The following is a 111294-nucleotide window of genomic DNA, read 5'->3' on the forward strand; positions in this document are numbered from 1 at the left end:
CATCATCATCCTGGCCCTGATGTCGATCGGTTCGTGGTACATCATCATCACCAAGCTGATCGACCAGCAGAAGATCATGCGCCAGTCGAAAGACGCTTCGGCCAAGTTCTGGAAAGCACCGTCGATCGCCGCTGGCTCGGCTCAGCTGAAAGAAGGCTCGCCGTTCCGCTTCATCGCTGAAACCGGCACCAAGGCAACCCAGCACCACGACGGCGCCCTGCTCGAGCAGATCGACCTGTCGACCTGGGTGACCATGCAGATCCAGCGCGCCGTGGACCGCGTCCAGTCGCGTCTGCAAGATGGCCTGTCGTTCCTGGCAACCGTCGGTTCGACCTCGCCGTTCATCGGTCTGTTCGGTACCGTCTGGGGCATCTACAACGCGCTGACCGCCATCGGTATGTCGGGTAACGCATCGATCGACAAAGTGGCAGGCCCGGTGGGTGAAGCACTGATCATGACTGCATTCGGTCTGTTCGTCGCAGTCCCGGCGGTTCTGGGTTACAACTGGCTGGTTCGTCGTAACAAGTCGGTCATGGAAGACATCCGTTCGTTCTCGGCTGACGTTCACTCGGTCCTGATCTCGGGTGCCATGTCGACCTCGAACGCTGCCGCTGGTGCTAAGAAGGCTGGCTAATCATGTCGATGAGTGTCGGCTCCGATTCCGGAGATGAAGATGCCGTGATGTCGGAGATCAACACGACGCCCCTCGTGGACATCATGTTGGTTCTCCTGATCATCTTCCTGATCACCAGCCCGGTGGTGCTGAATCTGCAGAAAGTGAACCTGCCTGCAGAGACGAACCAGGTCACCAAGACCAAGCCGGAAGACGTCAACATCACCATCAACAAAGATGGCGAGATGTACTACAACCAGACCCGCATCGCGAACACGGACGAGCTGTTCAAGTTCCTCGCGGAGCAGTCGGTGAAAGTGCCGCAGCCGGCAGTGAAAGTTCGTGGCGACCAGGAATCCCGCTACGAAGCGATCGGCCGGGTGATCTACACGGCACAGCGTGCTGGGATTCAGAAGGTCGGTTTCGTTATCGAACCGCCTGACAAGGGCTAATCACCCTGTCCGCGATATCGGGGTTTTCTACGGAAAACCTTGATATCGTGTCCGAGACCCCAACATTTGAAAAGGAAACACCATGGGCATGAACATAGGTTCAGGCTCCGCTAAAGGAGCCGATCCGGAACCGATGATGGAAATGAACATGACGCCGCTGATCGACGTCCTGCTCGTTCTGATCATTATGATGATTATCACGATTCCGAAACAAAACCACTCGGTCAATCTGAACATGCCGGTCGGCACCCCGCCACCGCAGACGAATGAAAAACCGGTGGTCGTGACGATCGACGTGGACTTCGACGGTACCATCCTGTGGGATGGCCAGGTTGTCCCGAATCGCGCGGAACTGGAAGCCAAGATGAACGGCGTCGCTGCGATGCCGAACCAGCCGGAAGTGCACCTGCGTCCGAACAAGCTGGTCGAGTACAAGGTGGTGGCCGGTGTCATGGCAACTGCTCAGCGTCTCGGCGTCACCAAGATCGGCATGGTCGGTAACGAGCAGTTCCAGTAATCGATCCATGTTTGACCAACACGGCAGGGTTTCCCTGCCGTGTCCATTTTGAAGAAGGATGTTTTCAGATGATTAAATTCCGTCTCGCACACCTTGGCCTCGCACTGGCCGCCCTGGGCTTCACTGCATCCCTCCCTGTCATTGGCCTGGCTCCTGCGCACGCTGCGGTCACCCTGCGTCCGGAAGTCGGCAAGCCGCTGCAACAGGCACAGTCGCTGCTGAAACAGGGCAACGCCAAGGGCGCACTGGCTGCCCTGCGCGACGCGGACAAGGCAGCCAAGACCGATGACGAACGCTTCCTGATCGAGCGCGTCCGCGCCTCGGCAGCCTCGTCGGCCGGCGATTGGGGCACCGCTGCCAGCTCGTTCGAAAAACTGCTTGATTCGGGCAAGCTGAGCGCGCCCGAGCGCTCGCAGTTCTCGGAAGGCCTGGTCGGCATCTACATGCGCGCCGGCGACCTGAACAAGGCGAACGCCACCATCCTGAAGCTGCTGCAGAAGGGTAACGATCCGAAGCTGCGCGCCTACCTGCTGCAGAACTACTACAAGCAGGGCAACGTCGCCGCGCTCGAGCAGGAACTGCGCAAGGCCGAACAAAGCGGCCGCCTCAGCGAAGACGAACTCGGCATGCTGGCGAACATCCAGCTGAAGAAGAATGACAAGGCCGGCTACGTGCAGACCATCGAGAAGCTGGCCGCCAGCTATCCGAAGGCCCAGTACTGGAACGACCTGCTGAACCGCGTGCAAGGCAAGCCTGGCTTCTCGGGCCGCCTGTCAGTGGACGTCTACCGCCTGAAGCTGGCCAACAACCTGATGAAGAAGCCGAGCGAGTTCATGGAAATGGCCCAGCTGGTGCTGCAGGCGAAAGCCCCGGCCGAAGCGCTGAAGGTCATCGACAAGGGCTACAAGGCCGGCGCCCTGGGCACCGGTGCGGACGCCGAGCGCCATAAGCGCCTGAAAGACCTGGCCGAGAAGAACATGGCCGAGCAGAACAAGGGCGTCGCCGCCCTGGAAGCCGAATACACCGCCGCCAAGGACAACGACGCGCTGGTGGGCCTCGGCTACGCGCTGGTGCAGGCTGGCCAGGCCGACAAGGGCCTGAAGATGATGGAATCCGCCATCAAGGCCGGCAACCTGCGTTACGCCGACGAAGCCAAGCTGCGCCTGGGCGAAGCCTACGCCGCGGCCGGCAAGAAGCAGCAGGCCATCAACACGCTCAAGACCGTCGGCGGCAAGGACGGCAGCGCCGACCTGGCCCGTTACTGGATCATGGCGATCAACCGTCCGATCGCCGGATAAGACGCGCCCGCTCCTCGTCGAGCGGGCCCGAGACGCCGCCTGTTTCCAGGCGGCGTTTTTTATTGCGCCAACGCATCCCCCTCTCCCATGGCTTCGTTGCTGTGCAACATGCGAGTTACCGTATAATCAGGTATTTCGCGCCGGACCGGCCGGCTGCGCCACTGGAAGCATTGATGAAGGTATTTCGCGGACTACCCAACGACAGGGCGCGCGCACCCTGCGCCCTCACGATCGGCAACTTTGACGGTGTCCACCGCGGCCACCAGGCATTGTTGGCGCACGTGCGCGGCGCCGCCATGGCGCTCGGGATCGAAGCCGCCGTGATGACCTTCGAACCGCACCCGCGCGAATACTTCGCCCGCAAGATGAGCGACCTGTCGAAAGCCCCGGCCCGCATCGCCAACCTGCGCGACAAGCTGGAAGACCTGTCCGCGGCCGGCATCGACCGCGTCATCGTCGAGCATTTCAACGAACACTTCGCGGCCCAGTCGCCGCAGGACTTCATCGAGCGCGTGCTGGTCGACGGCCTGCACGTCAAATGGCTGATGGTGGGCGACGACTTCCGCTTCGGCGCCAGGCGCGCCGGCGACATCGCCATGCTGCAGCAGGCCGGCCGCGAGTACGGCTTCCAGGTCGAGACCCTGGATGCCGTGATGCTGGGCGAGCGCCGCATCTCGTCCTCGGCCGTGCGCGAAGCGCTGGCCGCCGGCGATTTCGACGCCACCCAGCAGCTGCTCGGCCATCCGTACATCATGTCGGGCCATGTGATCCACGGTCAGAAGCTCGGCCGCACCCTGGGCTTCCCGACCCTGAACCTGCGCGTCGCGCACCGCCCTGCCCTGGCCGGCATCTTCGTGGTGCAGGTGCACGGCCTGGCGGAGCAGCCCTTGCCGGCGGTCGCCAGCCTCGGCGTGCGCCCTACCGTCGAGGACCAGGGGCGCATGCTGCTGGAAGTGCACGTGTTCGACTACGAGCAGAGCGCCTACGGCAAGCTGCTGCGGGTCGAGTTCCTCGCCAAGCTGCGCGACGAGGAGAAATACGTCGACCTGCCCACGCTGACCGCGGCGATCGAACGCGACGCCGTCCAGGCACGCGCCTTCTTCGCGCACCGTAACGGCGCGCTTACCGCGACCGACCGAATTTGATGCCTCGCATTTGACACCTTCAAGGCCTGCCGACCGAAACCGGCGCACGCGCGGCCCAGCCGCGAGACTGAACCGAATCCCCTAGAGAAAACCCTATGTCCGATACCAAACCCGTCCAGAACAAGCCCCAGAAAGGCGCCAAGCCAGAGAGCAAGTACCCGGTCAACATGACCGACACCCCCTTCCCGATGCGCGGCGACCTCGCCAAGCGCGAGCCGGGCTGGGTCAAGCAATGGCAGGACAAGAAGATCTACCAGCGCATCCGCAAGGCGGCTGCCGGCCGTCCGAAGTTCATCCTGCACGACGGTCCGCCGTATGCGAACGGCGACATCCACCTCGGCCACGCCGTCAACAAGATCCTGAAGGACATGGTGGTGAAATCGCGCACCATGGCCGGCTTCGACGCGCCCTATGTGCCGGGCTGGGACTGCCACGGCATGCCGATCGAGATCCAGATCGAAAAGCAGTTCGGCAAGAACCTGCCGACCGCCGAGGTGCTGCAGAAGGCGCGCGCCTATGCGCTCGAACAGATCGACCGCCAGCGTGCCGGCTTCATCCGCCTGGGCGTGCTGGGCGAATGGGAAAACCCGTATATGACCATGGCCTTCGGCAATGAGGCCGACGAGCTGCGCGCGCTCGGCAAGCTGCTGGAAAAGGGCTACGTCTATCGCGGCCTCAAGCCCGTGAACTGGTGCTTCGACTGCGGTTCGGCGCTGGCCGAGGCCGAAGTGGAATACCAGGACAAGCGCGACCCGGCGATCGACGTCGGCTTCCCGTTCGCGGAACCCGAGAAAGTCGCCGCGGCCTTCGGCCTGCCGCAGCTGCCGACCACCAACGGCTTCATCGTGATCTGGACCACCACCCCGTGGACCATCCCGTCCAACCAGGCCCTGAACGCCAATCCGGAAGTGACGTACGCGCTGGTGCAGGCCGAGCGCGATGGTGCGCCGCTGCTGCTGATCCTGGCGCAGGACCTGGTCGAGGCTACCTTGCAGCGCTACAAGCTGGAAGGCAGCGTGATCGCCACCGCCGCGGGCGCCAAGTTGGAAGGCATCCGCTTCAAGCATCCGCTGCACGCGCAGGACCCGTTCTACGACCGCACTTCCCCGGTCTACCTGGCCGACTACGTCACGGTCGACAGCGGCACCGGCGTGGTCCACTCGGCGCCGGCCTATGGCCTGGAAGACTTCCAGTCCTGCAAGGCGCACGGCATGAAGGACGACGAGATCCTGAAGCCGGTGATGGGCGACGGCCGTTTCGCCTCGACCCTGCCGCTGTTCGGCGGCCTGACCATCTGGGAAGCCAGCAAGCCGATCTGCGAAGCCCTGCGCGCCGCCGGCGCCCTGTTCGAACTCAAGATGTTCGACCACAGCTACATGCACTGCTGGCGCCACAAGACCCCGATCGTCTATCGCGCGACTTCCCAGTGGTTTGCCGGCATGGATCTCACCCCGAAGGACGGCGGCCCGACCCTGCGCGAAACCGCGCTGGCCGGCATCGCCGAAACGCAGTTCTTCCCCGACTGGGGCCAGGCGCGTTTGCAGGGCATGATCGCCAACCGTCCGGACTGGACCCTGTCGCGCCAGCGCCAGTGGGGCGTGCCGATGGCCTTCTTCCTGCACAAGGAAACCGGCGAACTGCATCCGCGCACCCCGGAACTGCTGGAGCAGGTCGCCAAGCTGATCGAAGCGAAAGGCATCGAAGCCTGGCAGCAGCTGGACCCGAGCGAACTGCTGGGCGCGGACGCCGCCAACTACGAGAAGAACAAGGACACGCTGGACGTGTGGTTCGACTCGGGCTCGACCCACCAGACCGTGCTGCGCGGCTCGCACAAGGAACAGTCCGCCTTCCCGGCCGACCTCTACCTGGAAGGCTCGGACCAGCACCGCGGCTGGTTCCACTCCTCGCTGCTGACCTCCTCGATGCTCAACGGCCGCCCGCCGTATAAAGCGCTGCTGACCCACGGCTTCACCGTCGACGAGAACGGCAAGAAGATGTCCAAGTCGCTCGGCAACACCCTGGCGCCGCAGAAGATCTCCGATACCCTCGGCGCCGACATCCTGCGCCTGTGGGTGGCCTCGACCGACTACACCGGCGAGCTGTCGATCGGCGAAGAGATCCTCAAGCGCGTGACCGAGTCCTACCGCCGCATCCGCAACACGCTGCGCTTCCTGCTGGCCAACACCTCGGACTTCGATCCGGGCAAGGATGCCGTGCCGGTCGCCGAGCTGCTCGAGATCGACCGCTATGCGATCGCCGCGATGGCCCAGCTGCAGAACGACGTGGCCGGCCACTTCGAGCGCTACGAGTTCCACCCGGTGGTGGCGCGCCTGCAGAACTACTGCTCGGAAGACCTGGGCGGCTTCTACCTCGACATCCTCAAGGACCGCCTGTACACCAGCGGCGTGGACTCGCAGGCGCGCCGCTCGGCCCAGACCGCGCTGTGGCACATCGCCCACGCGCTGCTGCGCGTGATGGCGCCGATCCTGTCCTTCACCGCCGAGGAAGCCTGGGCCGTGTTCGCGGGCCAGCAAGCCTATGCCGATAGCGACGAGACCATCTTCACGCAAACGCTGTGGACCTTCCCGGAAGTCGCGGACGGCGAAGCCCTGCTGGCCAAGTACGCCGCGCTGCGCGAAGTGCGTGCCGATGTCACCAAGCAGCTGGAAGAAGTGCGCGCCTCGGGCGCCATCGGCTCCTCGCTGCAGGCGGAGCTGGCGATCAAGGCCGCGGGCGAGAAGTACGCCCTGCTGGCCAGCCTCGAGGATGACCTGAAGTTCGTGTTCATCACCTCGCAGGCCGGCGTGGAGCAGGTCGCGGACGCCGCCAACGAAGCGGTGACCGTGACCCCGTCGGAAGCGCAGAAGTGCGAGCGCTGCTGGCACTACCGCCGCGACGTCGGTCACGATCCAGCGCACGCCGGCCTGTGCGGCCGCTGCACCAGTAACCTGTTCGGCAGCGGCGAACCCCGCCGCTACGCCTGAGCCCCCACGGGCTTTTACCGCGCTGCCGGCATGGATGCCGGCGCCGCGGGCACCGACCTGACAACATGGCCACCAAAACCAAAAAAGCTTCCCCGGGCGCCAAGCCCGTCTACCAGTCTTCCGCCAGCCTGTTCCCATGGCTCGGCCTGGCAATGATCCTCGTGTTGCTCGACCAGGTGACCAAGCTCACCGTCGAGCGCACCTTCGCGTACGCAGAGACGCTGCCGATCACCAGCTTCTTCAACCTGATCAAGGTCTACAACCCGGGCGCGGCGTTCAGCTTCCTGGGCGACGCCAGCGGCTGGCAGCGCTGGCTGTTCCTCGGCATCGCGATTGGCGCGGTGGGCTTCTGCCTGTACATGATGAAGAAGAACGCCAGCCAGCGCCTGTTCTGCTTCGCGCTGGCCCTGATCATGGCGGGCGCCATCGGCAACGGCATCGACCGCGTGGTCCACGGCCACGTGATCGACTTCCTCGACTTCTACTGGAAGGGCATCGGCCACTTCCCGGCCTTTAACATCGCCGACATCGGCATCTCGGTCGGCGCCTTCCTGTTCGTCCTGGACGAACTGCGGCGCGTGAACAAGTCCTAAGCACCAACGCATCAACTGAGCTGAATCCGGAGTCATCATGAGCATGGATCTCAAGGGCAAGAAGATCGTCCTCGGCCTGACCGGGGGCGTGGCCTGCTACAAGGCGGCGGAGCTGTGCCGTTCCCTCGTCAAGGAAGGCGCCAGCGTGCAGGTGGTCATGAGCGAGGCGGCCACCCACTTCATCGGCACGGTAACCATGCAGGCCCTGTCCGGCCAGCCGGTGTATACCGACCAGTGGGACCCGCGCATGGCCAACAACATGGCCCACATCGACCTCACGCGCGACGCCGACGCGGTCCTGGTCGCGCCCTGCTCGGCCGACTTCATCCGCAAGCTGGCGCACGGCGCCTGCGACGACCTGCTCTCGACCCTGTGCGTGGCGCGCCCGCGCCGCGTGCCGCTCCTGGTGGCGCCGGCGATGAACGTCGAGATGTGGGACAACCCCGCGACCCAGCGCAACGTCAGGCAGCTGCTCGAGGACGGTGTGTGCCTGTTCGGCCCCGCGGCCGGCTCCCAGGCCTGCGGCGAGACCGGCCTGGGCCGCATGCTCGAACCGGAAGAACTGGTCGAGGAACTGATCGCCTCCTTCCAGCACAAGGTGCTGGCCGGCCGCCGCGTCCTGATCACCGCCGGCCCCACCTTCGAGCCGATCGATCCGGTGCGCGGCATCACCAACCTCTCCTCGGGCAAGATGGGCTATGCGGTGGCGCGCGCGGCGCGCGAAGCCGGCGCCGAGGTCACCCTGGTGAGCGGGCCGACCTCCTTGAGCACGCCGCACGGCGTGCGCCGCATCGACGTGCTCACCGCCCAGCAGATGCACGACGCCGTGATGGCGGGCGTAGGCGGCCAGCACGTCTTCATCGGCGTGGCGGCGGTGGCCGACTGGCGGGTGGCCAATGCCAGCAGCCAGAAGATCAAGAAGCAGGAAGGCGGCGGCGCGCCCCAGCTCGAGTTCGTGCAGAACGCCGACATCCTGGCCTCGGTGGCCGCCACCACCTCACTGTCCGGCTGGCCCTACTGCGTGGGCTTCGCCGCCGAGTCGGAGAACCTGATGGAATTCGGCGCGGCCAAGCGCGAGAAAAAAGGCATTCCCCTGTTGGTGGGCAATATCGGGCCCCAGACCTTCGGGCAGGATGAGAACACCATCATCCTGTTCGACGAGAGCGGCCCTACCGTGCTGCCGCGTGCCGACAAACTGAGCCTGGCACGCCAGCTGATTTCCGAAATCGCGAAACGGCTCGAACAGCGCTCCCTCCTCACATGACAAAGCATCAGAACAGCATGAAGAACATCGATCTCAAGATTCTCGACCCGCGCATGAAGGAGCTGCTCCCCAGCTACGGCACGCCCGGCAGCGCGGGCCTGGACCTGCGCGCCTGCATCGACGCCCCGCTCGTCATCGAGCCGGGCCAGACGACCCTGGTGCCGACCGGCCTGGCGATCCACATCGGCGACCCGGGCTATGCGGCGATGATCCTGCCGCGCAGTGGACTCGGCCATAAGAACGGCATCGTTCTCGGCAATCTGGTAGGCTTGATCGACTCCGACTACCAGGGACAGCTGATGGTGTCGACCTGGAACCGCGGCCACGCGAGCTTCACGCTGCAGCCGCTCGACCGGCTGGCCCAGTTGGTGATCGTGCCCGTGCTGCAGGTGGGCTTCAACGTGGTGGAAGAGTTCGCATCGAGCGAACGGGGCGCCGGAGGGTTCGGCAGCACCGGCAAACAATAACAAAGAAGATTCGATAAGGAGGACCATGTTCCGCAATAATCGTTTGCGCCAGACTGCGCTGGGAATCGCCGCCGCAGTATTGCTCTCGGCCTGCGCCACGCAGGCGCCGATGCAGCCGGGCCAGCCGCTCCCGCCGGGGCAGGCGGCACCGGAGACGCCGCAAGTGACACCGGAGATGGCGGCGGCAGCCGAGACCTTGACCAGGATGGCGAACCTGCAGGACCGCCTGTACAAGGTGGCCGCGCCTCTCCTCATCGACAATGCCGAGCTGTGCACGCGCCATGCGCGCAACCTGCTCGGTTTCACCGCCAAGAACCGCTACACCTACCCCGGCAGCTACAACGACGCCGCGCACGCCGTGCTCGGCATGGGCGAACGCCTGCAGGTGACCAATGTGCTGGCCGGCAGCGGCGCCGCCAAGGCCGGCCTGCGCAACGGCGACGAGCTGGTGGCCGCCGGCGGCAAGCCCTTGCCCACCGGCCCGAACGCGCTGTCGCAGGCCGGCGCCGTGTTCGGCCCGATCGTCGCGAAGCAGGCCAGCCTGCCGCTGACCATCGAGCGCCGCGGTTCGCAGCGCGACGTGACGGTTCCCGTGACCCGCGCCTGCGCCTTCGGCATCGAACTGGGCAACGCCGACAACGTCAACGCCTATGCCGACGGCCAGCGCGTGATGGTCACGCGCGGCATGATGGGCTTCGTGCAGAACGACGACGAGCTGGCCTACGTGGTGGCGCACACGATGGCGCACAACATGCTCAACCATGCGGCCAGCCAGCGCAATGCCGCCACCATCGGCAGCATCATCGACAACCTCACCCGGATCGCACCGGACACCTCGATGCTGATCGGCAGCGGCGGCATCAAGGCCATGCCGGCCACGCTCGACAGCGCGGCCGACCGTCTGGCGGTCTACCTGCTGGCGCGCGCCGACTACCGTGTCGAGGGCATCTCCGGGTTCTGGAAGCGCTTCGCGGAGACCTATCCGGCGACGGTCATGAACGGCCACACCGCCAATCACCCGGCGCTGGCGCAGCGCACGGCCGCGATCGACAAGGCGGTGGCCGAGGTCAAGGCGAAGAAGGCGGCAGGCAAACCGCTGACGCCCTGAACCTGGCCGGCTTTTGCCATTGCGCGCGGACGCCTGGGGCGTCCGCGCGCGTTTTCGCCATCCGGCAAACCTGCCGCGATTTTTGTATCATTGTTCTTCTTTCATTCCCACGCGGCAGGCAACATGGACAGCATCGACCTCGACGTATTGAAGACCTGTGACGCCTGGCTCGCTGACGGCCGCCGCTGCCAGCTGGTCACGGTCATCAAGACCTGGGGCTCGAGCCCGCGCCCGATCGGCGCCATGCTCGGCATCTGCGACGACGGCAGCGTGGTCGGCTCGGTCTCGGGCGGCTGCATCGAGGACGACCTGATCGAGAAGGTGCGCCGCAACGGCATCGAGCTGGCGCGTCCCGAGATCGTCAGCTACGGCATCAGCGCCGACGAGGCGCACCGCTTCGGCCTGCCCTGCGGCGGCACCATCGAACTGGCCATCGAGCCGCTGTCCCACGCCAGCCGCATCCCCGAACTGCTGGCGCGGCTCGGCGAAGGCGAGCTGGTCGAACGCCGCGTGCTACTGGCGAGCGGCGCCGTCACCCTGGCGCGCGCCGAGGCCGGCGCCATCCTGCGCGTGGAGGACGGCGTGCTGGCCACCATCCACGGCCCGCGCTGGCGCCTGTACATCATCGGCGCCGGCCCGCTGTCGCGCTTCCTGGCGCAGATCGCCAGCGGCATGGACTACCGCGTGGTCGTGTGCGACCCGCGCGAGGAATACCGCAGCGGCTGGAACTTGCCCGGCGTGGAACTGGTGCATGCCATGCCCGACGACCTGGTGATCGAGGCGCGCCTGGATGCGCGCAGCGCGGTCGTCGCCCTCACCCACGACCCCAAGCTGGACGACCTGGCCCTGATGGAGGCGCTCAAGTCCGAGGCCTTCTATGTCGGCGCGATCGGCTCGCGCCTGAACAACGACAAGCGCCGCGAGCGCCTGAAACTGTTCGACCTCGGCGAGGCCCAGCTGGCGCGCCTGCACGGCCCGATCGGCATTTACATCGGCAGCAAGACCCCGAGCGAAATCGCGGTCTCGATCATGGCCGAAATGACCGCCGTGAAGAACGGCGTACCGGCCGCCCTCCTGGTGCCGCACGCCACTGCGACGGCGGCGCTCCAGCCGGCCGGCAGCGCGCCCTGCACCGTGCTTCGCAGCGCAGCCGCGTGAGGCCGCCCGTCCCGCATTCCACAGCAAGAAGCGGATGGCGCGGCGTGCGCCCCGCCGCCACACTCGATCCTTTGTCCCGCCCGTCCCGATGAATACCGTAAACATGCTGCGCCTGGTGGCGCTGGCCGCCATCTGGGGCGGCTCCTTCCTCTTCATGCGCATCGCCGCGCCCGTCCTCGGCCCGGCCGTGCTGATCGAATACCGGGTGCTGTTCGCGGCCCTGTTCCTGCTAGGGGTGGCCTGGGTGATGCGCCGGCGCGGCAAGGGCACCCCGCTCGACCTGCGCCAGCACTGGAAGCACTACCTGATGCTGGGCTTCTTCAACTCGGCCCTGCCCTTCCTGCTGTTCGCCTTCGCCGCGCGCACGCTGTCGGCATCGGTGCTGTCGGTGCTGAACGCCACCGCACCGATGTTCGGCGCACTGGTCGGCGCCGTATGGGCGCGCCAGGGAGTATCGGCGCGCACCGGTCTCGGCCTGGTGCTGGGTACGCTCGGCGTGGCCCTGCTGGTCGGTTTCGACCATGTGTCGGAGCGCCCGGGCGCCGCGGTCGCGATCGCGGCCGCGCTGGTGGCGGCCTTCTGCTACAGCATCGCCAGCCAGTACGCCAAGTCGGCCAAGGCGGTGCCGCCCTTCGCCAACGCGCACGGCTCGATGTGGGCCGCGACCCTGTTCGTGATTCCCGCGCTTGCGTTTTTCCCGTCGCCGGGCATACCCTCGGCCGGCATCTGGGCCGCGGTGCTCGCGCTCGGCGTGGTCTGCAGCGGCATCGCCTACATCCTCTACTTCAAGCTGATCGAGGAAGTCGGCACCACCTCGGCGCTGACGGTGACCTTCCTGAACCCGATGTTCGGCATCCTGTGGGGAGCGATCTTCCTGCACGAGGTGATCGGCTGGCACACGCTGCTCGGCTCCGGCATCGTACTGGTGGGCACGGCGCTGGTGACCGGTTTCGTGCCCTCCTTCCTGCGCGCACCCGCCGCGCGGGCCAAGTAGGGACATCGCGATGCGCACCGAGATCGCGCTCGACCTGCCGGCCGGCTACCGCACCGAGGACGTGCTGGCCTTCCACGGCCGCGATGCGGAAGGCATCGCCGAGCAGGCAAGCCCGGACGGCCTGCGCAAGGGCGTGCTGTTCGATGGCACGCCCGTGGTGCTGGAAGTGCGCTTCGGTCGCGGGATGGCCCGCTGCTGCGTCGATGCCGATGGCGATGTGACGCCAACACTGCTGGCACAGGCGCGCGAGGCGCTGCTCAATATCCTCGGCCTGCGCATCGACCCGGCCGCCTTCGCCGAGTTCGTGCGTGAGGACCCAGCGCTGGGCCCGGTCGTGGCGCGCCAGCCGGGCCTGCGCATCGTGCAGTCGGCCACCGTGTTCGAAGCCCTGACCTGGGCCGTCATCGGTCAGCAGATCAACCTGCCGTTCGCCATCTCGCTGCGCCGTACCTTGATCCAGCGCGCGGGCCGGGTCCATGCGAGCGGGTTGTGGTGCTACCCCGAAGCGGCCGACCTCGCGCGTCTCGATCTCGAGGAGCTGACCAGCCGCAAGTTCTCGCGTTCGAAAGCCGAGACCCTGCTGCGCCTGGCCCGGCTCGTCGTCGACGGCCGGCTCGTGCTCGACCGTGGACGCCCGGTCGATGCGGTCGTGCAGGAATTGTTGGCCATCAAAGGCATCGGGCCGTGGACCGTCAACTATGCGTTGCTGCGCGGGTATGGCTACCCGGACTGCTCGCTGGAAGGCGACGTGGCGGTCCGCACCGCCTTCCACCGCCTGCTGGGAGGAGACGCCCGTCCGGACATCCCGACCACGCAGCGCCTGCTCGAGCGCTATGCGCCGCACCGCACGATGGCGGCGGCCTACCTATGGGCCAGCCTCGGCGCTAGCGCCGAATAGGAAGGCAGTTCAATTCCAGCGCGGCAAGTCGTCGAACTGCTGCGCGCTCTCCCCCGAAAACCGGATCAGTTCCGGCAAGGGCACCGTGGCCAGGTTGTCGCGCCCATAGTGGCCGCCGAGTGCGCTCGGAATCTTGAGGCAGTACTTGCGGCCCTCGACCAGGGGGCCGAGCGTGGATTCCGCCAGGTGCACGACTTCCGGCATGTACCAGTCGTTCAGGAAATCCTGGTTGTAGGCCAGCGCATCGAGCGCGGCGCGGCTGTCGGCGACCGGCTCGCAGCACAGGTCTTGCGGGCGCAAGCGCCAGTAGCGCCCTTCGTCGTCGCGGATGATGAGGTTGCCGAATGCATTGGACCCAAGGACCTCGACAGCGGTCAAGCCGACCCAGCCCCAGGCGTCGTTGATGTCGTCTACGTTGATCATGTGGTCTGCCCCATTGGTTCGCAGGCCCGCGCCGAGTGCCGGCGCCGGCTGACTCGCCTGTTGGACAAGACAGGCTCGACAACATTCCGGACGCTTGCGCCCGGTTTGACATGAGTCTGGTCTGGAGCGGCTTGAGGGGGAAAACGAAAAAGCCGTTGATCCTTGCGAATCAACGGCTTCGAATTCTGGTTGCGGGGACAGGATTTGAACCTGTGACCTTCGGGTTATGAGCCCGACGAGCTGCCAGACTGCTCCACCCCGCGTCTGATGAAATGAATTATACGCCGAAACGGTCTTTTAGGCAAATGCAATCCGTCCCCGGTGTGCGATTGCAGCACGGCCGCGCTCGCCCATGCGCACTTCCGCACACGCCGGCAGCGGCCCAGGGCCGGCAATTCAGTGTAAAGTAAGCACATCTCAACCTGCCGCTGACCTATGAAATTCTGTTCCGAGTGCGCCCATCCTGTCGCCCTGGCCGTTCCCGAGGGCGACAACCGGCCGCGCTACGTCTGTCCCCACTGCCACACGATCCACTATCAGAATCCCAAGCTGGTCATCGGTTCGATTCCCGTCTGGGAACAGGACGGCAAGCTACAGATCCTGCTGTGCAAGCGCGCGATCGAACCGCGCTACGGCTACTGGACCTTGCCGGCCGGCTTCATGGAGAACGAGGAAACCACCGAGCAGGCCGCCGTGCGCGAGACCGAAGAGGAAGCCGGCGCCGACGTCGAACTCGGCAAGCTGTTCACCCTGCTCAACGTCGCCCACGTGCACCAGGTGCACCTGTTCTATCTGGCGCGCCTGCGCAATCTCGACTTCGCGCCGGGCGAGGAAAGCCTGGAAGTGCAGTTGTTCACCCAGGACGACATCCCCTGGGACGAGCTGGCGTTCCCGACGGTACGCAGCACGCTGGAACTCTTCTTTGCCGACCGCGTCAAAGTGCGCGAGGGTGGCAGCTACGGTTTTCATAGCCGGGATATCGTGCGCCCGATGCTGGCTCCCCGCGAACCCGACTGACCGCAGAACGCCATGATTCCCTGGCTCGAGCCGACATCGCCGTTTCCCGACGTGTCCGAGGCGCTGACGATCGACGCCCCCGGCCTGCTCGCGGCCGGCGCCGACCTCTCGCCGCAGCGCCTCCTGCTGGCCTACCAGAACGGCATCTTCCCGTGGTTCTCGGAAGGCCAGCCCATCCTGTGGTGGAGCACCGACCCGCGCATGGTGCTGCGTACCGAGCGCTTCAAGCTCAGCGACAGCCTGAAGAAAACCTTGAAGCGCGTCGAGCGCAGCCGGCTCGCGGGCGGGCCCTGGGACGTGCGCTTCGACACCGCCTTCGAAGACGTGATGCGCGCCTGCGCCGCCCCGCGCAAGGACGGGCCGGGCACCTGGATTTCGGAAGACATCATCGACGGCTATACCGGCCTGCATGCCATGGGCTATGCCCATTCGTCCGAGGTCCGCTACGAAGGCGAGCTGGTCGGCGGCGCCTACGGCGTCTGCATCGGCCGCATGTTCTATGGAGAATCGATGTTCGCCCGGGTGTCGGACGCGTCCAAGGTGGCCCTGGCCTACCTGGTGGCCTTCCTGCGCAGCCAGGGCGTCGCGATGATCGACTGCCAGCAGGAGACCGGCCACCTGGCGTCGCTGGGCGCCGCGCCGATTCCGCGCAGCGCGTTCCTGGCGCACCTGCGTCAGGCCATCCGCGAGCCGGCCATCACCCGCTGGGAGATTGTGCCACCTCTAGGGAAGCACTGATTTATTCATGGCGGCGGCCTCGACCACGAGAAAATGCGCCCTGCAGCGTTGTAAATCCTCGCGATACCACGCGGTATCGCTGCGGTTTACGCCTTGCCGGACACATTTTTCGTGTTCGATTCCTGCTCGCCAGAATAAATCAGTACTTCCCTGGGCGCCGGGTCCTGAAGGCGGCACCGTTGGCTGCCTAACAGTGACACCGGCCTGATTTCGTTAAAATAGGATCATCACGTCGTCTCGAGAGCTTTTTGCATGACGCACCTAAATGACCTGCCTTTCGCAACGCTGCAGTTCTACACGACGGCGCCTTATCCCTGCAGTTATCTCGACGCGCGCCAGGCCCGTTCGCAAGTCGCCACGCCTTCGCACCTGATCAATGCCGACGTCTATTCCGAACTGGTGCGCAACGGATTCCGCCGCAGCGGCATCTTCACCTACCGCCCCTACTGCGACGGCTGCCAGGCCTGCATCCCGGTGCGCGTCAAGTGCGAGGATTTCACGCCCAACCGCACCCAGCGCCGCGCCTGGAAACGCCACGGCGACCTGGTCGCGATGGTGGCCAACCTGGCGTTCTCGGACGAGCACTACGCGCTCTACCTGCGCTACCAGACCACCCGCCACGTCGGCGGCGGCATGGACCAGGACAGCCGCGACCAGTACGCCCAGTTCCTGCTGCAGAGCCGGGTGAACACCCGGCTGGTCGAGTTCCGCGAACCCGACGGCCAGTTGCGCATGGTGTCGATCATCGACGTACTGTCCGACGGCCTGTCGTCCGTGTATACCTTCTTTGACCCGGACGTGCAGGGCGCGTCCTTCGGCACCTACAACGTCATGTGGCAGGTCAACCAGGCGCGCGAACTCGGCCTCCAGTATGTCTACCTGGGCTACTGGATCGAGCAAAGTCCGAAGATGGCCTACAAGATCAACTTCCGTCCGCTCGAAGCGCGCATCGGCGGCGTATGGGGCGTGCTGGAACGCTGAGGACCTATCCCAGTAGGGAATGATTCGTTGCCGGCGCTGTGAAATGACGGGAGTCACTTACGATGAGTCCCCCAGGTCCGACAAGTTCTCCTGCATTCCCTCGTTCGCCTGCTGCTGTTCTCGCTCGACGCCGAGCAAGCCCACGACCTGACCATGCCGCTGCCGCGCCGCCGAGCCAGACTCGCGCACGGTCGTGGGCATCATCTTCCCAAACCCGGTCGGCCTGGCCGCCGGCCTGAACAAGACGTAAGAGTTCAGGGAACTCTGATGACAAACGTCGCCGAGGCCCCCTGCCTGATCGTTCCCGACACCATTGATCCCCCGTCCTGAAAAGTGAGGCCGCCACTCAGCGTGATTTCGTATGTGCCGACATCATCCGGAGCAACGGTTGCAGTAATCGAAAGGCTCGCTGTTCCGGATCGGAGAGCGCCGATTGAACAGCGGTTCGCGCCACCAATGGCTGTGACGCATATTTGTTTCCCGTTGATGGAAACAGAGAAGGCATCGTCCGTCAGGGTACCGTTATCCCGGACCTGGACATTTCCATCAATATTTTGTCCGATACATGCATGCGGATCGACTTTGCTCCCCTTCCTGAAAATTTCCCCACTCGGAGCGTATTCCACGTGCAAGTGCGAGGCCTGTGAGCCTCCAGAGTTATCAGATAAGGCAATCGCTTCCCCTGCGATAACCGTGTCGCCCACCGACACCTTGATGTCTCCCGTCTGCAAATGGGCATACAGCGACTTACTGCCATCCTCGTGCTCGATCACTACGTAATTTCCCCAGCCCTTCACCTTCTTCCCACTACGTGGATCGGGTTTTGGGAGCGGGCGCTCGTCAAAGCCGACCTTGAATACTTTGCCGTCCGCCATCGAAAGAACCTTAGTACCGTCTGCCGCGCGGTAGTCGACGCCATAATGTTTTTTTGGAGGGTTATATGCACCAGTCACGGTCAGACTGGCAAGCGGGGCCTGAAGATTAGCCCCTTCGCACTCGGATACTGCGGATGCGGCCAAACGCACCGTGTCCGCGGGCGCTGAAAAATCGAGTGACCCGGGAATGGCGAAGCGAGGCCAAGGGCGGGCTGCCTCAGCCTCTCCCGACTTTCCCAGTGCACTGCTCGGTGCCATAGTCCTTACAGGTGAGGTCGGCTTCGTGCGTGTAGACCCGACCACGATGACTGCCTCCCACGTCTCATCGACATTGCGGCGGTTCGTGAACATGTCGGGATCGAGAGCGAAGCGCAACGTTTTGTTGCCGGCATCGTATGCGGATGAGGCCAGCTCGAAACTGTCCAGTACTTCCTCTCCACCGTCCTGGAATATTTGAACGAAAACCTGCGCTTCATCGTTTTCCTGCATGCGGGCCGCCAGTTCGGGATCAAGGTTCGCTATGACCGTCAGTGTTTTCAGCGGTTTTAACTGACCAGTATTGACCCGGATCTCTTGTTTCGCCCTAAGGGGTGCAGTAAACATCTGAGCAGTCAACTCGAACTCGGCGGCAGTTACCGAATTCTCGGTAGCCCAAACTCCAATACGCGTAGGTCCCGGGAACGTTGCTTCCGGCACCTCAACAGTTGCGACTTGAGCCAGCGTCAGGGTAGCCGCAGCAGTGCCCACAGCCACCGACACTGCCGGTGTTCTGATGTTGACAGTGCGCGTCGCCGATGCTGTCGCCCCATCGTTGTCAGTCAGTGTCAGCTTCACCACGAACGAACCCGAAGTACCGTAGGTATGCACTGGTGACGATTCAACACTGCGGGTGCCATCTCCGAAATCCCAAGCGTACGAAACGATCGTTCCGTCGCTATCGACGCTTCCCTTGGAGGAAAATGCATAGCTTGTAATCTGCTCAGCCGATTCCTGTGATGCCGAGAACACCACTGTCGGAGCTTGATTGTCGGCGCGGCGATCGCATCCGACTTGCAGCACAACTGCCGCGATGAGCAACATCAACCCAATGCCGTTCCGGTGGTGAGACATGTCATTCCTCCAATAGTCGCGAACGTTGGTCGCACTGCCGTATTCGGTGAGGGAGGAACTACCGTGGCAGTGGATGCGCAGGCAAGGTTCACAATCGTGAGCGAGTACGACTCCGCCATGAAATCGATACCGCTACGGTATTTCTCCCTACGTAGCCTACTGCGACTTTGGAGAATAGACTTTGGCAACATCAGCTTGGTTGAGATAGTTTGACATCCGTCACTGTATTCTGGACAGTTACAATGACGAGTATCGTGCGGAACCCTGATCTGATCGGGTCGACCGTCATCGGGGCCGCCAGTCTCGCGCCGCTGAAGGAGATCATCGATGCGGCCGACCTGGTACTGTCAGAGGACGTCGTCAAAAGGATGGACGAGATCCATGCGCGCCACATGAACGCAGAACGCTAAGAACCTATCCCGATAGGGAATGAGTCGTCGCTGGCGCTGTAAAATGGCGGCAGTCATTCACGATGAGTCCCCCATGTCCGACAAGCTCCTGTACTCCCTCGCCCGCCCGCTGCTGTTCTCGCTCGACGCCGAGCAAGCCCACAACCTGACCCTGCCGCTGCTGCGCCGCGCCGCCGCGCTCGGCCTCACCAGGCTATCGGGCCGCCCGGCGCCGGACCCGCGCACGGTCATGGGCATCACCTTCCCGAATCCGGTCGGCCTGGCCGCCGGCCTGGACAAGGACGGCGCCTACATCGATGGGCTGGCCGCGCTCGGCTTCGGCTCGATCGAGATCGGCACCGTGACGCCGCGCCCCCAGGGCGGCAACCCGAAGCCGCGCATCTTCCGCCTGCCGCAGGCGCAGGGCATCATCAACCGCATGGGCTTCAACAACGGCGGCGTGGATGCCTTCGTGGCCAACGTGCAGGCCTCACGCTTCTATCAGGACAAGCAGGGCGTGCTCGGCCTGAACATCGGCAAGAACGCCGACACCCCGATCGAGCGCGCCGCCGACGATTACCTGCACTGCCTGCGCAAGGTCTACCCCTACGCCAGCTACGTGACGGTCAACATCTCCTCGCCGAACACCAAGAACCTGCGCCAGCTCCAAGGCGAGTCCGAGCTCGACGCCCTGCTGGCGCAGCTGAAAGAAGAGCAGCTGCGTCTGGCCGACCAGCACAAGCGCTACGTGCCGGTGGCGCTGAAGATCGCCCCCGACATCGACGGCGACCAGGTGCGCAACATCGCGGGCGCGCTGCTGCGCCACAAGATCGACGGCGTCATCGCCACCAACACCACGCTCAGCCGCAGCGCCGTGCAGGGCATGCAGCATGGCGAGGAAGCCGGCGGCCTGTCGGGCGCGCCGGTGTTCGAACTGTCGAACACGGTGATCCGCCTGCTCAAGGCCGAGCTGGGCGACGCCCTGCCCATCATCGGCGTGGGCGGCATCATGCGCGGCGAGGACGCGCGCGCCAAGATCACGGCCGGCGCGCAGCTGGTGCAGCTGTATAGTGGGCTGATCTACGCCGGCCCGGCGCTGGTGCGCGACACCGCCGCCGCGCTGCGCCAGGCCAGGTAACGCGGGAGGAATCATGGAACGCAGGCAGCTGGGACAAACCGATCTGATGGTATCGAAGGTGTGCCTCGGCACCATGACCTTCGGCGAGCAGAACACCGAGGCCGAGGCGCACAGCCAGCTCGACTACGCGCTCGAGCGCGGCATCAACTTCATCGATACCGCCGAGATGTATCCGGTGATGGCGCGGCGCGACACGCAAGGCCTGACCGAGCGCTACATCGGCAGCTGGCTCAAGAAAACGGGCCGCCGTGCCGACGTGGTGCTGGCCACCAAGGTCGCGGGGCCGAACAAGATGATGCCCTGGATCCGCGGCGCCAACCACAACCTCGACGCGACCAACATCCGCGCCGCCGTCGAGGACAGCCTGCGCCGCCTGCACACCGACCACATCGACCTGTACCAGATCCACTGGCCGAGTCGGAACCTGCCGATCTTCGGCGCCAACAGCTTCGATCCGGAAGGCGAACGGCCGGCAGTGCCAATCCATGAAACGCTCGAGGCGCTGGACGACATGGTGCGGGCGGGAACGATCCGCCACATCGGCGTATCGAACGAAAGCACCTGGGGCGTGTGCCAGTACATCAAGCGCTCGGAGCAGCGCGGCCTGCCACGCATCGCCACGGTGCAGAACCTGTACAACCTCACCGCGCGCTACTTCGAGACCAGCCTGATGGACGAGGCCTGCTACCGCGAAGGCGTGAGCCTGCTGGCCTACAGCCCGCTGGCCTTCGGCCAGCTGACGGCCAAGTATCTCGACGATCCGAACGCGCAGGGCCGCCTGACCGTCTTCCCGAAGGGTTGGAGCCCGCGTTATGTGCGCCCCGCCGTGCTGGCGGCCACTGCCGAATATGCGGCGCTGGCGCGCGCGAACGGCATGTCGCCTGCCCAGATGGCCCTGGCGTGGTGCTATTCGCGCTGGTTCGTGGCGTCGACCATCATCGGCGCGACCACGCTCGCGCAGTTGAAGGAGAACATCGATGCAGCGGACTTGGCACTGCCAGCGCACGTGCTGAAAGGGATCGACGAGATCCACGCGCGCTACGTGAATGTGGGGCAGTAAGCCAGCCTCAATAGGGCATCAATCGCCGCTGCGGCGGTAGGTCGACGCGATGTTGGGCGACACATAGATGCCGTACGGCCCCAGCGCCGCCACTGCCTTGAAGTAGATGCGCTTGCACAGCCCCAACAGGCCGCCCCGCCCTCCGATGTGGGGCTGCGCCGTGCGGTAGTGCGCATAGTCTTCGAACTGCAGGAATGACGAGGTACGGCGGAAATCGTGGAGTGCGGCGAATACGCGACCCGGCGTCCAGAACAGGTTATTGTCCTGCATGTGGGCGCGCCGGAACAGCCGTGCGTAAACGTCGCGCGCAGACAGCGGCAACCAGTGGCAGAACGGCAGTTCGGTATCATGCCCGATGACCGGAAACAGCTTGTTCGGCGAGGTAATCACCAGCACGTCGCGCGTGATGCGTGCGAGTTCGCGAAGATAGGCCGGATCGATGCCGGTATGCTCGATCACCTCGATGCAATAGGCAGCATCGACCGACCGGTCGGGAATGGGCAGGCTGGCGATGGAGGCATTGATCCACTCCATGCGCTCGGCGACGCCGAGGATCCCGGCAATTCTACGCGCCGCCTCGAGCCGCGCTTCGCCGTATTCCACCACCACCACGCGGGCCTTGGTACGGAGTGCGAACGCGCAGGCCAGCCAGCCGTAGCCGGCACCGATGTCCGCGACGACTGCCGGCTCCGGCTGCACGCGCAGCAGCGGCTCGACAAAATTGTGGACATAGGAATCGATGACGGCGTTCAAGTCGAGCCCGGCATACTCGCTATTGCGGAAATGGTCGACGCAGCGGATACGGGCGATCGCGTCGTCGGACAACCAGCGTCCCGGGGCCGACGCTTCGGTTAGTGCCGGTTCGTCCGTTTCGTCTGCCAGGAGGGTGGAGTTGGACATGGTTATTACCTGTTATTGTCATTATGTAACAGGTATTCTATGCTCTCTGCCCTCCTCTATCACCCCTTGCAACTAAAAAAATGTGCAAATACAACAAACGTCAACGGGCGCTCCCGCTGCGGTAACACATCAGGCGTCGTCGGTGGCCTGCAAGGCCTTCTCGATATCCGAGCGCGTGTAGCCCTGGGCGAAGCGCTCGATGAAGTGGTAGGCATAGGCCCGCAGGTACGCGCCCTTGCGCACGGCCAGGCGCGTCACGTTCGGCGCGAACAGGTGCGAGGCTTCGATCGCCCGCATCCCCTTGTCGCGCCCGTGGTCGAAGGCCATCGAGGCGACGATGCCGACACCCATCCCCAGCGACACGTACTGCTTGATGACGTCCGAGTCCATCGCGGTCAGCACGATGTCCGGCGCCAGCCCGGCTTCCACGAAAGCGGCGTCGATGTGGCTGCGGCCGGTGAAGCCGACGTCGTAGGTAATCAAGGGATGCTCGGCCAGGTCTTCCAGGCGCAGCGGCTGGTTTGAGGAAAAGATCGGGTGCCCTTCCGGCGCCACGATCAGGTGGCTCCAGCGATAGCACGGGAAGGACACCAGGTCCGGGAAGGCCGACAGGCCTTCGGTCGCGATGCCGATGTCGGCCTTGCCCGACAGGACCCATTCCGCGATGTGTTCCGGCGCGCTTTGCTGCAGGGCGATGCGCACGCCAGGGAAGGCGTTGCGGAAGGACTGCACCACCTGCGGCAGCGCATAGCGCGCCTGGGTGTGGGTTACGGCGACGGTGAGGGTGCCGCTGTCCTGGGCCGCGAACTCGGCGCTGGCCTGCTGCAGGTTCTCGGCCTCGACCAGCAGGCGCTCGACGATCTTCAGGATGCCTTTACCTGGCGGGGTCAGGCCGGTCAGGCGCTTGCCGTTGCGCTCGAAGATCACGACGCCCAGCTCTTCCTCGAGTTCGCGGATCTGGCGCGACACGCCGGGCTGCGAGGTGAACAGCGCATTGGCGACCTCGGTCAGGTTGAAGTCGCGGCGTGCGGCCTCGCGCACGGAACGCAGTTGTTGGAAGTTCATATGCCCGCCTTTAGATACCTTCACCCGCATCGACGAAGACTTCGATGCGGCGCGGCTTGAGCACCAGGGTCTCGCCTTCCTTGAAGCCCTGGCTCGAGAACAGCTCGTTCGGGATCACGGCCTCGATCAGTTGCTGGTTGTCGGCACGCTCGAGGTCGAGCTGGGCCAGCGGGCCGATCGCATGCGCGCGGCGCAGCCTGGCGACCACGCCGTCGGCGCCGGGCGTGTAGCGCGCCACGTCAAGCTCGTGCGGACGCACGTAGCCGATGCCTTCTCCATTGCGCACGCCCGCATGCTCGGGCGCATGGAACTGCGCGTCGCCGCTGGCCAGCACGCCTTCGTGCACGCGGCCGTGGAACAGGTTGACGTTGCCGAGGAAACCGTAGACGAAGGGCGAAGCCGGCTTGTTGTACACCTCGCTCGGCGCGCCGAGCTGTTCGACGCGGCCCTTGTTCATCAGGACCACCTGGTCGGCCACTTCCAGCGCTTCTTCCTGGTCGTGGGTGACGAAGATCGAAGTCACGTGCAGCTCGTCGTGCAGGCGACGCAGCCAGCGGCGCAGTTCCTTGCGCACCTTGGCGTCCAGGGCGCCGAAGGGTTCATCGAGCAGCAGCACGCGCGGCTCGACGGCCAGCGCGCGCGCCAGGGCGATCCGCTGGCGCTGGCCGCCCGAGAGCTGCGGCGGATAGCGGTCGGCGATCCAGTCAAGCTGCACGAGTTCGAGCAGCTGGCGCACCTTGTCGCGGATCTGCTGTTCCGACGGGCGCTCCTTGCGCGGCCGCACGCGCAGGCCGAAGGCGACGTTCTCGAACACGGTCATGTGCTTGAACAGCGCGTAGTGCTGGAACACGAAGCCGACCTGGCGCTCGCGCACGTGGCGGTGCGAGGCGTCCTGGCCGTCGAGCAGCACGGCGCCCGAATCGGGATGTTCGAGGCCGGCGATGACGCGCAGCAGGGTGGTCTTGCCGCAGCCGGAAGGACCCAGCAAGGCGGTCAGCTGGCCGTCCGGGAACTGCAGCGAGACGTCGTCGAGCGCGGTGAACTGGCCGAACTGCTTGCGGATGTGTTGGACTTCGATCGTCATGGTCAGGCTTCCTTCTGTCGTTCTTCGGCGGCGGCTTTGCGTACCTGGTGCAGGCGCCATTCGATAAAGCTCTTCACCGCCAGGGTCACCAGCGCGAGCAGCGCCAGCAGCGATGCGATCGCGAACGCGGCCGTAAAGTTGTATTCGTTGTAGAGGATCTCGACCTGCAGCGGCATGGTGTTGGTCTCGCCGCGGATGTGGCCCGAGACCACCGACACCGCGCCGAACTCGCCCATCGCACGGGCGTTACACAGGATGACGCCGTACAGCAGGCCCCATTTGATGTTCGGCAGCGTCACGCGCCAGAAGGTCGACCAGCCCGAGGCGCCCAGCACCAGCGCGGCCTCTTCCTCTTCGGTGCCCTGCTGCTGCATCAGCGGGATCAGCTCGCGCGCCACGAACGGGAAAGTAATGAAGATGGTGGCCAGCACGATGCCCGGCACCGCGAACAGGATCTTGATGTCGTGCTCGGCCAGCCATTCGCCGAACCAGCCCTGGGCGCCGAACAGCAGCACGTAGATCAGGCCCGCGATCACCGGCGAGACCGAGAACGGCAGGTCGATCAGCGTCAGCAGGATGCTCTTGCCGCGGAACTCGAATTTGGCGATGGCCCAGGCGGCGGCCACGCCGAACACCAGGTTCAGCGGCACCGAGATGCCGGCCGCGATGAGCGTGAGCTTGATGGCGGAGATCGCATCCGGGTCGCGGATCGATTCGAGGTAGACGTCCCAGCCGCGCTTGAGCGCCTCAAGGAACACGGCGGCCAGCGGCACGAACAGGAACAGGGTCAGGAAAGCCAGCGCCACCGCGATCAGGAGGTAGCGCACCCAGTCCGGTTCCAGCACATTGGTCTTCGGGCGGCGCACCGGCGCCGCGGCGCCTTTGTTACCCTGCGCGGCCTTGATGTTGTCGAGGACTGCGCTCATTTCTTTCCTGCCCGTTTGCGGGTCCATGCCTGCAGCAGGTTAATCGTCAGCAGCAGAATGAACGAGATGATCAGCATGACCACCGCGATCGCCGTGGCGCCCGCGTAGTCGTACTGCTCGAGTTTGGTGATGATGAACAGCGGCGTGATCTCGGAGACCATCGGCAGATTGCCGGCGATGAAGATGACCGAGCCGTATTCGCCGGTGGCGCGCGCGAAAGCCAGTGCGAAACCGGTCAGGAGGGCCGGCACGATCGACGGCAGCACCACGCGCCAGAAGGTCTGCAGCGGCGAGGCGCCCAGGCTGGCGGCGGCTTCTTCGAGCTCGCGCTCGGCTTCTTCCAGCACCGGCTGCACCGTGCGCACCACGAAGGGCAGGCCGATGAAGGTCAGCGCCACCAGCACGCCCAGCGGCGTGAAGGCGACCTTGATGCCGAACTTGGCCAGTTGCTCGCCGATCAGGCCGTTGTGCGAGTACAGGGCGGTGAGCGTGATGCCGGCCACCGCGGTGGGCAGCGCGAACGGCAGGTCGACCAGGGCGTCGATGATGCGCTTGCCCGGGAAGGTATAGCGCACCAGCACCCAGGCGACGATGCCGCCGAAGATGACGTTGATGAAGGCGGCCAGCAGCGAGGCGCCGAAGGTGAGACGGTACGACGCCATCACACGCTCGGAGGTGACGGCGCTCCAGAACGCATCCCAGCTCATCGTGAAGGTCTTCAGGAAGACCGCCGACAGCGGGATCAGGACGATCATCGCGAGGTAGAAAATCGTGAAGCCGAGCGAGATACCGAATCCGGGGATGACACGGCCAGTAGCGGCCCGGCCGGGAGATCGTCGCGCTGGCAATGCGAGCGTGGTCATGGAGGCCCTTCACAAATTCTTAAAGGAACGCATATTCTCATGCGGCCCTTATATTACAAACGAAACTTTCCTCATTTGCATAGATGGAAACGGCTATTACGGATCAGAAAACCAGCTTGGCCGCGACGCCGGTCAGCGTGGTCGCCAGCAGGGCGCGCAGGAAGCGCTCCGGCACCTTGCGCGCGGCCATCGCGCCCAGCGTAATGCCCGGCACCGAACCGACGAGCAGGGTCAGCAGCAGCATCCAGTCGATCGATCCGAGCCACCAGTGGCCGACGGCGGCGATCGCGGTCAGCGGCACGGCATAGGCAATGTCGGTGCCGGCCACTTCGGCCGGGCTCAAGCGCGGATACAGCATGACCAGCAGGGTGGCGCCGATGGCGCCCGCGCCGATCGAGGACACGGTGACGAGCACGCCCAGCACCGCGCCGGACACGACGGTGGCGGTGGTCAGCGCCCTGCCCTGCAGCTGGCGCCCCGGCTTGGCATTGACCCAGGCCAGCATGCGCGCGCGGAACAGCAGCGCGATCACGGTCAGCATCACGGAGCCGGCGATGGAATAACGGATGAACTGCCCGATCGCTTCATCGAGCCCGCCGAAGTGCTTCAGGGCCAGGGTTGCTACCAGCGCGGCCGGCAAGGCGCCCAGGCACAGGCGGCCGACGATCTGCCACTGGACGGTGCGGTTGAAACGGTGGGTAATGGTGCCGACACCCTTGGTGATGGAGGCGAAGGCCAGGTCGGTGCCGACGGCCACCGAGGGCGAGACGCCGAACAGCAGCGTCAACAGCGGCGTCATGAGCGAACCGCCGCCCACGCCAGTCATGCCCACCAGTAGCCCTACTGCAAAACCCGCGATGATATATGTGGTCGACATGCCCGTACCCTTCAGTGAAATGACAGGGTAAGGGGACTCGACGGTTCAGCAAACAACAGGTTTCTTATTTGCTTATGCGGGGGGAGGAGCACGTAGGGTGGTCGGCTGTGCCGACCGCGCGTTCAGCCAGCCTGTGAATCGCCGATCACTGGTTTCGTCGTGTAGTTGAACGCGCGGACGGCGAAGCCGTCCACCCTACGGGAAGCAAGAAGAATTATTTATTCGGCTGCGGAGTCAGGCGCAGGTAAGGACGCGGCGAGGTATAGCCTTTCGGATACTTCTGCTCGATGACGGCCGGATCCTGCACGGTCAGCGGGATGATGACGTCGTCGCCATCCTTCCAGTTGCCCGGGGTGGCCACGGTGTAGCCGTCGGTCAGCTGCAGGGCGTCGATCACGCGCAGCACTTCGTCGAAGTTGCGGCCGGTGCTCATCGGGTAGGTGATGATCAGGCGCACCTTCTTGGCCGGGTCGATCACGAACAGCGAGCGCACGGTGGCGGTGGCCGAGGCTTCCGGGTGGATCATGTCGTACAGGCTGGACACCGATTTGTCGGCGTCGGCGATGATCGGGAAGCCGACCACGGTCTGCTGGGTTTCCTCGATATCCTTGATCCAGGCACGGTGCTGGTCGGCCGGGTCGACCGACAGTGCGATTGCCTTGACGTTGCGCTTGTCGAACTCCGGCTTCAGCTTGGCGGTCAGGCCCAGTTCGGTGGTGCAGACGGGGGTGAAGTCGGCCGGATGCGAGAACAGCACCACCCAGGAATCGCCCGCCCACTCGTGGAAGCGGATCTTGCCGATGCTGGAATCCTGCTCGAAATCGGGGGCGGTATCGCCGAGGCGTAAGGTCATCGTCGTTTCTCCATGTGATTGGACTACAGGTTGCTACATCTACGCATAGTCTAAGAGCAGCTGGCAGTTTCGCAAACGACGCGTTAGTTATTTGCTTGTTCCACAAACCTGTTAGAAAAACCGGCTGTACAGCACTACCGCCCAGGTGGCCGCCGCCAGCAGCAGGGACAGGGCAACGGCGGCGCTGCCCATGTCCTTCGCCACTTTCGACAGCGGATGGCGCTCGAGCGAGATGCGGTCGACCACGGCCTCGATGGCCGAGTTGATGATCTCCACGATCAGCACCAGGATCAGTACGCCGATCAAGGCCAGTTTCTGGAAGGCGGACAGCGGCAGCAGCAGGGCCGCCACGGTGGCAAAGGCGATCAGCACGACCTCTTGCCGGAAAGCGGCCTCGCTGCGCCAGGCCCAGGCCAGGCCATCCCCGGTATTGCGGCAGGCGGCGAGGATGCGGGCGATGCCGCGCTTGGTCTTGAACTCGCTGATCGGGTGTTCCATTGTTTTTTCGAAATAAATGCAGGACTGTCATTATGCCGCCCTTCTCCCGGCTTGCACACCGCACCCCATCGGTTTGCATCGGCGTTTCACATCATGGTATAAAGGGGCTCATACTGCACCGCACCAACTACATCATGAAAATGGAAACCCCTCAGTTGGACACGTCGGCAGCTGCGGCATCGGGCAAGACCTCGATCCAGGTGATCGAGCGCATGATGGCGCTGCTCGATGCGCTGGCCAGTTATTCCGACCCGGTCAGCCTGAAGGAATTGTCGAAAGTCTCCGGCCTGCATCCGTCGACCGCGCACCGCATCCTGAACGACATGGTGGTCACGCGCTTCGTCGACCGCGTCGAGCCGGGCACCTACCGCCTCGGCATGCGTCTGCTGGAACTGGGCAACGTGGTCAAGAGCCGCCTGTCGGTGCGCGAAGCGGCGCTCGACTTCATGCGCGCCCTGCACAAGAAAACCCAGCAGACCGTGAACCTGTCGGTGCGCCAGGGTGACGAGATCGTCTACATCGACCGCGCCTATTCCGAGCGCTCGGGCATGCAGGTGGTGCGCGCGATCGGCGGCCGGGCGCCGCTGCACCTGACCTCGACCGGCAAGCTGTTCCTGTCGATCGACGATGCCAAGACCATCCGCGCCTATGCCACCCGCACGGGTCTGGCAGGCCACAACAAGAATTCGATCACCGACCTGGCCCGCTTCGAACGCGAGCTGGGACTGGTGCGCGCGCGCGGCTATGCGCGCGACAACGAGGAACTGGAACTGGGGGTACGCTGCATGGCCGCCGGCATCTTCGATGACAGCGGCAAGCTGGTGGCCGGCCTGTCGATCTCGGCCCCGGCCGACCGCCTGCAGGAAGAATGGCTGGACGACCTGGTGCAGACGGCGTCGAGTATCTCCGCCACGCTGGGCTACCGCCCCACTCCGGCGATCTGATCAGTGCAAGGCCGGCGCCGCCCTGGTGGCGGCGCTCATCACCGGCATGTCGCTGGCATTGCCCAGCGTCCCGGGTGCCAGCACCTCGAGCTTGTCGGGCGCAAGCGCTTCGAGGAAACGGCGCACGCGGCCCGCGTCGGCGGTGCGCGACATCTTTCCCTTCGAATCCAGGAACACCATGATCACGTTGCGGCCGTGGATGGCGGCCTGCATCACCAGGCAGCGGCCTGCTTCGTTGATGAAGCCGGTCTTCTGCAGGCCGATGTTCCAGTCCGGCAGCGCCACCAGGTAGTTGGTGTTCGCATAGCGCATCGGCCGGCCGCTCGCCTTCACGACTGAATTGGGCGTGGTGGAAAATTCGCGCAGCAGCGATTCGCCGTGGGCGGTGGCAACCAGGCGCGCCAGGTCGCGCGCGCTGGAGACATTGCGGCTCGACAGGCCGCTGGAGTCGACGAAGCGCGTATCCTTCATGCCCAGTTCGCGCGCCTTGGCATTCATGGCGGCCACGAAGGCATTGATGCCGCCTGGATAGTGGCGCCCGAGCGCGGAGGCGGCGCGGTTCTCCGAACTCATCAGGGAAATGTGCAGCATCTCGCGGCGCGTCATGCGCGTGCCCACCGGCAGGCGCGAGCTGGAATACTTGTGGCGGTCGACGTCGGCGTCGGCAATGCGCAGCACCTCGTCGAGATCCTGCCCGGCCTGCACCACGACCAGGCCGGTCATGAGCTTGGTGATCGAGGCGATCGGCAAGGCGACATTGGCATTCTTTTCGAACAGCACTTCCGAGCTGTTCTGGTCGAGCACGAAGGCGACGTTCGAGCGCAGGGACAGGGAATCCGGGGTGGCGCGCAGGCCGGCGGCATCGCCGAAGGTGCGCGGATCGACCGCGGCCGCCGCGGCAACGCCGGCGCCGGCACGGCGCACGACATGGTAGGTGACCTTGCGCTTGCCGCGCACCATTTCCACGCGGCGCACCATGCGCTGGCGGTTATCGTCGGCGATGGATTGGGCCAGGTCCTTGCGCTTGGGGGGCGCGGCCTTGCGGCCGGAGGCGCGCTTCTTCTTGACGGCCTTCTTCTTGGCGGGCTGGGCCTTCTTGGATGTGGACGTGGATTCGGCAGCGGCGCCCGCACCGGCGCCCGCCGCGTTGACGGGCTGGAGCGCAAACAGCAGCGAAACAATGGCAGCCAATGCAACTTTGAACATCTCGAACCCTTTGCCACAAACTGATGAGGTACGGAATGCAGTGTAACGGAACGACGCCTGATCGCAAGCGAAAAGATACATTCCGTGCGGCAACTCCCAAAAACCAACAAGCCTTTGCAATCAAGTATTTACGTTCGCATGAGCTTGCATATTGCGCTGTGTTTTACTCCATGAAGCGGGCAAATTGCGCGACCGGTTCGCGCTCGGTGACGAGCGAATTCTCGACCTTGCCGGGGTCTGCCCAGCCGAGCGCCATGCCGCACACGACCATTTCATTCTCCGGCAACGCGAGCTGCTGCGCAATCACGCGGTGATACTGTGTGAAGGCCGCCTGCGGGCAGGTGTCGAGGCCGCGGCCACGCGCGGCGACCATGATGCTCTGCAAGAACATACCGTAATCGAGCCAGGAGCCCTGCTCCATGATGCGGTCGATGGTGAAGATGAGGCCGACCGGCGCATCGAAGAAGCCGTAGTTGCGCGCGTGCTGGGCCGCCATGCCGGCCTTGTTGTCGCGCGTGAGCCCCAGCAGCGAATACAGGTCCCAGCCCACCTTGCGGCGGCGCTCGATGAAGGGCGAGATCCAGGCCCGTGGATAGTAGGCGTATTCCTCGGTGTGCTGGCGGGCCTGCTCCGGGTCCGCGTTCACCGCCAGGATCGCCTCGCTCAATTCCCTGCGCGCCTGCCCCGTCAGCACGTAGACCTTCCACGGCTGGGTGTTGGTGCCGGACGGCGCACGTGCCGCCACCTCGAGGATGCGCTCGATGTCGGCACGCTCGACCGGCTTGGGGAGAAAAGCGCGGATCGAGCGGCGCGAGGTGATGGCAGCGTCGACGGCTTCCTGCTGGGGGCTGTGGATCATGGGGTCTCCTTTTGATGGTTTTTTTTGACGACGAATGCGACGCCCAGCACGGCGACGACCATGCCGGCCACGGCGAGCGGGCTGAAAGACTCGCCGAACAGCAGCCAGGCCATGATGGCGGTGGTGGGCGGGGTCAGGTACAGCAGGCTGGTGACCTCGAGCGCGCGGCTGCGCCGGATCAGCGTGAACAGCAGGAAGATCGCGCCGATCGACAAGGCGAAGATCGACCACAGCCAGGCAAGGATGAAATCCGCGCTCCAGGTGACGCTTGAAAAGCGCGGGTCCAGGCCTTCGAGCACGATCGCCAGCGGCAGCAGGGCCAGCACGGTGGCGCAAAACTGGATCACGGTGCCGGTGCGCAAGTCGAAGCTCGGGCAATAACGCTTCTGGTACATGGTGCCGGCCGTGATGCTGAACAAGGCGAAGACGCACAGAGCGATGCCGCCGGCGGTCAAGCCGGCCAGGTGCAGCTTGCTGTAGACCACCAGGAGCACGCCGGACAGGCCGAGCGCGAAACCGAGCCACTGGCGCGGGCGTACCCGCTCGCCGATCAGGGGCGCCGCGGCCGCCGTCAAGACCGGCTGCATGCCGACGATCAGCGCGGTCAGCCCGGCGGGCATGCCGATCTTGATCGCGGCCCAGACGCCGCCGAGGTAGCCGGCCTGCAGCAGCAGTCCCGCGACCGCCACGTGCAGGACCTGCCCGCGCGGCCAGGGTGCGCGCATCAGGAACACGACCGGCAGCAGCACCGCCAGCACGCCCAGGCAACGCAGGATCACGAAGGTGAGCGGCGGCGCATACGGCAGGCCGTGCCTGGCGACGATGAAGCCGGTACTCCACAGGAACACGAACAGCAGCGGCACTGGCGAGAGCCAGGAAGCGGCCGGAATGGAAGGTGTGGTTCGGGTACCGGAGGACATGAATGATCGATCAGCGGGATGCTGCGCAGTAGCTTGCATGAATGGCTTGGCGAAAACACAAGTCAGCAGTCTAGCACGCCGCGCGCGACGAATCGGCCGTTCCTCGAGCGCAGCATTTCTTGCGCTAAATCACGCCTAAGTCGTTGAAATTTCTTGCAATCAATGCATTCCAGAAATTTATGAACAAACGATGGTGCGGCGCGTCAAATTTGCTTGACTCGCTTGGCGAACTGGTTGAAAATTCGCCCTGCTGCGGTGCACAAAAAAGAGTTTCGTCGACATCGGACGGAAAAAACCTGCCTCACAAGTCCAAGCAACATTCCATCCCCTTAAAACGCATTGAATTTTGGAGAGTCACATGTTTGCAATTCCTGAGCAGTTCTCGAACGCCACCAAAGCCAACCTGGAATCGCAGTTCGCCCTGCTGTCGTCGCTGACGGCCAAGACCTTCGAAGGCATGGAGAAGCTGGTCGACCTGAACATCAGCACCGCGCGCAGCGCCCTGGAAGAGTCGTCAAACGTCACTCGCCAGCTGCTGAGCGCCAAGGACCCGCAAGAGTTCTTCTCGGTCACCACCTCGCAGGCCCAGCCGGCCGCCGAGAAAGCCCTGTCGTACAACCGCCAGCTGGCCGCCATCGCCACCGGCACCGGCGCCGAGTTCTCGAAGGCCGCCGAAAGCCAGATCGTAGAAACCAACCGCAAGGTCATCGCCCTGGTCGACGAAGTGAGCAAGAACGCCCCGGCCGGTTCGGAAACCTTCGTTGCCGCCGTCAAGACCGTGATCAGCAACGCCAACGCCGGCTACGAGCAGTTCAGCAAGACCAGCAAGCAGGCTGCCGAAGCGATCGAAAACAACGTCAACGCAGCGGTGAGCCAGTTTTCGGCGACTGCTCGCAAGGCTACCGCTACTGCAGCTGCTGCGACCCAGACCGCTGCCGCCTAAGCTGCGACTGGTCAAATGAAAAAGCCGGGACTTGTCCCGGCTTTTTGCTTTTTGCGTTGCCGCTTACTCGCCCAGGTAGGCCGCCTGCACGCGCGGATCGTTCAGCATGTCCGCCGCATTCACCGTCATGGTCATGGTCCCGGACTCCATCACATAGCCGCGGTGCGCCGCCTGCAGCGCCAGCCTGGCGTTCTGCTCCACCAGCAGGATCGTGATGCCCTGGTTCGACACGTCGCGGATCACCTCGAAGATCTTCTCCACCATGATCGGCGACAGGCCCATCGAAGGCTCGTCCAGCAGCAGCAGTAGCGGATGGCACATCAGCGCGCGCGCCATCGCCAGCATCTGCTGCTCGCCGCCCGACAGCGTTCCGGCCAGCTGGCCGGCACGCTCCTTCAGGCGCGGGAACACCGCATACCATTTCTCGATGTCCGCCGCGATCCCCGCCTTGTCGGTGCGCGTATAGGCGCCCATCATGAGGTTCTCGTGGATGCTCATGCGGGTGAACACGCCCCGCCCTTCCGGCACCATGGCGAGCTTGCGCTGGACCATGCGGAAGGAGGGGGTGCCGCGCAGCGGCTGGCCGAGATAACTGATCTCGCCTTCCACCTTGCACGGCGGGAGCGTGCCGGTGATGGCTTTCAGGGTGGTGGTCTTGCCGGCGCCGTTGGCGCCGATCAGGGTCACCAGCTCGCCCTTGTTCACTTCCAGGTCCAGGCCCTTGACGGCCTTGATGCCGCCATAGGCGACCTGCAGGCCCTGTATTTTCAGGATGTTGTCGTTCATTCGTGTGCTCCGCCGAGATAGGCCTTGATCACGGCGTCGTTCTTCTGGATCTCGCCAGGCAAGCCTTCGGCGATCTGCTTGCCGTACTCGAGCACGGTGATGCGGTCGCACAGGCCCATCATCAGCTTGACGTCGTGCTCGATCAGCAGCACGGTCTTGCCTTCGTTCTTGATCTTGACCAGGAGCTCGCGCAGGGCCAGCTTCTCGGTGGCGTTCATGCCCGCCGCCGGCTCGTCCAGCGCCAGCAGCTGCGGATCGGTCGCCAGCGCGCGCGCGATCTCCAGGCGGCGCTGGTCGCCGTAGGACAGGTACTTGGCGGTGCGGTTGGCATACTGGCCGATACCGACGAAATCCAGCAGTTCCTGCGCGCGCCGGCGGATCGCCGCCTCCTCCTCGCGCGCCGCCTTGTGGCGGAAGATCGCGCCGAATACGCCCTGGCGGGTGCGCACGTGGCGGCCCACCATCACGTTCTCCAGCGCGCTCATCTCGCCGAACAGGCGGATGTTCTGGAAGGTGCGCGCGATGCCGGCCTTCGCCACCTCGTGCGGGGCCGACGGCGAATACGGCTTGCCGGCCAGCTCGAACGTGCCGCTGTCCGGCTGGTACAAACCGGTGATCACGTTGAAGAAGGTGGTCTTGCCGGCGCCGTTCGGGCCGATCAGGCCATAGATCTGGCCGCGTTCGATGCGGATGCCGACCTCGGTCAGCGCCTGCAGGCCGCCGAAGCGCTTGTTCACGCCACTGATGTTCAAGATGGTGTCGCTCATGCCTTGGCCTCCTCTTGCTCCTCGCGCGCCAGGGCCGCGTTGGGACGCTCCTCCCGGTTCGGCGACGGCCACAGCCCGGCCGGGCGCACCAGCATGATCAGCACCAGCGCCAGGCCATAGAGCAGCTGGCGCAGCACCTCGGCCTCGATCACGACGGTGCCGAACAGCGCCTGCTGGGCCGGCTCCACCACGTGGCGCAGCACTTCGGGCAGCGCCGCCAGCAGCACGCCGCCCAGCACTACGCCGGGAATATGGCCGATCCCGCCCAGCACCACCATGGCCAGCACGGCGATCGATTCGGTCAGCGAGAACGACTCCGGCGATACGAAGCCCTGGAAGGCGCCGAACATGGCGCCGGCCACGCCCCCGAAACTGGCGCCCATGGCGAAGGCGAGCAGCTTGACGTTGCGGGTGTTGATGCCCATGGCCTTGGCCGCGATCTCGTCCTCGCGGATCGCCACCCAGGCGCGGCCCAGGCGCGAATGCTGCAGGCGCGAGGTGATGAAGATGGTGGCGATGGTGAGGAACAGGAAAAGGAAGTAGTAGGCGTTCACCGAGGGCATCGGGAAGCCGCCGATGTGCACCGTGGCCTGCGAGCCCGCCTCGCCCGCCAGCGACACGCCGAACACGCGGATCGGGTCGATCATGTTGATCCCCTGCGGCCCATTGGTGAAGTTGATCGGGTCGTTCAGGTTGTTCATGAAGATGCGGATGATCTCGCCGAAGCCGAGCGTGACGATGGCGAGGTAGTCGCCGCGCAGCTTCAGGGTCGGGGCGCCCAGCAGTGCGCCGCACAGGCCCGCCACGATCGCCGCCAGCGGCACGATCGCCCAGACCGACAGGTGGATGCCGTTCTGCTGGATCTCGGGGCCGAAGAAGGCTACCAGGGCTTCGCCCAGCGCCGGCGAGTAATAGATGACGGACTCCAGCAGCGCGGCGAACTGCGGCGAGGAGAACAGGCCCACCAGGTAGGCGCCTACCGCGAAGAAGGCGATGTAGCCCAGGTCGAGCAGGCCGGCGAAGCCGACCACGATGTTCAGGCCCAGCGCCAGCATGATGTAGAGCAGCGCGATGTCGATGATGCGCACCCAGGAGTTGCCGAACTGGGAAGCGACAAAGGGGAAGACCAGCATCAGGGCCAGCACGGCCGCCATGCTAGCGTAGGCCTGGCGCGGCTTGTGCCGGACGTCGAAAGTCAGGAGTGCCATGGTGTCTGTCCCTCCCCGTTACGCGCGGTCCGCCACGCGCTCGCCCATGATGCCGGACGGGCGCAGGGTCAGCACGAGGATCAGCACGACGAAGGCGAAGATGTCCTGGTAATGGCTGCCCAGGAAGCCGCCGGTCAGGTCGCCGATGTAGCCGGCGCCGAGCGCTTCGATGATGCCCAGCAGCATGCCGCCGAGCATGGCGCCGTAGATGTTGCCGATCCCGCCCAGCACGGCGGCGCAGAAGGCCTTCAGGCCCGGCAGCATGCCCATGGTGAAGGTGACCGAGGCGTAGTTGGCGCCCCACATCACGCCGGCCACCGCGGCCAGCGCGGCGCCGATGGCGAAGGTGGCGACGATCACGCGGTTCGCATCCACGCCCATCAGGCCGGCCACCCGCGGGTTCTCGGCCACGGCGCGCATCGCCCGGCCCATGCGGGTGCGCTCGACCAGCAGCACCAGACTGACCATCGCCAGCGCGGCCAGCACCAGCAGCAGGATCTGGGTAGGCGAAATGAGGGCGCCCATGATCTCGACCGGTTCGGGCGAGAGCAGCTGCGGGAACGGCAGCGGGCTGCGGCCCCAGATCATCATGGCGAAGGTCTGCAGCAGGATCGACACGCCGATCGCGGTGATCAAGGGCGCCAGGCGCGGCGCATTGCGCAGGCGGCGGTAGGCGACGCGCTCGATCAGGAGGTTGACCAGGATGGCCACGGGAATCGCGCCGAGGATGGCGATGGCCAGCTGCACCCAGCCGGACAGGCCGGGCGCATGGGTTTCCAGCAGCTTGAGGATGGTGAGGCCGACCATGGCGCCGATCATCAAGACGTCGCCGTGCGCGAAGTTGATCAGGTTGAGCACCCCGTAGACCATGGTGTAGCCGAGGGCGACCAGGGCATACATGCTGCCCATCACCAGGCCATTGAGGAGTTGTTGGATGAATGTTTCCATCGTGCGCGTTCGCTCTGCTTTCTTGAGGGGCCAAGAAAAACGGCACTGCCGGGTAGCCCCGCAGTGCCGTTTCAGGCCTGGCGTTCATGTTCCGATTGCCCTCATCATAACTTGGCAAATGGAAAACTTGCACTGGAAAACAAGCTACGCTACGAATTTTTGTAGGGTGGGCGGGTCTCCCGCCCACGCGGTGATAGATAAGCACAAGATCATCCGGACCGATATCGGAGCCTTTACCAATCACCGCGTGGGCGGACAAGCCGCCCACCCTACGTATTACGCGGCTTTCGCCCCGTCCAGCCCTTTCGGCAGCGGGAACACCACGTTCTCCTCGACGCCCTCGAGCGCACGCACGCTGGCCGCGCCCAGTTCCTTGAGGCGGTCGATCACGGCCTGCACCAGCACTTCCGGGGCCGAGGCGCCGGCGGTCACGCCGATGCGCTTCTTGCCGGCTATCCATTGCGGATCGATCTTGCCGGCATCGTCGACCATGTAGGCCGGCGTGCCCATCTTCTCCGCCACTTCGCGCAGGCGGTTCGAGTTGGAGCTATTCGGGCTGCCGACCACGACCACGACTTCCACCTGGGGCGCCATGAACTTGACGGCTTCCTGGCGGTTGGTGGTGGCGTAGCAGATGTCGCCCTTCTTCGGCTCGATGATGTTCGGGAAGCGTGCCTTCAGCGCGGCGATGATCTCGGCGGTGTCGTCCACCGACAGCGTGGTCTGCGACACGTAGGCCAGCTGGTCGGGATTGTTGACCTGTAGCTTCGCGACGTCGTCGACGGTCTCGACCAGATGCATGCCTTCCTCGGCCTGGCCCATGGTGCCTTCGACTTCCGGGTGGCCGTCGTGGCCGATCATGACGATCTCGCAGCCCTGCTTGCGCATCTTGGCCACTTCCACATGCACCTTGGTCACCAGCGGGCAGGTGGCATCGAAAATGGTCAGGCCGCGCGCCTCGGCGTCGGCCCGCACTGCCTTCGAGACCCCGTGCGCCGAAAACACCAGGGTATTGCCCGCCGGGACGTCCTCGAGTTCCTCGATGAAAATTGCTCCCTTGTTGCGCAGGTCTTCGACCACGTAGGCGTTGTGCACGATCTCGTGGCGCACGTAGATCGGGGCGCCGAACTGGTTCAGGGCGCGCTCGACGATCTCGATGGCGCGGTCCACGCCGGCGCAGAAGCCGCGCGGCTGGGCAAGCAGAATCTCGTTTTCCATGAAGGTTTCCTGTTATTACAGAACCGAAATCAGTTTCACTTCGAATTGCAGGGCCTGGCCGGCCAGCGGATGGTTGAAATCGAACAGCGCGGTGGTCTCGCGCATCTCCAGCAGAACGCCGGCGAAGCGGCCGCCCTTGGGCGCGTTGAACTCGATCAGCTCGCCGACCTTGTAGTCGGCATCCGGCACCGAGTTCTCTTCCAGCGTTGCCTTCGATACCGGCTGGATCAGGTCCGGGTTGCGTTCGCCGAAAGCGTCAAGCGCGCTCAGCTGGAAAGTCTGGTGTGCGCCTTCCGGCAGGCCGATCAGGCGCGATTCGAGGAAGGGTGCAAGCTGGCCCTGGCCCAGCATCAAGGTGGCCGGCGTGCCGTTGAAGGTAGTGATGAGATCAGTACCGTCGGCGGTGGCCAGCCGATAATGCAGGGTCAGGTAGGACGATTCGTTGACGACTGGAGCGTTGGACATGTTCTTTGTGGTGACAGGCAGGCCTGTTGCAGGCAAACCGCTATTGTAAGCCACGCCCGGCCTCCCTGCCCCGGCGCGTCCCTTTTTATCGCAAGGATCAGACAATGAGAATCACCGAATGGCCGGAAGAGCAACGTCCGCGCGAACGGCTGCTGCGCGGCGGCCCGCAAGTGCTGTCGGACACCGAACTGCTGGCGATCTTCCTGCGCGTGGGTGTCGCCGGAAAAAGTGCGGTGGCGCTGGCGCGCGACATGCTGGACCACTTCGGCTCGCTGCACCGGCTGCTGCATGCCAGTTCCAGCGAGTTCGGCGCCTTGCACGGGCTCGGTCCGGCCAAGTATGCCCAGTTGCAGGCGGCAATCGAACTGACGCGGCGCGCCGTGGCCGAGGAATTCGAACGCGAAGGCATGTGCTCGCCGGACGCGGTGCGCGCCTGGCTGCGCCACCAGTTCGCGCTGCAGGCGCACGAATCCTTCGTCGTGCTCTTCCTGGACGTCAAGAACCGCCTGATCAACTATGAAGAGATGTTTCGCGGCACGCTGACCCATACCAGCGTGTATCCGCGCGAGGTGGTGAAGGCGGCGCTGCGCCGCAATGCCGCGGCCGTGATCCTGGCGCACAACCATCCGTCCGGTGTCCCCGAGCCGAGCGAGGCGGACCTGCGCCTGACCGCGAGCCTGGCGCAGGCGCTGGCCCTGGTCGACATCCGCGTGCTCGACCATTTCGTGGTGGCGGGGACACACGTGCATTCCTTCGCCGAGCACGGACAACTATGAGGAAGGATGCCGGTAAACACTGCCAAAACAAGGCTATAGCGAACTCATCAGCAATTGTTAAATATTCGAGCCACTATAAGACACAATTGTTTTTCGCAAGTGATTGATTTGCTTTCAGTTTTCACGCTATACTCTCGTTTTTCCAAATCTGGATATTCTTAAGGAGTGCACTATGGCACGTGTCTGCCAAGTTACCGGCAAGGGAGTGATGGTTGGCAACAACGTCTCCCACGCTAACAACAAAACCAAGCGTCGTTTCCTGCCGAACCTGCAGAACCGCCGCATCTTCGTGGAATCGGAAAACCGCTGGGTCTCCCTGCGTCTGTCCAACGCCGGTCTGCGCGTGATCGACAAGCTCGGCATCGACGCCGTGCTGGCCGACATGCGTGCCCGTGGCGAAAAAGTTTAATTAGGGAGCTATCATGGCAAAAACTGGCCGCGACAAAATCAAGCTGGAATCGACCGCAGGTACCGGTCACTTCTACACCACCACCAAGAACAAGCGCACCATGCCGGCGAAGATGGAAATCACCAAATTCGACCCGAAGGCACGCAAGCACGTGATCTACAAGGAAACCAAGATCAAGTAATCGATCTTGTTTCTGTAAAAAGCCGCCCGTTTCGACTGGCGGCTTTTTTTATTGCCGGGTCCGGCGTGCGCCGTCGCGAATACAACACTGCCTTGACTCGGCGCAGCGGGATCGGGTGCGCATATTGCACGATCCGTTCGGCCGTGAAAGCATGAGGGTTCTTGCCGACTTCACCACGAACCAGCATGCATCCGCTGCTGAAACTGCCTGTGCTGTCCCTGCTTGCCGCCTGCCTGCTGTGCGCCCTGCCCGCGCACGCCCGGGCGGCCGGTCCCGAAGACTTGCCGATGGTCGAGGTCAAGGCCGCTGCACGCATGCGCCTGCTCCCCTACCGCCCCCTGTTTTATCCGATGGCCAAGGCGGTCCAGAAAAGCCTAGCCGGGCGCGCCGCGCTGGCGGTGCAGCTGCGTCCAATCCGGGCCGGCGTCCGCACCGACGACCTGGCGCTCTGGCTCGAGGGCGGCGGCGAATCGCTGCCGCTGCGCGCCGACGACCACGGCCTGTACATCGTGCCGGTCGCCGACCGGATCGCGCAGGAAGACGGCGGCTTCCTGATCAACAAGCATCCGTCCGAGCTGCGCGCCAACCTGGTGCTGGTCCCGACCCTGGCGCCGGATGCCTGGACCATCGGCGAACTGCGGCGCCTGCTGCGCGACGTGCACGCCACCATCGATCCGCTCGTGCCCTGGCACCACCGCTTCCTGAACTGGGCCGCGATGCGCAGGCTGGGCGTGTCGGTATGCAGCCTGTCGCCGCGCGCCCAGGTCGAGGTGGTCGACGGCACACGCCTGCTGGCGCGCTACCCCACCAGCGAACCGTCGCGCAACCACGCCAATTCCCCGGTGTACTGCCACCGCTTTACCGGCAACGAGGAACTCGACCCGCGCGCGCGGCTGGTGCTGCCGGACGATGCGCAGCTGCTCCTGATCTGAGAACAGCTACGCAGCTTGATGAGCTTCGTAGGGTAGTCGGCTATGCCGGCCGCGCGTTCAAACTTCGCATGAATCCATGTGTGGCTGAACGAGGGCTGGTTGAACGCGCGGTCGGGAGGACCCGACCACCCTACTGCTGCCGATCTGACAAAAAAAAGCGGCTCCCGAAGGAGCCGCCCTTGTTGCGACACGCGCCGCTTATGCGTAGCTGCGCAGGCGCAGCGAGAAGTCCTGCAGCGACTTGATGCCCGAGGCTTCGGCGCGTGCGCACCAGTCCTGCAGTTGCTGCAGCAGCTGGTCGCGGGTCGCGTGCGAACGTTCCCAGATCGCGCCCAGTTCCACGCGCATCTGGTGCATGGTTTCCAGCGCCTTGCTGTGCTGGAACAGCTCGACCAGTTGCTGCTTCTGCGAGTGCTCCAGCTTGCCCGGCTCGCGCTGCATCAGCTTGCGCGAGCTCTTCAGGAAGCGCGCTTCCAGCTCGGCCTTGTGCTTCAGGTGTTCGAACTCCTCGCGGAAGGCGTGGCGCACCGACTTGGCGTACTTGGCCATCACGTCGTAGCGGTTGGCGATCACCGACTGCAGGGTGTCGAGGTCGGCCACCATCTTGTCCTTGGCGAACTTCGGCGCCGGCGCGACCTTCTTCACCTTGGCCAGGCGCAGGGTTTCCAGGATGCGGATGTAGCCCCAGCCCAGGTCGAACTCGTACCACTTGCTCGACAGCTTGGCCGAAGTGGCGAAGGTGTGGTGGTTGTTGTGCAGTTCCTCGCCACCGATCAGGATGCCCAGCGGGAAGATGTTGGTGGCCGCATCGCTGCAGTCGTAGTTGCGGTAGCCCCAGTAGTGGCCGATGCCGTTGATGATGCCGGCCGCGGTGATCGGGATCCACATCATCTGGACCGCCCACACCGAGATGCCGATGATGCCGAACAGCGCAAGATTAATGAACAGCATCAGCACCACGCCCATGGCGCTGTGCTTGGTGTACAGGTTGCGCTCGATCCAGTCGTCCGGAGTGCCATGGCCGTATTTCTCCATGGTTTCCTTGACCTTGCTTTCAGCACGGTACAGCTCGGCGCCTTCGAACAGCACCTTGCGGATGCCGCGGGTCTGCGGGCTGTGCGGATCTTCCTCGGTATCGCACTTGGCGTGGTGCTTGCGGTGGATCGATGCCCATTCCTTGGTGACCTGACCGGTGGTCAGCCACAGCCAGAAGCGGAAGAAATGGCTCGGGATCGGGTGCAGGTCGAGGGCGCGGTGCGCCTGGTGGCGGTGCAGGTAGATCGTCACGGCGGCGATCGTGATGTGCGTCAGCACCAGCGTGGCGATGACGACCTGCCATGCGGTGAAGTCGAGCAGGCCGGTGGACAGGAAAGTCAGCACGGCTTGCACGGGTTCGCTACTCAAGAAATTCATTCAGTCTCCATGGATATCGCGTCGATACGCCACCAGTCGTGGCGTTCGCAACCCGACATTTTACGCGGTTCCAGTGACCCACGGCACGCATTAAAGCTTGAATGCATGCCTTATTTCAAGGCGCAGTCGGGGTTCGCGCCACAACTGATGTAATGTGGGCATCGAGCAGGCGCGTATCCATGGACGGATGGCCAAGTTTGATCTCGCCTGTCTGTACAAGCGCATAGATCTTCTTGTTCACGTCGGAGATCGGTCCGCCCTGCCCGTTTTCCGGGTCGCCCAGCCAGAAACCGACCTCCAGCTCGTAGCCGTCGTTGGTGAAGGCATTGAGCAGCACGTTCGGCGCCGGCTGTTCCAGCACCCGCGGCACGCCGCGCGGCTGGGCCTCCAGCAAGGGCATCACGGTCGACAGATCGCTGTCGTAAGACACGGTGATTTTGGTCACGGCGCGCACGTTGCGGTTGGTCGAGGACTGGTTCAGCACCACGCCGGTGATCAGCATCTCGTTCGGCAACAGGGTCTGGGTGCCGTCGGCGCCGCGCAGCACGGTGTAGCGCGTATTGATACGCGCCACCTTGCCCGAGTATTTATCGAGCGTGATGGGATCGCCGATCGTCAGGCTGCGTTCCAGCAAGATGATGAAGCCGGACACATAGTTACTGGCAATGCGCTGCATGCCGAGACCGAGGCCGACGCCGAGCGCGCCGCCGAATACCGACAGCACGGTCAGGTCCAGGCCCGCCAGCGACAGGCTGAACAGCACGGCCACGAGGATCAGCACCGCCCGGCTCATGCGCGCCAGCACGACCTTGATCGAGCTGTGCATGCGTTCCACATGCATCAGGCGTTCTTCCAGCGCAGCGCCGGCCCACAGCGCCAGCATCATCAGCACCACGATCGAGACCGTCCCCTCGACCAGGTCGGCCAGGGACAGCCTGTGCTTGCCGATCGGCAGTTCGGTCTTGTCGAAGTAGGCGATCACATCCGGCAGCACGCCGACGATGTGCAGGGCCACGCCGAGCCAGACCACCAGCGCGAAGATTTTCTCGAAGGTCTGGAGCGCCTCGCCCAGCTGGCCGCGGCGTGCGAACACCCGGCGCAGCAGGTAGAAGAAGGTGCGGATCACCGCGAACGAGGACGCCAGCGGCACCGCGATGTCGAGCAGGTGCACGCTCTGGTAGTGCGCCATGACGGCGCGCGTGGTCACCAAGAGGCCCAGGATCAGCAGCGGCGGCAGCACGCGGCTGAAGCTGGCCACGCCCAGGCCGATCAGGCCCTCGCGCTGTTCCTGGTGGCTCTGCAGCCAGGAACGGTGCATCAGCCGCGCCAGACCCCAGCCGACCGTGACGCACAGGACGATGGCAAGCGCCTGCCACAGGATGGCAGGCTGTCGGATATCGCCGAGCAGGTCGGCCAGCAGTTGCTGGAGCGGCATGTGTCGGCGTTATTCCTCGGTCTGGGCGACTTCCGACTCGTCGGCCGGCGCTGCCTTGGCCTTGGCCTTGGCCTTGCGTTCGAGCACGGCGGCGAAGAAGCCATCGGTCTGGTGCTTGTGCGGCAGCATCTTGAGGTACTGGTCCATCTCGAGCGGAATCTTCTGCTCGGCCAGCACCTTGCTCATCGGTACCAGTTCGAAGTCCGGATGGGTGGCCAGGAATTGTTCGACGATCACGTCATTCTCTTCGTTCAGCAGGCTGCAGGTGGCGTACACCAGGCGGCCGCCGTTCTTGACCAGGCGCGCGGCGCCGTCCAGGATCGAGGCCTGCTTTTCCTGCATCTCGGCCACGGCTTCCGGGCGCTGGCGCCACTTGACGTCCGGGTTGCGGCGCAGGGTGCCCAGGCCGGAGCACGGCGCGTCGACCAGCACGCGGTCGATCTTGCCGGCCAGGCGCTTGATCTTGGCGTCGCGCTCGTGCGCGATCAGCTGCGGGTGCACGTTCGACAGCCCGCTGCGCGCCATGCGCGGCTTCAGCTTGGCCAGGCGCTTCTCCGAGACGTCGAAGGCGTACAGGCGCCCGGTATTGCGCATCGTCGCGCCCAGTGCCAGGGTCTTGCCGCCGGCGCCGGCGCAGAAGTCCACCACCATCTCGCCGCGGCGCGCGCCGACGATCTGGGCCAGCACCTGGCTGCCCTCGTCCTGCACCTCGATCGCGCCTTCCTTGAACAGCGGCAGGTTCTGCAGCGCCGGCTTCTTCAGGACGCGCAGGCCGAGCGGCGCGTAAGGCATCGGCTCGGCGGCGATCGGCGCCTTGGCCAGTTCGGCGATGACTTCGTCGCGGTTGGCCTTGATGGAGTTCACGCGCAGGTCGAGCGGCGCCGGGGTGTTCAGCACGGCGGCCAGTTCAAGGGCTTCGGCTTCGCCGAATTGCGCCACCAGCTTGTCGTACAGCCAGGCCGGCATGTTGGCCTGCATTTGCGGCGGCAGCAGCGAACGGTCGACTTCCTTGACGCGGGTGAGCAGATGGGTTTCGTCCTCGCTCAGGCCGCCCAGCGCGTCAATGCCCACGGTTTCGGCCAGGCCCAGCAGGGCCAGCTTGCGCATCGAGGGCGTGTTGCCGGCGCCGGCGAAGTCGGTATAGAAGGACTTGTTGCGCAGGACGGCATACACCGCCTCGGCGATGACGCCGCGCTCGCGGCCGCCGAAACGCGGGTGGTCCTTGAAGTAGCGCGACAGGGTGACGTCGGCGGGCGACATAAAGCGCAGGATCTCGCGCAATACCTCTTCGGTATTGCCAATGATCGCTGGAGGCAATCTCATGGTGTTCCTTCGTTAAATTCTGGTGGTTTTAGGCGAGTGCGCCGTCTTTGATGCGCACGTCGCCGTTTTCTTCAATACTGAGCCTGTCTTCGACGAAGAGGCGCACCGCATACGGGTAGAGCTTGTGTTCTTCGACGAGGAGACGGGCAGACAGTGTGTCCTCGGTATCGTCGGGCAGCACGGGAATGCGCGCCTGGGCCACGATCGGACCGTGATCGAGCTCGGCCGTGACGAAATGGACGGTCGCGCCATGCTCCTTGTCGCCGGCATCGATCGCCTGCTGGTGCGTCCCCAGGCCGGGGTACAGCGGCAGCAGCGACGGGTGGATGTTCAGCATGCGGCCGGCGTAATGCTCGACGAAAGGCGCCGTCAGGATGCGCATGAAGCCGGCGAGCACGACCAGGTCGGGAGCGAAGCGGTCGATCGTTTCCTGCAGCGCCGCGTCGAACTCGGCGCGGCTGGCGTATTCCTTGTTGGCCACGACCGCGGTCGGAATGCCGCGCGCCTGCGCGTATTCCAAGCCTTTGGCTTCCGGCTTGTTGCTGATGACGGCAGCAATCCGCGCCGGCCAGCCTTCGCTTTCCATGGCGCGCACGATCGCTTCCATGTTGCTGCCACGGCCGGAAATCAGGATGACGATATTTTTCATACCGCGCATTGTACCGTATCACCGACGGGCAACCGTCGGCGGGTGGGAGGGGGTTCTGCCAGAGGTTCGGCCTTAGGCCGGGATAGCGAACGAGTAGAATACGCGGAACGGGACCTTCTTTTCGGCCCAGAATTCGGCCGCGTCGCGGAAGACGTCGAGCAGGTTCTCGCGCGCTTCCTTGTCGAATTTTTGCGCGCTTGGCAATTGCTCGAGGACGACGAGGAAGCCCGGCTGGGGGCCGGCCTCGGCAACAGTTTCAGTGAGGCACTTACGCAGCGCGTCAAAATTCTTGCTGCAGGGTTTGGGGAAATAAAAGTTCTCGCCGATGCGGGCGCACACCTGCTGCTTGGTCAAGGTGTTGGCACAATGTGCATACAGGAAGTGCTGACCCAGGCGCGCAGCCTCCTGCTGCAGCTCGGCGACGCGGAAGGCGCGGATCGACTGCACAAGATTGGGCGGCACTCTCATCAACAAACTCATTTTTTCCTCAAGTTGACCAGGTCGGTGTGATGTGGGCGTTCACGCACCACATTGCGCGACGGTTGGCATCCGCCGCATTCATCTCTCCCGCTGTTGTTTCCATGCGCCAATAAAAGACCCTTAGTATGTAAGGGTAACGTTTTGTGGTATTGGAAGCAACCCAAATGTGATTACAGGAATTGCATTTGTAAAAATTAGTATGTGCTCGTCTGTATAAGTTACGCCTCTCACAACAGCCCTGTCATTCTTGCGCGAAGCAGAAAATGCTTGCGTTGCTGTTACATTTTGTTGCCACGCGGATTGGGATGAGCCCGGCGGATCGGATTACCATAGGAGGCATGAAAGTCCGGTCGGTTCCCTTCCCCCACCAGACTCGTCGATTGCCCACTACGAGGTAGAACATGAACATTCAAGCCAAACTGATCATTGCCGCCATGGGCCTCGCCACGCTGCCGCTGGCCCAGGCCCAGGATTTCGAAGACTTCGGCCGCGTGGTGCGTGTCCAGCCGCGCCTGGAAGAAATCCGGATCCCGCGCCAGGAATGCCGCACCGAATACGTGCAGGTGCCGGTCCAGCAGCAACGCGGCGTCGGCGGCGGCATCGTCGGCGGTGTCGTTGGCGGCCTGCTCGGCAACCAGGTCGGCAGCGGCAGTGGCCGTGTCGCCGCCACGGCAGCCGGCGCCATCGCCGGCGCCATGATCGGCGACCGTTCGGAAAACGCCAACCGCGGCGGCCCGGCCGTGCAGGAACAGGCCGTGCGCCAGTGCCGCACCGTCGACAGCATCGAGTCGCGCACCAACGGCTACGACGTCACCTACGAATTCCGCGGCCAGACCTACAACACGGTCATGAACCGCGATCCGGGCAACCGCGTGCGCCTGCGCGTGTCGGTCCAGCCGATCGATTACTGATTCCTGTGCCGGCCGCGCGCCGGCAACCCGCAGCGTGTGCCGAAGGCGTGCTTGCGCTGCGGGAACCCCTCCCCCGATAATAGGGCGATTCAACCAGGTTGCCCTATGCTCATCAAACGCAAATCCATCGAACAGGCCGAATCCTCGCGCCGTCCCGCGCGCAAGCCCAAGTTCGCCCCCGTCACCCTGTCCGAACAGGACGGCGTCCGCTACCTTCATTTCGGCACCGAATGGGTGCAGGGTGCGATGCGCATCCGCAAGCCGGACTGGCCGGAGCTGGAATACGCGCAGCAGATGATGGCCTGGATGCTGTTCATCGAATCGCCGCGCGCCATCGCCCAGCTGGGCCTGGGTGCTGCCACCTTGACCAAGTTCTGCTACCGCCAGTTCCTTGACGCGAGCGTCACCGCCGTCGAGCTCAACGAGTCGGTGATCAATATCTGCGCCTCGATGTTCAAGCTGCCGCCCAGCGACGAGCGCCTGAACGTGCTGGAAATGGATGCGATGGATTTCGTGCTCGATCCCGCGAACCACGGCGCCTTCGACGTACTGCAGTGCGACCTGTACGACGCCACCGCGCGCGGGCCGGTACTGGACACGCCGGAGTTCTACCAGGCCTGCAACGATTGCCTGGCAGATGGTGGCATCATGACCGTCAACCTGTTCGGCGACCACCCGAGCTTTGCCAAGAACCTGAAGGCCATGAAGTTCGCCTTCGAACACGTGATCTGCCTGCCGGAAGTTCACGACGGCAACGTAGTGGCGCTGTGCTTCAGGAACCGACCGCAACTGGACAAGGAAGCGCTCACTCACCGTGCGGCGCAGATCGTCGCCAGCACCAAGCTGCCGGCGAAGTCCTGGGTCAAGGGCATCCTGGCCGCCTGAACCACCTCCATTATCGGGAACCGAACGTGAACACGCATGCCGTCCCCGCTTCTTCCAAGACGCCGCGCCTACGGGCGCTCGACCTGCAGTCCATCTTCTCCTGGCTGCTGGCCGACGACATCGTCACCAAGGAAAACGTCAAGGCACTGTTCGCGCAGGCACAGGGCATCCTGAAGAATGCGGCCGGATCGATGCATCCGCTTACGGCCGTGGCCCAGTGCAAGCTGGTGTCAAACCTGCCGCCGCACCGCCTGCTGACCCTGGACGCGCTGACCGAATGGTGCGCGAGCAAGGTCGGCCTGCCCTTCATCCGTATCGATCCGCTGAAGATCGACTTCACCAAGGTGGCGGACGTGATGTCGGCCAGCTATGCGGCGCGCTTCAATATCCTGCCGGTGGAAATGACCGGCTCGACGCTGGTGGTGGCGACGGCCGACCCGGCCAATGTGGAATGGGAAGCGGAAATCGCCAAGCTCTCGCGCCGGAGAATCGAGCTGGTGCTGGCCAATCCGCTCGATATCGCGCAGTACATCTCGCAGTTCTTCAGCCTGGCCAAATCGATCCGCGACGCCAACCGCCATACCGGGCAGGACCTGGCGATGCGCAACAATTTCGAGCAGCTGGTCGAGCTGGGCAAATCGAACAAGCAGTTCGATGCGAACGACCAGCACATCGTCAACATCGTCGACTGGCTGTGGAGCTATGCCTTCGAACAACGCGCGTCGGATATTCACCTGGAACCGAAGCGCGAGTTCGCGACAATCCGCTTCCGCATCGACGGCGTGCTGCACCAGGTGTACCAGGTGCCGGCGGTCGTGATGATTGCGATGACGGCGCGCATCAAGCTACTGGGACGGATGGACGTGATCGAAAAGCGGCGGCCGCAGGATGGGCGGATCAAGACCCGTACCGCCGGCGGGCAGGAAGTCGAACTGCGCCTGTCGACGCTGCCGACGGCCTTCGGCGAAAAGCTGGTGATGCGTATTTTCGATCCGGAAGTGGTCGTCAAGACGCTGCCGGAACTGGGCTTTCCGCCGGACGATGCGGCGCGCTGGGATGCACTGACCAATCGCCCGCACGGGATCATTCTCGTCACCGGACCAACGGGGTCGGGCAAGACGACGACCTTGTATACCACGCTGAAGGCGCTGGCCACCAGCGAGGTGAACGTGTGCACGGTCGAGGATCCGATCGAAATGGTCGAGGCCTCGTTCAACCAGATGCAGGTGCAGCCGGGGATCGACTTGTCGTTTGCCGATGGCATACGGGCGCTGATGCGGCAGGATCCGGACATCATCATGGTGGGCGAGATCCGCGACCTGCAGACGGCAGAGATGGCGATCCAGGCGGCGCTGACGGGACATCTGGTGTTCTCTACCCTGCATACGAATGACGCGCCCGCTGCGGTGGTGCGTTTGCTGGAGCTGGGGGTGCCGGATTATTTGCTGGAAGCGACCTTGATCGGGGTGATGGCGCAAAGGCTGGTGCGGACACTGTGCCCGGACTGCAAGGCGCCTGGCGGCGAGCTCAGTGATGAGGTGTGGCAGGGCATCGGGGGAGCCTGGAATATTCCGAAGCCTGCCTCGGTATATCGGCCGATCGGGTGTCCGGAATGCCGGCAGACGGGGTATCGGGGGCGGACGGGTATCTATGAACTGCTGACCGTGAGCGAAGGGTTTGCGCGCGTGGTGCGGGAATCCGGCGAGATTCAGAAGCTGCGCCAGCAGAGCGTCGTGGATGGGATGAAGCCCTTGCGCATCGCGGGGGCGATGAAGGTGGTCGAGGGCGTGACCACGGCGGATGAGGTGCTGAAGGTCACTGCGGCACTGGTGTGATTGCTGTCTTGTTCAGGTAGCACTAGCGCAAACTGAAATGCCCGGCTATAATGCTGCCTCTTTCGGGTCGTTAGCTCAGTTGGTAGAGCAGCGGACTTTTAATCCGTTGGTCGCTGGTTCGAGCCCAGCACGGCCTACCATGAATTACCAAGAAGCCCACGAATTTCGGTTCGTGGGCTTTTTGCGTTCTGGTCACCCTCTGGTCGCTTCGAAAAAAAGGTCCGCCCCCCCCTGCCGGGAGTTTTTCCGCGTTGATTTCCTGCGCCGCCCTGCCTGTCGAGTACTGCCTGACGTTGATGACCGGACAGGACTTGACAGCCAGGTCAGCGAGGAAGCTGACGGTCTAGTAGCTTGGTCAGGCCTAATTTACGCAACAAAGCTAATCAAACCGGAAACTAACAAAGTTCTTCCGCGCAATACTCTCTCTTTACTATCCCTAAATGAAATAAAATTGCGCGAGAGCCCGTTTATTGTAGAACCTATCTACTTTGAATTTACAAATCGTCTTTGAACATGCGCCTATAAATAATATTTTCCTTATTTATTAGGTTTTAGCACGACTTTGGTCCACCCTTCCGCACGTTTATCAAAATTCCGATAGGCAGTCGGTGCATCATCTAATCCAAGCTGGTGTGAAATGATCTGCGAAGGCGTTGCTTTACCTTTATGGATCAACTTTGCCAAATAACGGTTGTAATGCTTGACGTTGGCTTGGCCGGTGCCAATCTTCTGACCCTTGAACCAAAAATTGCCGAAATCGAAGGCAATTTTACCTTCCTTTCCTAACGCGTCTGGACTCTTTGGATCTTGTGGGATGAATACACCAACTACGCCAATGCCGCCAGTAGGCTTGACCGTCTGTACCAAGTTATTCATTGTTAAATTTGGCACTTCCTTACCGTGCTTGTCGCAACATTGATAACCAACGCATTCGCAGCCGCAGTCGACACCTTCGCCGTTAGTAAGGTTCAAGATTTTCTCGACGCCGGCGCCTCCGGTGTCGTCGATCGCCACCGCGCCCATCTTTTCGGCCAGAGCCAAACGATCCTTGTGCGTGTCCACGACGAAAACTTCGCTTGCGCCTTTAATGAACGCAGACATGGCAGCCATTAGGCCGACCGGGCCGGCGCCGTAGATCACGACCGATTCACCCGGCTTGAGGCCAGCCAATTCGGTAGCGTGGTAGCCGGTCGGGAAAATGTCCGACAACATCACGTAGTCATTTTCCTTTTCCTTAGCGTCTTCCGGCAGCACCAAGCAGTTGTAATCGCCGAACGGCACCCGTAGCAGTTCGGCCTGGCCGCCGCTGTACGGACCCATGCCGGCAAAACCGTAGGCAGCCCCGGCCGTGCCTGGGTTTGCCGTGAGGCAAAAGCCGGACAAGCCCCGTTCGCAGTTTTGGCAGAAGCCGCAGCCGATGTTGAACGGCAGACAGACAACGTCGCCGACCTTAACGCGCTCGACGGCGTTGCCGACCTCGATGACTTCACCCATGTTTTCGTGGCCCAAAATACGGCCCGTTTCCATGTTGGTGCGGCCTTCGTACATGTGCAGGTCAGACCCGCAGATGTTAGTTGTCGTGATACGGACCAAGACGTCAGTCGGCTTTTCAATCTTGGCGTCCGGCATGTCTTTAACTTGGACGTCGCACGGACCATTATAAACGAGTGCCTTCATGACTTTCCTTTCAGAACGAGAGTAAATTCATCGCAAATAGCAGCATTAGGGAAGAAAGGTATAACAAATTTTTTCACGAGTGCGCGTTGTTGAAAGCGGCTCTGTTGCGTAAATCAGGCCCGGCCAGCGTAAAGCGCGTAAGTATGGCAGTCTGGCCAGACTACAGCACGGTCAGCAGGCGGAAAAAGACGCTGCAGGTGGCCATCGCTATGCCGACCACGACGGGCTTGCACCTGCTGGTGGACAGCACTGGCATCAAGATGCTGGGTGAAGGCGAGTGGAAGACGAAGAAGCACGCGGCAAAACATCGCCGCCAATGGCGCAAGGTGCATCTCGGGATCGATGCGTTTACGCTCGAGATCCGGGCCATGGAAGTGACCGATAACGGTATCGGCGACGCACCTGTCCTGCCAGCGCTGCTGAGCTAGATTTCTGCTGACGAGCGCATTGCCAGCGTCAATGGCGACGGTGCGTACGACACGAAGGACTGTCATGAAGGCATTGCGTTGCGCATTGCGCATGTCATCATCATCCCAACCCGGAAGAACGCCAAGCCCTGGAAGGCAAACAACCGGGTGCCGATGCACGTAACGACATCCTGCAAGCTACAAAAAGGCTGGACGGGCAATCTGGAAGAGATGGAGCGGCTACCACCGGCATAGCCTTGTTGAAACCAAGATGCGCTGTTTCAAGTTGCTGGGCGAACACGTCATGGCACGCGACTTCGAACGTCAGGTCGCCGAGCGACAAGTACGGGCTGCCATGCTGAACCGCCTCACCCGGCTGGGCCGGTTCGGCCAGAAGCGGAAGTTCGTCGGATTACCGATCTGGTTGTATAAGTGTTAAACTCAAGGCAGTCACTGAAGTGTTGAGAAACCCAGTGTCGCCCTGTGTCTACTCTTTGCCACGTGCAGGAGGCGGCTTCGCCGCAAATGGTGGCGGTGCAGTCATCATTACATTTGGCTCACCGGAAAGTCGGTAATTTGGTGGCTGTTTAACTACAGGAGATATCTCATGGTCAAACTTGCGTTGTTCGTTCGTCTAGAAGCCAAGCCGGGTAAGGAGAAAGAAGTAGAGAACTTTCTGTTAAGTGGTCTTCCCCTCGTTCAGGCAGAGCCGGCTACTACAGCTTGGTTCGGCATCCGCCTGGGGCCATCAACCTTTGGCATTTTTGACGCGTTTCCAGATGAGGCTGGGCGGCAAGCTCATCTTTCCGGTCAAGTCGCAGCCGCGCTTATGGAAAAAGCGGGTGAGTTATTCGCCGAGCCGCCGTCAATCGAAAAGGTTGACGTTCTTGCGGCAAAGCTGCCAGGCTAAGCAACCCCAGTAAGTCGCCCTGGCCGACGATTTGGAGCCTATCCCAGTAGACCTGCTGAGCGCCAAGCAATGATTCCACAAACGAGGTGAAGGCAGGCGAGATAGTTGCCTGCCTTCTTCGGCCAACGGATCAGCAGGCCACGGAATCGATTCATTCAGCTGTGCGTGCGCTCGACGACCCAACGTCGGGCGCGAAATCCTGCATCCTTGTTCAGTTCTAAAGCTTCTTCATCGCGCGCTCGAATGTGGGCGATGAAGCCAAGATCCTCGACCCATTGACGGTAAGCGTCCAGCCGCCCCACCTTCAGGGCAGAGTCAGGCCAGCGTAGAGTCTGCAAATGGCAGCAGCGAATAGATTCGGCTGTTCGGGCAGGTTGGCAGCCTGTCGAGGGTGTCGGCGATCATGACGGTTCTCGATGCGCGGCAGTTCGGGCGGCAGTGACTGACGGCCAGCGCGCTTGCGCGCAGGCTTGCTGCTGGCCTGGCTTTCCAGCTTGCCCTCGATGGCGGCCAGGTCCATGTCAACCGCCTCCTCGAACAGCGAGCGCTGCTCGCCGCTGAGCACTTCGCTGGCCTTGCCATAGCGGATGCGCTTGAGGTAGGCCAGTTCGTGCGTCAGGGCCGTGATCTTGAAATCCTTCTCGGCCAGCTGGACCTGCTGCTGCTCGACCAGCGCACGCACCTTCGCCAGCATGGCGGGATCGATATCGGTGCGGGCGAGTTCGTCGAGCAGATTCATGGGGATGCAGTGTAGCGAGCTGCGCCGACGTTTACAAGCAAAACAGTATACGTGCCGGCCCTACAGCCGCCATTGCGAGGGCGCCTGGGCCGACAGGCGCTGCCAGTCCACGCCCATGACCAGCCATTGCCACTGCTCTGCGCTGAGTTGCCAGCATTTGTCGCCAGGCTCCGGCCAGACGAACTGGCCGCGATGCAGGCGGCGCAGGCACATCCACACGCCGGTGCCGTCCCAGCTCACCACCTTGAGCCGCGTGCGGCGCCGATTGCTGAACACATAGGCCGTGCCGTCGCAGGGCGCACGGCCCAGTGCCTGCTGCACGTGCAGGGACAAGCCATCGACGCCGGTGCGCATATCGACCGGATCGAGCGCCAGCCAGACTGACTCCGGCAGCAGCTTCACCGCAGCTCCTGCAGCAGCCTGGCCAACCACGCCGCATCGACGCCAGTGTCCATGCGCATGAGCGGGCAGCTGGCGCGCTGCCTCAGGCGCGCGCCAGCGCGGGGTCGGAAAAAGCTTCGACGATCGCGTCGAACACGCGCCTGATGCGCGGCGGCACTGGACCGCGCTGCGGACGATAGACGAATACATCCCACGCGGGTGGCGCGAACTCGTCGAGCACCGTGACCAGGCGTCCGCTTGCCAGGTCGGCAGCGACCAGGTAGTACGGCAACTGGCCGTAGCCGACGCCGGCCAGCACGGCGTCGCGCTCGGCCTCCGGATCGTTGGTCATGAAGGCCGGGGAGGCCGGCATGAACTGCTTGTCGTCGGCCAGGTACCATGGCCACACCCTGCCGCTGCTACTATCCACAAAGCCGGTGGTCGGCAGCGCCGCCAGCGCGTCCGGCGACGCGGGAATCCCGGCGCGCGCCACCAGTGCAGGCGAGCCGGCAATCACGAACGACATCTTGGTCACTGCGCGCGCCACGAAGCGGTTGTCGCGCATGAATCCCAAGCGCACCCCGATATCGATCTGTTCGTCCACCACGTCCGCAATTGCATCACCGAGGCGCAAGTCGACGATGATGGACGGATGCGCCAGCGCTAGGTTGGCCAGGGCCGGCAGCAAGTGCATGCGCGCCAGGCTGCGCGGCGCCGTGATGCGCACGCGGGTTGGCAGTTCCGGTTCGGCCGAATCGCTGGCGCGCTGGAACAAGGCATCGAGCTGCAGCAGCGAATCGCGCGCGCGCGCGGCCAGCTGCCCGCCGAACTCGGTCACGCGGATCTGCCGCGTGCTGCGGTGGAACAGCACTTCGCCGAAGTGGCGCTCGAGCTGCTGGACCGCACGCGTCACCGCCTGCGGCGAAATGCCGAGTCGCGCGGCGGCCTCGCGGAAGCTGGACGATTCGGCAGCGGCGCAAAAGATTCGTATCAGGTCAGTCTGGTTCAGCAAGCAGAAACTCCTTGTAGCCGTCGATTATTCCACAAATTTGAATTCTGAAATCGCTCTTGTTCCATATACAACGCTGCGCCGCACTTTCATACTGTGTCCTGAACTGAACCCCATCCCTTTCGAAGGAAGCACTCATGAACCAAGATATCGCAGGCAAAGTAGTCGTGATTACCGGCGCCAGCAGCGGCCTGGGCGAAGCGACCGCGCGCCAACTGTCATCGCTGGGCGCGCACCTGGTGCTGGGCGCGCGCCGCCAGGATCGGCTCGAAGCGCTGGCCGCGGACATCCGGGGCGCCGGCGGCAAGGTCGAAATCGTCGTGACCGACGTGACCCGCAAGCAGGACGTGGTGGCGCTGGTGCAGGCCGCGCTGACCAATTTCGGCCGGCTCGACGTGATGATCAACAACGCCGGCCTGATGGCCGTGGCGCCGCTTGCCGAACTGAAGGTCGACGAGTGGGATAGCATGCTCGACATTAACGTCAAGGGCGTGCTGTACGGAATTGCGGCCGCGCTGCCCGTGTTCCAGAAGCAGGAAAGCGGCCATTTCATCAACATCGCATCGGTGGCCGGGCTGAAGATGTTCGGCAACGCGACCGTGTACAGCGCCACCAAGTTCGCCGTGCGCGCCATTTCGGAAGGCCTGCGCGCTGAAGTCGGCGGCAAGATCCGCAGCACCGTCATTTCCCCGGGCGCCGTCGAATCGGAACTGAAACACGGCAGCAGCCACGCCGAGAGCGCGAGCGCGGTGCATGACTTCTACGAGATGGCGATCCCGTCCGATGCGGTGGCGCGCGCGATTGCGTACGCGATCATACAGCCGGCTGATGTCGACATCAACGAAATCGTGCTGCGCCCCACCGCCCAGGAGTTCTAAGCCATGAAAGCGGTTGCCTATCGCGCGGCACTTCCCATCTCCGCGCCTGAATCGCTGATCAACATCACGTTGCCGGACCCTGTCGCCACGGGGCGCGGCCTGCTGGTGGAAGTGCAAAATTAGTGTGTCATTTGCGCGGTTCTGGCGGGATGCGATGCAAGGCGTGCGCAGGAGTCATAGCGAGCAATGGCGACGACGAGCAACGCCGCAGCGCGCCTGTAAGAGCCGATCCAAATGTGACAGTAATTCTTGAGCGGCTCCTAAGCGGCCCGGGCTGTCGGGCACGCTTTCATTTTTATCTAAACAACCATATCAGCTATGAAAACAAAAGCAGCAATTGCATGGAAGGCAGGCGCTCCACTGACGATCGAAGAAGTGGACCTGGCCGGGCCTAGGGCGGGTGAAGTGCTGGTGGAAATCAAGGCGACTGGCATCTGTCATACCGATTACTACACCTTGTCTGGGGCGGATCCGGAAGGCATCTTCCCTGCTATTCTCGGCCATGAAGGCGCGGGCGTAGTGGTCGACGTCGGCCCCGGCGTGACGACGGTGAAGAAGGACGACCACGTCATCCCGCTCTACACACCCGAATGCCGCCAGTGCAAATTCTGCCTGTCGCGCAAGACCAACCTGTGCCAGGCGATCCGCTCGACGCAGGGCAGAGGCCTGATGCCGGACGCCACGTCACGCTTCTCGATCGGCGGCAAGCCGATTTTCCACTACATGGGCACGTCCACGTTCTCGAACTACATCGTGGTGCCGGAGATCGCGCTGGCCAACATCCGCAAGGATGCACCGTTCGCAACGGCCGCCTATATCGGCTGCGGCGTCACCACCGGGGTGGGCGCGGTGGTATTTTCGGCCAAGGTCGAAGCCAGCGCCAACGTGGTCGTGTTCGGGCTGGGCGGGATCGGCCTGAATGTGATCCAGGCGGCCAAGATGGTCGGCGCCAACAAGATCATCGGCGTCGACATCAACCCGGCGCGGGTCGAGATGGCGCGCCGCTTCGGCATGACCGACTTCGTCAACCCGAAGGAAGTGGCGAACGTGGTGGACCACATCGTCCAGCTGACCGACGGCGGGGCCGACTATTCGTTCGAATGCATCGGCAACACCACCACGATGCGGCAGGCGCTCGAGTGCACCCACAAGGGCTGGGGCCAGTCGTTCATCATCGGCGTCGCGGCGGCGGGCGAGGAAATCAGCACCCGTCCATTCCAGCTGGTGACCGGACGCGAATGGAAGGGTTCCGCGTTCGGCGGCGCGCGCGGCCGCACCGACGTGCCCAAGATCGTCGACTGGTACATGGACGGCAAGCTGCGCATCGACGAACTGATTACGCACACGTTGACGCTCGATCGCATCAACGAAGGATTCGACCTGATGAAACGGGGCGAATCGATCCGCTCGGTGGTGCTGTACTAAGGAGCCGTTCAAAAATAACTGTTACATTTGGATCGGTTCTGGCCGCGCTCTGCTGCGTTGCTCGGCGTCGCCATCGCTCGCAATGACTCCTCCTCACGCCTTGCGTCGCGGCGTGCCTTTTCCGCGGTCCGAATTGCGGCGCAATCTGTCCTGCCAGAACCGCCCAAATGTAATACTTGTTTTTTCACGTTTCCAAAGCGCTGCGCGCTTCCCTGTGGACCGCCTGTGGACAACGGTGCCCGTTGCTCACCGTCTGTCCACAGGTCGGATAGATGTGCATGAAGACCCAGCGCGTGGCGCGGTCGATGGCGACGAACAGGTAGCGACGCGAGGTCTCGTCGGGCATCTGAGGCAGGTACTTGATATCGATATGGATAAAGCCCGGCTCGTAGTCCTTGAAGGTCTTCTTGGGCGTGATGATTTCGCCTTCGGCCTTCGGGATCACGTCTTCAAGCCGCGACATGCCCTCGCGCTTGAGCAAGCGTGCAATGCCTGACCGGGCGACGTCGGGATGCACATTGTCCCGCTTGAGCCACTTTGCACCCGTCGCTCGTGTGATGCCGAAGACCTTTGCAGCCTCACGGTCAGACAGACCGGAATCCTTGATCTCCTGCCGGATTTTGGGGGTGGTACGGGCTTGCGGGTGAATGCGTGAACTCATGCTGCCAACTGCTCCTGGTGCGATTGAATGCCGGGACTGCTGAACCCGGCAATCAAGTCGCCCAGCATAGCCTTTGCACGGAACAAAGGCCAGCTACGGCGAGGAATATGATCGCACGGAACTAAACAAGTACGCTCTACCGTACAGCTTGACGATCAGATACTGCAAGGTGCAACTGCCCTGTAGATTCGCGCGGTGAGGAAGGTTGCTGTACCGATCTTGGAAGAGCCGTCCTCTACGCGCGCGGCGCGCTTCCGGCGTGTCGTGCCGCACAGAAGAAAAACCGCCGAGGATGCTACAGTTCCGACACCATCCAATTCGAGGTGTCCGGTGAAATATCTACAGAAAATCAGCAGCCTCGGTTACATTTTTATCGCCCTGCTGTTCTTCATCTGCGGCTATGGGCTGATCGTGCTTGCCGGCATGGAAATCTGGGCGACCCTGTTTGCTCCCGACAAGGAAACCGTGCAGGAGCGCTTCCAGCTCATCCTGGAATGCGTGGGACTGCTGACCATCTCCGTCGCCGCCTTCGAACTGGGCCAGACCGTGCTCGAAGAAGAGCTGCAGCGCGAAGTGCACGTCAGCTCCCCGACCCGCCTGCGCCGCTTCCTGTCGCGCTTCCTGATCGTGGTGGTGGTATCGCTGGGGGTCGAGTGCCTGATCGGCGTGTTCACGTTCCTGCATACCAAACCCGAACTGCTGCCGCAGGCGGCGTCGATCGGTATCGCCGCGGCCGTGCTGCTGGCAAGCTGGGGCTTGTTCGTGCGCCAGAACGTCGAAGCGGAGAAGCTCGAGCCGGAAGCGATGCACCAGGCGCAGGAGGAAGACAAACACGTCGAAACATGAATTGTCTTCGTGCCGGCGCAGATTCGCTCAGGAAGTTCTTGGAAAATCGCAAGAATGCCGCTATAATCTTGGCTTCTTCGGGTCGTTAGCTCAGTTGGTAGAGCAGCGGACTTTTAATCCGTTGGTCGCTGGTTCGAGCCCAGCACGGCCTACCAAAGATTCAGCAAGGAAGGCGTCATGAGCAATCGTGACGCCTTTTTTGTTTTTGGCGTCATATTGCTGTCATCCCCGCCTCCTATGCTGTCGGTTTTTCAACTCAGGAAATCCGACAATGCCGTTTCTCGACCTCGCCGCTCCTCCGACCACCCTGCGCGCCCTTGGCGCCGCCATGCTCGCCGCCGGCCTCCTTGCCGGCTGTGGCGGCGGCGATGACGACGAAGATCTGACGCCCAGGACGCTGGCGCTGGAAAAGATAGGTGGCTATGACGGCGGCAAGGTCGGCGCGGCCGAGATCACCGCGTTCGACGCGGCCAGCAAGCGCCTGTTCGTGGTCAACGGCGCCAACGGCACCGTCGACGTGCTCGACCTCGCGACACCATCCGCGCCCAAGCTGGTCGGCACCATCAGCGTCACCGGCCTCGGCGTGGGCGTCAACAGCGTCGCCATTCACGACGGCCTGGTCGCCCTGGCCATCGAAGCTTCGCCCAAGACCAATCCCGGCACGGTTGCCTTCTACAATGCCGCCGACCTGAAGCTGGTAAACAGCGTGCGCGTCGGCGCACTGCCCGACATGCTCACCTTTACCCCGGACGGCCGTACCGTGCTGGTCGCCAATGAAGGTGAACCGAACAGCTACGGCCAGGCCGACTCCGTCGATCCGGAAGGCTCGGTCAGCGTCATCACGGTCAACCGCGGCGGCGCGCCGACCGTCGCCACCGCCGACTTCCGCGCTTTCAACGGCCAGGAAGCCGCGCTGCGCAGCCAGGGCATCCGCATCTACGGCCCGGGCGCCAGCGCCGCGCAGGATCTCGAACCGGAATACATCGCCACCAGCGAGGACGGCCGCACGGCCTACGTCACCTTGCAGGAAAACAATGCCGTGGCCATCGTCGATGTCGCCAGCGCCAAGGTCACGGCGATCAAGCCGCTCGGCACCAAGAACCACAATTTGGCCGGTATGGGCATGGACGCTTCCGACGAAGACGGCGGCACCAACACCAACAGCGGCACGCCGGCGGTGAGAATCGCCCCGCAACCGGTGAAAGGCATGTACCTGCCGGACGCAATCGCCCGCTTCACCGTCGACGGCACGTCCTACCTGATCACCGCCAACGAGGGCGATGCGCGCGCCGACTGGCCGGGCTTCAACGAAGAGACGCGCGTGCGTGCCCACTGCAGCGCCGGCCTCGACCCGGCCGTGTTCGGCAATGCCGCCAACCTGGTCCTCGACTCGAACCTCGGCCGCCTGCGCATCACCACCACGCCGAATGGCGGCGGCAGCGGCAAGAACGCGGCCGGCCAGTGCACCGAGCTGTACAGCTTCGGCGCCCGCTCCTTCTCGATCTGGGATACCAACCTGAACCGCGTCTACGACTCGGGCGACGAGTTCGAGCAAAAGACCGTGGCGCTGCCGAACGCCCGATTCAATGCCAGCAACGACAACAACGATCTCGACGGCCGCAGCGCCTCCAAGGGGCCGGAGCCGGAAGGCGTCGTAGTTGGCCGCTTCGGCAGCAAGACCTATGCCTTCATCGGCCTGGAGCGAATCGGCGGCGTGATGGTCTACGACGTCAGCAAGCCTTCGGCGGCCAGCTTCGTCACCTATCTCAACACCCGCAACAACGAGAGCGGCGACCGTGGTCCGGAAGGCCTGACCTTCATCCCGGCGGACAAGTCGCCGAACAACAAGCCGCTGCTGGTCGTCGGTAACGAGACCAGCGGCAGCACCGCGATCCTGCAAGTCAACCTGTCGTATTAAGAACCTAACCCAGTAGGGAATGAGTCGCTGCCAGGAAATGCCGGCCAATGACGGTTGGCATTTCCTGGCGCGCCGCCGATAATCGGCGCATGCCACAGACCATCGCTTCCCCCGTCCACGTCGAACTCGTCATCAAGAAGAGCCGTTTCATTGCCTGCGTCCAGCCGATGCCGGACAGGGCCGGCGCCCAGCAGGTCGTCGCCAGGCTGCGCGCCGAGCACCCCGGCGCCGCCCACGTATGCTGGGCCCTGCTGGCCGGCGGCCAGTCGGCCGCGGTCGACGACGGCGAACCGAGCGGCACCGCGGGACGCCCCATGCTCGACGTGCTGCGCCACCAGGACCTGGAAGGCGTGCTGGCCACCGTGGTGCGCTACTTCGGCGGGGTCAAGCTGGGTGCGGGCGGCCTGGTGCGCGCCTATACCGACAGCGTGGCGCAAGCCCTCCTGCTGTCGCAGAAGGTGCCGATCATCAAGCTGCAGGCCATGCGCTGCACGGCGCCGTATGCGCTCGAAGGCATGGTGCGGCGCGAACTCGATGCCGCCGGCGCCCACCTGGACGCGGTGGCGCATGGCGACGAAGTCCTGTTCGATTTCAGCCTGCCCGCGCAGGATGCCGGCGCGCTGCGCACCCGGCTCGACAATGCCGGCCACGGCCGCATCGGCTGGCCAGACATCGATGAGTAAGGGTTAGTACGTACTTCATACCAAGCCGCTATACCTGTCATCACGACTCAAAAGCGGACTGGGCGCGCATCAAGCGCTATAGTGGCCGATCCTCCTCGCCACGCGCAGCGCATCTTGATCAACAAAAGCCTTCTTCCCCTCGCCCTCGGCGGCTTCGGCATCGGCATGACCGAATTCGTCATCATGGGCATCCTGCCCGACATCGCCGGCGGCCTGCAGATCAGCATCCCCCAGGCCGGCTACCTCATCACGGCCTACGCGCTCGGCGTCGTGGTCGGCGCGCCGACCCTGGTAAGCCTGATGGCGCACCGCCCGCCGCGCAGCGTGCTGATCTGGTTCATGCTGATGTTCACGCTGTTCAATGCGATGTCGGCCTTTGCGCCGAACTTCGAAGTGATGATGCTGTCGCGCTTCATGGCCGGCCTGCCGCACGGCGCTTTCTTCGGCGTCGGGGCGGTCGTCGCCAGCCGCCTGGCCGACGAGGGCAAGGTGGCCGCCGCATTGGCGACCATGTTCACCGGCCTGACGCTGGCCAACGTGGTGGGCGTGCCGGCGGGAACCTGGCTCGGCCACAACATGAGCTGGCGCGCCGTATTCCTGGTGGTGGCAGTGATCGGCCTGCTTACCGTGCTGGCCCTGCGCCAGCTGGTGCCTTTCATCGAGGCCAAGGGGCGCACCAGCCTGAAGCAAGACCTGCGCATCTTCCGCAGCCCGGCCCTGTGGCTGGCGCTGGCCATCACCTCGATCGGCACCGGCGGCTTCTTCGCCTTCTTCAGCTATATCGCGCCGCTGCTGACCGACGTCAGCGGGTTCAAGCCGTCGACGATCCCGATGGTGATGACCGTGGTCGGCGTCGGCATGACGGTGGGCGTGAACCTGGGCGGCCGCCTGGCCGACCGCGTGCCGCCGCTGCAGGCCATCCTGATCCTGCTGGTCACGATGACGGGCCTGCTGCTGTGCAATGGCCTGTTCGCGAGCTCGCAGGCGGCCATGCTGGTGCTGGCCTTCGCCACCGGCGCCAATGCGCTGGCATTGGGTCCGCCGATCCAGATGCTGCTGATCGCGCACTCGCGCGAAGCGGAAATGCTGGGATCCTCGCTGGGTCAGTCGGGCTTCAATATCGGCAACGCCCTGGGCGCCTTCCTCGGCGGGATTCCGCTGACCCTGGGCTATTCCTACGCCTCGCCACAATGGGTCGCGGCCGGACTGGCCCTGGCGGGCGTGCTGCTGTCCTTCCTGATGCTTACCCAGGGCCGTGCGCAGGCCGCCCGTCTCGCCACCTCAGGCGGCTAAGAGCGCCTAACGCTCCACGGCCGCCAGCACGTCCTCCGACCAGACCACGGTCGCGAATTCGCCATGCAGGCTGGCCAGGGCCGTGTCGTGCATCTGCTCGGCCGTATAGTGGCGGCCGTCCGGTCCGGTGCGCGCAAAGGTGGCGGTCGCGTCCGCGACAAGATAGGTCTCGAAACCGAAGTTGCCGGCCATGCGCGTCGTGGTCGAGACGCAGTGGTCGGTCGTCAGCCCCATGATCACCAGCACGTCGATGCCGGCCGCACGCAGGCGCGCCTCCAGGTCGGTGCCGATGAAGGAACTGTTGACGCTCTTGACGACCACCGGCTCGTCCGCGCGCGGCTGTCCTTCCGGCTTGTGCAGGTAGCCGGGCGTTCCCGGGCGGAACAAGCCGGTCGGCGAAGCGGAGCGGTGCTGGACGTGGAAGATCGGCCGCCCGCCAGCGCGCCAGGCCGCCAGCAGCGCGGCGATCTTCTGTTCGGCGTCCGGGTTGTTGCGTCGGCCCCAGCCGGGGTCATTGAAAGCCTGCTGCACGTCGATACTGATCAGGGCCGCGTTCAAGGATAGTGCGTTCATGGGGTGGTTCGCTCGAGTGGATCGGGGTGCCATCCTGCGCCCCAACCCGCGATGCCACAACCGACATGGCGGATAATGGGCGGCTTGACATGAAGGATTTCGATGGCATGAAGCTGAACCAACTGAAGATGCTGGTTGCCGTGGCCGAGCACGGCAGTTTCAGCGCCGCCGCCGCGGAGCTGGGCTGCACCCAATCGCGCATCAGCCATGCGATTGCCGAGCTGGAAGGCGAACTGGGCGTGCGCCTGCTGGCGCGCGGCCGCGCCGGCTCGCTGCCGACCGATGCCGGGCAGCGGGTACTGGACAAGGCGCGCCAGATGCTGCGCCTGGAAGACGGCCTGCGCGCGGCGGCCGCCGCGGATGGCGGCGTGTCCGGCAGCGTGCGCATTGCCTGTTTTCGGAGCATCGGCACCCATTTGCTGCCCCATGTGGTCGAAGCGCTGGCGCAGCGCCATCCGCAACTGCGCGTCGAGATCGACGACAGCTGCGAGCAGCGTGCCGATGTGACCGCCGCGCTGCAGGATGGCCTGGCCGAGATCGGCATCGCCCAGCTGCCGCTGGCCGGCACCCTGGCCTCCCTCCCTTACCTGCACGACGACTATGTGCTGGTGGTCCCCGCCACGCTGGCGCTGGCGAGCGATGCCGCCGGCGGCTGGCCGCGCCTGGATGGCCTGCCCTTCATCGGCCTGGCCTGCAGCGGCGCGGCGGAGATCCTGGCGCGCTGCCGCGCGGCCGGCTTCGCGCCCGAGCCGGGGCGTACCTTGAGCAACGACACCAGCATCGCCGCCATGGTCGGCCGCGGCATGGGTTATGCGATCCTGCCGCGCCTGGCCAGCTTCCCCGAAACGCCCGAGGTGCGCATCCTGCCGCTGCCGATTCCGGCACGGCGCCAGTTCGCGATCGCGGCATTGCCGGACGTGATGCGCCTGCCGCGGGTGCGCGCAGTCGTGCGGGCGCTGCGCGAGCGCCGGCTGGCGGCCCTCACGCAGGCCGGCCGCGCCGGCATCGTCGGGTGGGATTAGGAATCGGGAAGAACTAGACCAGCGTCGCGTCGCCCAGCGCCTGGGCGGTCTCGGCCGCTTCGCTGCGCAGGACCTGCAGCGTGGCCGCGTCGAGCGGGCCGGCTTCGTGGTCGTCCGCGCAGGCGCCCAGCGGCGAATCGACCAGCGCATAGCGGTTCGCCAGCAGCAGCGTGTCGAGCAGGGTGTGCGGCACCGGGTTCAGCACGCCGTCGCGCAGCCCGCCGACGGCCTCGGCCACATCGGCGGGAATTGCGAGTTTGCGCATGATCTCCAGGCTGGCCACGTCCTCGACCAGCACGCCCCAGTTCTCGGTATCGTCCTCGAGCAGGCCGGGGAACTCGTCGGCGCGCGACAGCAGGTAGAAGCCGCCGACCTCGTGCACGATGCCCGCGAACAGCGCGGTGTCGGGATCGACCCTGGTGACGTGGCGCGCGATGGCCTGCGCCAGCGCCGCCACCTGGGCGCTGTGGGTCCACAATTGCTCGGCCTTGGCGCGCAGCACCCGGTCGGCGATGCGGTGGCCGAACTGGCGCACCATCAGCGCCGCCACCAGGCCGCGCAGCCGGCGGTAGCCGATACGCAGCACGGCCGCCCGCACATTGCTCACCTGGGCGCCGCCGGCCACCCCGTAGGCGGCGGTATTGGCCAGCGCCACGGTGCGCGCGGCCAGCTGCGGCTCGGACAACACCAGTCGGATCGCCTCGTCCACATGGCAATCCGGATCGTCCAGGGCCAGTTGCAGGCGCAGCACGGCATTCACGCTGGTGGGAAAGGTGATGTCCCCGCGCGCGGCCTGGGCGGCGATGTATCCGAAGGCTTCAAGTTTGTTCACGGGGCAATTATAAGTCGGTCCGGTCCGGGACCGGCAGATGTTGTGCCAAAAAGAAAAAGCCCGCACGGCAAGCGTGCGGGCTGTCGGCCGTGCCAAGGTGTTTTACTTGACCTTCAGCGTGCTCTTGACGCGGGTGACGCCGTCGACGCCCTTGGCGACCTTCTCGGCACGCTCGGCTTCGGCTTTCGAGTCGACGAAGCCGCTCAGCATGACGACGCCCTTCTCGGTCTCGACCTTCACGGCCAGCGCGCTGGTGTCCTTCTCGGCGGCCAGGCCGGCCTTGACCTTGGCGGTGATCGCCGCATCCGACATGTTCGAGGCGGTGCGCGAGCCGGCGCGCTCGGCCGCGTTCTCGGTCTTGTCGCCGGCATGCTCGGCGGCGCGTTCGGTGCGGCCGGTCACTTCGCGGGTCTTGTCGGCAACGTTGCGGCCGACTTCCTTGGTCTTGTCGACCGCGCCGGCAAGGGCGGCACGGGTCTTTTCGCCGGCACGCTCGAGGGCCGTGTCCGGCTTGTCCTTGTTCTCGACCAGGCAAGCGGTCTTGTTGCCCTTCTCTTCGCACTTCTCGACGGCTGCGGCCTTGACCGGATCCTTGGTGTCGGTCGACGCGACCAGGCCGGCGCTGCCGGCGGCGCCCGCGGTGGCGGCGGTGCTGCCGCTGCCGCCGGTGGCGCTGGCGCGGGTGTCGCGCTTGCCGTCGATCTCCGCCAGCGCGGCGGTGCGCACCGACTTGGCGGTGTTCATGCAGCTGTCCTTCTGGTTGCCTTTCATGGCATCGCACTTCTCTTCGGCCAGCTCGTACTCGGCTTCGGCCAGCTTGCGGTGCGCGGCATTCACCCGGGCCGGGGTGTTGTCGTATTTTTGCGCGGCGGCCAGCTCGGCGCGAGCGCGCGCCACGTCGGCCTGCTCTTCGCAGACATCTTCCTTGGTCAGGGCATCGCACTTGTCCTTGGCGACGTCGTGCTCTTTCTCGATCTTCTGCATGGCGGCGCGGTAGCCGGCGGCGTCGGACTGGGCGAAAGCGGGAGCGGCGGCGATGGTGGCGCCGGCAGCGGAAGCCAGCAGTGCGGCGAGGAGTCGGTTCATGATGTGTCCCTTGTGGTCGGTTGTTGTGATGACATCATTAGACGCGCCATACCCGACAACATCTGTGCGACAACGTACACTCGTCCGCTCAGCCTGCGATTTGGCGGCCCCGACTGTTGCTGCGGGGCCACGAACCGGTGCGATTCATTCGGTCGCGAGTAGGCCTTTGCGCCAGAGCCGGTCGACCTGGTCGAACGGCGCCCCGGCCTGACCGAAGGCGGCGCCGTCGCTCGCCAAGCGCACCCAGGCGCGGGTGTCGTGGCCGCTGCGCGGCACCGCTACCTTGGCGCGCACGCCGGACAGCCAGCGGTACACATGCGCGTACGCATCCGGATTGCTATGCCGGATCCAGGCCAGCGCGGCCAGGTCGGCGAAGCCTTCTTCGCGGCGGGTCTCGCGCATGGCCTTCGATGCCGCCAGCAGCGAAGCGTCGTGGGCACGCTCCTCGCCCACCTCGACGAAGCCGGCCGGCAGCGCATGCCAGACGCCCTGCACGTAGCGCCAGCAGTGTGCGATCTCGTGCGCCGCCATGGCTTCGATCAGCACCCCTTGCTGCGCCTCGGGAATGCCTGCCAGCACGGTCTCGGCATCGGGGTTGTTGCGCAGGGAAATGACCAGCTTGCAGCGGCCCTGATTGAAACCCATGGCCAGCGGCACGTCGCCGGGACGCGGCTGGGGCTGGACGGTGATGTCGAGGGGTAGCTTGAGCTGCTGGGAGTAGGCCAGCACCGGTCCGGCGGCGCTGAGCCAGCGTTGCTCCAGTGCGGTCAGCTCGGCGGCCTGAAGTGGCGGCGCCGCCGTGAGCGCGCAGGCCGCGGCGAGGATCAGGGGCTTGAACACGAGAATTCTCCCAAGGACGATGAAATGCCTATCGGCAATTCTAGCCCGCCAACAAGTCCTTCTTTTGGGAAAATTTTTCTCTGTGTTGAGAACGGCAAACTTGTCAGTTTTGCTTGGGCAGGTCGCTGTCACCGCCCGGCAGCACCGGGGCGACCATGGCCGCGAGGCGCTGCGCCTCGGCTTCCATGGCGGCGGCGGCGGTCGATGCCTGCAGCAGGGCCGTGGTGCGGCGCGAGCTCTCGGTCTGGCCGCGCGCCTGGCCCTCTTCCAGTCCGATCGCGGAAGTCACGGCCGTGACCCGCGCCACCGCGTTCGCGATGGCCTGCAGGGCGCCGGCGTCTTCCATGTGGGCCACCGGGCTGCCGACCAGGTCGCGGATGTCCTTCACCACCGCGCTCGAGCGCAGCGCCAGCGCCTGCAGTTCCTGCACCACGGCGGTCTGCTCTTCGTCGTGCTCGCGGCTGCGCAGGGCCTGCACTGCGGTGTCGAGCGCCAGGATGTTGGCGCGGAAGGCCAGGCCGTCGATGGCGCCGACGATGTCGTCGACCCGCTTCGGCGCGGCCGCGGCTTCCACCGGTGCGGCCGGAGCCGTTTCAGCGCTGGCGGGCGGCGCCTGCTCGTCACGCGGCAGCCTGCGCACGACGTGCCAGGTGCCCACCACGGCCGCCAGCACCGCGCCGGCGACCAGCAGCAGGATCCATTGCGCGAATCCGGATGCCAGCTGGCGCGCCGAGGCCATGTCGTCGGCCGCAAGTTTCTGTTCGAGTTCGATGAAGCGGTTCAGGCTCGCGAGCCAATCCAGGAACGCCGGCGCCGCCTGCTGCGACAGCAGGGCGGCCGCTTCACGCGTTTCTCCCAGCGCATGCAGGGCGATCACGCGGTCGACCAGCGCACGGGTGCGGCGCTCCTGCTCCTTGATGGCGGCCAGGGCCTCGCGTTCCGCGGGCAGGATGCCCGGCAGTTCATGGAACAGTGCGTTCAGCGGGGAAGCGGCGCGTGCATAGGCATCGGCCAGGGTCTTGAGACGGGCGATCGGGGCTGCGGCGGCAACGGAATCGGGGGCCAGGGCGACGTCGCGCAGGGCGATCGCACGATCGTGCACGCTGCTGCGCAGTTCGAAGGCGTAGCGCAGCTTGATGCCGCTGACATCGTCGATGCGGAACAGCATCTGCTCGATCTGCCCCGCGCGCGCTGCGGCCAGCACGGAGAGCGCGATCATCAGGAGGATCACGGCGCCGTAGCCGATGGCCAGCCGCGCGCCGGTGGTAAGGGGCTTCGTCGTCATGTTCTGGTCGTTGTACAGCCCGGGAATTTCCCCCAAGCAATGCAGCGACTATAACATGCCCCCTGTATGGATTGACGGCGCTTTCAGTGTAGTCTAAGTAAAACCGGCGGCACTGTTGCATCCACGCCAATCGCGCCGCCGTCAGGTGCTTTTCTTGTGCTTACTTGGCAAGCGAAGCCGCAGTCACGAAGTTCGGACGAATGTCGTTCGGCACGCTCGACTTGAGGCGGTCGAGCGCCTTCTGCACTTCCGGACGGATCACCACGTATTTCGCCATCATCGCCTTGGCGGCCTCATAGTCGCCGGTGGCTTCGATGGTCAGGAAATCGCGATCGAGGTCGGCAACCGCTCCCTTGATCTTCTTGAAGTCCACCGAGAAGGTCCCGTCGCTATTGGCCACGAAGGCGCCCTTGTCGAGCAGGTAGTTCATCTGGATCGCCATGCCGCGTGCGTGCGAGGAGGTCAGGCCGAAATGCAGGGTGCGGAAAGCGGACGCCAGGAAGGTGTTGTACAGCTTGCGCTCGGCCAGGCTGCCCTGCCCCAGCGTGTCCTTCAGCAGGCCCTTGTCCATCATGTAGCCCAGCGCCCACAGGCCGGTGATGTCGGCCTTGGCTTCCTCGATGGTCGAGTAGGTGTCCTTCAGGTCCTGGCGCGGGGTCGATTCCTTGCCGTTCTTTTTGGTGGTGTGCGGGCCGAGGCCGTGCATGATCTCGTGCGCCAGGATGTGGGTGAAGAAGGAGTCGAAGTCGAGGTCCTTCTGGTCCTGGGCACGCAATACCAGCTTCGAAATGGGTTTCAGGGTCGATTCGAACTTCGCTTCCTGCACGTTCTTGAGCATCACGCGCTTGGAACCGCGCTCGCGGATCACGCGCTCGTCGTTCGGCAGGTTGTAGGCGGCGGTCTGCACGCCCATGTTGCCGTCGCCGGCGCCGTAGACCTGGTTGACCACGACCATCGGGGCGATCGCGCCGACCTTCGGGTTGCGGTACTGCTTGGCCAGCGGCAGGTTGTCTTCCAGCTCCTGCAGGTGCTTGCCGAAGAAGGCCAGCTTCTGCGTTTCCTTCTGGTCGCGGATGCTCACATAGGCTTCGAAGGCGGCCTTGTAGCCGAACAGCTCGTCGTTATAGGTTTCATAGGGACCGATGGTGACGTCGACCGGGGCGTCGAGGTCCATCCAGGCGAAATCCGAGGCCAGGTAGTCGTTGGACAGGAAGGCGTCGGCACGCAGGCTCAGGAATTTCTTGAGCGAAGCATTGTCGGTGAGCGCGGCGGCTTCGCGCAGCAGCTTGGCCAGCTTCTCGAGGTCCGGGCGGTATTCTTCCGAATACTTCACAGTCTTGAATTTACCGTCGGGGCCGGTGCGGATGACGGTGAAGAACCACTGCGCATCGGCCTTCTGGGCGGCGGGCAAGCCGTTCATCCAGCCTTCCAGCGCTTCCTTGCTCGCGTTCTCGGGGTAGAAATTGGCGCCCAGCGGCTTCTTGGCCGGGATCTTGATGCCGGCATATTCAGCGGGCATGAAGGACCCGTTGTCGTCGAGGCTGGACCAGGGGCCCTTGTTCAGCCAGAAGGCGTTCTGGCGCGCGCGGCCGAGTTCGGAATTGTCCTTCTGCAGGGCGGCCCACAGGGCTTCGTTGCCGGCCCAACGCTGGCGCAGCTGCAGGGTATCGATGATCCTGGCCGCTTCGATCAGCTTGGCCATCGCGGCGCGGTCGCCTTTCGACAGCTTGGAGGTATCGGCCTTCAGCTCGGCCGGCGCGAAGCGCTTGGCCATGGTGTTCAGCTGGGCGAGCGTGGCGGGTTCGGCTGCGTTGGCATACGCGCCGGCGACCGCCGCGAACAGCACGAGAGGAGCAAGGAATTTCTTCATGGTGTCTCTAGTCAAATAGTTGTAGTCCGGCGATTGTAATCGCTTGTCCCGTCATTGCCCTTGTTGGGCGTCCAGCCGGGGGCCCGTGTACTGCATCAGCAAACCTTTCGGCCCCACCGCCCAGCCCTGCGCCGGGCCGGCAAAGCCGACCGTGTTCATCGGCGTCTTGTCGAGTTCCTTCCAGGTACGGCCGGCGTCCGGCGAGTAGCCCGATCCGGCCAGGCCGGCGGCCACCAGCGCGCGCGGCGCGCCCGGCACCACCACTACCACCGACATGTAGCCCGCGGGCGCCACTTGCACTGGCGTCCAGCTGGCGCCGCCATCCAGGGTGTAGGCGCCGTTGGTGCCGGCCATGCGGGTTTCCTTGTAATCGCCGCCGGCCGCGAAACCTTCTTTCTGGTTCAGGAAGGCGACCGAAAACACGCCGCGCGCGGCGGCGCCGGCCGGAATCGGGGTCGACGACACGCGCCAGGTCTTGCCGCGATCACGGGAATGGAAGACGCGCGAGCTGGCGCCGCCGCCGGTGGCGATCCAGGCGTCGCCCGTGCCGGCCACCGTGAGGCAGGTGCCGCTGGCGGCAAAGGCGCCCTCGTTCGGCATGGCCTCGATGCCCTTGGCGGCGACTTCCTGCCAGCTGCGGCCGCCGTCACCGGTGGTGTAGACCTGGAAGCTGCCCTTGACCGGGTCGCCGAACAGGATGCCGTTGTCCTTGTCCCAGAAGGCCATCGCGTCCCAGAAGCCCTCGGCCACCGCGTTCGTGGTGACCAAGGCCCAGGTCGCGCCGCCATCCTCGGTACGATAGATGCGCGAGGCCGCGCCGGGCCCCGCCCCCATCACGACGGCCGTCCTGGCGTCGAAAGCATGGATGTCGCGGAAGTCGATCTTGTCGGCATCCGGCACCTGCATCGCCTGCCAGGCCTTGCCGTCGACGGTGCGCAGGACGGTGCCCTTGGCGCCGCTGGCCCAGGCGACCTTGCCGCTCACGACGGACAGGCCGCGCAGTTCGGCGCCGGTGCCGCTCGGCACGGGTTGCCAGGATCGGGCGGAGGCTGCGCTGGACGCCAGGAGGACGGCGATGAGCAGGGCACGTGCGGGCAGGGACATGGGTGCGGATCCTCGTATGGTTGAATAGTCAACCATTGTAGCCTGCCCGTCGTAGGGGTGGTCCAGTCCAGTGGACTGGACCACGCTCTGCCGTCCGCGCGTTCAAATCCATGAGGAGCTGCTACAACGCATCCGGAAGTTGGACGCGCGGACGGCGAAGCCGTCCACCCTACTAAGGCTTGGCGATCGTGGCGAGCGCCTCGCCCTGCTCCCAGCCGCCCCCGAGCGCGCGCGCCACGGCCACGGTGGCCAGCAGGCGCTGGGTGCGGATCTGCGCCGCCGCCCGGTCCGCCGCCAGGGCGTTGCGCTGGGCATCGGTCACGTCGAGGTAGGTCGACACGCCGCGCTCGTAGCGCGCCTGCGCCACCAGCAAGGCGCGCGCCGCGGCCTGCTGGGACTGCGCCTGCACCTCGCCCTGCTGCTGGCGCTGCTGGACGTCGGACAGCGCGTCTTCCACTTCGCGCAGCGCGCTCAACAGGCGGGTCTGGTGATTCGCCACCGCCTCTTCGTAGCGCGCTTTGGACAGCGCCAGGTTGGCGCGGTTGCGGCCGCCGTCGAATACCGGCAGCGACAGCGCCAGCGGACCGATCGAGAACTGGCGCGCACCGCCGCTGGCGATGTCGCGCAAGTGTTCCGAGGCGAAGCCGAAGTTCGAGGTCAGTGACAGTGACGGATAGAAGGCGCCTTCGGCCACGCCCACCTGCGCATTGGCCGCCTTCAGCTGGGCCACGCTGGCGGCCAGGTCGGGACGCTGCTTCAGGAGGCTGGCCGGCAGGCCGACCGGAATGCTTGGCGGCAGCGGCAACGGTGCGCCGGCGCTGTCGGCCAACACGGGCTGGCTCGGCGACGCGCCCACCAGCGTGGCCAGCGCGTGCTCGACCGCATTGCGCTGGCGCTGCACCTCGTGCAGGTCGGCTTCGGCATTGGCGCGCTCGATGCGGGCGCGCGAGACGTCCAGCTCGTTCGACAGGCCGGCCTTGAAGCGCGCTTCCACCAGCGCTGAGGCTTCGCGGCGGGCGTCCAGCGCCCCCCGCAAGATCGCCAGCTCGGCGTCCAGGCCGCGCAGCTGCCAGTAGGACTGGGCCACCTGGCTCGAGAGCATCAAGAGCACGCCGTCGCGATCAATCTGGGCCGCCAGCGCCCCGGCGTCGGCAGCTTCCACCACGCGGCGCACGCGGCCCCACAGGTCCAGCTCATACGAGAGCGAGGCGCCGACGCTGAAGTTGTTGCCTTCGATCGAGCGCCCGCCCAGGGCGATCCCCTGCGCGGTCTCGCTTGAAGTACGCGAATTCGAGACGCCCGCGCCGAGCGCGACGTTCGGCGCCTGGCCGGCGCGCACCACGCCCAGCTGGGCTTGCGCCTGCAGCAGGCGCTGCGCCGCGGCCTGCACGCCCGGATTGTCGCGCAGGGCGCGCCCCTCCAGGCTGTCGAGGGTGGCGTCGCCGAACACGGTCCACCACTGGGCCGGCAGGCGCGCCGCCTCATTCGTGGCGCTAGCATGCCGGTAGGCCGCATCGGCTGCGCCGGCGGGCGCCTTGAAGTCGGGGCCGACGGTGGCGCAGCCGCCCAGGACCGCGGCGAGTGCGGAGACGAGTACAAGCTTCTTCAACATTTCATTCTCTCTCTATCAGTGTGCGCCCGAGGCGCCGCCCGGCGACTTGACCTTGTCCGCGAGCCAGATCGCGGCGATGCAGCCCAGCAGCACCATGCCGATGATCAGGAAGCCGTCGTTGTAGGCCATCACATAGGACTCGCGCCGCACGATGCGGTCGACCACGGCCAGCGCCTGGCTGGCGGCCGTGGCCGGATCCATGCCATTGACAATGAAACCCTGGGTCAGCGCATCCAGGCGTGCCTGGGTCGCCGGGGCATAGCTCGACACCGCCTCGCCCAGGCGCGCCGAGTGGAAGTGCTCGCGCACCGTCAGCGCCGTGGCCAGCAGGGCGATGCCGATCGAGCCGCCCAGGTTGCGGGTCATGTTGAACAGGCTCGAGGCCGAGGGCATGTCCTTCGGCGCCAGGCCCTGCATCGCGAAGTTCGACAGGGTCAGCATCACGAAGGGCTGGCCGACCGCGCGGATCACCTGGGTCAGCATCAGCTGGTCGTAGCCGGTGCTGGCGTCCATGAAGGCGTTCATCAGGCAGGAGCCGCCGAACAGCAGCAGGCCGAAGGAGCACAGGATGCGGTTGTCCACTTTCGAGGACAGCGCCGCCGCGAACGGCATCACCAGGAGCTGCGGCAGGCCGACCCAGGCGATCACCTCGCCGATCTGCATCGGCGTGTAGCCCGCGATCTGGCCGAGATACAGCGGCAGCAGGAACGAGGAGCCATACAGGCCCATGCCGGTCACCGCCGACAGGACGGTCGCCACCAGGAAGTTGCGTTGGCCGTAGAGACGAAGGTTGACGAAGGGATCGGGTTTCGTGAAGCTCACCGCCACCCAGCCCAGGATGCCCACCAGCGACAGCGAAGCGAAGGTGACGATGAAGGAGGACTCGAACCAGTCCTTCGAATTGCCCTCTTCCAGGAAGATGGTCAGGCAGGCCAGGCCCATCGCCATCAGGCCGATGCCGAGCCAGTCCGCGTTCACCAGGGCCTTGAGGTTCATCTTTTCGCGGTCCATGCCGTACACCAGGCCGGCGATCAGGAGCACGCCCGGCACCCAGTTGATGTAGAAGATCGAGGGCCAGCCATAGATCTCGGACAGGTAGCCGCCCAGGGTCGGGCCCATGGCCGGCGCCAGGGTGGCGGTGAGGCCGAAGATCGCCATGCCGACCGCGCGCCTGGAAGCGGGCAGGCGCGTCATGACGAGGGTCATCGCCATCGGAATCAGGGCGCCGCCGGTAAAGCCCTGCAGCATGCGGAACACGATCATGCTTTCCAGGTTCCAGGCCGCGCCGCACAGGGTCGAGAACAGCAGGAACAGCGCGGTGGTGCCGATCATGTAGGCGCGTGCGCCGAGCGCGCGCGTGAACAGCGCGGTCAACGGGATCACGACGATCTCGGCGCACAGGTAGGCGGTCGAGATCCACGAGCCCTCTTCCTGGGTGGCCGACAGCGAACCCAGGATGTCGCGCAGCGAGGAGTTGGTGATCTGGATGTCGAGCACCGCCATGAAGGCGCCCAGCATGCCGGCGGCCACCGCGATCCAGGTGCGCGCGTCGACGCGGGCGCCGTTGGCCGGCGCTCCCGGCATCGCGCCAGGGGTGGCGGCCTTGATGAGGCTGGTCATCGCGGTTCCTTAGTGGGCAGCGGCCGCGGTCTGGGTGTGCGCCACCTTCTGGCCGAGTTCCACTTCGGCGATGACCGACATGCCCGGCACCAGGCGGCCGGCGTACTTCTTCACGTCCGCCGGATCGAGCACGATCTTGACCGGCACGCGCTGGACGATCTTGGTGAAGTTGCCGGTCGCGTTATCGGCCGGCAGCAGCGCGAACTGGTTGCCCGAGGCCGGCGAGAAGCTGTGCACCCGGCCGAGCAAAGGCTTGCCCGGGAGCGCATCGACTTCGAGCGAGACCTGCTGGCCCGGCTCCAGGCCCGCCAGCTGGGTTTCCTTGAAGTTGGCGGTGACCCAGACCTCGTCCTCGACCACGGCCAGCAGTTGCTGGCCCGGCTGCACGCGGGCGCCGACTTCGACGCTGCGCTTGCCCACGCGCCCCGGCACCGGCGCGACGATCCGGTTGTAGGCCAGCTGCTGCCGGGCATCCTTGAGCTGGGCCTGCAGCACCTTGACCTGGGCCTTCAACACGTCGCGCCCGGCGCTGGCCGCGGCCACCTGGGCCTGGGCGGCGCTGGCGCTGTCGCGGCGTGCCGCCACGTCGGCCACGGCGGCGGCGCGCGCGGCGCTGGACGCGTCGACTTCCGCCTTCGACACCGCCTTCATGGTGTCGTTGTAGAGCTGGCCGAAGCGCTCGGCATCCTGGCGCGCACGCACCAGCTGGGCCTCGGCCTGCCTGACCTGGGCGCCGGCCGCGCCGGCCTGGGCGCGCACCTGCGCCACCTGGGCGTCGGCCTGGGCGATCTGCTGCTCCACGCTCGCGATCTGCGCCTCGATCTGCTCGACGCGCACGCGGTGGTCGGCCGGGTCCAGCTCGGCGATCACCTCGCCCGCTCGTACCTGCTGGTTGTCGTCCACCAGCACGCGCGTGACCACGCCGGCCACGCGGCTCGATACCGGGTGCACGCGGCCGGTGACGTAGGCATTCTCGGTTTCCACGTAATGCTGGCTGCGATACCACATGCGCCCGCCGGCCCCGAGGGCGAGCACGGCGATCAGCCCCACCACGCCCAGCACGCGCTTGTTGGGCGGCGCCTTGCCCGGTGCTGCCGACGCTGGGGTCTGGGCGGCCTGCTGCATAGCCGGGGCCGAGGTGTGCGATTCTGCCATGGGGTCAAACTCCGATGAGAAATGAAATGAGTTATGCGCATTATTTGCCAGCATCCGACCGAAGTCAAGAAATGAAACGGTTGCATTTCATTTCTATTCGATTAGAATGGGGTTCATGACCAATGCCACCAGCCCAGCTCCCGCCACGCCGGCCAAGTCCGCCGGCCGCCCCAAGGCCTCGGAAGTCGAAGCACGTACCCAGGAACTGATCGACGCCGCCGGCTGCCTGTTCATCAAGCACGGCTATGCCGGCGTGAGCCTGGACGCCATCGCACGCGAGGCGCGGGTGGCGGTGCGTACCATCTACGTGAAATTCGGCGGCAAGGCCGGACTGCTCAAGGCCGTGCTGCAAGCCAGGCGCGAACGCTTTTTCCCGGTCGGGAAGATGGATACCGACCAGCGCCCGATCCGCGAGGTCATCGACGAGTTCGCCGGCTATTTCTACGACATGCTGTGCGAGCCGGATGCGATGATCCTGCAGCGCGTGGTGATGGCGGAAGCCAGCAGCAATCCCGAACTGGCCGAGACCTTTTATGAGGCGGGGCCGCGCATGACGCGCGAGATGCTCGAGCGTTATTTTGCCCGGCCGGACGTGCGCGCCCAGCTGCGTCCCGATGTTCCGGTCGCGCTGCTGCCCGCCCACCTGATCGCCTGCGTCAACGGCGACCCGGTGGTGCGCTATCTGTTCCCCGAGCGCGAGCCTGCGCGCGAGGAAGCGCGGCGGCGTCTTGCCGAACGTTTAGAGTTGTTTTATCGCAGCATTTTTTGACCATATGGTCAAAAAGGGGTCTGTGCGTCATCGCACCGACCTGGAGCAAGTAGTTGTGACAATCTGTCATCCTTATCAAGGAGGATGTCATGAACAATAAAACGACAGCGGCTGTTCGCCGCGAGGAGGAAGCATGAGCAAGTCTTCCCGTTACGAATGGCGCGACCAGCAGGCTGCCCTGCAGGAGCGCATGAAGCTTTTCCTGCAGAACCCGAACAACGAACAGCTGGAAGCGGTCGTTACGGAGATGCGCGCCTACGCTGCTGCTGCCCAGTCCGGTAGCATCGATATTCCTCAGCGTTTCATCGCGTTTACCTGACCGAGCCGACACCACAGCGCCGCCCCGCGCAAGCCGGGCGGCATTTTTTTTGTCCAGGCGTCGGGGTGTCAACCGGCCATGGCCGGCGCCGGCCAGCCTTGCGCCTGGGGTTCCACATCGAACACCCGGCTCAGGCAATACACCTTGCGCGGGGCACGGTGGCGTTCGTGGATCTCGCGCGTCACGACCTCGACCCGGCGCGGCTGCAGCGACAGCTGGCGTGGATCGATATGATCCGGCGCCGCTTCCATGAAGCGTGCCGCCAGCTGCTGGGAGATGGTGCCGTGAACAAGATGCTGCTCCCCATGGACCGTGGTCCTCAGCTCGAAGCAGCGCGTTTCGGGCAGGATGAAGACCGTCCCAACGTATTCATTGCCGTACTCAACCATGGCACTCTCCCTTTGGCTTGACACGCAAGCGGCGGCCAGCGGCGCGCCGCCACACGTCCCCATCATAGCAAGTCAATACAACACTGCGCCGCGCAATTCGCACCGTGCGGATGCAGCTCGCGCCGCAGCGCCGCCGCTTCGTCGCAAGCAGAGGCGCGGCGCCTGCCGGTTCGCCAGAATGGTTCATCGATCAATGTCAAGGAGACCGTCATGCAAGCCATCCGTATCGCAGCCGCCCTCGCCCTCCTCGTTTCCGGCGCCGCCAGCGCCGCCGATCTCACCCTGCGCATCGAGGACGTCAAGTCCGCGCAAGGGAGCATCATGGTCGCACTCTATGATTCGGCCGACAGCTTCCTGAAGCGCCCGGCCAGGGCTGCCCGGCTGGCTGCCGCGGCTGGCGCCGTCGACCTGGTGATCAAGGACTTGCCGGCGGGCGACTATGGGATCGCCCTGTTTCACGATGCCAACGACAACGGCAAGATGGACAGCAATGCCATGGGCATCCCGTCGGAAGACCACGCGTTCAGCAACAATGCCCTTGGGACGATGGGACCGCCGACCTTCTCGCAGGTCAGGTTCAGCCTGCCGGCCGCCGGCGCCACCGCCAGCATCAGCCTGCGCTGAAGGAGCGGACATGGACCGCCGCCGCTTGATCGAAGCCGGACTTGGCCTTGGTGCGCTCGCGTTGCTTGGGAAGGCGCGCGCCGACCAGGCAACCCGGCGCCGCTTCCACGCCGCCCTGGCACACGACCCGGCACTGGCCGTCTACGCGGACACCGTCGGCAGCCAGGCCGGCGACGCGACGCTCAGGGGACGCCTTCCCGCCGACCTGCAGGGCAGCTTCTACCGTAACGGCCCTGGCCGCTTCGAACTGGGCGGCGAGCGCTACCACCACTGGTTCGACGGCGACGGTTTTGCCCAGCGCTGGAGCATCGGCGGCGGCAAGGTCCGGCACCAGGGCCGCTTCGTCGAAACGCGGCGCTACCTGGACGAGACCGAGGCCGGGCACTTCCTCTATCCATCCTTCGGCACCTGGGTGGCGCGCCGCGGATTTCGCGACAACGACAGCCTGAATGCGGCCAACACCAACCTGCTGCCCTTCAACGGCCGCGTGTATGCGCTCTGGGAAGGCGGCTCGGCCATCGAAGTCGATCCGCAGACGCTGGCCACCCGGGGCGTCAAGACCTGGCGCGAAGACCTGCGCGCCATGCCCTTCTCGGCCCATCCGAAGTGCGATCCGCAGGGCGGCATGTGGAACTTCGGCGCCCTGCCCGGCGCTGGCCGGATCGCGCTCTACCAGATCGGCGCCGATGGCCAGCTGCTGCGCAGCGCGCTGATCGACGTCCCCGGGCAGGCCATGGTGCACGACTTCGCCGTCAGCGCCCGCCACCTCGTCTTCCTGGTCCCGCCTTACGACCTCAAACCCGGCAAGGACATGAGTTTCGCCGAGCGGCACGCCTGGGCCGGAAGCGGACCGGACGCGCGTCCGCTGCGCGCCGTGGTGGTGGCCAAGGACGGCCTCACGGTGCGCGGGGTATTCGAACTGCCGCCACGCATGGTGTTCCACTTCGGCAATGCCTGGGAAGACGGCGCCTGCACCCGCTTCGACGCGGTGCTGCACGAAGGCGACGTGCTGGGCGAACTCGGCAGGCTGATGGCCGGCGCACGCCAGACCCGCTCGCGCAGCGAAGCGGTACAGGTCTGCCTCGACCATGCGTCCGGCCAGGCCCGCGTCAGCCGCCTGTTCGGCGCCAGCGAATTTCCGCGCGTGGCGCCGCAGTCGGTGGGAAGCCGCCACCGCAAGCTGGTGCTGCTGGGTGGCGAGGCGCGGCTAGACTCGGTGAACCTGGTCGATACCGATAGCGGCAAGGTGGATGCCTACCGCTTTGGCGCCGGCTGGCAGGTCGAGGAACACGTGCTGGTGCCGCGCCGCAATGCGCGCTCCGAGACCGACGGCTACCTGGTCGGCGTGGCCCAGGACCTGCGCCGTGGCGCGGGGGTGCTGTGCGTGTTCGATGCGGCACGGGTGGGCGCCGGACCGCTGGCGCTGGCCCGGCTTCCCTATCGCACGCCGCACTGCTTTCATGGTAATTTCTTATCTGCATGATAACCGCCGACAAAATCACACCGCGCATCCGCAGCCATCCGCTGGAACTCATTCCCCTGTTCCGGCGCTGGCCCTCGTCTCCAGCTCGCAATATCGCCTATACGGCGATCTGGAGCAGCCTGATCGGCCTGGGCCTCACCGTGACGCAGGAAATGTTCGGCCGCTCGGACATCTCGTTCGGACGCATGCTGTTCTACACGGTCGTGATCAGCAACCTGATCGGCTTCCTGGTCCACGGCGCCCTGCAGCTCATCGAGCGCCATGTGCCGCGCGAAAAGGCCGTGCTGTTCCGCGGTGCGCAATTGCTGGCGGTCGGCATGGCCTGCGTGGCCGGCATTCCAGTCGGTAACGCCCTGCTGCAAGGCAGGAACCCCTTGCTCTTTTTCCAGGGCGGGAAGGTCATGACCGTCCTGCTCGCCTTCGGCATGTTGACCGCGGTGCTGATCGTCCTGGTGCTGGCGGCGGGCGAACGCCGCATGCGGCGCGAAGCGGATGCCGCGCGTCAGCAGGAACAGATCGCCGCTGCCGGCAGGCTGGTCGCCGAGGCCCGCCTGCGCGCCCTGCAGGCCCAGATCGAGCCGCACTTCCTGTACAACACGCTGGCCAACGTGGTCAGCCTGATCGACAGCCAGCCGGCCAAGGCCAGGCGCATGCTGGAGCGCTTCATCGACTACCTGCGCGCCAGCCTGTCGGCCAGCCGCGCCGAGCATGCGACCCTGCAGGGTGAGCTCGAGCTGGCGCGCGCCTATCTCGACGTGCTCGGCGTGCGCCTGGAAGGCCGGCTGCGCTGGCGCTTCGAGATCGCGCCCGGCCTGGAGCAGCTGCCGATCGCGCCGATGCTGCTGCAGCCGCTGGTCGAGAACGCGGTCATGCACGGCATCGAACCGAAGCTGGACGGTGGAGAGATCGTATTGCGCGCCCACCCGGACGACGGCCTGCTGTGCATCGACGTGTGCGACACCGGCCTGGGGCTGCGCATGCTGCCTCCCCGCTCCGGCGGCGGCGTCGGCCTGTCCAACCTGCGCGAGCGCCTGCGCCAGCTGTACGGTCCCGCGGCCAGCCTGCAGCTCATCGAAAGCCCCGCCGGCGGCGTCAGCGCGCGCCTGCAGCTTCCCGTCCTGGAATTATGCGCGACCAAGCCCACGCCCTGATCGCGGACGACGAGCCGCACCTGCTCGACTACCTGGAGTCGCAACTGGCGGCCGCCTGGCCCGAACTGCGCGTCACGCGCGCCGCCAACGGGGTGCAGGCCCTGGCGCTGATCGACGAACTGGCGCCGCACGTGGTGTTCCTCGACATCCAGATGCCCGGCCTGAACGGCATCGAGCTGGCGGCGCGCCTGTGCACCGGCAGCAAGCCGCCGCATGTGGTGTTCACCACGGCCTACGATCACTATACCCTGCAAGCCTTCGAACACGCGGCGTTTGACTACCTGCTCAAGCCGATCGGGCTGGAACGCCTGTCGCGCACGGTGGCGCGCTTGAAGGGCGCGCTGGCCACACCCGCCCCGGCCCCGGCGACCGACGCCCTGCAGGCCCTGCTGCGCCAGCTGGGCGTGGCCGCGCCCGCCCCGCTGCAATGGATCCGCGCCGCCAAGGGCCAGGAAACGCGCCTGATCGCCATCGACGAAGTGATCTACTTCCAGAGCAACGACAAGTACACCAGCGTGTACCTGGCGGACGGCGAAAGCCTGATCCGCACGCCGCTGAGCAAGCTGAAGGAACAGCTCGACCCGCAGCAGTTCTGGCAGATCCACCGCGGCGTGATCGTCGCCGCGCGCCACGTGGCCGGCACCCGGACCGACTTCCGCGGGCGCCTGCACGTGCGGCTCAAGGGACGCGACGAGCAGCTGGTGGTGAGCCGGAATTACGTGGACCTGTTCAGGCAGATGTAACCCCGAGGGTCAGGTCTGACATTTGGACACGGGCTCAGCCTTGACATGCGGGTTTGCCGCATTCGTGCTGTTGAGGCCGTGTCCGTTTGTCAGACCTGACCCCGCGGGTAAAAAAAAGCGGAACCGGCGAGGTTCCGCTTTTCATGCATGCCGGGGCAGATTACTTCTTGCGTGCCGGCGGCAGGTCGGTGCAGACGCCCTTGTAGGCTTCCGCCGCCATGCCGATCGATTCGCCCAGGGTCGGGTGCGGGTGGATGGTCTTGCCGATGTCCACGCCGTCCGCGCCCATCTCGATCGCCAGCGCCACTTCGCCGATCATGTCGCCGGCATTGGTGCCGACGATGGTGCCGCCGATGATGCGCTTGGTCTCGGCGTCGAACAGCAGCTTGGTGAAGCCCTCTTCGCGGCCGTTGGCGACCGCGCGGCCGCTGGCGTTCCACGGGAAGTGGCCCTTCTCGACCTTGACGCCCTTCTGCTTGGCTTCGTCCTCGGTCAGGCCGACCCACGCCACTTCCGGATCGGTGTAGGCCACCGACGGAATCACCTTGGCGTCGAAGAAGGCCTTCTCGCCGTGGGCCGCTTCCGCCGCCACGTGGGCCTCGTGCACCGCCTTGTGCGCCAGCATCGGCTGGCCCACCAGGTCGCCGATGGCGAAGATGTGCGGCACGTTGGTGCGCATCTGGCCGTCCACGCCGATGAAGCCGCGCTCGGTCACCGCCACGCCGGCCTTCTCGGCGGCGATCTTCTTGCCGTTCGGGCTGCGGCCCACGGCCACCAGCACCAGGTCGTACAGCTGCGGCTCGGGCGCGGTGGCGCCGGCTTCGGCCGCTTCGAACGAGACCTTGATCCCTTCCGGCAGCGCTTCCACGCCGACGGTCTTGGTCTTCAACATGATGTTGTCGAAGCGGTGCGCGTTGTACTTCTGCCAGACCTTGACGGCCTCGCGGTCGGCGCCCTGCATCAGGCCGTCCATCATCTCGACCACGTCGATGCGCGCACCCAGGGTCGAGTACACGGTCGCCATTTCCAGGCCGATGATGCCGCCGCCGATCACCAGCATGCGCTTGGGCACCTGGCGCAGTTCCAGCGCGCCGGTCGAGTCGACGATGCGCGGATCTTCCGGCACGAAGGGCAGCTTCACCACCGAGGAACCGGCGGCGATGATCGCCTTGGCGAACTTGACGACTTTTTTGCTGCCGTCGGCTGCCGTGACCTCGATGTGGTTCGGGCTGAGGAACTGGCCCACGCCCTGCACCACGTTGACCTTGCGCGCCTTGGCCATGAAGTTCAGGCCGCCGGTCATCTTCTTGATCACGCCATCTTTATAGGCGCGCAGCTTGTCGATGTCGACGTCGGGCTTGGCGAAGCTCACGCCCAGGTCGGCCATGTGCGCGGTCTCGTCCATGATGTGCGCCACGTGCAGCAGCGCCTTGGACGGGATGCAGCCCACGTTCAGGCAGACGCCGCCCAGGGTCGCGTACTTCTCGACCAGCACGGTGTTCATCCCCAGGTCGGCGGCGCGGAAGGCGGCCGAGTAGCCGCCAGGGCCCGCGCCCAGCACCATCATTTCGCATTCGATGTCGACCGGGCCGCTGTAGCTGGCCGCGCCCGGCGCCGGGGCGGCGCTTGGCGTGGCGGCCGGCGCCGGATGGGCCGGTGCGTAGGAGTCGGTTGGCTTGCTGGCCGCAGTCGCGGCTACCGCCTGGCCCGGCGCCGCCGCTGCCGGGACAGCAGCAGGTGCGGCGGCGTCGCCGGATTCCTCGACCATCAGCAGCAGCGAACCTTCGTTCACCTTGTCGCCGACCTTCACTTTGACTTCCTTGACCACGCCGGCGTTCGTCGACGGGATCTCCATGCTGGCCTTGTCCGATTCGACGGTCACCAGCGACTGGTCGACCTTGATGGTGTCGCCCGGCTTGACCAGCAGTTCGATGACTTCGACGTCCTTGAAGTCGCCGATGTTCGGTACTTTTACCTCAACAGTGCTCATTCGGCGCTCCTTACAGAAGGGTCTTGCGCAGGTCGGCCAGCACGTCCGCCAGGTAGGCGGCGAAGCGCGCGGCGCCGGCGCCATCGATCACGCGGTGGTCGTAGGACAGCGACAGCGGCAGCATCAGGCGCGGCTGGAAGGTGGAACCGTCCCACACCGGCTTCATGGCCGACTTCGACAGGCCCAGGATCGCCACTTCCGGCGCATTGATGATCGGCGTGAAGGCCGTGCCACCGATGCCGCCCAGCGACGAGATGGTGAAGGTCGCGCCCTGCATCGCGCTCGGGCTCAGCTTGCCGTCGCGTGCCTGTGCGGAGAGCTCGCCCATTTCGACGGCGATCTGCGAGATGGTCTTCTTGTCGGCATCCTTCACGACCGGGACCACCAGGCCGTTCGGGGTGTCGGCCGCGAAGCCGATGTTGTAGTACTGCTTGACGATCAGGCTGGCGCCGTCTTCCGACAGCGACGAATTAAATTGCGGGAACTTCTTCAGTGCCGCAACCGAGGCCTTGATCACGAAGGCCAGCATGGTCAGCTTGACGGTCGACTTCTGCTTGGCCAGCGCGGCGTTCGAATCGACGCGGAACTGCTCCAGGTCGGTGACGTCGGCGTCCTCGAAGTGGGTCACGTGCGGGATCATGACCCAGTTGCGGTGCAGGTTCGGGCCCGAGATCTTCTTGATGCGCGGCAGGGCCACGGTTTCGGTCGGACCGAACTTCGAGAAGTCCAGCGACGGCCAGGCCAGCACTTCCATGCCGCCGCCCGAACCGGCTTTCGACGGAGCCGCGGCGGTCGGGCCGGCAGCCATCACGCCCTTGACGAAGTTCTGCACGTCCTGCTGGGTGATGCGGCCTTTCGGGCCGGTGCCCGGCACGCGCGCCAGGTCCACGCCCAGTTCGCGGGCGAACTTGCGGATCGACGGCGAGGCGTGGGCTTTCGAGCCGGTGACGCCTTGGCTTGGTGCAGCGGCGGCTGCGGCAGGTGCCGGGGCAGCGGCGGCAGGCGCAGGCGCTGCGGCTGGAGCGGCGGCGGCAGGCGCCGGAGCCGCGGCTGCAGGTGCGGCGGCGGCCGGCGCGCCGCCGGTCGACTCGACCAGCAGCACCAGCGAACCCTTGGCGACCTTGTCGCCCACCTTGACCTTCAGTTCCTTCACGGTGCCGGCGTGGCTGGACGGGATCTCCATGCTCGCCTTGTCCGATTCGACCGTGATCAGGGACTGGTCGACCTTGATCTGGTCGCCCGGCTTGACCATCAGTTCGATGACTTCGACTTCCTTGAAGTCGCCGATGTCCGGCACGGTGACTTCGACGATACCGCCGGCTGCGGCAGGCGCTGCAGCCGGTGCCGGGGCGGCTTCGGCGGCCGCTGCTGCGGCGGCAGGCGCCGGCGCGGCAGCTTCAGCGGCGGGCGCGGCGGCCACGCCGCCGGCTTCTTCCAGCAGCAGCACCAGCGAACCTTCGGCGACCTTGTCGCCGACCTTCACTTTGATTTCCTTCACGACGCCGGCGTGGCTGGACGGGATTTCCATGCTCGCCTTGTCCGACTCGACCGTGACCAGCGACTGGTCGACCTTGATCGTGTCGCCCGGCTTGACCATCAGTTCAATGACTTCGACTTCCTTGAAGTCGCCGATATCGGGGACTTTGACTTCCACAATGCTCATAGTGTTAGCTCCAGTTATTCTTTGAGTTAGCGCCTAAGCCGCCGTCCCGCAGGCGCGGGACGGCAAGCTTCGAGCATTTATACGGTCACGGGATTCGGCTTGTTCTGGTCGATGCCGTACTTCTGGATCGCCTGGCTCACGACGGCGCGGTCGATCTTGCCTTCGTCGGCCAGTGCGCGCAGCGATGCCACGGTGATGTAGTAACGGTTCACCTCGAAGAACTCACGCAGCTTGACGCGCGAATCCGAGCGGCCGAAGCCGTCGGTGCCCAGCACCTTGTAGGTGCGGTCCTTCGGCATGAAGCCGCGGATCTGCTCGGCGAACAGGCGCATGTAGTCGGTGGTCGCGACGATCGGGCCGGCAGTGTTCTGCATCAGCGAGGTCACGTAGGGCACGCGCTGCTCGGCATCCGGGTTGACCATGTTCCAGCGCTCGCAATCCTGGCCGTCTCGGGCCAGCAGCGTCAGCGACGGGGCCGACCACACGTCCGCATCGACGCCCCAGTCGTTCTTCAGCAGCTCGGCGGCGAAGATCGACTCGCGCAGGATGGTGCCGCAACCGATCAGCTGGACGCGCTTGGCCTCGTCCTTGCCGCCCTGGAGCGGCGCGCCTTCCTGCAGCAGGTACATGCCCTTCAGGATGCCCTCTTCCTGGCCCGGCTTCAGGCCCGGATGAGCGTAGTTCTCGTTCATGATGGTGATGTAATAGAACACATCTTCCTGCTCCTGCACCATGCGGCGCAGGCCGTCCTGGATGATCACCGCCACTTCATGGCCGAAGGTCGGGTCGTAAGGGATGCAGTTCGGGACCGTGGCCGCGATGATGTGGCTGTGGCCGTCCTCGTGCTGCAGGCCTTCGCCGTTCAGCGTGGTGCGGCCGGCGGTGCCGCCCATCAGGAAGCCGCGCGCACGGATGTCGCCGGCCAGCCAGACCAGGTCGCCCACGCGCTGCATGCCGAACATCGAGTAGAAGGTGTAGAACGGGATCATGGTGCGGTTGTTCGACGAGTACGAGGTCGCCGCGGCGATCCACGAGCTCATGCCGCCCGCTTCGTTGATACCTTCCTGCAGGATCTGGCCGGCCTTGTCTTCACGGTAGTACATCACCTGGTCGCGGTCGACCGGCTCGTACAGCTGGCCCTGCTGGTTGAAGATGCCGATCTGGCGGAACAGGCCTTCCATGCCGAAGGTACGCGATTCGTCGACCAGGATCGGCACGATGCGCTGGCCGATGCTCGGGTCCTTCAGCAGGCTGGTGATGACGCGCACGTAGGATTGCGTGGTCGAGATCTCGCGGCCTTCCGCGGTCGGCTCGAGGACCGACTTGAACGATTCCAGCGGCGGCACGGTCAGCTGCTCGTCGGCCTTGGCACGGCGCTGCGGCAGGTAGCCGCCCAGGGCCTTGCGGCGCTCGTGCAGGTACTGCATTTCCGGCGCGTCGTCGGACGGCTTGAAGAACGGGATCTCGGCCAGCTTGTCGTCCGGGATCGGGATGGCGAAGCGGTCGCGCATCTCGCGGATGGCGGCGTCGTCCAGCTTCTTGGTCTGGTGCGCGGTGTTGCGCGCCTCGCCCGACTTGCCCATGCCGAAGCCCTTGACGGTCTTCACCAGCAGCACGGTCGGCGAACCCTTGTTTTCCTGGGCGTTCTTGAACGCCGCGTAGATCTTGTGCGGGTCGTGGCCGCCGCGCGTCAGGCGCCAGATGTCGTCGTCGCTCATGTTGGCGACCATCTTCAGCAGCTCCGGGTGCTTGCCGAAGAAGTGCTTGCGCACGTAGGCGCCGTCCTTGGCCTTGTAGTTCTGGTATTCGCCGTCGACGGTTTCCATCATCACGCGCTGCAGGATGCCGTCCTTGTCCTTCGACAGCAGGGCGTCCCACTGCGAGCCCCAGATGACCTTGACCACGTTCCAGCCGGCGCCGCGGAAATCGGCTTCCAGTTCCTGGATGATCTTGCCGTTGCCGCGCACCGGACCGTCCAGGCGCTGCAGGTTGCAGTTGACGACCATGACCAGGTTGTCGAGGCGCTCGCGCGCGGCCATGCCGATCGCACCCATCGATTCCGGCTCGTCCATCTCGCCGTCGCCGCAGAAGACCCAGACTTTACGGGCTTCGGTGTCGGCGATGCCGCGTGCGTGCAGGTACTTCAGGAAGCGCGCCTGGTAGATCGCCATCAGGGGGCCCAGGCCCATCGACACGGTCGGGAACTGCCAGAAGTCCGGCATCAGTTTCGGGTGCGGGTAGGACGACAGGCCCTTGCCGTCGACTTCGCGGCGGAAGTTCAGCAGCTGCTCTTCCGAGATGCGGCCTTCCAGGAACGCGCGCGCGTAGATGCCCGGCGAGGAGTGGCCCTGGATGTACAGCAGGTCGCCGCCGTGCTCTTCGGTCGGGGCGTGCCAGAAGTGGTTGAAGCCGATGCCCAGCATGTTCGCCAGCGAGGCGAAGGAGGAGATGTGGCCGCCCAGGTCGCCGTCGGCGCGGTTGGCCTTGACCACCATTGCCATCGCGTTCCAGCGCATCCACGAGCGCAGGCGCTCTTCGTATTCCAGGTTGCCCGGGCAGTTCACGTTCAGGTGCGCCGGGATGGTGTTGACGTAGGCGGTATTGCTGGAGAACGGGATGTGGGCGCCGCGGCGGCGCGCCAGGTCAACCATGCGCTCCATCAGGTAGTGGGCGCGCTCGGTGCCTTCATGTTCGATCACCGCCTCCAGCGCGTCGAGCCATTCCTGGGTTTCGAGGGTGTCGGGGTCGTTGGCAGCTTGTGCCGTCAACTGGTCGAGTTGAGCTGACATTAATGCGTCTCCTAAGATTTGGCGCCCCGTCCCTGTGAAATGGCTGGTGGCGTTTGGTGAAATTTCAAATATCTGAAAATAAACTCTTCGATTCTACCAGTGGCCTTTGGCTTTTTCAAATTGCGATATGTCGTTTCATAATGCGGAATCTCATGTTGCAGATGCACATTTCGTAGGGTGGACGGCTTCGCCGTCCGCGCGTTCAACCAGCCCATGAATGGACGCGGCGTGTCTATTTTTCATGTATTTGAGCGCGCGGACGGCAGAGCCGTCCACCCTACAGTATCGAATAAATATGACAATGCTTCGCTCAGCGCGGCGCGCGATATGAGGCCGGGCCTTATAATTTCATTTTTGCCTAGCCGTGAGCCTACCCATGCCTGCCCAGAACATCGACGGAGTCCTCCTTTCCCAACAACTGCGCGGCGAGATCGCCCAGCGCGCCGCCAAACTCACCGCCGCCGGCCGACAGCCCGGCCTGGCGGTCATCCTGGTCGGCGAGGACCCGGCGAGCCACGTCTACGTGCGCAACAAGGTCAAGGCCTGCGGCGACGTCGGCTTCCACTCGGTGCTGGAAAAGTACGACGCCGACCTGAGCGAGCAGGCCCTGCTGGACCGCATCGCGGCCCTCAACGCCGACCCGAGCATCCACGGGATCCTGGTCCAGATGCCGCTGCCGAAGCACATCGACCCGAGCAAGGTCATCGAGGCGATCGCCACCAGCAAGGACGTCGACGGCTACTCGGTGCTGTCGGCCGGCGAACTGGTCGCCAACCTGCCGGGCTTCCGCCCCTGCACCCCGTACGGTTGCATGAAGCTGATCGAGACCACTGGCATCGACCTGCGCGGCAAGCACGCCGTCGTGATCGGCCGCTCGAACACCGTCGGCAAGCCGATGGCCCTGCTGCTCTTGCAAGCCAACGCCACCGTCACCATCTGCCATAGCGCGACGCCGGACCTGGGCCTGTACACCCGCCAGGCCGACGTCGTGGTCGCCGCCGTCGGCCGCCGCAATACCCTGACCGCCGACATGGTCAAGCCGGGTGCGGTCGTGATCGACGTCGGCATGAACCGCGACGACGCCGGCAAGCTGTGCGGCGACGTGGACTATGCCGGCGTACGCGAAGTCGCATCGCACATCACCCCGGTGCCGGGCGGCGTCGGTCCGATGACGATCACCATGCTGTTGATGAACACCGTGGAGTCCGCGGAACGCGTGCACTCCAGTAGCCAGAACTGCCCCAGCCAGGCAACGGGAATGGAACCGAAGCCCGGCGTGGCCTGAACCTTTTAAAAGGAACGACATGACCATCGATACCAGCAATCCCCTCCTCGATTTCTCGGGCCTGACCCGGTTCGACCTGGTCAAGCCGGAGCACGTGACGCCGGCCATCGAGCAACTCATCAAGGATGCGGCCGAGGTCGTGGCCAAACTGGAAGCGCCCGGCGGCAGCGTGAGCTGGGACAGCTTCGTGGTGCCGCTCGAGGAAGCCACCGAGCGCCTGGGCCGCGCCTGGGGCGTGGTCAACCACCTGAACCACGTGGCGGACACGCCCGAGCTGCGCGCCACCTACAACGAAAACCAGCCGAAGGTCATCGAGTTCTGGACCTCGATCGGCCAGAACGAGGCCCTGTTCGCCAAGTACAAGCAGCTTCGCGCCAGCAGCGAGTACGACAGCCTGAGCCCTGCGCGCAAGCGCATCGTCGAGAACGCGCTGCGCGACTTCCGCCTGGGCGGCGCCGAACTGCCCGAGGATAAGAAGGAACGCTTCGCCGAGATCCAGGAACAGCAGTCCGCGACCTCCACCCGCTTCTCGCAGAACGTGCTGGACGCCACCAACGACTACAAGCTGCTGGTCGAGAGCGAAGAAGAACTGTCGGGCATCCCGGACGACGTCAAGGCCGCCGCCCGCGCTTCGGCCGAAAAGGACGGCAAGGCCGGCTGGCAGTTCAGTCTGCACTTCCCGTCCTATTACCCGGTGCTGCAGTTCTGCGACAACCGCGCCTTGCGCGAAACCATCTACCGCGCGAGCAGCACCAAAGCCTCGGATGCCGGCACCATGTTCAGCAAGGCCGCCGAGTGGGACAACACCGCCAACATCGTCAAGCTGCTGCAGCTGCGCCATGAAGAGGCCCAGCTGCTGGAGTACGCCAACTTCGCCGAGGTCTCGCTGGTGCCGAAGATGGCCGAGAGCCCGCAGCACGTGGTCGAGTTCCTCGAAGACCTGGCCAAGCGCGCCCGCCCCTTCGCCGAGAAGGACCTGGAAGAGCTGCGCGCCTTCGCGCGCGACGAGCTGGGCATCATTGATCTGCAGTCCTGGGACGTCGCCTATGCTTCGGAAAAGCTGCGCGAGCAGCGCTATGCCTTCTCCGAGAAGGAAGTGAAGGAATACTTCCCGGAGCCGAAGGTCGTACAAGGCCTGTTCACGGTCATCCAGGAGCTGTTCAACGTGCAGATCAAGGCGGACGAGGCGCCGGTGTGGCATCCGGACGTGCGCTTCTTCCGCATCGAGCGCGACGGCCAGCTGGTCGGCCAGTTCTACCTCGACCTGTATGCGCGCGAAGGCAAGAACCAGGGCGCCTGGATGGACGACGCGCGCGGCCGCCGCGTGACGATCGGCGGCATCGTGCAGACCCCGATCGCCTACCTCACCTGCAACTTCACCCCGCCGGCGGTCGTGGATGGCAAGCAGCAGCCGTCGCTGTTCACGCACGACGAAGTCATCACCCTGTTCCACGAGTTCGGCCACGGTCTGCACCACATGCTGACCGAAGTCGAGGAGCTGTCGGTGTCGGGCATCTCGGGTGTGGAATGGGATGCGGTGGAGCTGCCGTCGCAGTTCATGGAAAACTTCTGCTGGGAGTGGGACAAGCTGCAGCAGATGACCGCGCACGTGAAGACCGGCGAGCCGCTGCCGCGCCAGCTGTACGACAAGATGCTGGCGGCGAAGAACTTCCAGTCCGGGATGATGACGCTGCGCCAGGTCGAGTTCTCGCTGATCGACATGCACCTGCATTACGACTTCGACCCGAAAGCCGAGCGCACCGTGCAGCACCTGATCGACGACATCCGCAAGCAGTTCGCGGTAATGATCCCGCCGTCCTTCAACCGCTTCCAGCACTCCTTCGGCCACATCTTCTCGGGCGGCTATGCGGCCGGCTACTACAGCTACAAGTGGGCCGAGGTGCTGTCCGCCGACGCCTATGCGGCCTTCGAAGAGGCGCTGGAGTCGGGCCAGCTGCAGGAAACCGGCAAGCGCTTCCAGCAGGAGATCCTGGCGGTGGGCGGTTCGCGTCCGGCGCTGGAATCGTTCCGGGCCTTCCGCGGCCGCGAGCCTTCGATCGACGCGCTGCTGCGTCATAGCGGCATGATCCAGGCCGGCACCGCGCAGGGCGGCGCAAGCGCCTGATGCAACCGGGGCGGCCGGCAAGCCGCCCCATTCTTTTATCAGCTCCATGACGCGTATCGACTTCCACACCAACATCCCCGACAAGCTGGCCTACGCCTGCCGCCTCGCCCGCAAGGCCTATTCCGCCAAGGCCAGGGTGGTGCTGCTGGCCGAGGACGCGGCCCAGGCCGAGGCCCTGAACGCCGCGCTGTGGACGGTGTCGAGCACCGATTTCATCCCGCACGTGCCGGCCGGCGATCCGCTGGCGGACCAGACGCCGGTCATCGTCACCTTTGATGAGAGCGTGGCATTGCCGCATCATGAGATGCTGGTCAACCTCACCCGCCGCACTCCTGCGCTACTATCGCAATTCGCGCGCGTGTTCGAGATCATCTCGGTCGACGAGGACGATGCCGCGGCCGGGCGCAAGCGCTACGTCGCCTACAAGAAGCAGAACTATCCCCTGACCCACTTTGTCGCAGGACAGTCATGAGCCAGAACGCCGCGTTCGACCCCAGCATCCCGGTACTGACCGAAGTCGTCGCCGAGCCGGCGGCGCCTGCGCCTGCGCCTACTCCCGCCGCCGAGCCGGCCGCCGAACAGCTGGAACGCCGCGCCAGCGAGCGCTGGACCGGCGAGGAATGGAGCGTGCTGGAACGCCGCGTCACCGAGCGCGTGCTGCAGCAATTGCAGGGCCGGGTCGACTTCGTGCTCGAGCAGCGCGTGCGCGACGCCATGGCCGACGCCATGCAGCGCACGCTGGAGAGCTTCACGGCCGACCTGCGCGAAGGGCTGCATGAAGCCTTGGGGGAGATCGTCAGCCAGGCCGTCACCCGCGAGATTGAACACCTCCGTAGGGTGGACGGCTCGTGAATTGGTCCACTGGACCAATTCACTCCGCGCGTCCAACTCTCCTTTGATCTGACACACATTGGGGTTTCGGCGCCAACGTAACATGCGCCGATGCCCTACTACCGCCGCTCCCTGACCGGCTCGACCTACTTCTTCACGGTCGTCACCCACCGCCGCCGTCCCATCCTGTGCGACGATGCGGTGCGACTTGCCCTGCGCCACGCCATCGAACGCGTGCGTATCCGCCTGCCATTCACGACCGATGCGATGGTCCTGATGCCGGACCACCTGCATTGCATCTGGACGCTTCCCGACGGCGATACCGATTTCTCGTCCCGTTGGTCGCAAATCAAACATCAGGTTTCGTACACCTGCAATCGCTTGTATCCGATGACGCTGTCGCGATCCCGCCAACACCGCGGCGCTGGCTCTATCTGGCAACGCCGATTCTGGGAGCACCAGATCCGGGATGAGATCGATATGGAACGGCATGTGGATTACATCCATTTCAACCCGGTAAAGCACGGACTGGTAACAGGCGCATCGCAATGGCCGTATTCGACGTTTGAGCGGCATGTGCGTGCCGGAGCGTATACAAGGGATTGGGGAGGCAATCCAGCATGTGAAGGCATGGAGTTCGAATAAGCCTCGCGACAACGCATCCGAGAGTTGAACGCGCGGTCGGCGAAGCCGACCACCCTACGTGCAACATGGTTCACAGGTATCCGCTAAGATTGCAGGCTCTGCAATTCACCAACCGGCCCTCGTGAACCGAAAGACCCTCCTCGCCGCGCTTGCGGGCGCAGGCGTCGCCATTGCCGGCGCCGTCCTCTACTTCACCGACACCATCGAGCGCAGCCCTAGCGCGCTGGCCGTGTTGACGCCCAAGGCGGCCAAGACCCTGCCCTTCTGGCCGGCGCGCGTCACCACGCTGGCCGGCGACGGCATTCCCGGCGCGGTCGACGGCCCGGCCGCTGCGAGCCGCTTCGACGATCCCTTCGGCGTCGCCCTCGACCGCCAGGGCAAGCTCTTTGTGGCCGACGCCGGCAACAGCAACCGCATCCGTACCATCGCGCCGGACGGCACGGTCGCCACCTTCGCCGGCGGCGAGGAAGGCTTCGCCGACGGCAAGGGGACGGCGGCCGCCTTCCACACCCCGTCCGCGCTGGCCTTCGACCACGAGGGCAAGCTGTACGTGGCCGACACCGGCAACCATGCGATCCGGAGAATCGAGAAAGACGGCACGGTGACGACGCTGGCCGGCAACGGCACGCGCGGCGAGCTGGATGGCATCGGCCGCGCGGCACAGTTCAACGGCCCGGTGGGCCTGGCGGTGGACGATGCCGGCATCGTCTACGTGGCCGACACCTACAACGACCGTATCCGCCGCATTGGCCGCGACGGCGCGGTGACGACCATCGCCGGCAGCGGCAAGCCGGGCAACGCGGACGGCATGGGAACCGGCGCCAGCTTCGACACCCCGAGCGCCCTCGCGGTAACGGCCAATGGCACGCTCTACGTGGCCGACACCGGCAACAACGCGATCCGCCGCATCGACCCCGATGGCACGGTGACGACCATCGCCGCGCCAGGCGAAGCCGAGCGCCGTCCCGTCCTGCGCCGTCCGGTCGGGCTGGCGCTCACGCGCGACGGCTACCTGTACATCGCCGCCAGTTCGGGCGGCCGGGTCCTGCAGCTCTCGCCGGAAGGCGAATTGCGTCCGCTCCCGGACGCCGACGTCCCGGCCGCGAGCGACGGCTTCGGTCCCGACGGCACGGTGCAGCTCTACGGCCCGCGCGGCATCGCCGTCGAGCGCGACGGCAGCCTGGTGGTGGCCGACGCCCAGGCCCACCGCCTGCACCGCCTGGCCAGTGCGCGGGCCGGCGAAGCCGCGCCGGTCCGGCCGCAGCCGGTGGCGGTCGCGCGCACCGAACCGATGCCCTGGCCGGTCGGCCCGCAGGACGCCGTGCACGAGGTGGTCGGCGTGATGGGCGAAGTACGCGGCAGCTACAACGGCGACAGCCGCGACCACTTCCACGCCGGCCTCGACGTGCGTGCCGACGTCGGCGCGAAGGTGCTGGCGGTGTTCCCGTCGAAGGTGTCCGACCCCTACGCCAACTGGGGCTTCGATTCGCTCAGCGAAGGCATCAGCGTGGGACCGCTGTCCTACATCCACATGCGCGTGGGCCGCGACAGCCGCGGCCGGCCGCTCGATCCGCGCTTCCAGCTCATGCTGGGCGAACGCGGCAAGGCCGAGCGCGTGCGCGTGCCGCGCGGCACCCGTTTCGCCGTGGGCGATCCGCTCGGCACCATCAACGCGATGGCCCACGTGCACCTCGACTATTACCAGGGCGGCGCGGTGGTCAATCCGCTCAGCCTTCCCTTTGTCGGCTTCACCGACACGGTGGCGCCGCGCATCAACAGCATCGCCCTGTTCGACAGCAGCGGAAAACGCCTGCGCCCGCCGACTGGAACGCGCAAGCAGCCGGTACTGGACAAGCGCCTGCGCGTGCCGCGCTCGCTGGGCGAAGTGAACATCGTTGTCGACGCCTACGACCAGGTGGACGGCAACCTGGCGCGCCGCCGCCTGGGACTGTACAAGCTCGGCTACCAGCTGCTGCGCGCCGACGGCACGCCCCTGCCGGGCCATGAGCGCCCCCTGATCACCCAGGTCTACGACCGCCTGCCGCGCAACCCGGACGCGGTCAAGGCCGTGTATGCGCCCAACAGCGGCATCACGGTATACGGCAGCAAGGCCACCCAGTTCGCCTACGCGCTGCACAGCCGCCTGCGCGACGGCGAAGTCGAGACCGGCAGCTGGCAAGTGGGCGACATGGCGCCGGGCGAGTACATCCTGCGCATCTACGCCGCCGACTACGCCGGCCAGGTGGCGCTGGAAGGAAGGGATTTGCCGCTGGTGATCGAGTAAGCCTCTGCTATAGTTGGCGCACCCCGACAGTCACGAAGGAGCATCGCATGGACGCATCGATGTTGCTGATGGCATTTTCCGGCGCTTTCGTCGGCACGCATTTCCTCCTGTCGCACCCCTGGCGCCGGCCCCTGGTGAAAGCCATGGGCGACAAGGGTTTCCTCGCGCTGTACTCGCTCGTCGCCTTCGCCACCCTGGGCGGCATGGCCTGGGCCTCCCCCAGGACCCCGGCCGGTGCGCCGCTCTGGCAGGTCGGCGACGCCCTCTGGGCGCTGGCGACCATCCCATGAAAGACCTCGAATCGCTGGTGGTGTCCTTCAACCGCAGCGACCGCGACAAGGTGGAGGCGGAGCTCCTGCAGCAGGCGATCGGCACGGTCAGGCTCAAGGCCAAGGACATCGCGCGCGGCATCGGCGCCCGGCTGGGAGCGGCCACCGGGGTGTCGATCGGGCCGCTGAAGAACCTGTCGAACGCGATGGGCCTGTCCAGCGATGCGAATGCGCGCGGCGGCGCCGGCGGCCGGCGCGGCGCGCGCACCGAAATGGCGCTGGTGCAGGCGATGCGGCTGGCGCAATCGGTCGACGTGATCTACCGGATCGGCGGCAAATAAATTGCGATAAATTCTTTTCGCTTGTCAGGATCTGATGTAACTTGTGCTGTGGATCATGTCTTTACAGGAGACGGACATGCAGCACAGGATCAGGCACATCGTACTCATTGCCGCACTGACAGCTGCGGGCGTCGCCTCCGCCCAGCAGGTCGTGAAGATCGGCCACGTCGGCCCGGTTTCCGGCCCCAACGCCCACCTCGGCAAGGACAACGAGAACGCCGCGCGCATGGCGATCGACGAACTCAACGCCAGGGGCGTCGGCATCGGCGGCCACAAGGTGACCTGGCGGTTGCTGGCCGAGGACGACGGCAGCGATCCCAAGCAAGGCACGGCAGTGGCCCAGAAGCTGGTCGATGCGCGCGTCAACGGTATCGTCGGCCACCTGAATTCGGGCACCACGGTGCCGGCCTCGAAGATCTACCACGACGCCGGGCTGGTGCAGATCTCTCCCGCCACCACCGCCACCCAGTACACGAAGCAGAAATTCCCGGGCGCCTTCCGGGTGGTCGCCAACGACGCCAAGCTGGGCGGCACGCTGGGCCGTTACGCGGTCGAGACCTTGAAGGCGAAGAACATCGCCATCATCGACGACCGCACCACCTATGGCCAGGGCGTGGCCACCGAGTTCGCGCGCGGCGCCAGGAGCCCGGGCGTGCGCGTGGTGGCCCGGGAGTTCACCAGCGCCACCGCGACCGACTACACGGCCATCCTGACCAAGATCCGCGGCGCCAGGCCCGACCTGATCTTCTTCGGCGGCATGGATTCGGTGGCGGGGCCGATGCTCAAGCAAATGAAAACCCTCGGCATGACCGCGAAGTTCATGGGCGGGGACGGCATCTGCACCGAGGCGCTGGGACGCCTGGCGGGCGACGCGATCGGCGAAGGCAAGGTGGTGTGCGCCGAGGCCGGCGGCGTGAAAGGCGCGCAGGAAGCGGCCATGGCCGACTTCCGCAGGCGTTTTCGCCAGAAGACCGGCGCCGAGGTGCAGCTCTACGCGCCCTACGTGTACGACGCGGTGATGGTGATGGCGGCGGCCATGCAGGCCGCGAAGTCGGCCGAGGCGGCCAGGTACCTGCCCGAGCTGAAAAAGATCCGCTACGAAGGCGTGACGGGCACCATCCAGTTCGACGGCGCCGGGGACATCCAGAACGGGGCGCTGACGCTGTTCACCTACAAGGGCGGCAAGCGCAGCCGCATCGATGTGATCCGCTGAAAACAAAAAAGCGCGCCGTGCTCCCACAGGCGCGCTCCTTTCATCGTCGCGACCGGCTTACTTGGTCGTCATGATCCATTTCACCAGGCTGCGGGCTTCGGCCTCGCTCACCTGCGGGTTGGCCGGCATCGGCACCGGGCCCCAGACGCCCGCGCCGCCCTTCATCACCTTCTGCACCAGTTTGTCCTCGGCGCCCTTCTGGCCCTCGTACTTGGCGGCGACGTCCTTGTAGGAAGGACCGACCAGCTTGTTGGCGACTGCGTGGCAAGCCATGCAATTCTTGGCTTTCGCCAGATCGGCTTGTGCGAACGCGCTGCTGGACGCGAAGGCCGACATCACCACACACAACAACAACGAGCGTTTCATTTGTTTCTCCTGGTTTATAACGCCTGCATTTTACCGTGGATTCGTGCAAGCTTCATGGGTCGATACACTCTGTAACGCCGGTAACACTGATGTTGATGAATTCCTACAAGTTAGAGGATTTTTCCACACGGAAACAATTTTTCTTTGTACTATGCAGGGCGAAGGAGTCCCCCATGCCGCTCATCCTCTTGATCGCCGCCCTCTGCGCCCTGCGCTTTTTCGACGTCTGGCGCTTCGCCGACCTGTCGTGGTGGGCCATCGTCGCCCTGATGGTCCTTGCCTTCGTCTGGTTCGAGTTCATCGAAAAGGCACTTGGACTCGACAAGAAAAAAGAACATAACGTCCTGCACCATCACCGCCAAGCCCGGGTCAAACAGGCGTTTTCCAAACGCCGGAAAACCTGACAAGGCCGATCCGCGCCGGATAGTGTGATATGTTTTGCATATCACCCAGCCCAGTCCATTTATCGCGCGTATCAATGAACCTGGAACTCCGCCAGCTCCGCCATTTCGTCACGGTCGCCGAAGAACTGCATTTCGGCCGCGCCGCCGAGCGCCTGCACATGACCCAGCCGCCGCTCTCGCAAAGCATCGCCGGACTGGAAGAGTTGCTCGGCGCCGCGCTGTTCCTGCGCAACCGGCGCCAGGTGGCGCTCACCGCCGCAGGCAGTGCCTTGCTGCCCGAGGCGCGCCGCCTGCTCGGCGACGCCAGCGCCCTGCCCGGCCTGGTGCGCCGCGCCGCCGAAGGCCGCGCGGGTCGCCTGACCCTGGCCTTCGTCTCCACCGCCGACTACAGCGTGCTGCCCGCCATCCTGCAACGCTACCGCGCTGCCTTTCCCGATGTCCAGCTGGTGCTGCGCGAAGCGACCTCCGATGTCCAGGCCGAGGAATTGCTGGACGGCCGGATCGACGCCGGTTTCGTGATCCCGCCGCTGCCGGAACAGGCGGGCACGGCCCTCGACTACAGGAAAGTGCTGGAAGAGCCGCTGATCCTGTGCGCGCCGGCCGGGCTGGATGCGCTTGCCGGCAGCGGACCGGTACGCCTGCGCGACCTGCCGCCGCTGCCGCTGGTGATCTTCCCGCGCGCCGCCGCGCCGGCCCTGTACGACGCCATCCTGTCGTGCTTCCGCGCGGCCGGCATCACCCCCGTCATCGGGCAGGAAGCGCTGCAGATGCAGACCATCGTCAGCCTGGTCTCCGGCGGCATGGGATTGGCACTTGTGCCACAATCCGTGTCGAACCTGATGCGCGCGGGCGTAGAATACCGTGCCCTGGTCGACCCGACGCCGCTGGCCGAGACCGGCCTGGCCTGGCGCCGCGACAGTGCCGCGCCCGTGCTCAGGGGCTTCCTGGATTTAATCGAGAAAGAGTAAAACGATGCTAGTACACCCGCAGCCGGATCCCATCGCCTTCGCCATCGGACCGGTGCAGATCCATTGGTATGGCCTGATGTACGTGGTGGCCTTCGCCCTGTTCCTGATCCTGGGCCGCGTGCGCATCCGCCAGCCGCACATCGCCGCGCAGGGCTGGAAGGCCGAGGACCTGGACGACATGCTGTTCTACGGCATGCTCGGCGTGGTGCTGGGCGGGCGCCTGGGCGAAGTGCTGTTCTACCAGCCGCTCTACTTCCTCCAGCATCCGCTCGAGATCTTCATGGTCTGGCGCGGCGGCATGTCCTTCCACGGCGGCTTCCTGGGCGTCCTGATCGCCATGGCGCTGTGGGCGCGCAAGAGCAAGCGCAACCTGCTCGACGTGTACGACTTCATCGCGCCGATGGTGCCGCTCGGCTATGCCGCCGGCCGCCTGGGCAACTTCATCAACGCCGAGCTGCCGGGCCGCCTGGCCGACCCCAGCCTGCCCTGGGCCATGCTGTGGCCGGGCGTCGAAGGCCCACGCCATCCCTCGCCGCTGTACCAGATGCTGCTCGACGGGATCGTCGTGTTCCTGATCCTGTGGCCGTATGCGCGCAAGCAGCGCCCGCGCCTGGCGGTGGGCGCCATGTTCACCCTGCTGTACGGCTGCGCGCGCTTCATCACCGAGTACTTCCGCGTGCCGGACTGGGAGACCACCGTGTTCGGCATGCCGATCACCTCCGGCCAGGTGCTGTCGCTGCCGATGATCGTGGGCGCCCTCGTCATGCTGGCCTGGGCCTACCGCCAGCCGAACGGGCGCGCGGCGCACGCCTGAGAGCAGTCAGTTCGTGAGCGCCTGCCGCAGGTCGTCCAGCGTGGCCGGCTTGGTCAGGTGCAGGTCGAAGCCCGCCTCGCGCGCCTGGAGCACGTCGGCGCGCTGGCCGTAGCCGGTCAGCGCCACCAGCCGCAGGCCCGGCGCCGCGGCGCGCAGCAGCGGCGCCAGCGCATAGCCATCCATGTCCGGCAGGCCGATGTCCAGGATCGCGAGGTCGGGCGCGGCGCGCCGCACCTCCTCCACCGCGGCCACCGCCGTGCCGGCGGTACGCACCCTGTGGCCGAGGAAATCCAGCACCGCGGCGGTGGCGCGCAGCGCGTCCAGGTTGTCGTCGACCACCAGCACCTCGAGCGCGCGCGCCTGCGCCGCGGCCGGCGCTTCCGGCGCCTGCGCCGCCATGGTCCCGAGCGGCAGCACCACCTCGAAACAGCTGCCCTCGCCGGGGCCCGCGCTATGGGCCGCGATGCTGCCGCCGTGCAGCTCGACGATGCGGCGCACGATCGCCAGGCCCAGTCCGAGCCCGCCGGTATGGCGCGCCAGCGGCTGCGGGGCCTGGAAGAAGGGTTCGAACACCCGTTCCAGCATCCGTTCGTCCATGCCGACGCCGTCGTCGCGCACCGTCAGCCGCGCCTGGCCCTCCTCCACCACGAGCCGGACCTCGGTGCGGTCCTTGCCGAAGCGTGCCGCATTGGTCAGCAGGTTGTTCAGCACCTGGGTCAGGCGGCTCTCGTCGCCCCGCACCCAGGCCTGCGCCGGCGCCTCCAGGTCGATGGCGCGCCCCGGCGCCGCCGGGAAGGCCGCCACTGCGTGGCGCGCCACCTCGGCCAGGTCGACCGGGCGCAGTTCGACACGCAGCTTGCCGCTGGCGATGCGCGAGACGTCGAGCAGGTCGTCGACCAGGCGCTTGAGGTGATTGGTCTGGCGCCGCAGGATGGCGCGCTCGCGCCGGCTGGACGCCTCGTTGCGCAGGTCCATCAGGTCGAGCGAGGCGACGATGGGGCTGAGCGGATTGCGCAGCTCGTGGCCGAGCATGGCCAGGAATTCATCCTTCACGCGCGCGGCGCTGCGGCTGTCGGCCAGCGCGCGCTCGAGCGAAGCGAGCAGCTGCGAGCGCTCGGCCTCGTGGGCGTCGCGCAGGGCCGCGGCGGCCATCAGTGCGCGCCCGGTTTCGTCGATCTCGCCGATGCGCGAGGGCGGCACCGATACCGGCCGCCCGGCGCCGAGCGCGGCGCCGCCGCGCTGCAGGCCGTGGAAGGCGCGCACGATGCGCCGCGACAGCAGGGTGGCGAGCAGCATGCTGGCCAGCAGCGAGGCCACCAGGCCGGCGCCGTACATGCCGATTCCCCGCATCGAGGCCGGCGCCAGCGCCGACGGCGGCACGCCGATCGCCACTGTCCAGCCGTAGCGCGAGCGGGAATAAGCCGACACCACCCGGGCGCCGTCGCGCGTGACGGTCTCGGCCACCGCTTCCGGCCCGCCGCTGCGCATCAGCGCTTCGAGCGAGAGACTGGGCCGCGCGCCGGCCATGTGCGCCTGACCCCTGGAGCGGGCCACGATGGTCCCGGTGCCGTCGATGATCGAGATCAGGGAGCTGGCCGGCGCCTGCTGGCGCTCGAGCACGCGCAGCATGCGGCCGGGCTGGATCACCGCGCTCAGGACGTAGCGCCGGCCGGCATCGTCGGTGACGGGAACGCGCACCGGAAAGGCGGCGCGGCCGCCCTTGCCGACCGCTACCCTGCCGGCCACGGGACGGTCCGCGCCGAGGGCGCGCCGCAGGCTGTCGGGATCGGCGACGATGCCGCTTGGGCCGCCGAAGGGCGCATTGGTGCGGAACAGGACGGCGCCGGCGGCATCGGTCAGGATCACGGTCAGCCATTCCGGCTGGCCAGCCGCCTGCAGCCGCGCGGCCTCGTAGACGCCGCGCAAATCTCCCGCCCTCATCTTGGGCGAATGCCCCATGGCCGAGAGCACCGCGGCGGCGCCATCGAGCTCGGCGTCGACGGCGCTCGACAGCGCGCGCGCCAGGTCGAGCAGGTGGCGCTGCTGCTCGCGCTGCTGGTATTCGCCGACCAGGTGCAGGCCCCACACGCCCAACAGCGCCAGCGGCAACAGCCCGAAGGCGGTGAGCAGCACCAGCAGGCGCCTGAGCGAAACGGTGGTGCCCTGGCGCAGCAGCATGGGATCGGCCTATGAGGAAACAGGCATTATAGGCACAATGCCGGGCCCTGCCTTACTCGAAGTCTTCGGCCAGGTTCTTCCAGCCGCGGCTCTTGGCGAAGGCGGTGAATTCCTCGGGCGCTTCCAGCACGATCAGGCGGCTCTCCTGCAGGCCGGGGTCGCTGTGGCCGAAGTCAGGCCCCTGATAGCCGAGCGCGCGCAGGCGGTCGACGAGCTGGCGCAGCAGCACCGTGTCCTTGTAGGCGCCGGGCTCGAGCCGCGCCTTGAAGTCGACGTACACGTCGATGATCCCGTAACCCTCGTCGAAAATGCGGATCGCCTTGACGTCGAGGGTACGGCCGTTGCCGTCCTTGGCCTGGAAGGGGCCGGACAGCGCGATGTCGGAATCGGTAGTCATGGCCGCAGCATACCACCGCAGGGCCGGGCGCGTGGGTGTTGGCTTTTCGGTCATAATGCTGGCGGATGCCAATCGGGGAGAACGAACAGGACATGAAACGGCCGGGACGCGCGCGGCGCAATCGATGGTGGCTGGCGCTGGCTGGGCTGGCGCTGCTGGCGCTCGCCGCGTTCTTCTTCATGTGGCGCCCCGCCCTGCCCGCGCAGGCGGCGCCGGCCCGCTTCGACAGCGCGCTGGTGGCGCGCGGCGCCAAGCTGTCGAAGCTCGGCATGTGCGCGGCCTGCCACACGGTCGACCCTAGCAAGCCCTTCGCCGGCGGCCTGGCGGTGAAAACGCCCTTCGGCGCCGTGTACAGCACCAACATCACGCCGCATGCCGGCACCGGCATCGGCAACTGGAGTTTCGATGCCTTCGAGCGCGCCATGCGGCAGGGCGTCGCGCGCGACGGCCGCCTGCTCTACCCGGCCTTCCCCTACAACCACTACACCAGGATGGCGCCGGAGGACATGCGCGCCCTGTACGCCTACTTCATGACGCGCCCGGCCCTGGCGGCGCCGGCGCGCGAGAACCGGATGCGCTTCCCTTTCGGTTTCCGTCCTCTGGTCGCCTTCTGGAACCTGCTCTACCTCGACGAATCGCCCTGGCAGTTTGATGCGCGCCAGCCGGCCGAATGGAACCGCGGCGCCTACGTCGCCAACGTGCTGGCCCACTGCGGCGCCTGCCACACGCCGCGCACCCTGCTCGGCGGGCCGGACCTGCAGCGCCGCTTCGACGGCGGCGAGGCCGGCGGCTGGTACGCCCCGGCGCTCAACAGCAAGTCGCCTTCGCCCTTGCCCTGGACCCGGGAACACCTGGAGCAATACCTGCGCACCGGCATCGCGCCCGAGCACGCCGCGGCCGCCGGCCCGATGCAGGACGTGGTGCGCAATCTGGGCCAGGCGGACCCCGCCGACGTCGCCGCCCTCGCCACCTACCTCCACAGTTACCTGCGACAGGCGCCGGCGCGCGCCACGCCCGCGCAACAGGCCGGTCCGCTGCCGGCGCCTGGCGACCAGGACCCCGACCTGGCGCGCATGCGCCTGGGCTACGAGACCTATGCGATGGCCTGCGCCAGCTGCCACGAGCCTGGGCGCGGTCCCGGCTCGGGCGCCGCGCTGCAGCTGCGGAAGGCGGTGGCCCTGTACGATCCGGACCCGCGCAGCCTGGTGCGCATCATCCGCGAAGGCATCGCGCCGCCGGAGGGCGAGCCGGGGCGCTGGATGCCGGGCTTTGCCACCCTGCTGGGCGACGCCCAGGTGACGGCCCTGGCGGCCTACCTGCGCCGCTACGGCGCGGGCGCCGAGCCCTGGGCCGACCTGGACGAGGCGGCGAAGAAAGCGAGAGAACAATGAGCACCTTCAAGCTGCAGGTCAACGGCAAGCCGTACGAGGTCGACGTCGACGCCGACACGCCGCTGCTCTACGTGCTGCGCAACGACCTGAAACTCAACGGCGCCAAGTTCGGCTGCGGCCTGGGACAGTGCGGCTCCTGCACCGTGATGCTCGACAAGGAGCCCGTGATGTCCTGCCTGCTGCCGGTATCGATGGTGGGCAGCCGCGCCGTGCGCACGGTGGAATCCGGCGGCACGCGCTGGGTGCCGAGCGTGGTGCTGCAGCAGGCCTTCATCGAGGAGCAGGCGGCCCAGTGCGGCTACTGCATCGCCGGCATGATCATGCGCGCCACCGCCCTGTTCGAACAGGTGGCCTCGCCCACCGATGCCCAGATCAAGGCCTGGATGCAGCCGAACCTGTGCCGCTGCGGCACCCACCTGCGCATCCTGCGCGCGGTGCGGCGCGCCGCCGACGTGCTCAAGGCCCAGCCGATCCGGAACTACTGATGAACGAACCTCCCAAGCGCCCCGGCCGGCGCCGCTTCCTGGCGGGCGGCGGCGCCCTCACGCTCTGGTTCGCATTGCCGCTGCGCGCCGCAGCGGCGGCGCTGCCCGGCAGCCTGGCGCGCGAACCCTGGCTCGACGCCTGGATCCGCGTGGGCAGCGACAACCGCGTGTCCATCTTCACCGGCAAGGTCGAACTGGGCCAGGGCATCAAGACCGCCCTGCTGCAGGTGGCCGCGCACGAACTGCAGATCGATCCCGGCCGCCTGGTGCTGGAGACCGCCGACACCGAGCGCTCGCCCGACGAAGGCTATACGGCGGGCAGCCACTCGATGCAGGACAGCGCCACCGCCATCCGCCACGCGGCGGCGCAGGTGCGCGCGCGGCTAGCGGACAAGGCTGCCGCACGCCTGGGGGTGCCGGCGGCCACGCTGGCGCAGGACAACAGCGTGTTCCGCACGCCCGACGGACGGCGGGTGAGCTTCAGCGAACTGGTGGCCGGCAGCGAGCAGCACGTGCGCGCAACGAACGCGCTCCCCGCCCGCGCGCCCGATGCGCGCCGTCTCATCGGGGTGACGCTGCCGCGGGTCGACATCCCCGGCAAGCTCAAGGGCCACGTCGCCTACGTGCAGGACCTGCGCCTGCCCGCCATGATGCATGGCCGCGTGGTGCGCCCGCCCTCGCCAGGCGCGCGCCTGCTCTCGGTGGACAAGGCGGCGGTGGCGCGCTTGCCCGGCGTGCTGGAGATCGTGCACGACGGGCGCTTCCTGGCCGTGATCGCCGACGAGGAATACCGCGCCGTGAAAGCGGCGAAGGCGCTGGCGCGCGCCGCCCGCTGGGACGTGCCGGCCGTGCTGCCGGCCGGCCGCGACGTGGCCGCGCTGGTGCGCAGCCTGCCCGCGACGGCGCAGCAGGTGCTGGCGCAGGGCAAACCGGGCACGCCCGGCAAGACCTTACGGGCCAGCTACACCCGCCCCTTCCAGCTGCACGCCTCGATCGGTCCCTCGTGCGCGATCGCGCTGCTCGACGGGGGCCGCTACACGGTGTGGACCCATTCGCAGGGCGTGTACCCGCTGCGCCGCGCGCTGGCCGAGCTGCTGGGCGCGCCCGAGGAAGCGGTGCGCTGCATCCATGCCGAGGGTTCCGGCTGCTACGGCCACAACGGCGCCGACGACGTCGCCGCCGACGCGGTGCTGATGGCGCGCGCCTTTCCCGGCATCCCGGTCCGGGTACAGTGGATGCGCGAGGACGAACACGCCTGGGAACCCTTCGGGCCGGCGATGCTGGCGGACGTGGCGGCCACGCTCGACGCGGGCGGCAGGATCGTCGACTGGCAGTACGAGGTCTGGAGCCAGCCGCACAACACCCGCCCCGGCAAGGCCGGCAACCTGCTGGCGGCCACCCTGCTGGCCAGGCCTTTCGTGCCGCCCGCGCCGAAACCGATCCCCCAGCCCCAGGGCAGCGGCGACCGCAATGCCATCCCCTATTACGTGCTGCCGAACGCGCGCGTGACCCACCGCTTCCAGCCGGCCGGGCCATTGCGCACCTCGGCGCTGCGCTCGCTGGGCGCCTACTGCAACGTGTTCGCGATCGAAAGCTTCATGGACGAACTGGCACAGGCGGCCGGCCAGGACCCGGTGGCCTTCCGCCTGCGCCACCTGGCGGACCCGCGCGCCATCGAGGTGATCAAACTGGCCGCCGCCAGGTTCGGCTGGGACGGCTACAAGAAAGGCCCGCGGCGCGGGCGCGGCTTCGCCTTTGCGCGCTACAAGAACCTGGCGGCCTACTGCGCCGTCGCGCTGGAGGTCGAGGTGGCGCTGGACACCGGCTTCGTGCGCATCGTGCGCGCGGACGCCGCCGTCGACTGCGGCGAAGTGGTCAGTCCCGACGGGGTGCGCAACCAGATCGAGGGCGGCATCGTCCAGTCGAGCAGCTGGACCCTGATGGAACAGGTGCGCTTCGACACGGAGCGGGTGCTGAGCCAGGACTGGGCCGGCTATCCGATCCTGCGTTTCAACGGGGTGCCGGACAAGGTGAACGTGCACCTGCTGGATCGTCCGGGCCAGCCCTTCCTCGGCACCGGAGAAGCGGCCCAGGGGCCGGCCGCGGCGGCGCTGGCCAATGCGGTGGCCGATGCCTGCGGCAGGCGCGTGCGCGATCTGCCGCTCGATCGTGAACGGATGCGCCAGCTTGCGTAGGGTGGACGGCTTCGCCGTCCGCGCGTCCAGCTCCGGCGTGAGCAGCCACAGCGCATCCGAAAGTTGAACGCGCGGACGGCAGAGCCGCCCACCCTACGGGTTGACGGCCTTCCAGAACATATAGGCCGCCAACGCATACAGGATCACCGCAAACACCTTCTGCAGCTGGCGCACCGGCATCTTGTGCGCGGTGCGCGCGCCGATCGGCGCCATGCTCACGCTGGCCAGCACGATGATGGCCAGCGCCGGCAGGTAGATGAAGCCGAGCGACCAGTCCGGCAAGCCCGGCTCGCCCCAGCCGAACCAGATGTTCGAGAGGGTTCCCGACAGCGCGATCGGAAAGCCCAGCGCCGCGCTGGTGGCCACCGCATTGTGGATGCGCACGCCGCACCAGGTCATGAAGGGCACCGACACGAAGCCGCCGCCAGCGCCGACGATGCCCGACAGGGTGCCGATCAGGCCGCCGGCGGCGAACATGCCGGTCGCGCCAGGAAGCGCGCGCGCCGCGGCCGGCTTTTTACCGATCAGCATCTGGGTCGCAGAAAAGGCGACGAACACGCCGAAGAAGGCTGCCAGCACGGTGGCATCCATCTGCTTGCCGATCCAGGGCCCGATCCAGGAGCCGATCAGGATGCCCGGCGCCAGCAGCTTCACCACCGGCCACAGGACCGCGCCGTGCTGGTGGTGGGCGCGCACCGAGGACAGCGAGGTAAACAGGATGGTGGCGAGCGAGGTGGCGATCGCCATGTGGATGGTCAGCTCCGGGGCGAAGCCGCGCGCCGTGAAGATCATCGTGATGAACGGGACCAGCACCATGCCGCCGCCGATGCCGAGCAGCCCGGCCGCGAAGCCGCCGAAGGTGCCCATCGCCAGCAGGGCCAGGATCAGGGTAAGGTCCATCAGCGCGTCCCTTCCTTGTTTCCCCTGACCAGGGCGACGATGGTGTTCCACTCGGCCGTCGTCACGGGCGACACCGACAGCCGGCTGCCCTTCTGCAGCAGCACCATGCCGTCGAGCGCTGGGATGGCGCGCAGCTCGCTCAAGGGAAGGTAGCGCCCCGCTTCCACGGCGCGCACGTCGACCGAGATCCAGCGCGGATTTTCCGGGGTGGCTTTCGGGTCGTGGTAGGCAGAAGAAGGATCGAACTGCGTCGCATCCGGGTAGGGGCCGCTCGCCACCTCGGCGATGCCGGCCACGCCGGGCACGGCGCAGCTGGAATGGTAGAACAGGACGCCGTCGCCGACCCGCATGGCGTCGCGCAGAAAATTGCGCGCCTGGTAGTTACGCACGCCGTACCAGGACACGGTTTGCTCCGGCGCGGCCAGCACGTCGTCGAAACTGACGTCGTCCGGCTCCGATTTCATCAACCAATAAGGCATGCACTCTCCATCGACAAAAAAAAGCGGCTGCGTACCGAAGTGCGCAACCGCTCGTGTGTGTAGCCCCGCCTGTGTCGTTATTGCCGGCATCCCGAACCAGAAGGCTCAAGGTGGTCGCAGTCAGCTCAATTTCGGGTTCGTCAGACTAGTGACGCTCGCGCCCACCAAGCATGTCCCACAACCTATGCGAAAGAATGGTTCAAGGAATATATGACAAATCTCGAACACCGCAGGGTAGATCGCAGTTTACTCCGTTGGCCGAGCATGTCAATCGAATCTGAACTTCAGGACAGATTTTCCTGCGGCGCCAGGGTCTGGTCGAGGACACTGTGCATCGCTTCGAGCTTTTGCTTGACTTCCAGGATCGACATGTCGGACAGCGGGCCCTGGGGCGATTTGACCGACAGGAATTCGGCCGCCACGCTCAGCGCCGCCATGACGGCGATGCGGTCGGTGCCGCGCACCTTGCCCGAGTCGCGCAGCGCGCACATCTTGCCGTCCAGGTAGCTGACCGCTTCGCGCAGGGTGCGCTCTTCGCCTTCGCGGCAGGCCAGGCGGTAGGACTGGCCCATGATGGTGCAATCGAGATGGATCATTGGCTGGCCTCGTTCGGCTCGCCGGCATCGAGGCCGGCATCGGCTGCGTCATCCGCTGCGCCTTCCGGCGCGGGCAACTGCTCGAGCAGCGCCTCGACGCGGCGCTGCGCTTCGATCAGCCGCTCCTTGAACGCGATGTTCTCGGCGCTCAGCAGGTGGTTGGCCTGGCGCAGCAGGTAGTTCTCGGCGCGCAGCGACTGGGTCAGCTGGGCGAGCCGGTCGATCTTGTCGGAGAGGTCTTGAAATTCGGAAATCATTCGACACTATAGGACTGAGATGGTTTTTCCGTCAACCGAATCGCGCCCTCATTCGGCAGGGCGCGCTACGGGCCGTGGCATGCAGCATCCGTGCGGCGTCCGGGCGCGAACCGGTGTACCCTGCCCGGCCATCGTTCCGGATGCCACCGCCGACAGTGTACAACCCATCTATTGAATTGTGTTTTCGCAAAAAAGTCGGTTCGGTCCCACACATTCCCGCTTGAAATGGGGTGTTATCGTCCCTATAATCATGTTCGTGTTAGCACTCGTCGGTATAGAGTGCTAACAGGCACAAGCCACCATTTTCCCAGCCGCCGGCACCAGTCGGCGGCTTTGAACAGCTAGTCAACCCACTGAAAAATAAGGAGTTTTGCATGAACCTTCGTCCTCTGCACGATCGCGTAATCGTGAAGCGTCTCGACCAGGAGACCAAGACTGCATCCGGCCTGATCATCCCCGATGCGGCCGCCGAGAAGCCGGACCAGGGCGAGATCCTGGCTGTCGGCAACGGCAAGGTGCAGGAGAATGGCCAGGTTCGTCCGCTGGAAGTGAAGGTCGGTGACCGCGTCCTGTTCGGCAAGTACTCCGGCCAGGCCGTCAAGGTCGATGGCCAGGAACTGCTGGTCATGCGCGAAGAAGACATCATGGCCGTCGTCGCCCTCTGATCTTCCCCACAGAACATCCACGAATTCATTCGGAGAAATAACAAATGGCAGCTAAAGAAGTAATTTTCGGCGACGCAGCGCGCGCCAAGATGGTTGAAGGCGTCAACATCCTCGCCAACGCAGTCAAGGTCACCCTGGGCCCGAAAGGCCGCAACGTGGTGCTGGAGCGCTCGTTCGGCGCCCCGACCGTCACCAAGGACGGCGTCTCGGTCGCGAAAGAGATCGAACTGAAGGACAAGCTGCAGAACATGGGCGCGCAGATGGTCAAGGAAGTCGCCTCGAAGACCAGCGACAACGCCGGTGACGGCACCACCACCGCGACCGTGCTGGCGCAAGCCATCGTCCGCGAAGGCATGAAGTTCGTTGCCGCCGGCATGAACCCGATGGACCTGAAGCGCGGCATCGACAAGGCCGTCGCCGCCACCGTCGAAGAACTGAAGAAGATCGCCAAGCCGACCACCACCTCGAAAGAGATCGCCCAGGTCGGCGCCATCTCGGCCAACTCGGAAACCTCGATCGGCGAGCGCATTGCCGAGGCAATGGAAAAAGTCGGCAAGGAAGGCGTCATCACCGTCGAAGACGGCAAGTCGCTGAACGACGAGCTGGACATCGTGGAAGGCATGCAGTTCGACCGCGGCTACCTGTCGCCGTACTTCATCAACAACCCGGACAAGCAAGTCGCCGTGCACGAGAACCCGTTCGTCCTGCTGTGCGACAAGAAGATCTCGAACATCCGTGACCTGCTGCCGGTGCTGGAGCAAGTCGCCAAGGCCGGCCGTCCGCTGGTGATCATCGCCGAAGACATCGAAGGCGAAGCGCTGGCGACCCTGGTGGTCAACAACATCCGTGGCATCCTGAAGACCGTCGCCGTCAAGGCCCCGGGCTTCGGCGACCGCCGCAAGGCCATGCTGGAAGACATCGCCATCCTGACCGGTGGCCAGGTCATCGCCGAAGAAGTCGGCCTGACCCTGGAAAAGGTCACCCTGAACGAGCTGGGCCAGGCCAAGCGCGTCGAAGTGGGCAAGGAAAACACCATCATCATCGACGGCGCAGGTTCGGCTGAAGCGATCGAAGCACGCGTCAAGATGGTCCGCGTCCAGATCGAAGAAGCGACCTCGGACTACGACCGCGAAAAACTGCAAGAGCGCGTGGCCAAGCTGGCCGGCGGCGTTGCCGTGATCCGCGTCGGTGCAGCCACCGAAGTCGAGATGAAAGAGAAGAAGGCACGCGTGGAAGACGCGCTGCACGCCACCCGCGCTGCCGTGGAAGAAGGCATCGTCCCGGGCGGCGGCGTGGCCCTGCTGCGCGCTCGCGCCAACCTGGACATCAAGGGCGACAACCCGGACCAGGACGCAGGCATCAAGATCGTCCTGCGCGCCATGGAAGAGCCGCTGCGCATGATCGTCCAGAACGCCGGCGATGAGCCGTCGGTCGTGGTCGCCGCCGTCCTGAACGGCCAGGGCAACTACGGCTACAACGCCGCCAACGGCACCTATGGCGACATGGTCGAAATGGGCGTGCTGGATCCGGCCAAGGTCACCCGCTCGGCACTGCAGAACGCAGCGTCGATCGCCGGCCTGATGCTGACCACCGACTGCATGGTCTCGGAAGTCGTTGAAGACAAGCCGGCCGGCGGTATGGGCGGCATGGGCGGTATGGGTGGCATGGGCGGCATGGACGGCATGATGTAATCGTCACGCCTGTAAGGGCGGCCTACTAGCCAGAAAGCCTGCAGGGTTCGCGCCTTGCAGGCTTTTTTACTTTGGCGGTACTTTGGCGGGGTCATACTTTGGCGGGGTCAGGTCTGACATTCGGACACGAGCTCTGCTGTTATCATTTTTATCGGAGGCCGGTATGGCGACCGTAGACGCATTTGATCTCGACAACGCGATGATCCTGGCGGATGTGCCGGGCAGCGAGGCGTGGGTGAGCCTGGAAACGGGTCATGTCCATATCCGCTCGGACGCGATCGGCGAGCTGGAAGCGCTTCCCGACGACCTCGGCGAAGCAGGCCATTACATCCCGGTGCCGGGCCAGCGCTCGCTGGAGCTGGGCCAGGCCCTGGTCATTGATTTTGTCCAGCGCCACATGCCCTCGGATGAAGACGCCGTTCGGCAGATATTCAGGCGTGCGGGCGCCTATAGCCGCTTTTCCGCCCTGGTGGACAAGCGCGGCCTGCGCGACCGGTGGCATGCATTCCGCGAGCAGCGCACGCTGGAGGCGATGCGCGCATGGTGCGAACAGCATGGATTGAATCTATCGGAATAAGCGCGGACCTAGCCGGCGGCCCGCCACCCTAGCGGCGTGCAGGGCTGGAAGACAGCCGTTCAGCCAGTACCGCCGTTGCGATCGACTGCAGCAGATGGACGCTCCAGCGCTCGCCGACCTTGCGCGGCCCCGCTTTCGCCTCGCCCTCGGTGATGCCGAGCATGGGCGCGATGCAGCCGATATTCACCGCATACAACGCGGTACCGTACAGCGCACCGATCGTCACCGGCGACAGCGAGGGCGCGGCATCGCGCAGCTTGGGAACGGCCAGGGCAAAGGCGGCCGATGCGCCGAGATGGTTGACGAACTCGACGACGCTGGTGCCCGAGTCGCCGATCAGCTCGCGCAAGCCGGTGACATCATCGATCCAGTCGACCGCATCCCGGTCGAGCGTCTTACCAAGCAGGCCGG

General features: G+C 65.3%; 111 protein-coding genes, 3 tRNA genes, 1 other RNA gene and 4 pseudogenes (2 of these 119 cut by a window edge). 65 read left to right on the forward strand and 54 right to left on the reverse strand.

Features of this window, described 5'->3' with window-relative positions; translation table 11 throughout:
* The 13 genes from MasN3_RS20990 to MasN3_RS21050 all read left to right on the forward strand — a co-directional run.
* Window positions 1-634, forward strand: the 3' portion of a protein-coding gene (locus MasN3_RS20990; protein ID WP_281909952.1) for a MotA/TolQ/ExbB proton channel family protein. 305 nt of this gene lie to the left of the window's left edge; the window shows 634 of its 939 coding nt (coding positions 306-939); its start codon lies beyond the left edge, outside the window; the stop codon is at window positions 632-634.
* A gap of 2 nt (window positions 635-636) precedes the next feature.
* The gene (locus tag MasN3_RS20995; RefSeq protein WP_281909954.1) at window positions 637-1065 is read left to right on the forward strand and encodes an ExbD/TolR family protein; all 429 of its coding nucleotides are present in this window, start codon (window positions 637-639) and stop codon (window positions 1063-1065) included.
* 82 nt (window positions 1066-1147) lie between these two features.
* A complete protein-coding gene (locus MasN3_RS21000) occupies window positions 1148-1582 on the forward strand; it encodes an ExbD/TolR family protein (protein ID WP_281909956.1) in 435 nt (144 codons plus the stop codon).
* A gap of 68 nt (window positions 1583-1650) precedes the next feature.
* The gene (locus MasN3_RS21005) at window positions 1651-2880 is read left to right on the forward strand and encodes a tetratricopeptide repeat protein (RefSeq protein ID WP_281909958.1); all 1230 of its coding nucleotides are present in this window, start codon (window positions 1651-1653) and stop codon (window positions 2878-2880) included.
* 173 nt (window positions 2881-3053) lie between these two features.
* Window positions 3054-4025 carry a bifunctional riboflavin kinase/FAD synthetase gene (locus MasN3_RS21010; RefSeq protein WP_281909959.1) on the forward strand — a complete coding sequence of 324 codons (972 nt, stop codon included), beginning with the start codon at window positions 3054-3056 and terminating at the stop codon, window positions 4023-4025.
* 95 nt (window positions 4026-4120) lie between these two features.
* Entirely contained in the window at window positions 4121-7009 is a 2889-nt protein-coding gene (ileS, locus tag MasN3_RS21015; protein WP_281909961.1) for an isoleucine--tRNA ligase, read from the forward strand.
* A gap of 65 nt (window positions 7010-7074) precedes the next feature.
* A complete protein-coding gene (gene lspA / locus MasN3_RS21020) occupies window positions 7075-7602 on the forward strand; it encodes a signal peptidase II (protein WP_281909962.1) in 528 nt (175 codons plus the stop codon).
* Window positions 7603-7645: 43 nt separating this feature from the next.
* Window positions 7646-8866: a bifunctional phosphopantothenoylcysteine decarboxylase/phosphopantothenate--cysteine ligase CoaBC gene (gene coaBC, locus MasN3_RS21025; RefSeq protein ID WP_281914562.1), complete on the forward strand. Its 1221-nt coding sequence runs from the start codon at window positions 7646-7648 to the stop codon at window positions 8864-8866.
* Between the two features lie 17 nt (window positions 8867-8883).
* Window positions 8884-9333, forward strand: coding sequence for a dUTP diphosphatase (gene dut, locus MasN3_RS21030; RefSeq protein ID WP_027865235.1), 450 nt, complete (start codon window positions 8884-8886; stop codon window positions 9331-9333).
* A 25-nt stretch (window positions 9334-9358) separates the two neighbouring features.
* The gene (locus tag MasN3_RS21035; RefSeq protein ID WP_281909964.1) at window positions 9359-10441 is read left to right on the forward strand and encodes a M48 family metallopeptidase; all 1083 of its coding nucleotides are present in this window, start codon (window positions 9359-9361) and stop codon (window positions 10439-10441) included.
* A gap of 123 nt (window positions 10442-10564) precedes the next feature.
* Window positions 10565-11599, forward strand: a complete 1035-nt coding sequence (locus tag MasN3_RS21040) for an XdhC family protein (protein ID WP_281909966.1) — start codon at window positions 10565-10567, stop codon at window positions 11597-11599.
* A gap of 88 nt (window positions 11600-11687) precedes the next feature.
* Entirely contained in the window at window positions 11688-12593 is a 906-nt protein-coding gene (locus tag MasN3_RS21045) for a DMT family transporter (protein ID WP_281909968.1), read from the forward strand.
* A gap of 10 nt (window positions 12594-12603) precedes the next feature.
* Window positions 12604-13491, forward strand: a complete 888-nt coding sequence (locus MasN3_RS21050; protein WP_281909969.1) for a DNA-3-methyladenine glycosylase family protein — start codon at window positions 12604-12606, stop codon at window positions 13489-13491.
* 9 nt (window positions 13492-13500) lie between these two features.
* On the opposite strand, the gene MasN3_RS21055 is transcribed toward MasN3_RS21050, so the two are convergent.
* A complete protein-coding gene (locus MasN3_RS21055) occupies window positions 13501-13914 on the reverse strand; it encodes a T6SS immunity protein Tdi1 domain-containing protein (protein WP_281909970.1) in 414 nt (137 codons plus the stop codon).
* A 186-nt stretch (window positions 13915-14100) separates the two neighbouring features.
* Window positions 14101-14177: transfer RNA gene (locus tag MasN3_RS21060), tRNA-Met, on the reverse strand.
* 172 nt (window positions 14178-14349) lie between these two features.
* Between MasN3_RS21060 and MasN3_RS21065 the strand changes: the two genes are divergently transcribed.
* From MasN3_RS21065 to MasN3_RS21075, 3 genes are all read left to right on the forward strand, one after another.
* A complete protein-coding gene (locus MasN3_RS21065; protein WP_281909973.1) occupies window positions 14350-14931 on the forward strand; it encodes an NUDIX hydrolase in 582 nt (193 codons plus the stop codon).
* A gap of 12 nt (window positions 14932-14943) precedes the next feature.
* Window positions 14944-15669: a leucyl/phenylalanyl-tRNA--protein transferase gene (gene aat, locus MasN3_RS21070; RefSeq protein ID WP_281909975.1), complete on the forward strand. Its 726-nt coding sequence runs from the start codon at window positions 14944-14946 to the stop codon at window positions 15667-15669.
* A gap of 252 nt (window positions 15670-15921) precedes the next feature.
* Window positions 15922-16650 carry an arginyltransferase gene (locus MasN3_RS21075; protein ID WP_281909976.1) on the forward strand — a complete coding sequence of 243 codons (729 nt, stop codon included), beginning with the start codon at window positions 15922-15924 and terminating at the stop codon, window positions 16648-16650.
* A gap of 254 nt (window positions 16651-16904) precedes the next feature.
* On the opposite strand, the gene MasN3_RS21085 is transcribed toward MasN3_RS21075, so the two are convergent.
* A complete protein-coding gene (locus MasN3_RS21085) occupies window positions 16905-18635 on the reverse strand; it encodes a peptidoglycan DD-metalloendopeptidase family protein (protein WP_281909978.1) in 1731 nt (576 codons plus the stop codon).
* A gap of 254 nt (window positions 18636-18889) precedes the next feature.
* On the opposite strand from MasN3_RS21085, the gene MasN3_RS21090 reads away from it, so the two are divergent.
* From MasN3_RS21090 to MasN3_RS21100, 3 genes are all read left to right on the forward strand, one after another.
* Entirely contained in the window at window positions 18890-19045 is a 156-nt protein-coding gene (locus tag MasN3_RS21090; protein WP_281909979.1) for a hypothetical protein, read from the forward strand.
* A 73-nt stretch (window positions 19046-19118) separates the two neighbouring features.
* Window positions 19119-20162, forward strand: a complete 1044-nt coding sequence (locus MasN3_RS21095) for a quinone-dependent dihydroorotate dehydrogenase (protein ID WP_281909980.1) — start codon at window positions 19119-19121, stop codon at window positions 20160-20162.
* 13 nt (window positions 20163-20175) lie between these two features.
* Window positions 20176-21222 carry an aldo/keto reductase gene (locus MasN3_RS21100; RefSeq protein ID WP_281909983.1) on the forward strand — a complete coding sequence of 349 codons (1047 nt, stop codon included), beginning with the start codon at window positions 20176-20178 and terminating at the stop codon, window positions 21220-21222.
* A gap of 18 nt (window positions 21223-21240) precedes the next feature.
* Here the strand turns inward: MasN3_RS21100 and MasN3_RS21105 are convergent, their stop codons facing one another.
* The 8 genes from MasN3_RS21105 to MasN3_RS21140 all read right to left on the reverse strand — a co-directional run bounded on the left by MasN3_RS21105 (window position 21241) and on the right by MasN3_RS21140 (window position 28288).
* Window positions 21241-22122 carry a class I SAM-dependent methyltransferase gene (locus MasN3_RS21105; RefSeq protein WP_281909985.1) on the reverse strand — a complete coding sequence of 294 codons (882 nt, stop codon included), beginning with the start codon at window positions 22120-22122 and terminating at the stop codon, window positions 21241-21243.
* Window positions 22123-22251: 129 nt separating this feature from the next.
* Window positions 22252-23187 (reverse strand): CysB family HTH-type transcriptional regulator, encoded by a 936-nt coding sequence (locus MasN3_RS21110; RefSeq protein ID WP_281909987.1) that lies wholly within the window; start codon window positions 23185-23187, stop codon window positions 22252-22254.
* A 10-nt stretch (window positions 23188-23197) separates the two neighbouring features.
* On the reverse strand, window positions 23198-24271 hold the full coding sequence (locus tag MasN3_RS21115; RefSeq protein WP_281909988.1) for a sulfate/molybdate ABC transporter ATP-binding protein: 1074 nt from the start codon (window positions 24269-24271) through the stop codon (window positions 23198-23200).
* A 2-nt stretch (window positions 24272-24273) separates the two neighbouring features.
* Window positions 24274-25197, reverse strand: coding sequence for a sulfate ABC transporter permease subunit CysW (gene cysW, locus MasN3_RS21120; RefSeq protein WP_281909990.1), 924 nt, complete (start codon window positions 25195-25197; stop codon window positions 24274-24276).
* The gene (gene cysT / locus MasN3_RS21125) at window positions 25194-26060 is read right to left on the reverse strand and encodes a sulfate ABC transporter permease subunit CysT (protein ID WP_281909991.1); all 867 of its coding nucleotides are present in this window, start codon (window positions 26058-26060) and stop codon (window positions 25194-25196) included. Before cysT ends, cysW begins: the two co-directional genes overlap by 4 nt.
* Window positions 26061-26163: 103 nt before the next feature.
* Window positions 26164-26937 (reverse strand): sulfite exporter TauE/SafE family protein, encoded by a 774-nt coding sequence (locus MasN3_RS21130; RefSeq protein ID WP_281909992.1) that lies wholly within the window; start codon window positions 26935-26937, stop codon window positions 26164-26166.
* A gap of 214 nt (window positions 26938-27151) precedes the next feature.
* On the reverse strand, window positions 27152-27790 hold the full coding sequence (locus tag MasN3_RS21135; protein ID WP_281909993.1) for a peroxiredoxin: 639 nt from the start codon (window positions 27788-27790) through the stop codon (window positions 27152-27154).
* Window positions 27791-27901: 111 nt separating this feature from the next.
* Window positions 27902-28288, reverse strand: coding sequence for a diacylglycerol kinase (locus MasN3_RS21140; protein ID WP_281909995.1), 387 nt, complete (start codon window positions 28286-28288; stop codon window positions 27902-27904).
* 134 nt (window positions 28289-28422) lie between these two features.
* On the opposite strand from MasN3_RS21140, the gene MasN3_RS21145 reads away from it, so the two are divergent.
* Complete coding sequence (locus MasN3_RS21145) at window positions 28423-29232, forward strand: IclR family transcriptional regulator (RefSeq protein ID WP_281909997.1); 810 nt, start codon at window positions 28423-28425, stop codon at window positions 29230-29232.
* On the opposite strand, the gene MasN3_RS21150 is transcribed toward MasN3_RS21145, so the two are convergent.
* The 3 genes from MasN3_RS21150 to MasN3_RS21160 all read right to left on the reverse strand — a co-directional run bounded on the left by MasN3_RS21150 (window position 29233) and on the right by MasN3_RS21160 (window position 32217).
* Entirely contained in the window at window positions 29233-30438 is a 1206-nt protein-coding gene (locus MasN3_RS21150) for a serine hydrolase (protein ID WP_281909999.1), read from the reverse strand.
* Window positions 30439-30601: 163 nt separating this feature from the next.
* Window positions 30602-31297 carry a nitroreductase gene (locus MasN3_RS21155; protein ID WP_281910001.1) on the reverse strand — a complete coding sequence of 232 codons (696 nt, stop codon included), beginning with the start codon at window positions 31295-31297 and terminating at the stop codon, window positions 30602-30604.
* On the reverse strand, window positions 31294-32217 hold the full coding sequence (locus tag MasN3_RS21160; protein ID WP_281910003.1) for a DMT family transporter: 924 nt from the start codon (window positions 32215-32217) through the stop codon (window positions 31294-31296). Before MasN3_RS21160 ends, MasN3_RS21155 begins: the two co-directional genes overlap by 4 nt.
* A 358-nt stretch (window positions 32218-32575) precedes the next feature.
* On the opposite strand from MasN3_RS21160, the gene phaP reads away from it, so the two are divergent.
* Window positions 32576-33160: a TIGR01841 family phasin gene (gene phaP, locus MasN3_RS21165; protein WP_036214616.1), complete on the forward strand. Its 585-nt coding sequence runs from the start codon at window positions 32576-32578 to the stop codon at window positions 33158-33160.
* Between the two features lie 63 nt (window positions 33161-33223).
* Here the strand turns inward: phaP and MasN3_RS21170 are convergent, their stop codons facing one another.
* From MasN3_RS21170 to MasN3_RS21195, 6 genes are all read right to left on the reverse strand, one after another.
* A complete protein-coding gene (locus MasN3_RS21170) occupies window positions 33224-33946 on the reverse strand; it encodes an ABC transporter ATP-binding protein (protein ID WP_281910007.1) in 723 nt (240 codons plus the stop codon).
* Window positions 33943-34713 (reverse strand): ABC transporter ATP-binding protein, encoded by a 771-nt coding sequence (locus MasN3_RS21175; protein WP_281910008.1) that lies wholly within the window; start codon window positions 34711-34713, stop codon window positions 33943-33945. The genes MasN3_RS21170 and MasN3_RS21175 overlap by 4 nt, the downstream gene beginning before the upstream one ends.
* The gene (locus MasN3_RS21180) at window positions 34710-35921 is read right to left on the reverse strand and encodes an ABC transporter permease subunit (RefSeq protein WP_281910010.1); all 1212 of its coding nucleotides are present in this window, start codon (window positions 35919-35921) and stop codon (window positions 34710-34712) included. Before MasN3_RS21180 ends, MasN3_RS21175 begins: the two co-directional genes overlap by 4 nt.
* An 18-nt stretch (window positions 35922-35939) precedes the next feature.
* Entirely contained in the window at window positions 35940-36869 is a 930-nt protein-coding gene (locus tag MasN3_RS21185; protein WP_281910012.1) for a branched-chain amino acid ABC transporter permease, read from the reverse strand.
* A gap of 276 nt (window positions 36870-37145) precedes the next feature.
* Window positions 37146-38087 (reverse strand): 4-hydroxy-3-methylbut-2-enyl diphosphate reductase, encoded by a 942-nt coding sequence (gene ispH, locus MasN3_RS21190; protein WP_281910014.1) that lies wholly within the window; start codon window positions 38085-38087, stop codon window positions 37146-37148.
* 15 nt (window positions 38088-38102) lie between these two features.
* Window positions 38103-38552, reverse strand: coding sequence for an FKBP-type peptidyl-prolyl cis-trans isomerase (locus tag MasN3_RS21195; protein WP_036214603.1), 450 nt, complete (start codon window positions 38550-38552; stop codon window positions 38103-38105).
* 104 nt (window positions 38553-38656) lie between these two features.
* Between MasN3_RS21195 and radC the strand changes: the two genes are divergently transcribed.
* From radC to MasN3_RS21215, 4 genes are all read left to right on the forward strand, one after another.
* Entirely contained in the window at window positions 38657-39328 is a 672-nt protein-coding gene (radC, locus tag MasN3_RS21200) for a RadC family protein (RefSeq protein ID WP_281910016.1), read from the forward strand.
* A 172-nt stretch (window positions 39329-39500) separates the two neighbouring features.
* Entirely contained in the window at window positions 39501-39737 is a 237-nt protein-coding gene (gene rpmB / locus MasN3_RS21205) for a 50S ribosomal protein L28 (RefSeq protein ID WP_026354825.1), read from the forward strand.
* 13 nt (window positions 39738-39750) lie between these two features.
* Window positions 39751-39918, forward strand: a complete 168-nt coding sequence (gene rpmG, locus MasN3_RS21210) for a 50S ribosomal protein L33 (RefSeq protein WP_005665735.1) — start codon at window positions 39751-39753, stop codon at window positions 39916-39918.
* A 185-nt stretch (window positions 39919-40103) separates the two neighbouring features.
* Window positions 40104-40850 carry a hypothetical protein gene (locus MasN3_RS21215; protein WP_281910026.1) on the forward strand — a complete coding sequence of 249 codons (747 nt, stop codon included), beginning with the start codon at window positions 40104-40106 and terminating at the stop codon, window positions 40848-40850.
* Between the two features lie 198 nt (window positions 40851-41048).
* Here the strand turns inward: MasN3_RS21215 and MasN3_RS21220 are convergent, their stop codons facing one another.
* From MasN3_RS21220 to MasN3_RS21240, 5 genes are all read right to left on the reverse strand, one after another.
* On the reverse strand, window positions 41049-42263 hold the full coding sequence (locus MasN3_RS21220) for a DesA family fatty acid desaturase (RefSeq protein ID WP_281910028.1): 1215 nt from the start codon (window positions 42261-42263) through the stop codon (window positions 41049-41051).
* Window positions 42264-42378: 115 nt separating this feature from the next.
* Entirely contained in the window at window positions 42379-43698 is a 1320-nt protein-coding gene (locus tag MasN3_RS21225) for a mechanosensitive ion channel family protein (RefSeq protein WP_281910031.1), read from the reverse strand.
* A gap of 9 nt (window positions 43699-43707) precedes the next feature.
* On the reverse strand, window positions 43708-45021 hold the full coding sequence (locus MasN3_RS21230; RefSeq protein ID WP_281910033.1) for an RsmB/NOP family class I SAM-dependent RNA methyltransferase: 1314 nt from the start codon (window positions 45019-45021) through the stop codon (window positions 43708-43710).
* Window positions 45022-45049: 28 nt separating this feature from the next.
* Window positions 45050-45670: a phosphoribosylglycinamide formyltransferase gene (gene purN / locus MasN3_RS21235; RefSeq protein WP_036214583.1), complete on the reverse strand. Its 621-nt coding sequence runs from the start codon at window positions 45668-45670 to the stop codon at window positions 45050-45052.
* A gap of 72 nt (window positions 45671-45742) precedes the next feature.
* Window positions 45743-46150, reverse strand: a complete 408-nt coding sequence (locus MasN3_RS21240) for a barstar family protein (RefSeq protein WP_027865202.1) — start codon at window positions 46148-46150, stop codon at window positions 45743-45745.
* A 401-nt stretch (window positions 46151-46551) separates the two neighbouring features.
* Here MasN3_RS21240 and MasN3_RS21245 point away from each other — a divergent pair, with 401 nt between their 5' ends.
* The 5 genes from MasN3_RS21245 (at window position 46552) to MasN3_RS21265 (ending at window position 50292) form a co-directional block, all read left to right on the forward strand.
* Window positions 46552-47061, forward strand: coding sequence for a glycine zipper 2TM domain-containing protein (locus tag MasN3_RS21245; protein WP_036214580.1), 510 nt, complete (start codon window positions 46552-46554; stop codon window positions 47059-47061).
* Window positions 47062-47166: 105 nt separating this feature from the next.
* Window positions 47167-47946, forward strand: coding sequence for a spermidine synthase (locus MasN3_RS21250; protein WP_281910038.1), 780 nt, complete (start codon window positions 47167-47169; stop codon window positions 47944-47946).
* Window positions 47947-48137: 191 nt separating this feature from the next.
* Window positions 48138-49781, forward strand: a complete 1644-nt coding sequence (locus tag MasN3_RS21255) for a GspE/PulE family protein (protein ID WP_370662373.1) — start codon at window positions 48138-48140, stop codon at window positions 49779-49781.
* Window positions 49782-49845: 64 nt separating this feature from the next.
* Window positions 49846-49921 (forward strand) — tRNA-Lys (locus MasN3_RS21260).
* Window positions 49921-50292, forward strand: a complete 372-nt coding sequence (locus MasN3_RS21265) for a hypothetical protein (RefSeq protein ID WP_281910041.1) — start codon at window positions 49921-49923, stop codon at window positions 50290-50292. The genes MasN3_RS21260 and MasN3_RS21265 overlap by 1 nt, the downstream gene beginning before the upstream one ends.
* A gap of 26 nt (window positions 50293-50318) precedes the next feature.
* Here the strand turns inward: MasN3_RS21265 and MasN3_RS21270 are convergent, their stop codons facing one another.
* Window positions 50319-51458, reverse strand: coding sequence for a glutathione-independent formaldehyde dehydrogenase (locus MasN3_RS21270; protein WP_281910043.1), 1140 nt, complete (start codon window positions 51456-51458; stop codon window positions 50319-50321).
* 155 nt (window positions 51459-51613) lie between these two features.
* Here MasN3_RS21270 and MasN3_RS21275 point away from each other — a divergent pair.
* A pseudogene (locus MasN3_RS21275) lies at window positions 51614-52304 on the forward strand (IS5 family transposase); the annotation flags it as partial.
* 168 nt (window positions 52305-52472) lie between these two features.
* Complete coding sequence (locus MasN3_RS21280) at window positions 52473-52775, forward strand: putative quinol monooxygenase (RefSeq protein ID WP_281910045.1); 303 nt, start codon at window positions 52473-52475, stop codon at window positions 52773-52775.
* A gap of 38 nt (window positions 52776-52813) precedes the next feature.
* On the opposite strand, the pseudogene MasN3_RS21285 reads toward MasN3_RS21280, so the two are convergent.
* The 4 genes and pseudogenes from MasN3_RS21285 to MasN3_RS21300 form a co-directional block, all read right to left on the reverse strand.
* Window positions 52814-53056 (reverse strand): annotated as a pseudogene (locus MasN3_RS21285) (transposase); the annotation flags it as partial.
* Window positions 53057-53079: 23 nt separating this feature from the next.
* Window positions 53080-53514 (reverse strand): transposase, encoded by a 435-nt coding sequence (locus MasN3_RS21290; protein ID WP_281910047.1) that lies wholly within the window; start codon window positions 53512-53514, stop codon window positions 53080-53082.
* A 60-nt stretch (window positions 53515-53574) separates the two neighbouring features.
* The gene (gene tnpB, locus MasN3_RS21295; RefSeq protein WP_281910048.1) at window positions 53575-53946 is read right to left on the reverse strand and encodes an IS66 family insertion sequence element accessory protein TnpB; all 372 of its coding nucleotides are present in this window, start codon (window positions 53944-53946) and stop codon (window positions 53575-53577) included.
* 52 nt (window positions 53947-53998) lie between these two features.
* Entirely contained in the window at window positions 53999-54907 is a 909-nt protein-coding gene (locus tag MasN3_RS21300; protein WP_281910049.1) for a LysR family transcriptional regulator, read from the reverse strand.
* Between the two features lie 134 nt (window positions 54908-55041).
* Between MasN3_RS21300 and MasN3_RS21305 the strand changes: the two genes are divergently transcribed.
* From MasN3_RS21305 to MasN3_RS21315, 3 genes and pseudogenes are all read left to right on the forward strand, one after another.
* Window positions 55042-55782, forward strand: a complete 741-nt coding sequence (locus MasN3_RS21305) for an SDR family oxidoreductase (protein WP_281910051.1) — start codon at window positions 55042-55044, stop codon at window positions 55780-55782.
* A gap of 3 nt (window positions 55783-55785) precedes the next feature.
* Window positions 55786-55899 (forward strand): annotated as a pseudogene (locus tag MasN3_RS21310) (zinc-binding alcohol dehydrogenase family protein); the annotation flags it as partial.
* A 201-nt stretch (window positions 55900-56100) separates the two neighbouring features.
* Complete coding sequence (locus MasN3_RS21315; protein ID WP_281910052.1) at window positions 56101-57207, forward strand: S-(hydroxymethyl)glutathione dehydrogenase/class III alcohol dehydrogenase; 1107 nt, start codon at window positions 56101-56103, stop codon at window positions 57205-57207.
* Between the two features lie 268 nt (window positions 57208-57475).
* Here the strand turns inward: MasN3_RS21315 and MasN3_RS21320 are convergent.
* Window positions 57476-57868 (reverse strand): annotated as a pseudogene (locus tag MasN3_RS21320) (IS481 family transposase); the annotation flags it as partial.
* Window positions 57869-58198: 330 nt separating this feature from the next.
* On the opposite strand from MasN3_RS21320, the gene MasN3_RS21325 reads away from it, so the two are divergent.
* The 5 genes from MasN3_RS21325 (at window position 58199) to MasN3_RS21345 (ending at window position 62608) form a co-directional block, all read left to right on the forward strand.
* Window positions 58199-58714 carry a hypothetical protein gene (locus MasN3_RS21325; protein WP_281910055.1) on the forward strand — a complete coding sequence of 172 codons (516 nt, stop codon included), beginning with the start codon at window positions 58199-58201 and terminating at the stop codon, window positions 58712-58714.
* A 79-nt stretch (window positions 58715-58793) separates the two neighbouring features.
* Window positions 58794-58869, forward strand: a tRNA-Lys gene (locus tag MasN3_RS21330).
* Between the two features lie 116 nt (window positions 58870-58985).
* Window positions 58986-60632, forward strand: coding sequence for a choice-of-anchor I family protein (locus tag MasN3_RS21335; protein ID WP_281910056.1), 1647 nt, complete (start codon window positions 58986-58988; stop codon window positions 60630-60632).
* An 89-nt stretch (window positions 60633-60721) separates the two neighbouring features.
* Window positions 60722-61315: an IMPACT family protein gene (locus MasN3_RS21340; RefSeq protein WP_281910057.1), complete on the forward strand. Its 594-nt coding sequence runs from the start codon at window positions 60722-60724 to the stop codon at window positions 61313-61315.
* Between the two features lie 114 nt (window positions 61316-61429).
* Window positions 61430-62608: an MFS transporter gene (locus MasN3_RS21345; RefSeq protein WP_281910059.1), complete on the forward strand. Its 1179-nt coding sequence runs from the start codon at window positions 61430-61432 to the stop codon at window positions 62606-62608.
* Window positions 62609-62614: 6 nt separating this feature from the next.
* On the opposite strand, the gene MasN3_RS21350 is transcribed toward MasN3_RS21345, so the two are convergent.
* Window positions 62615-63181 (reverse strand): cysteine hydrolase family protein, encoded by a 567-nt coding sequence (locus tag MasN3_RS21350; RefSeq protein ID WP_281910061.1) that lies wholly within the window; start codon window positions 63179-63181, stop codon window positions 62615-62617.
* A gap of 107 nt (window positions 63182-63288) precedes the next feature.
* Here MasN3_RS21350 and MasN3_RS21355 point away from each other — a divergent pair, with 107 nt between their 5' ends.
* Window positions 63289-64203, forward strand: coding sequence for a LysR family transcriptional regulator (locus tag MasN3_RS21355; RefSeq protein WP_281910062.1), 915 nt, complete (start codon window positions 63289-63291; stop codon window positions 64201-64203).
* A gap of 13 nt (window positions 64204-64216) precedes the next feature.
* Here the strand turns inward: MasN3_RS21355 and MasN3_RS21360 are convergent, their stop codons facing one another.
* The 9 genes from MasN3_RS21360 to MasN3_RS21400 all read right to left on the reverse strand — a co-directional run bounded on the left by MasN3_RS21360 (window position 64217) and on the right by MasN3_RS21400 (window position 75607).
* Entirely contained in the window at window positions 64217-65035 is an 819-nt protein-coding gene (locus MasN3_RS21360; RefSeq protein WP_281910064.1) for an HDOD domain-containing protein, read from the reverse strand.
* A gap of 102 nt (window positions 65036-65137) precedes the next feature.
* Window positions 65138-66121, reverse strand: coding sequence for a BON domain-containing protein (locus MasN3_RS21365; RefSeq protein WP_281910066.1), 984 nt, complete (start codon window positions 66119-66121; stop codon window positions 65138-65140).
* 144 nt (window positions 66122-66265) lie between these two features.
* On the reverse strand, window positions 66266-66961 hold the full coding sequence (locus MasN3_RS21370) for a hypothetical protein (RefSeq protein ID WP_281910067.1): 696 nt from the start codon (window positions 66959-66961) through the stop codon (window positions 66266-66268).
* Window positions 66962-67064: 103 nt separating this feature from the next.
* Complete coding sequence (locus tag MasN3_RS21375) at window positions 67065-68246, reverse strand: MCP four helix bundle domain-containing protein (RefSeq protein WP_281910069.1); 1182 nt, start codon at window positions 68244-68246, stop codon at window positions 67065-67067.
* A 160-nt stretch (window positions 68247-68406) separates the two neighbouring features.
* Window positions 68407-70116 (reverse strand): dipeptidyl-peptidase 3 family protein, encoded by a 1710-nt coding sequence (locus tag MasN3_RS21380; protein ID WP_281910070.1) that lies wholly within the window; start codon window positions 70114-70116, stop codon window positions 68407-68409.
* Window positions 70117-70167: 51 nt separating this feature from the next.
* On the reverse strand, window positions 70168-71220 hold the full coding sequence (locus tag MasN3_RS21385) for a WD40/YVTN/BNR-like repeat-containing protein (protein WP_281910071.1): 1053 nt from the start codon (window positions 71218-71220) through the stop codon (window positions 70168-70170).
* Window positions 71221-71392: 172 nt separating this feature from the next.
* Window positions 71393-72832, reverse strand: coding sequence for an efflux transporter outer membrane subunit (locus MasN3_RS21390; protein WP_281910072.1), 1440 nt, complete (start codon window positions 72830-72832; stop codon window positions 71393-71395).
* 15 nt (window positions 72833-72847) lie between these two features.
* Entirely contained in the window at window positions 72848-74452 is a 1605-nt protein-coding gene (locus MasN3_RS21395) for a DHA2 family efflux MFS transporter permease subunit (RefSeq protein WP_281910073.1), read from the reverse strand.
* 9 nt (window positions 74453-74461) lie between these two features.
* A complete protein-coding gene (locus MasN3_RS21400) occupies window positions 74462-75607 on the reverse strand; it encodes an HlyD family secretion protein (protein WP_281910075.1) in 1146 nt (381 codons plus the stop codon).
* Window positions 75608-75722: 115 nt separating this feature from the next.
* Here MasN3_RS21400 and MasN3_RS21405 point away from each other — a divergent pair, with 115 nt between their 5' ends.
* Window positions 75723-76376 carry a TetR/AcrR family transcriptional regulator gene (locus tag MasN3_RS21405; RefSeq protein ID WP_281910077.1) on the forward strand — a complete coding sequence of 218 codons (654 nt, stop codon included), beginning with the start codon at window positions 75723-75725 and terminating at the stop codon, window positions 76374-76376.
* A gap of 133 nt (window positions 76377-76509) precedes the next feature.
* Window positions 76510-76695 carry a hypothetical protein gene (locus MasN3_RS21410; protein WP_159702138.1) on the forward strand — a complete coding sequence of 62 codons (186 nt, stop codon included), beginning with the start codon at window positions 76510-76512 and terminating at the stop codon, window positions 76693-76695.
* Window positions 76696-76763: 68 nt separating this feature from the next.
* Here the strand turns inward: MasN3_RS21410 and MasN3_RS21415 are convergent, their stop codons facing one another.
* Window positions 76764-77084, reverse strand: a complete 321-nt coding sequence (locus MasN3_RS21415) for a hypothetical protein (RefSeq protein WP_281910080.1) — start codon at window positions 77082-77084, stop codon at window positions 76764-76766.
* A gap of 210 nt (window positions 77085-77294) precedes the next feature.
* Between MasN3_RS21415 and MasN3_RS21420 the strand changes: the two genes are divergently transcribed.
* Genes MasN3_RS21420 through MasN3_RS21435 form a run of 4 tightly spaced genes read left to right on the forward strand, consistent with a single transcriptional unit; the run spans window position 77295 to window position 81085 of the window.
* Complete coding sequence (locus MasN3_RS21420) at window positions 77295-77708, forward strand: DUF2141 domain-containing protein (RefSeq protein ID WP_281910083.1); 414 nt, start codon at window positions 77295-77297, stop codon at window positions 77706-77708.
* Between the two features lie 10 nt (window positions 77709-77718).
* Entirely contained in the window at window positions 77719-79191 is a 1473-nt protein-coding gene (locus MasN3_RS21425; RefSeq protein ID WP_281910085.1) for a carotenoid oxygenase family protein, read from the forward strand.
* On the forward strand, window positions 79188-80342 hold the full coding sequence (locus MasN3_RS21430) for a sensor histidine kinase (RefSeq protein ID WP_281910087.1): 1155 nt from the start codon (window positions 79188-79190) through the stop codon (window positions 80340-80342). Before MasN3_RS21425 ends, MasN3_RS21430 begins: the two co-directional genes overlap by 4 nt.
* Window positions 80318-81085, forward strand: a complete 768-nt coding sequence (locus tag MasN3_RS21435) for a LytR/AlgR family response regulator transcription factor (RefSeq protein WP_281910089.1) — start codon at window positions 80318-80320, stop codon at window positions 81083-81085. Before MasN3_RS21430 ends, MasN3_RS21435 begins: the two co-directional genes overlap by 25 nt.
* Before the next feature lie 160 nt (window positions 81086-81245).
* Here MasN3_RS21435 and lpdA read toward each other — a convergent pair whose 3' ends face one another.
* The 3 genes from lpdA to aceE form a co-directional block, all read right to left on the reverse strand.
* Window positions 81246-83075: a dihydrolipoyl dehydrogenase gene (lpdA, locus tag MasN3_RS21440; protein WP_281910090.1), complete on the reverse strand. Its 1830-nt coding sequence runs from the start codon at window positions 83073-83075 to the stop codon at window positions 81246-81248.
* A 10-nt stretch (window positions 83076-83085) separates the two neighbouring features.
* Window positions 83086-84738 (reverse strand): dihydrolipoyllysine-residue acetyltransferase, encoded by a 1653-nt coding sequence (aceF, locus tag MasN3_RS21445; RefSeq protein ID WP_281910092.1) that lies wholly within the window; start codon window positions 84736-84738, stop codon window positions 83086-83088.
* A gap of 77 nt (window positions 84739-84815) precedes the next feature.
* Window positions 84816-87527: a pyruvate dehydrogenase (acetyl-transferring), homodimeric type gene (gene aceE / locus MasN3_RS21450; protein WP_281910093.1), complete on the reverse strand. Its 2712-nt coding sequence runs from the start codon at window positions 87525-87527 to the stop codon at window positions 84816-84818.
* 376 nt (window positions 87528-87903) lie between these two features.
* Between aceE and folD the strand changes: the two genes are divergently transcribed.
* From folD to MasN3_RS21495, 9 genes are all read left to right on the forward strand, one after another.
* Window positions 87904-88812 carry a bifunctional methylenetetrahydrofolate dehydrogenase/methenyltetrahydrofolate cyclohydrolase FolD gene (folD, locus tag MasN3_RS21455; protein ID WP_281910094.1) on the forward strand — a complete coding sequence of 303 codons (909 nt, stop codon included), beginning with the start codon at window positions 87904-87906 and terminating at the stop codon, window positions 88810-88812.
* Window positions 88813-88831: 19 nt separating this feature from the next.
* Window positions 88832-90937 (forward strand): M3 family metallopeptidase, encoded by a 2106-nt coding sequence (locus MasN3_RS21460; protein WP_281910095.1) that lies wholly within the window; start codon window positions 88832-88834, stop codon window positions 90935-90937.
* Between the two features lie 46 nt (window positions 90938-90983).
* Window positions 90984-91409 (forward strand): DNA polymerase III subunit chi, encoded by a 426-nt coding sequence (locus MasN3_RS21465; protein ID WP_281910096.1) that lies wholly within the window; start codon window positions 90984-90986, stop codon window positions 91407-91409.
* The gene (locus MasN3_RS21470) at window positions 91406-91789 is read left to right on the forward strand and encodes a hypothetical protein (protein ID WP_281910099.1); all 384 of its coding nucleotides are present in this window, start codon (window positions 91406-91408) and stop codon (window positions 91787-91789) included. Before MasN3_RS21465 ends, MasN3_RS21470 begins: the two co-directional genes overlap by 4 nt.
* A gap of 90 nt (window positions 91790-91879) precedes the next feature.
* On the forward strand, window positions 91880-92413 hold the full coding sequence (locus tag MasN3_RS21475) for an REP-associated tyrosine transposase (protein ID WP_281910100.1): 534 nt from the start codon (window positions 91880-91882) through the stop codon (window positions 92411-92413).
* A gap of 121 nt (window positions 92414-92534) precedes the next feature.
* Window positions 92535-94697, forward strand: a complete 2163-nt coding sequence (locus MasN3_RS21480; RefSeq protein ID WP_281910102.1) for an NHL repeat-containing protein — start codon at window positions 92535-92537, stop codon at window positions 94695-94697.
* 47 nt (window positions 94698-94744) lie between these two features.
* The gene (locus MasN3_RS21485) at window positions 94745-94987 is read left to right on the forward strand and encodes an NnrU family protein (RefSeq protein WP_281910104.1); all 243 of its coding nucleotides are present in this window, start codon (window positions 94745-94747) and stop codon (window positions 94985-94987) included.
* Window positions 94984-95307, forward strand: a complete 324-nt coding sequence (locus MasN3_RS21490; protein ID WP_281910105.1) for an SIMPL domain-containing protein — start codon at window positions 94984-94986, stop codon at window positions 95305-95307. The genes MasN3_RS21485 and MasN3_RS21490 overlap by 4 nt, the downstream gene beginning before the upstream one ends.
* 76 nt (window positions 95308-95383) lie before the next feature.
* The gene (locus MasN3_RS21495; protein ID WP_281910107.1) at window positions 95384-96520 is read left to right on the forward strand and encodes a branched-chain amino acid ABC transporter substrate-binding protein; all 1137 of its coding nucleotides are present in this window, start codon (window positions 95384-95386) and stop codon (window positions 96518-96520) included.
* A gap of 57 nt (window positions 96521-96577) precedes the next feature.
* Here MasN3_RS21495 and MasN3_RS21500 read toward each other — a convergent pair whose 3' ends face one another.
* Window positions 96578-96886, reverse strand: coding sequence for a c-type cytochrome (locus MasN3_RS21500; protein WP_281910108.1), 309 nt, complete (start codon window positions 96884-96886; stop codon window positions 96578-96580).
* 173 nt (window positions 96887-97059) lie between these two features.
* Here MasN3_RS21500 and MasN3_RS21505 point away from each other — a divergent pair, with 173 nt between their 5' ends.
* The 3 genes from MasN3_RS21505 to lgt all read left to right on the forward strand — a co-directional run bounded on the left by MasN3_RS21505 (window position 97060) and on the right by lgt (window position 99072).
* The gene (locus tag MasN3_RS21505) at window positions 97060-97290 is read left to right on the forward strand and encodes a TIGR04438 family Trp-rich protein (protein ID WP_281910109.1); all 231 of its coding nucleotides are present in this window, start codon (window positions 97060-97062) and stop codon (window positions 97288-97290) included.
* Between the two features lie 74 nt (window positions 97291-97364).
* Entirely contained in the window at window positions 97365-98258 is an 894-nt protein-coding gene (locus tag MasN3_RS21510) for a LysR family transcriptional regulator (RefSeq protein WP_281910110.1), read from the forward strand.
* A gap of 4 nt (window positions 98259-98262) precedes the next feature.
* Window positions 98263-99072 carry a prolipoprotein diacylglyceryl transferase gene (gene lgt, locus MasN3_RS21515; protein ID WP_281910111.1) on the forward strand — a complete coding sequence of 270 codons (810 nt, stop codon included), beginning with the start codon at window positions 98263-98265 and terminating at the stop codon, window positions 99070-99072.
* Window positions 99073-99078: 6 nt separating this feature from the next.
* Here the strand turns inward: lgt and MasN3_RS21520 are convergent, their stop codons facing one another.
* Both MasN3_RS21520 and MasN3_RS21525 read right to left on the reverse strand, forming a co-directional pair.
* Complete coding sequence (locus MasN3_RS21520; protein WP_281910112.1) at window positions 99079-101250, reverse strand: hybrid sensor histidine kinase/response regulator; 2172 nt, start codon at window positions 101248-101250, stop codon at window positions 99079-99081.
* A gap of 52 nt (window positions 101251-101302) precedes the next feature.
* On the reverse strand, window positions 101303-101647 hold the full coding sequence (locus MasN3_RS21525) for a hypothetical protein (protein WP_281910113.1): 345 nt from the start codon (window positions 101645-101647) through the stop codon (window positions 101303-101305).
* A gap of 92 nt (window positions 101648-101739) precedes the next feature.
* On the opposite strand from MasN3_RS21525, the gene MasN3_RS21530 reads away from it, so the two are divergent.
* The 3 genes from MasN3_RS21530 to MasN3_RS21540 are packed head-to-tail and all read left to right on the forward strand — an operon-like array spanning window position 101740 to window position 105718.
* Window positions 101740-103038 (forward strand): c-type cytochrome, encoded by a 1299-nt coding sequence (locus MasN3_RS21530; RefSeq protein WP_281910114.1) that lies wholly within the window; start codon window positions 101740-101742, stop codon window positions 103036-103038.
* Entirely contained in the window at window positions 103035-103523 is a 489-nt protein-coding gene (locus MasN3_RS21535) for a (2Fe-2S)-binding protein (RefSeq protein ID WP_281910116.1), read from the forward strand. Before MasN3_RS21530 ends, MasN3_RS21535 begins: the two co-directional genes overlap by 4 nt.
* Window positions 103523-105718 carry a xanthine dehydrogenase family protein molybdopterin-binding subunit gene (locus MasN3_RS21540; RefSeq protein ID WP_281910118.1) on the forward strand — a complete coding sequence of 732 codons (2196 nt, stop codon included), beginning with the start codon at window positions 103523-103525 and terminating at the stop codon, window positions 105716-105718. Before MasN3_RS21535 ends, MasN3_RS21540 begins: the two co-directional genes overlap by 1 nt.
* 93 nt (window positions 105719-105811) lie before the next feature.
* Here the strand turns inward: MasN3_RS21540 and MasN3_RS21545 are convergent, their stop codons facing one another.
* From MasN3_RS21545 to MasN3_RS21565, 5 genes are all read right to left on the reverse strand, one after another.
* The gene (locus MasN3_RS21545; protein WP_281910120.1) at window positions 105812-106618 is read right to left on the reverse strand and encodes a sulfite exporter TauE/SafE family protein; all 807 of its coding nucleotides are present in this window, start codon (window positions 106616-106618) and stop codon (window positions 105812-105814) included.
* Complete coding sequence (locus tag MasN3_RS21550; protein ID WP_281910121.1) at window positions 106618-107097, reverse strand: EVE domain-containing protein; 480 nt, start codon at window positions 107095-107097, stop codon at window positions 106618-106620. Before MasN3_RS21550 ends, MasN3_RS21545 begins: the two co-directional genes overlap by 1 nt.
* 58 nt (window positions 107098-107155) lie before the next feature.
* A non-coding RNA gene (gene ssrS / locus MasN3_RS21555) (6S RNA) lies at window positions 107156-107336 on the reverse strand.
* Between the two features lie 45 nt (window positions 107337-107381).
* The gene (locus MasN3_RS21560; protein ID WP_281910122.1) at window positions 107382-107693 is read right to left on the reverse strand and encodes a cell division protein ZapA; all 312 of its coding nucleotides are present in this window, start codon (window positions 107691-107693) and stop codon (window positions 107382-107384) included.
* A complete protein-coding gene (locus MasN3_RS21565) occupies window positions 107690-107950 on the reverse strand; it encodes a hypothetical protein (RefSeq protein ID WP_281910123.1) in 261 nt (86 codons plus the stop codon). Before MasN3_RS21565 ends, MasN3_RS21560 begins: the two co-directional genes overlap by 4 nt.
* 374 nt (window positions 107951-108324) lie before the next feature.
* Between MasN3_RS21565 and groES the strand changes: the two genes are divergently transcribed.
* The 3 genes from groES (at window position 108325) to MasN3_RS21580 (ending at window position 110883) form a co-directional block, all read left to right on the forward strand.
* Entirely contained in the window at window positions 108325-108615 is a 291-nt protein-coding gene (gene groES, locus MasN3_RS21570) for a co-chaperone GroES (RefSeq protein WP_281910124.1), read from the forward strand.
* A gap of 44 nt (window positions 108616-108659) precedes the next feature.
* Window positions 108660-110306, forward strand: a complete 1647-nt coding sequence (groL, locus tag MasN3_RS21575) for a chaperonin GroEL (RefSeq protein WP_281910125.1) — start codon at window positions 108660-108662, stop codon at window positions 110304-110306.
* Window positions 110307-110469: 163 nt separating this feature from the next.
* A complete protein-coding gene (locus tag MasN3_RS21580; RefSeq protein ID WP_281910127.1) occupies window positions 110470-110883 on the forward strand; it encodes a hypothetical protein in 414 nt (137 codons plus the stop codon).
* A gap of 28 nt (window positions 110884-110911) precedes the next feature.
* On the opposite strand, the gene MasN3_RS21585 is transcribed toward MasN3_RS21580, so the two are convergent.
* Window positions 110912-111294, reverse strand: partial view of a hypothetical protein gene (locus tag MasN3_RS21585; protein ID WP_281910128.1) — the 3' portion only. It continues 82 nt past the right edge of the window; only the last 383 of its 465 coding nucleotides appear in the window; its start codon lies beyond the right edge, outside the window; its stop codon occupies window positions 110912-110914.

This window comes from Massilia varians (assembly GCF_027923905.1).
Classification (GTDB): Bacteria; Pseudomonadota; Gammaproteobacteria; order Burkholderiales; family Burkholderiaceae_D; genus Telluria; species Telluria varians_B.

Bases quoted from the DNA above. Each gene is read 5' to 3' on its own strand.
- MasN3_RS20995 (WP_281909954.1), top strand. From the start codon at position 637: ATGTCGATGAGTGTCGGCTCCGATTCCGGAGATGAAGATGCCGTGATG.
- MasN3_RS21000 (WP_281909956.1), top strand. From the start codon at position 1,148: ATGGGCATGAACATAGGTTCAGGCTCCGCTAAAGGAGCCGATCCGGAA.
- MasN3_RS21005 (WP_281909958.1), top strand. From the start codon at position 1,651: ATGATTAAATTCCGTCTCGCACACCTTGGCCTCGCACTGGCCGCCCTG.
- MasN3_RS21010 (WP_281909959.1), top strand. From the start codon at position 3,054: ATGAAGGTATTTCGCGGACTACCCAACGACAGGGCGCGCGCACCCTGC.
- ileS (WP_281909961.1), top strand. From the start codon at position 4,121: ATGTCCGATACCAAACCCGTCCAGAACAAGCCCCAGAAAGGCGCCAAG.
- lspA (WP_281909962.1), top strand. From the start codon at position 7,075: ATGGCCACCAAAACCAAAAAAGCTTCCCCGGGCGCCAAGCCCGTCTAC.
- coaBC (WP_281914562.1), top strand. From the start codon at position 7,646: ATGGATCTCAAGGGCAAGAAGATCGTCCTCGGCCTGACCGGGGGCGTG.
- dut (WP_027865235.1), top strand. From the start codon at position 8,884: ATGAAGAACATCGATCTCAAGATTCTCGACCCGCGCATGAAGGAGCTG.
- MasN3_RS21035 (WP_281909964.1), top strand. From the start codon at position 9,359: ATGTTCCGCAATAATCGTTTGCGCCAGACTGCGCTGGGAATCGCCGCC.
- MasN3_RS21040 (WP_281909966.1), top strand. From the start codon at position 10,565: ATGGACAGCATCGACCTCGACGTATTGAAGACCTGTGACGCCTGGCTC.
- MasN3_RS21045 (WP_281909968.1), top strand. From the start codon at position 11,688: ATGAATACCGTAAACATGCTGCGCCTGGTGGCGCTGGCCGCCATCTGG.
- MasN3_RS21050 (WP_281909969.1), top strand. From the start codon at position 12,604: ATGCGCACCGAGATCGCGCTCGACCTGCCGGCCGGCTACCGCACCGAG.
- MasN3_RS21055 (WP_281909970.1), bottom strand. From the start codon at position 13,914: ATGATCAACGTAGACGACATCAACGACGCCTGGGGCTGGGTCGGCTTG.
- MasN3_RS21065 (WP_281909973.1), top strand. From the start codon at position 14,350: ATGAAATTCTGTTCCGAGTGCGCCCATCCTGTCGCCCTGGCCGTTCCC.
- aat (WP_281909975.1), top strand. From the start codon at position 14,944: ATGATTCCCTGGCTCGAGCCGACATCGCCGTTTCCCGACGTGTCCGAG.
- MasN3_RS21075 (WP_281909976.1), top strand. From the start codon at position 15,922: ATGACGCACCTAAATGACCTGCCTTTCGCAACGCTGCAGTTCTACACG.
- MasN3_RS21085 (WP_281909978.1), bottom strand. From the start codon at position 18,635: ATGTCTCACCACCGGAACGGCATTGGGTTGATGTTGCTCATCGCGGCA.
- MasN3_RS21095 (WP_281909980.1), top strand. From the start codon at position 19,119: ATGTCCGACAAGCTCCTGTACTCCCTCGCCCGCCCGCTGCTGTTCTCG.
- MasN3_RS21100 (WP_281909983.1), top strand. From the start codon at position 20,176: ATGGAACGCAGGCAGCTGGGACAAACCGATCTGATGGTATCGAAGGTG.
- MasN3_RS21105 (WP_281909985.1), bottom strand. From the start codon at position 22,122: ATGTCCAACTCCACCCTCCTGGCAGACGAAACGGACGAACCGGCACTA.
- MasN3_RS21110 (WP_281909987.1), bottom strand. From the start codon at position 23,187: ATGAACTTCCAACAACTGCGTTCCGTGCGCGAGGCCGCACGCCGCGAC.
- MasN3_RS21115 (WP_281909988.1), bottom strand. From the start codon at position 24,271: ATGACGATCGAAGTCCAACACATCCGCAAGCAGTTCGGCCAGTTCACC.
- cysW (WP_281909990.1), bottom strand. From the start codon at position 25,197: ATGAGCGCAGTCCTCGACAACATCAAGGCCGCGCAGGGTAACAAAGGC.
- cysT (WP_281909991.1), bottom strand. From the start codon at position 26,060: ATGACCACGCTCGCATTGCCAGCGCGACGATCTCCCGGCCGGGCCGCT.
- MasN3_RS21130 (WP_281909992.1), bottom strand. From the start codon at position 26,937: ATGTCGACCACATATATCATCGCGGGTTTTGCAGTAGGGCTACTGGTG.
- MasN3_RS21135 (WP_281909993.1), bottom strand. From the start codon at position 27,790: ATGACCTTACGCCTCGGCGATACCGCCCCCGATTTCGAGCAGGATTCC.
- MasN3_RS21140 (WP_281909995.1), bottom strand. From the start codon at position 28,288: ATGGAACACCCGATCAGCGAGTTCAAGACCAAGCGCGGCATCGCCCGC.
- MasN3_RS21145 (WP_281909997.1), top strand. From the start codon at position 28,423: ATGAAAATGGAAACCCCTCAGTTGGACACGTCGGCAGCTGCGGCATCG.
- MasN3_RS21150 (WP_281909999.1), bottom strand. From the start codon at position 30,438: ATGTTCAAAGTTGCATTGGCTGCCATTGTTTCGCTGCTGTTTGCGCTC.
- MasN3_RS21155 (WP_281910001.1), bottom strand. From the start codon at position 31,297: ATGATCCACAGCCCCCAGCAGGAAGCCGTCGACGCTGCCATCACCTCG.
- MasN3_RS21160 (WP_281910003.1), bottom strand. From the start codon at position 32,217: ATGTCCTCCGGTACCCGAACCACACCTTCCATTCCGGCCGCTTCCTGG.
- phaP (WP_036214616.1), top strand. From the start codon at position 32,576: ATGTTTGCAATTCCTGAGCAGTTCTCGAACGCCACCAAAGCCAACCTG.
- MasN3_RS21170 (WP_281910007.1), bottom strand. From the start codon at position 33,946: ATGAACGACAACATCCTGAAAATACAGGGCCTGCAGGTCGCCTATGGC.
- MasN3_RS21175 (WP_281910008.1), bottom strand. From the start codon at position 34,713: ATGAGCGACACCATCTTGAACATCAGTGGCGTGAACAAGCGCTTCGGC.
- MasN3_RS21180 (WP_281910010.1), bottom strand. From the start codon at position 35,921: ATGGCACTCCTGACTTTCGACGTCCGGCACAAGCCGCGCCAGGCCTAC.
- MasN3_RS21185 (WP_281910012.1), bottom strand. From the start codon at position 36,869: ATGGAAACATTCATCCAACAACTCCTCAATGGCCTGGTGATGGGCAGC.
- ispH (WP_281910014.1), bottom strand. From the start codon at position 38,087: ATGGAAAACGAGATTCTGCTTGCCCAGCCGCGCGGCTTCTGCGCCGGC.
- MasN3_RS21195 (WP_036214603.1), bottom strand. From the start codon at position 38,552: ATGTCCAACGCTCCAGTCGTCAACGAATCGTCCTACCTGACCCTGCAT.
- radC (WP_281910016.1), top strand. From the start codon at position 38,657: ATGAGAATCACCGAATGGCCGGAAGAGCAACGTCCGCGCGAACGGCTG.
- rpmB (WP_026354825.1), top strand. From the start codon at position 39,501: ATGGCACGTGTCTGCCAAGTTACCGGCAAGGGAGTGATGGTTGGCAAC.
- rpmG (WP_005665735.1), top strand. From the start codon at position 39,751: ATGGCAAAAACTGGCCGCGACAAAATCAAGCTGGAATCGACCGCAGGT.
- MasN3_RS21215 (WP_281910026.1), top strand. From the start codon at position 40,104: ATGCATCCGCTGCTGAAACTGCCTGTGCTGTCCCTGCTTGCCGCCTGC.
- MasN3_RS21220 (WP_281910028.1), bottom strand. From the start codon at position 42,263: ATGAATTTCTTGAGTAGCGAACCCGTGCAAGCCGTGCTGACTTTCCTG.
- MasN3_RS21225 (WP_281910031.1), bottom strand. From the start codon at position 43,698: ATGCCGCTCCAGCAACTGCTGGCCGACCTGCTCGGCGATATCCGACAG.
- MasN3_RS21230 (WP_281910033.1), bottom strand. From the start codon at position 45,021: ATGAGATTGCCTCCAGCGATCATTGGCAATACCGAAGAGGTATTGCGC.
- purN (WP_036214583.1), bottom strand. From the start codon at position 45,670: ATGAAAAATATCGTCATCCTGATTTCCGGCCGTGGCAGCAACATGGAA.
- MasN3_RS21240 (WP_027865202.1), bottom strand. From the start codon at position 46,150: ATGAGTTTGTTGATGAGAGTGCCGCCCAATCTTGTGCAGTCGATCCGC.
- MasN3_RS21245 (WP_036214580.1), top strand. From the start codon at position 46,552: ATGAACATTCAAGCCAAACTGATCATTGCCGCCATGGGCCTCGCCACG.
- MasN3_RS21250 (WP_281910038.1), top strand. From the start codon at position 47,167: ATGCTCATCAAACGCAAATCCATCGAACAGGCCGAATCCTCGCGCCGT.
- MasN3_RS21255 (WP_370662373.1), top strand. From the start codon at position 48,138: ATGCATCCGCTTACGGCCGTGGCCCAGTGCAAGCTGGTGTCAAACCTG.
- MasN3_RS21265 (WP_281910041.1), top strand. From the start codon at position 49,921: ATGAATTACCAAGAAGCCCACGAATTTCGGTTCGTGGGCTTTTTGCGT.
- MasN3_RS21270 (WP_281910043.1), bottom strand. From the start codon at position 51,458: ATGAAGGCACTCGTTTATAATGGTCCGTGCGACGTCCAAGTTAAAGAC.
- MasN3_RS21280 (WP_281910045.1), top strand. From the start codon at position 52,473: ATGGTCAAACTTGCGTTGTTCGTTCGTCTAGAAGCCAAGCCGGGTAAG.
- MasN3_RS21290 (WP_281910047.1), bottom strand. From the start codon at position 53,514: ATGAATCTGCTCGACGAACTCGCCCGCACCGATATCGATCCCGCCATG.
- MasN3_RS21305 (WP_281910051.1), top strand. From the start codon at position 55,042: ATGAACCAAGATATCGCAGGCAAAGTAGTCGTGATTACCGGCGCCAGC.
- MasN3_RS21315 (WP_281910052.1), top strand. From the start codon at position 56,101: ATGAAAACAAAAGCAGCAATTGCATGGAAGGCAGGCGCTCCACTGACG.
- MasN3_RS21335 (WP_281910056.1), top strand. From the start codon at position 58,986: ATGCCGTTTCTCGACCTCGCCGCTCCTCCGACCACCCTGCGCGCCCTT.
- MasN3_RS21340 (WP_281910057.1), top strand. From the start codon at position 60,722: ATGCCACAGACCATCGCTTCCCCCGTCCACGTCGAACTCGTCATCAAG.
- MasN3_RS21350 (WP_281910061.1), bottom strand. From the start codon at position 63,181: ATGAACGCACTATCCTTGAACGCGGCCCTGATCAGTATCGACGTGCAG.
- MasN3_RS21355 (WP_281910062.1), top strand. From the start codon at position 63,289: ATGAAGCTGAACCAACTGAAGATGCTGGTTGCCGTGGCCGAGCACGGC.
- MasN3_RS21365 (WP_281910066.1), bottom strand. From the start codon at position 66,121: ATGAACCGACTCCTCGCCGCACTGCTGGCTTCCGCTGCCGGCGCCACC.
- MasN3_RS21375 (WP_281910069.1), bottom strand. From the start codon at position 68,246: ATGACGACGAAGCCCCTTACCACCGGCGCGCGGCTGGCCATCGGCTAC.
- MasN3_RS21380 (WP_281910070.1), bottom strand. From the start codon at position 70,116: ATGAAGAAATTCCTTGCTCCTCTCGTGCTGTTCGCGGCGGTCGCCGGC.
- MasN3_RS21385 (WP_281910071.1), bottom strand. From the start codon at position 71,220: ATGTCCCTGCCCGCACGTGCCCTGCTCATCGCCGTCCTCCTGGCGTCC.
- MasN3_RS21390 (WP_281910072.1), bottom strand. From the start codon at position 72,832: ATGTTGAAGAAGCTTGTACTCGTCTCCGCACTCGCCGCGGTCCTGGGC.
- MasN3_RS21395 (WP_281910073.1), bottom strand. From the start codon at position 74,452: ATGACCAGCCTCATCAAGGCCGCCACCCCTGGCGCGATGCCGGGAGCG.
- MasN3_RS21400 (WP_281910075.1), bottom strand. From the start codon at position 75,607: ATGGCAGAATCGCACACCTCGGCCCCGGCTATGCAGCAGGCCGCCCAG.
- MasN3_RS21405 (WP_281910077.1), top strand. From the start codon at position 75,723: ATGACCAATGCCACCAGCCCAGCTCCCGCCACGCCGGCCAAGTCCGCC.
- MasN3_RS21410 (WP_159702138.1), top strand. From the start codon at position 76,510: ATGAGCAAGTCTTCCCGTTACGAATGGCGCGACCAGCAGGCTGCCCTG.
- MasN3_RS21415 (WP_281910080.1), bottom strand. From the start codon at position 77,084: ATGGTTGAGTACGGCAATGAATACGTTGGGACGGTCTTCATCCTGCCC.
- MasN3_RS21420 (WP_281910083.1), top strand. From the start codon at position 77,295: ATGCAAGCCATCCGTATCGCAGCCGCCCTCGCCCTCCTCGTTTCCGGC.
- MasN3_RS21425 (WP_281910085.1), top strand. From the start codon at position 77,719: ATGGACCGCCGCCGCTTGATCGAAGCCGGACTTGGCCTTGGTGCGCTC.
- MasN3_RS21430 (WP_281910087.1), top strand. From the start codon at position 79,188: ATGATAACCGCCGACAAAATCACACCGCGCATCCGCAGCCATCCGCTG.
- MasN3_RS21435 (WP_281910089.1), top strand. From the start codon at position 80,318: ATGCGCGACCAAGCCCACGCCCTGATCGCGGACGACGAGCCGCACCTG.
- lpdA (WP_281910090.1), bottom strand. From the start codon at position 83,075: ATGAGCACTGTTGAGGTAAAAGTACCGAACATCGGCGACTTCAAGGAC.
- aceF (WP_281910092.1), bottom strand. From the start codon at position 84,738: ATGAGCATTGTGGAAGTCAAAGTCCCCGATATCGGCGACTTCAAGGAA.
- aceE (WP_281910093.1), bottom strand. From the start codon at position 87,527: ATGTCAGCTCAACTCGACCAGTTGACGGCACAAGCTGCCAACGACCCC.
- folD (WP_281910094.1), top strand. From the start codon at position 87,904: ATGCCTGCCCAGAACATCGACGGAGTCCTCCTTTCCCAACAACTGCGC.
- MasN3_RS21460 (WP_281910095.1), top strand. From the start codon at position 88,832: ATGACCATCGATACCAGCAATCCCCTCCTCGATTTCTCGGGCCTGACC.
- MasN3_RS21465 (WP_281910096.1), top strand. From the start codon at position 90,984: ATGACGCGTATCGACTTCCACACCAACATCCCCGACAAGCTGGCCTAC.
- MasN3_RS21470 (WP_281910099.1), top strand. From the start codon at position 91,406: ATGAGCCAGAACGCCGCGTTCGACCCCAGCATCCCGGTACTGACCGAA.
- MasN3_RS21475 (WP_281910100.1), top strand. From the start codon at position 91,880: ATGCCCTACTACCGCCGCTCCCTGACCGGCTCGACCTACTTCTTCACG.
- MasN3_RS21485 (WP_281910104.1), top strand. From the start codon at position 94,745: ATGGACGCATCGATGTTGCTGATGGCATTTTCCGGCGCTTTCGTCGGC.
- MasN3_RS21490 (WP_281910105.1), top strand. From the start codon at position 94,984: ATGAAAGACCTCGAATCGCTGGTGGTGTCCTTCAACCGCAGCGACCGC.
- MasN3_RS21495 (WP_281910107.1), top strand. From the start codon at position 95,384: ATGCAGCACAGGATCAGGCACATCGTACTCATTGCCGCACTGACAGCT.
- MasN3_RS21500 (WP_281910108.1), bottom strand. From the start codon at position 96,886: ATGAAACGCTCGTTGTTGTTGTGTGTGGTGATGTCGGCCTTCGCGTCC.
- MasN3_RS21505 (WP_281910109.1), top strand. From the start codon at position 97,060: ATGCCGCTCATCCTCTTGATCGCCGCCCTCTGCGCCCTGCGCTTTTTC.
- MasN3_RS21510 (WP_281910110.1), top strand. From the start codon at position 97,365: ATGAACCTGGAACTCCGCCAGCTCCGCCATTTCGTCACGGTCGCCGAA.
- lgt (WP_281910111.1), top strand. From the start codon at position 98,263: ATGCTAGTACACCCGCAGCCGGATCCCATCGCCTTCGCCATCGGACCG.
- MasN3_RS21520 (WP_281910112.1), bottom strand. From the start codon at position 101,250: ATGCTGCTGCGCCAGGGCACCACCGTTTCGCTCAGGCGCCTGCTGGTG.
- MasN3_RS21525 (WP_281910113.1), bottom strand. From the start codon at position 101,647: ATGACTACCGATTCCGACATCGCGCTGTCCGGCCCCTTCCAGGCCAAG.
- MasN3_RS21530 (WP_281910114.1), top strand. From the start codon at position 101,740: ATGAAACGGCCGGGACGCGCGCGGCGCAATCGATGGTGGCTGGCGCTG.
- MasN3_RS21535 (WP_281910116.1), top strand. From the start codon at position 103,035: ATGAGCACCTTCAAGCTGCAGGTCAACGGCAAGCCGTACGAGGTCGAC.
- MasN3_RS21540 (WP_281910118.1), top strand. From the start codon at position 103,523: ATGAACGAACCTCCCAAGCGCCCCGGCCGGCGCCGCTTCCTGGCGGGC.
- MasN3_RS21545 (WP_281910120.1), bottom strand. From the start codon at position 106,618: ATGGACCTTACCCTGATCCTGGCCCTGCTGGCGATGGGCACCTTCGGC.
- MasN3_RS21550 (WP_281910121.1), bottom strand. From the start codon at position 107,097: ATGCCTTATTGGTTGATGAAATCGGAGCCGGACGACGTCAGTTTCGAC.
- MasN3_RS21560 (WP_281910122.1), bottom strand. From the start codon at position 107,693: ATGATCCATCTCGATTGCACCATCATGGGCCAGTCCTACCGCCTGGCC.
- MasN3_RS21565 (WP_281910123.1), bottom strand. From the start codon at position 107,950: ATGATTTCCGAATTTCAAGACCTCTCCGACAAGATCGACCGGCTCGCC.
- groES (WP_281910124.1), top strand. From the start codon at position 108,325: ATGAACCTTCGTCCTCTGCACGATCGCGTAATCGTGAAGCGTCTCGAC.
- groL (WP_281910125.1), top strand. From the start codon at position 108,660: ATGGCAGCTAAAGAAGTAATTTTCGGCGACGCAGCGCGCGCCAAGATG.
- MasN3_RS21580 (WP_281910127.1), top strand. From the start codon at position 110,470: ATGGCGACCGTAGACGCATTTGATCTCGACAACGCGATGATCCTGGCG.